This window comes from Rhizobium sp. RCC_161_2, from assembly GCF_041355235.1.
Classification (GTDB): Bacteria; Pseudomonadota; Alphaproteobacteria; order Rhizobiales; family Rhizobiaceae; genus Rhizobium.
Genome location: NZ_JBFUPL010000001.1, coordinates 631690 through 746005, shown reverse-complemented (window position 1 = coordinate 746005; position 114316 = coordinate 631690). Strand labels below are relative to the sequence as shown.

General features: G+C 59.9%; 103 protein-coding genes, 1 pseudogene and 1 riboswitch (2 of these 105 running past the window's edge). Of the genes and pseudogenes, 43 read left to right on the top strand and 61 right to left on the bottom strand.

Going from position 1 to position 114316, the window contains the following annotated elements; translation table 11 throughout:
• The 3 genes in view from AB6803_RS03290 to AB6803_RS03280 are tightly spaced (at most 38 nt apart) and all read right to left on the bottom strand, a layout consistent with a single transcriptional unit that may run on beyond the window.
• A protein-coding gene (locus AB6803_RS03290; protein WP_371107516.1) for a LodA/GoxA family CTQ-dependent oxidase crosses the window boundary here: on the bottom strand, positions 1-2608 show its 5' portion. 44 nt of this gene lie to the left of the window's left edge; only the first 2608 of its 2652 coding nucleotides appear in the window; its start codon is at positions 2606-2608; its stop codon lies beyond the left edge, outside the window.
• Positions 2609-2646: 38 nt separating this feature from the next.
• Positions 2647-4644, bottom strand: coding sequence for a tyrosinase family protein (locus AB6803_RS03285; protein WP_371107515.1), 1998 nt, complete (start codon positions 4642-4644; stop codon positions 2647-2649).
• On the bottom strand, positions 4631-6733 hold the full coding sequence (locus AB6803_RS03280; protein WP_371107514.1) for a multicopper oxidase family protein: 2103 nt from the start codon (positions 6731-6733) through the stop codon (positions 4631-4633). The genes AB6803_RS03285 and AB6803_RS03280 overlap by 14 nt, the downstream gene beginning before the upstream one ends.
• A 381-nt stretch (positions 6734-7114) precedes the next feature.
• Between AB6803_RS03280 and AB6803_RS03275 the strand changes: the two genes are divergently transcribed.
• Positions 7115-7201: a hypothetical protein gene (locus AB6803_RS03275; protein WP_371107703.1), complete on the top strand. Its 87-nt coding sequence runs from the start codon at positions 7115-7117 to the stop codon at positions 7199-7201.
• A gap of 20 nt (positions 7202-7221) precedes the next feature.
• Here AB6803_RS03275 and AB6803_RS03270 read toward each other — a convergent pair whose 3' ends face one another.
• From AB6803_RS03270 to AB6803_RS03250, 5 genes are all read right to left on the bottom strand, one after another.
• Positions 7222-7854, bottom strand: coding sequence for a phosphoribosyltransferase family protein (locus tag AB6803_RS03270; protein ID WP_371107513.1), 633 nt, complete (start codon positions 7852-7854; stop codon positions 7222-7224).
• Positions 7844-8524: an energy-coupling factor transporter transmembrane protein EcfT gene (locus AB6803_RS03265; protein WP_371107512.1), complete on the bottom strand. Its 681-nt coding sequence runs from the start codon at positions 8522-8524 to the stop codon at positions 7844-7846. The genes AB6803_RS03270 and AB6803_RS03265 overlap by 11 nt, the downstream gene beginning before the upstream one ends.
• On the bottom strand, positions 8521-10044 hold the full coding sequence (locus AB6803_RS03260) for an ABC transporter ATP-binding protein (protein WP_371107511.1): 1524 nt from the start codon (positions 10042-10044) through the stop codon (positions 8521-8523). Before AB6803_RS03260 ends, AB6803_RS03265 begins: the two co-directional genes overlap by 4 nt.
• Before the next feature lie 19 nt (positions 10045-10063).
• On the bottom strand, positions 10064-10636 hold the full coding sequence (locus AB6803_RS03255; protein WP_037221663.1) for an aminotriazole resistance protein: 573 nt from the start codon (positions 10634-10636) through the stop codon (positions 10064-10066).
• 333 nt (positions 10637-10969) lie between these two features.
• Positions 10970-11683: a phosphoribosyltransferase family protein gene (locus AB6803_RS03250; RefSeq protein ID WP_371107510.1), complete on the bottom strand. Its 714-nt coding sequence runs from the start codon at positions 11681-11683 to the stop codon at positions 10970-10972.
• A 129-nt stretch (positions 11684-11812) separates the two neighbouring features.
• Between AB6803_RS03250 and AB6803_RS03245 the strand changes: the two genes are divergently transcribed.
• The 3 genes and pseudogenes from AB6803_RS03245 to AB6803_RS03235 form a co-directional block, all read left to right on the top strand.
• The gene (locus tag AB6803_RS03245) at positions 11813-12793 is read left to right on the top strand and encodes a LysR substrate-binding domain-containing protein (RefSeq protein ID WP_371107509.1); all 981 of its coding nucleotides are present in this window, start codon (positions 11813-11815) and stop codon (positions 12791-12793) included.
• A 338-nt stretch (positions 12794-13131) separates the two neighbouring features.
• On the top strand, positions 13132-13563 hold the full coding sequence (locus tag AB6803_RS03240; protein ID WP_371107508.1) for a hypothetical protein: 432 nt from the start codon (positions 13132-13134) through the stop codon (positions 13561-13563).
• Positions 13564-13583: 20 nt separating this feature from the next.
• Positions 13584-13719, top strand: a pseudogene (locus AB6803_RS03235) (IS481 family transposase); the annotation flags it as partial.
• Between the two features lie 109 nt (positions 13720-13828).
• On the opposite strand, the gene atzF reads toward AB6803_RS03235, so the two are convergent.
• The 11 genes from atzF to AB6803_RS03180 form a co-directional block, all read right to left on the bottom strand.
• Positions 13829-15637 carry an allophanate hydrolase gene (gene atzF, locus AB6803_RS03230; RefSeq protein WP_371107507.1) on the bottom strand — a complete coding sequence of 603 codons (1809 nt, stop codon included), beginning with the start codon at positions 15635-15637 and terminating at the stop codon, positions 13829-13831.
• Positions 15637-19173 carry an urea carboxylase gene (gene uca, locus AB6803_RS03225; RefSeq protein WP_371107506.1) on the bottom strand — a complete coding sequence of 1179 codons (3537 nt, stop codon included), beginning with the start codon at positions 19171-19173 and terminating at the stop codon, positions 15637-15639. Before uca ends, atzF begins: the two co-directional genes overlap by 1 nt.
• A 1-nt stretch (position 19174) precedes the next feature.
• Positions 19175-19825, bottom strand: a complete 651-nt coding sequence (locus AB6803_RS03220) for an urea amidolyase associated protein UAAP2 (protein ID WP_371107505.1) — start codon at positions 19823-19825, stop codon at positions 19175-19177.
• Positions 19826-19839: 14 nt separating this feature from the next.
• Positions 19840-20658 (bottom strand): urea amidolyase associated protein UAAP1, encoded by an 819-nt coding sequence (locus AB6803_RS03215; protein WP_371107504.1) that lies wholly within the window; start codon positions 20656-20658, stop codon positions 19840-19842.
• The gene (locus AB6803_RS03210; RefSeq protein ID WP_371107503.1) at positions 20655-21482 is read right to left on the bottom strand and encodes an ABC transporter ATP-binding protein; all 828 of its coding nucleotides are present in this window, start codon (positions 21480-21482) and stop codon (positions 20655-20657) included. The genes AB6803_RS03215 and AB6803_RS03210 overlap by 4 nt, the downstream gene beginning before the upstream one ends.
• Positions 21479-22297, bottom strand: a complete 819-nt coding sequence (locus tag AB6803_RS03205) for an ABC transporter permease (RefSeq protein ID WP_371107502.1) — start codon at positions 22295-22297, stop codon at positions 21479-21481. The genes AB6803_RS03210 and AB6803_RS03205 overlap by 4 nt, the downstream gene beginning before the upstream one ends.
• A 66-nt stretch (positions 22298-22363) precedes the next feature.
• A complete protein-coding gene (locus AB6803_RS03200) occupies positions 22364-23437 on the bottom strand; it encodes a putative urea ABC transporter substrate-binding protein (protein ID WP_371107501.1) in 1074 nt (357 codons plus the stop codon).
• Between the two features lie 75 nt (positions 23438-23512).
• Positions 23513-23621, bottom strand: a riboswitch (guanidine-I (ykkC/yxkD leader).
• A gap of 218 nt (positions 23622-23839) precedes the next feature.
• Positions 23840-24835 (bottom strand): aldo/keto reductase, encoded by a 996-nt coding sequence (locus AB6803_RS03195; RefSeq protein ID WP_371107500.1) that lies wholly within the window; start codon positions 24833-24835, stop codon positions 23840-23842.
• Positions 24836-25153: 318 nt separating this feature from the next.
• Entirely contained in the window at positions 25154-26056 is a 903-nt protein-coding gene (locus AB6803_RS03190; RefSeq protein ID WP_371107499.1) for a fumarylacetoacetate hydrolase family protein, read from the bottom strand.
• Positions 26053-27651, bottom strand: coding sequence for a bifunctional 3-(3-hydroxy-phenyl)propionate/3-hydroxycinnamic acid hydroxylase (locus AB6803_RS03185; RefSeq protein WP_371107498.1), 1599 nt, complete (start codon positions 27649-27651; stop codon positions 26053-26055). Before AB6803_RS03185 ends, AB6803_RS03190 begins: the two co-directional genes overlap by 4 nt.
• A 48-nt stretch (positions 27652-27699) precedes the next feature.
• Positions 27700-28803: an NAD(P)-dependent alcohol dehydrogenase gene (locus tag AB6803_RS03180; RefSeq protein WP_371107497.1), complete on the bottom strand. Its 1104-nt coding sequence runs from the start codon at positions 28801-28803 to the stop codon at positions 27700-27702.
• A 156-nt stretch (positions 28804-28959) separates the two neighbouring features.
• Here AB6803_RS03180 and AB6803_RS03175 point away from each other — a divergent pair, with 156 nt between their 5' ends.
• The 5 genes from AB6803_RS03175 to AB6803_RS03155 all read left to right on the top strand — a co-directional run bounded on the left by AB6803_RS03175 (position 28960) and on the right by AB6803_RS03155 (position 33308).
• Entirely contained in the window at positions 28960-29739 is a 780-nt protein-coding gene (locus tag AB6803_RS03175) for an SDR family oxidoreductase (protein ID WP_371107496.1), read from the top strand.
• A 27-nt stretch (positions 29740-29766) separates the two neighbouring features.
• Entirely contained in the window at positions 29767-30762 is a 996-nt protein-coding gene (locus tag AB6803_RS03170; protein ID WP_371107495.1) for a VOC family protein, read from the top strand.
• Positions 30763-30857: 95 nt separating this feature from the next.
• On the top strand, positions 30858-31565 hold the full coding sequence (locus tag AB6803_RS03165) for a GntR family transcriptional regulator (protein WP_371107494.1): 708 nt from the start codon (positions 30858-30860) through the stop codon (positions 31563-31565).
• A 41-nt stretch (positions 31566-31606) separates the two neighbouring features.
• Positions 31607-32800 (top strand): L-2-hydroxyglutarate oxidase, encoded by a 1194-nt coding sequence (lhgO, locus tag AB6803_RS03160; RefSeq protein ID WP_371107493.1) that lies wholly within the window; start codon positions 31607-31609, stop codon positions 32798-32800.
• Between the two features lie 22 nt (positions 32801-32822).
• Positions 32823-33308, top strand: coding sequence for a hypothetical protein (locus AB6803_RS03155; protein ID WP_371107492.1), 486 nt, complete (start codon positions 32823-32825; stop codon positions 33306-33308).
• Between the two features lie 163 nt (positions 33309-33471).
• Here the strand turns inward: AB6803_RS03155 and AB6803_RS03150 are convergent, their stop codons facing one another.
• From AB6803_RS03150 to AB6803_RS03105, 10 genes are all read right to left on the bottom strand, one after another.
• A complete protein-coding gene (locus tag AB6803_RS03150; protein WP_371107491.1) occupies positions 33472-34665 on the bottom strand; it encodes an MFS transporter in 1194 nt (397 codons plus the stop codon).
• A gap of 297 nt (positions 34666-34962) precedes the next feature.
• On the bottom strand, positions 34963-35829 hold the full coding sequence (locus AB6803_RS03145; RefSeq protein WP_371107490.1) for a Pnap_2097 family protein: 867 nt from the start codon (positions 35827-35829) through the stop codon (positions 34963-34965).
• Positions 35830-35832: 3 nt separating this feature from the next.
• The gene (locus tag AB6803_RS03140; RefSeq protein WP_371107489.1) at positions 35833-37107 is read right to left on the bottom strand and encodes an MSMEG_0569 family flavin-dependent oxidoreductase; all 1275 of its coding nucleotides are present in this window, start codon (positions 37105-37107) and stop codon (positions 35833-35835) included.
• An 11-nt stretch (positions 37108-37118) separates the two neighbouring features.
• The gene (locus AB6803_RS03135; RefSeq protein ID WP_371107488.1) at positions 37119-37406 is read right to left on the bottom strand and encodes an MSMEG_0570 family nitrogen starvation response protein; all 288 of its coding nucleotides are present in this window, start codon (positions 37404-37406) and stop codon (positions 37119-37121) included.
• Positions 37399-38550: an MSMEG_0565 family glycosyltransferase gene (locus AB6803_RS03130; RefSeq protein ID WP_371107487.1), complete on the bottom strand. Its 1152-nt coding sequence runs from the start codon at positions 38548-38550 to the stop codon at positions 37399-37401. Before AB6803_RS03130 ends, AB6803_RS03135 begins: the two co-directional genes overlap by 8 nt.
• The gene (locus AB6803_RS03125) at positions 38547-39524 is read right to left on the bottom strand and encodes a sll0787 family AIR synthase-like protein (protein WP_371107702.1); all 978 of its coding nucleotides are present in this window, start codon (positions 39522-39524) and stop codon (positions 38547-38549) included. The genes AB6803_RS03130 and AB6803_RS03125 overlap by 4 nt, the downstream gene beginning before the upstream one ends.
• The gene (locus AB6803_RS03120) at positions 39524-40066 is read right to left on the bottom strand and encodes an MSMEG_0567/Sll0786 family nitrogen starvation N-acetyltransferase (RefSeq protein ID WP_371107486.1); all 543 of its coding nucleotides are present in this window, start codon (positions 40064-40066) and stop codon (positions 39524-39526) included. Before AB6803_RS03120 ends, AB6803_RS03125 begins: the two co-directional genes overlap by 1 nt.
• Positions 40063-41181 carry an MSMEG_0568 family radical SAM protein gene (locus AB6803_RS03115; RefSeq protein WP_371107485.1) on the bottom strand — a complete coding sequence of 373 codons (1119 nt, stop codon included), beginning with the start codon at positions 41179-41181 and terminating at the stop codon, positions 40063-40065. Before AB6803_RS03115 ends, AB6803_RS03120 begins: the two co-directional genes overlap by 4 nt.
• Entirely contained in the window at positions 41108-42151 is a 1044-nt protein-coding gene (locus tag AB6803_RS03110) for a Nit6803 family nitrilase (protein ID WP_371107484.1), read from the bottom strand. Before AB6803_RS03110 ends, AB6803_RS03115 begins: the two co-directional genes overlap by 74 nt.
• Positions 42152-42206: 55 nt before the next feature.
• Positions 42207-42689 carry an MSMEG_0572/Sll0783 family nitrogen starvation response protein gene (locus tag AB6803_RS03105; protein WP_371107483.1) on the bottom strand — a complete coding sequence of 161 codons (483 nt, stop codon included), beginning with the start codon at positions 42687-42689 and terminating at the stop codon, positions 42207-42209.
• 356 nt (positions 42690-43045) lie between these two features.
• Between AB6803_RS03105 and AB6803_RS03100 the strand changes: the two genes are divergently transcribed.
• Complete coding sequence (locus tag AB6803_RS03100; protein WP_371107701.1) at positions 43046-44443, top strand: PLP-dependent aminotransferase family protein; 1398 nt, start codon at positions 43046-43048, stop codon at positions 44441-44443.
• 176 nt (positions 44444-44619) lie between these two features.
• Here AB6803_RS03100 and AB6803_RS03095 read toward each other — a convergent pair whose 3' ends face one another.
• Positions 44620-45540: a DMT family transporter gene (locus tag AB6803_RS03095; RefSeq protein WP_371107482.1), complete on the bottom strand. Its 921-nt coding sequence runs from the start codon at positions 45538-45540 to the stop codon at positions 44620-44622.
• Between the two features lie 198 nt (positions 45541-45738).
• On the opposite strand from AB6803_RS03095, the gene AB6803_RS03090 reads away from it, so the two are divergent.
• Positions 45739-46566: a LysR substrate-binding domain-containing protein gene (locus AB6803_RS03090; protein ID WP_371107481.1), complete on the top strand. Its 828-nt coding sequence runs from the start codon at positions 45739-45741 to the stop codon at positions 46564-46566.
• Between the two features lie 185 nt (positions 46567-46751).
• Positions 46752-47231: an N-acetyltransferase family protein gene (locus AB6803_RS03085; RefSeq protein WP_371107480.1), complete on the top strand. Its 480-nt coding sequence runs from the start codon at positions 46752-46754 to the stop codon at positions 47229-47231.
• Between the two features lie 68 nt (positions 47232-47299).
• Here AB6803_RS03085 and AB6803_RS03080 read toward each other — a convergent pair whose 3' ends face one another.
• The 5 genes from AB6803_RS03080 to AB6803_RS03060 all read right to left on the bottom strand — a co-directional run bounded on the left by AB6803_RS03080 (position 47300) and on the right by AB6803_RS03060 (position 53746).
• Positions 47300-49465: a beta-galactosidase gene (locus AB6803_RS03080; protein ID WP_371107479.1), complete on the bottom strand. Its 2166-nt coding sequence runs from the start codon at positions 49463-49465 to the stop codon at positions 47300-47302.
• Positions 49462-50607, bottom strand: a complete 1146-nt coding sequence (locus AB6803_RS03075; protein WP_371107478.1) for an ABC transporter ATP-binding protein — start codon at positions 50605-50607, stop codon at positions 49462-49464. Before AB6803_RS03075 ends, AB6803_RS03080 begins: the two co-directional genes overlap by 4 nt.
• 67 nt (positions 50608-50674) lie before the next feature.
• Complete coding sequence (locus tag AB6803_RS03070; RefSeq protein WP_047453225.1) at positions 50675-51526, bottom strand: carbohydrate ABC transporter permease; 852 nt, start codon at positions 51524-51526, stop codon at positions 50675-50677.
• Positions 51526-52410 (bottom strand): carbohydrate ABC transporter permease, encoded by an 885-nt coding sequence (locus AB6803_RS03065; protein WP_371107477.1) that lies wholly within the window; start codon positions 52408-52410, stop codon positions 51526-51528. Before AB6803_RS03065 ends, AB6803_RS03070 begins: the two co-directional genes overlap by 1 nt.
• Positions 52411-52474: 64 nt before the next feature.
• A complete protein-coding gene (locus AB6803_RS03060) occupies positions 52475-53746 on the bottom strand; it encodes an ABC transporter substrate-binding protein (RefSeq protein WP_371107476.1) in 1272 nt (423 codons plus the stop codon).
• 277 nt (positions 53747-54023) lie between these two features.
• Here AB6803_RS03060 and AB6803_RS03055 point away from each other — a divergent pair, with 277 nt between their 5' ends.
• Genes AB6803_RS03055 through AB6803_RS03045 form a run of 3 tightly spaced genes read left to right on the top strand, consistent with a single transcriptional unit; the run spans position 54024 to position 56977 of the window.
• Positions 54024-55232 (top strand): ROK family protein, encoded by a 1209-nt coding sequence (locus tag AB6803_RS03055; protein WP_371107475.1) that lies wholly within the window; start codon positions 54024-54026, stop codon positions 55230-55232.
• Positions 55233-55292: 60 nt separating this feature from the next.
• Positions 55293-56252, top strand: a complete 960-nt coding sequence (locus tag AB6803_RS03050; RefSeq protein ID WP_371107474.1) for an acetylxylan esterase — start codon at positions 55293-55295, stop codon at positions 56250-56252.
• Complete coding sequence (locus AB6803_RS03045; RefSeq protein WP_371107473.1) at positions 56249-56977, top strand: esterase family protein; 729 nt, start codon at positions 56249-56251, stop codon at positions 56975-56977. Before AB6803_RS03050 ends, AB6803_RS03045 begins: the two co-directional genes overlap by 4 nt.
• Before the next feature lie 55 nt (positions 56978-57032).
• Here the strand turns inward: AB6803_RS03045 and AB6803_RS03040 are convergent, their stop codons facing one another.
• Positions 57033-57500: a hypothetical protein gene (locus AB6803_RS03040; RefSeq protein WP_371107472.1), complete on the bottom strand. Its 468-nt coding sequence runs from the start codon at positions 57498-57500 to the stop codon at positions 57033-57035.
• A gap of 85 nt (positions 57501-57585) precedes the next feature.
• On the opposite strand from AB6803_RS03040, the gene AB6803_RS03035 reads away from it, so the two are divergent.
• Both AB6803_RS03035 and AB6803_RS03030 read left to right on the top strand, forming a co-directional pair.
• Positions 57586-59919, top strand: a complete 2334-nt coding sequence (locus AB6803_RS03035) for a glucose/quinate/shikimate family membrane-bound PQQ-dependent dehydrogenase (protein WP_371107471.1) — start codon at positions 57586-57588, stop codon at positions 59917-59919.
• A gap of 210 nt (positions 59920-60129) precedes the next feature.
• The gene (locus tag AB6803_RS03030) at positions 60130-61347 is read left to right on the top strand and encodes an SfnB family sulfur acquisition oxidoreductase (RefSeq protein ID WP_371107470.1); all 1218 of its coding nucleotides are present in this window, start codon (positions 60130-60132) and stop codon (positions 61345-61347) included.
• 132 nt (positions 61348-61479) lie between these two features.
• On the opposite strand, the gene AB6803_RS03025 is transcribed toward AB6803_RS03030, so the two are convergent.
• On the bottom strand, positions 61480-62691 hold the full coding sequence (locus AB6803_RS03025; protein ID WP_371107469.1) for an acyl-CoA dehydrogenase family protein: 1212 nt from the start codon (positions 62689-62691) through the stop codon (positions 61480-61482).
• An 85-nt stretch (positions 62692-62776) separates the two neighbouring features.
• The gene (locus AB6803_RS03020; RefSeq protein ID WP_371107468.1) at positions 62777-63823 is read right to left on the bottom strand and encodes a substrate-binding domain-containing protein; all 1047 of its coding nucleotides are present in this window, start codon (positions 63821-63823) and stop codon (positions 62777-62779) included.
• Positions 63824-64050: 227 nt separating this feature from the next.
• On the opposite strand from AB6803_RS03020, the gene AB6803_RS03015 reads away from it, so the two are divergent.
• From AB6803_RS03015 to AB6803_RS03005, 3 genes are read left to right on the top strand one after another with little or no spacing between them, the layout of a single operon-like run.
• Positions 64051-65532 (top strand): sugar ABC transporter ATP-binding protein, encoded by a 1482-nt coding sequence (locus tag AB6803_RS03015; RefSeq protein WP_371107467.1) that lies wholly within the window; start codon positions 64051-64053, stop codon positions 65530-65532.
• Entirely contained in the window at positions 65529-66596 is a 1068-nt protein-coding gene (locus tag AB6803_RS03010) for an ABC transporter permease (RefSeq protein WP_371107466.1), read from the top strand. Before AB6803_RS03015 ends, AB6803_RS03010 begins: the two co-directional genes overlap by 4 nt.
• Positions 66597-66632: 36 nt before the next feature.
• Positions 66633-68030 (top strand): LLM class flavin-dependent oxidoreductase, encoded by a 1398-nt coding sequence (locus AB6803_RS03005; RefSeq protein WP_371107465.1) that lies wholly within the window; start codon positions 66633-66635, stop codon positions 68028-68030.
• A 28-nt stretch (positions 68031-68058) separates the two neighbouring features.
• Here AB6803_RS03005 and AB6803_RS03000 read toward each other — a convergent pair whose 3' ends face one another.
• Both AB6803_RS03000 and AB6803_RS02995 read right to left on the bottom strand, forming a co-directional pair.
• Complete coding sequence (locus AB6803_RS03000; protein ID WP_371107464.1) at positions 68059-69123, bottom strand: glycosyltransferase family 2 protein; 1065 nt, start codon at positions 69121-69123, stop codon at positions 68059-68061.
• A gap of 255 nt (positions 69124-69378) precedes the next feature.
• Positions 69379-70515 (bottom strand): aminotransferase class I/II-fold pyridoxal phosphate-dependent enzyme, encoded by a 1137-nt coding sequence (locus AB6803_RS02995; protein WP_371107463.1) that lies wholly within the window; start codon positions 70513-70515, stop codon positions 69379-69381.
• 132 nt (positions 70516-70647) lie between these two features.
• Between AB6803_RS02995 and AB6803_RS02990 the strand changes: the two genes are divergently transcribed.
• On the top strand, positions 70648-71355 hold the full coding sequence (locus tag AB6803_RS02990; protein ID WP_371107462.1) for a transcriptional regulator: 708 nt from the start codon (positions 70648-70650) through the stop codon (positions 71353-71355).
• A gap of 11 nt (positions 71356-71366) precedes the next feature.
• On the opposite strand, the gene AB6803_RS02985 is transcribed toward AB6803_RS02990, so the two are convergent.
• The 8 genes from AB6803_RS02985 to AB6803_RS02950 all read right to left on the bottom strand — a co-directional run bounded on the left by AB6803_RS02985 (position 71367) and on the right by AB6803_RS02950 (position 80436).
• On the bottom strand, positions 71367-72422 hold the full coding sequence (locus AB6803_RS02985; RefSeq protein ID WP_371107461.1) for an LLM class flavin-dependent oxidoreductase: 1056 nt from the start codon (positions 72420-72422) through the stop codon (positions 71367-71369).
• 30 nt (positions 72423-72452) lie between these two features.
• Positions 72453-73394: an ABC transporter substrate-binding protein gene (locus tag AB6803_RS02980; protein ID WP_371107460.1), complete on the bottom strand. Its 942-nt coding sequence runs from the start codon at positions 73392-73394 to the stop codon at positions 72453-72455.
• A gap of 78 nt (positions 73395-73472) precedes the next feature.
• A complete protein-coding gene (locus AB6803_RS02975; RefSeq protein WP_371107459.1) occupies positions 73473-74417 on the bottom strand; it encodes an ABC transporter substrate-binding protein in 945 nt (314 codons plus the stop codon).
• 76 nt (positions 74418-74493) lie between these two features.
• Positions 74494-76272: an amino acid ABC transporter permease/ATP-binding protein gene (locus AB6803_RS02970; protein ID WP_371107458.1), complete on the bottom strand. Its 1779-nt coding sequence runs from the start codon at positions 76270-76272 to the stop codon at positions 74494-74496.
• A gap of 39 nt (positions 76273-76311) precedes the next feature.
• Positions 76312-76836 (bottom strand): GNAT family N-acetyltransferase, encoded by a 525-nt coding sequence (locus AB6803_RS02965; RefSeq protein ID WP_371107457.1) that lies wholly within the window; start codon positions 76834-76836, stop codon positions 76312-76314.
• 25 nt (positions 76837-76861) lie between these two features.
• A complete protein-coding gene (locus AB6803_RS02960; RefSeq protein ID WP_371107456.1) occupies positions 76862-78049 on the bottom strand; it encodes a M20 aminoacylase family protein in 1188 nt (395 codons plus the stop codon).
• 18 nt (positions 78050-78067) lie between these two features.
• Complete coding sequence (locus AB6803_RS02955; RefSeq protein ID WP_371107455.1) at positions 78068-79417, bottom strand: LLM class flavin-dependent oxidoreductase; 1350 nt, start codon at positions 79415-79417, stop codon at positions 78068-78070.
• Between the two features lie 26 nt (positions 79418-79443).
• A complete protein-coding gene (locus AB6803_RS02950) occupies positions 79444-80436 on the bottom strand; it encodes an MsnO8 family LLM class oxidoreductase (protein ID WP_371107454.1) in 993 nt (330 codons plus the stop codon).
• Positions 80437-80760: 324 nt separating this feature from the next.
• Here AB6803_RS02950 and AB6803_RS02945 point away from each other — a divergent pair, with 324 nt between their 5' ends.
• Both AB6803_RS02945 and AB6803_RS02940 read left to right on the top strand, forming a co-directional pair.
• On the top strand, positions 80761-80913 hold the full coding sequence (locus AB6803_RS02945; RefSeq protein WP_202903673.1) for a hypothetical protein: 153 nt from the start codon (positions 80761-80763) through the stop codon (positions 80911-80913).
• Between the two features lie 17 nt (positions 80914-80930).
• Complete coding sequence (locus AB6803_RS02940) at positions 80931-81266, top strand: DUF6665 family protein (protein WP_371107453.1); 336 nt, start codon at positions 80931-80933, stop codon at positions 81264-81266.
• Positions 81267-81289: 23 nt separating this feature from the next.
• On the opposite strand, the gene AB6803_RS02935 is transcribed toward AB6803_RS02940, so the two are convergent.
• From AB6803_RS02935 to AB6803_RS02915, 5 genes are all read right to left on the bottom strand, one after another.
• On the bottom strand, positions 81290-82021 hold the full coding sequence (locus AB6803_RS02935) for an aspartate/glutamate racemase family protein (protein ID WP_371107452.1): 732 nt from the start codon (positions 82019-82021) through the stop codon (positions 81290-81292).
• A gap of 4 nt (positions 82022-82025) precedes the next feature.
• Complete coding sequence (locus AB6803_RS02930) at positions 82026-82847, bottom strand: ABC transporter permease (protein ID WP_371107451.1); 822 nt, start codon at positions 82845-82847, stop codon at positions 82026-82028.
• 1 nt (position 82848) lies between these two features.
• Positions 82849-83760 carry an ABC transporter permease gene (locus tag AB6803_RS02925; protein ID WP_368511438.1) on the bottom strand — a complete coding sequence of 304 codons (912 nt, stop codon included), beginning with the start codon at positions 83758-83760 and terminating at the stop codon, positions 82849-82851.
• A 76-nt stretch (positions 83761-83836) separates the two neighbouring features.
• The gene (locus AB6803_RS02920) at positions 83837-85135 is read right to left on the bottom strand and encodes a PotD/PotF family extracellular solute-binding protein (protein ID WP_153364372.1); all 1299 of its coding nucleotides are present in this window, start codon (positions 85133-85135) and stop codon (positions 83837-83839) included.
• A gap of 30 nt (positions 85136-85165) precedes the next feature.
• Complete coding sequence (locus AB6803_RS02915; RefSeq protein WP_371107450.1) at positions 85166-86254, bottom strand: ABC transporter ATP-binding protein; 1089 nt, start codon at positions 86252-86254, stop codon at positions 85166-85168.
• A 267-nt stretch (positions 86255-86521) separates the two neighbouring features.
• On the opposite strand from AB6803_RS02915, the gene AB6803_RS02910 reads away from it, so the two are divergent.
• Genes AB6803_RS02910 through AB6803_RS02900 form a run of 3 tightly spaced genes read left to right on the top strand, consistent with a single transcriptional unit; the run spans position 86522 to position 89778 of the window.
• The gene (locus AB6803_RS02910; RefSeq protein WP_371107449.1) at positions 86522-87235 is read left to right on the top strand and encodes a GntR family transcriptional regulator; all 714 of its coding nucleotides are present in this window, start codon (positions 86522-86524) and stop codon (positions 87233-87235) included.
• A gap of 58 nt (positions 87236-87293) precedes the next feature.
• The gene (locus AB6803_RS02905) at positions 87294-88496 is read left to right on the top strand and encodes an amidohydrolase family protein (protein ID WP_371107448.1); all 1203 of its coding nucleotides are present in this window, start codon (positions 87294-87296) and stop codon (positions 88494-88496) included.
• Between the two features lie 55 nt (positions 88497-88551).
• Positions 88552-89778, top strand: coding sequence for an amidohydrolase family protein (locus tag AB6803_RS02900; protein WP_371107447.1), 1227 nt, complete (start codon positions 88552-88554; stop codon positions 89776-89778).
• 18 nt (positions 89779-89796) lie between these two features.
• Here the strand turns inward: AB6803_RS02900 and AB6803_RS02895 are convergent, their stop codons facing one another.
• A complete protein-coding gene (locus AB6803_RS02895; protein WP_371107446.1) occupies positions 89797-90729 on the bottom strand; it encodes an alpha/beta hydrolase in 933 nt (310 codons plus the stop codon).
• A 334-nt stretch (positions 90730-91063) separates the two neighbouring features.
• Between AB6803_RS02895 and AB6803_RS02890 the strand changes: the two genes are divergently transcribed.
• The 7 genes from AB6803_RS02890 to AB6803_RS02860 are packed head-to-tail and all read left to right on the top strand — an operon-like array spanning position 91064 to position 99149.
• Positions 91064-92656, top strand: coding sequence for an ABC transporter substrate-binding protein (locus AB6803_RS02890; RefSeq protein WP_371107445.1), 1593 nt, complete (start codon positions 91064-91066; stop codon positions 92654-92656).
• Positions 92656-93807, top strand: coding sequence for an acetylornithine deacetylase (gene argE, locus AB6803_RS02885; protein ID WP_371107444.1), 1152 nt, complete (start codon positions 92656-92658; stop codon positions 93805-93807). The genes AB6803_RS02890 and argE overlap by 1 nt, the downstream gene beginning before the upstream one ends.
• 12 nt (positions 93808-93819) lie before the next feature.
• Positions 93820-94791 (top strand): ABC transporter permease, encoded by a 972-nt coding sequence (locus AB6803_RS02880; RefSeq protein WP_371107443.1) that lies wholly within the window; start codon positions 93820-93822, stop codon positions 94789-94791.
• The gene (locus AB6803_RS02875) at positions 94791-95720 is read left to right on the top strand and encodes an ABC transporter permease (protein ID WP_371107442.1); all 930 of its coding nucleotides are present in this window, start codon (positions 94791-94793) and stop codon (positions 95718-95720) included. Before AB6803_RS02880 ends, AB6803_RS02875 begins: the two co-directional genes overlap by 1 nt.
• Complete coding sequence (locus AB6803_RS02870; protein WP_371107441.1) at positions 95717-96703, top strand: ABC transporter ATP-binding protein; 987 nt, start codon at positions 95717-95719, stop codon at positions 96701-96703. Before AB6803_RS02875 ends, AB6803_RS02870 begins: the two co-directional genes overlap by 4 nt.
• Positions 96700-97707 (top strand): ABC transporter ATP-binding protein, encoded by a 1008-nt coding sequence (locus tag AB6803_RS02865; RefSeq protein ID WP_371107440.1) that lies wholly within the window; start codon positions 96700-96702, stop codon positions 97705-97707. Before AB6803_RS02870 ends, AB6803_RS02865 begins: the two co-directional genes overlap by 4 nt.
• A gap of 41 nt (positions 97708-97748) precedes the next feature.
• Positions 97749-99149: a M20 family metallopeptidase gene (locus AB6803_RS02860; RefSeq protein WP_371107439.1), complete on the top strand. Its 1401-nt coding sequence runs from the start codon at positions 97749-97751 to the stop codon at positions 99147-99149.
• A 5-nt stretch (positions 99150-99154) separates the two neighbouring features.
• Here AB6803_RS02860 and AB6803_RS02855 read toward each other — a convergent pair whose 3' ends face one another.
• Both AB6803_RS02855 and AB6803_RS02850 read right to left on the bottom strand, forming a co-directional pair.
• Positions 99155-99295, bottom strand: a complete 141-nt coding sequence (locus AB6803_RS02855; RefSeq protein WP_371107438.1) for a hypothetical protein — start codon at positions 99293-99295, stop codon at positions 99155-99157.
• Positions 99296-99765: 470 nt separating this feature from the next.
• Positions 99766-100020: a hypothetical protein gene (locus AB6803_RS02850; RefSeq protein WP_371107437.1), complete on the bottom strand. Its 255-nt coding sequence runs from the start codon at positions 100018-100020 to the stop codon at positions 99766-99768.
• Positions 100021-100198: 178 nt separating this feature from the next.
• Between AB6803_RS02850 and AB6803_RS02845 the strand changes: the two genes are divergently transcribed.
• The 7 genes from AB6803_RS02845 (at position 100199) to AB6803_RS02815 (ending at position 107385) form a co-directional block, all read left to right on the top strand.
• The gene (locus AB6803_RS02845; RefSeq protein ID WP_371107436.1) at positions 100199-100894 is read left to right on the top strand and encodes a FadR/GntR family transcriptional regulator; all 696 of its coding nucleotides are present in this window, start codon (positions 100199-100201) and stop codon (positions 100892-100894) included.
• A complete protein-coding gene (locus AB6803_RS02840; protein WP_371107435.1) occupies positions 100891-102057 on the top strand; it encodes a PLP-dependent transferase in 1167 nt (388 codons plus the stop codon). Before AB6803_RS02845 ends, AB6803_RS02840 begins: the two co-directional genes overlap by 4 nt.
• 44 nt (positions 102058-102101) lie before the next feature.
• Positions 102102-103361, top strand: a complete 1260-nt coding sequence (locus tag AB6803_RS02835) for a sugar ABC transporter substrate-binding protein (RefSeq protein WP_371107434.1) — start codon at positions 102102-102104, stop codon at positions 103359-103361.
• Positions 103362-103448: 87 nt separating this feature from the next.
• Positions 103449-104375 carry a carbohydrate ABC transporter permease gene (locus tag AB6803_RS02830; protein WP_007698013.1) on the top strand — a complete coding sequence of 309 codons (927 nt, stop codon included), beginning with the start codon at positions 103449-103451 and terminating at the stop codon, positions 104373-104375.
• A gap of 3 nt (positions 104376-104378) precedes the next feature.
• Positions 104379-105209, top strand: coding sequence for a carbohydrate ABC transporter permease (locus AB6803_RS02825; protein ID WP_174164812.1), 831 nt, complete (start codon positions 104379-104381; stop codon positions 105207-105209).
• A 4-nt stretch (positions 105210-105213) separates the two neighbouring features.
• On the top strand, positions 105214-106272 hold the full coding sequence (locus AB6803_RS02820; RefSeq protein WP_371107433.1) for an ABC transporter ATP-binding protein: 1059 nt from the start codon (positions 105214-105216) through the stop codon (positions 106270-106272).
• Positions 106273-106335: 63 nt separating this feature from the next.
• Positions 106336-107385, top strand: coding sequence for a DUF2278 family protein (locus tag AB6803_RS02815; RefSeq protein ID WP_371107432.1), 1050 nt, complete (start codon positions 106336-106338; stop codon positions 107383-107385).
• Positions 107386-107401: 16 nt separating this feature from the next.
• Here the strand turns inward: AB6803_RS02815 and AB6803_RS02810 are convergent, their stop codons facing one another.
• Together AB6803_RS02810 and AB6803_RS02805 are read right to left on the bottom strand one after the other, a co-directional pair.
• Positions 107402-108547 carry a M24 family metallopeptidase gene (locus AB6803_RS02810; RefSeq protein WP_371107431.1) on the bottom strand — a complete coding sequence of 382 codons (1146 nt, stop codon included), beginning with the start codon at positions 108545-108547 and terminating at the stop codon, positions 107402-107404.
• 458 nt (positions 108548-109005) lie between these two features.
• The gene (locus AB6803_RS02805) at positions 109006-109662 is read right to left on the bottom strand and encodes a hypothetical protein (RefSeq protein WP_371107430.1); all 657 of its coding nucleotides are present in this window, start codon (positions 109660-109662) and stop codon (positions 109006-109008) included.
• A gap of 307 nt (positions 109663-109969) precedes the next feature.
• Between AB6803_RS02805 and AB6803_RS02800 the strand changes: the two genes are divergently transcribed.
• Positions 109970-111394 (top strand): sensor histidine kinase, encoded by a 1425-nt coding sequence (locus AB6803_RS02800; RefSeq protein WP_371107429.1) that lies wholly within the window; start codon positions 109970-109972, stop codon positions 111392-111394.
• Positions 111391-112035 (top strand): LuxR C-terminal-related transcriptional regulator, encoded by a 645-nt coding sequence (locus tag AB6803_RS02795; protein ID WP_371107428.1) that lies wholly within the window; start codon positions 111391-111393, stop codon positions 112033-112035. The genes AB6803_RS02800 and AB6803_RS02795 overlap by 4 nt, the downstream gene beginning before the upstream one ends.
• Here the strand turns inward: AB6803_RS02795 and AB6803_RS02790 are convergent.
• Positions 112032-112484 (bottom strand): hypothetical protein, encoded by a 453-nt coding sequence (locus tag AB6803_RS02790; RefSeq protein ID WP_371107427.1) that lies wholly within the window; start codon positions 112482-112484, stop codon positions 112032-112034. The genes AB6803_RS02795 and AB6803_RS02790 overlap by 4 nt on opposite strands.
• A gap of 417 nt (positions 112485-112901) precedes the next feature.
• On the opposite strand from AB6803_RS02790, the gene AB6803_RS02785 reads away from it, so the two are divergent.
• The gene (locus AB6803_RS02785; protein WP_371107426.1) at positions 112902-113288 is read left to right on the top strand and encodes a hypothetical protein; all 387 of its coding nucleotides are present in this window, start codon (positions 112902-112904) and stop codon (positions 113286-113288) included.
• A gap of 25 nt (positions 113289-113313) precedes the next feature.
• Here AB6803_RS02785 and AB6803_RS02780 read toward each other — a convergent pair whose 3' ends face one another.
• Both AB6803_RS02780 and AB6803_RS02775 read right to left on the bottom strand, forming a co-directional pair.
• Positions 113314-114105 carry an amino acid ABC transporter ATP-binding protein gene (locus AB6803_RS02780; RefSeq protein ID WP_371107425.1) on the bottom strand — a complete coding sequence of 264 codons (792 nt, stop codon included), beginning with the start codon at positions 114103-114105 and terminating at the stop codon, positions 113314-113316.
• Positions 114102-114316 carry the final stretch of an amino acid ABC transporter permease gene (locus AB6803_RS02775; protein WP_371107424.1) on the bottom strand. It continues 454 nt past the right edge of the window, so only the last 215 of its 669 coding nucleotides appear in the window; its start codon lies beyond the right edge, outside the window; the stop codon is at positions 114102-114104. The genes AB6803_RS02780 and AB6803_RS02775 overlap by 4 nt, the downstream gene beginning before the upstream one ends.

Genomic DNA, 114316 nt, shown 5'->3' with positions numbered 1-114316 from the left:
CGGGCGAGGGCTGATCGAGCCCGCCGGCGGGATTGCGGATCATGAAGCCGAGCTTCGACCACTCGGTCACCATCTTGAGATCGCCGGCGAGCGTCTGCGGAATGCCGCGCGCCCAGTTGCGGAACTGAAAATCCTTGCCGACGGGGTAATAGACCTGCATTGGCCGATGCGCCGGCCACCACAGGGTCTCCCAGACACGCCGTTCGCGCTCCATGAGCGTGTTGCCGACGCTGTCGGGATAGAGGACGTTCCATTCCTCGTAGGTGACGTCGATCGTCTGGGTGGAGCATTCGTTGAAATCTGCCTGCCACGGCAGTCCGCTGAGCTTGGTCAGGTCGCCGGGCTGCAATCCCACATCGAGATCGCTATCAAGCGACAGCGGGTCGGAAGCATAGGCGATATAGCCTTCCTCGCTGACACCAGATCCCCATCGGTTGGCGTTCTCCTGCGCCGCTGTCAGCGCAAAGCCGTACCATTCGGGGTCGGCCTTGATCCGATAGGGCTCGCGCCAGATCGCCGGATTGCGGATGATCCACGTCACTTCACCGCCGGGACAAAACGCGCCGCCGAGCCCGTTCGACAGCACACCCTGGTCGAGACCGCGTCCACCCGGCACGTTCCAGTCTTTGTAGGGTTGCCACGGATCGATCGCTGGGGCAAAGCCCGCATCCACCTCGTCGATGAAGATGCCCGCCGCCCACTGCCGCAACAGGAACAGCTGTGTGTCAGTCAGCCGCAGGAACTTGCTCACCGTCTTGTTGGTGATCGGGTTGTCGCCCGCCAGTAGCGGCATCAGCGGCAGGTGATAGGTGCGGGTCGCCGGATTCGCCTCGAGGTGAAAAAGGTTCTCTTCGCCAGGCTTCCTCAGCAGATCGAACAGATATTGCCGCGCAGGCCGCCCCGGATCGGTGGTCGCGTCCTTTGCCGCAGCGGTGAGGGCATGATCGAACAGTTGGCCCGACCGATAGTCGAATGCCAGCCGGCGTAGTGCTGTTTCGATCGGCTCGTCTGGATCGGTCGTGCGATCCGGTTCAGCTGGTTCCTGCCGCGACGAAGAGCGGGCGAGCTTCAGCATCCGTTTTGGCGACGGTGAAGCCGCCGCCGTGATGCGCTCGATCACGCCGGAGACGGCGGCGTCGAACGCATCGCGCGCCTTGGCATAGGCGGGATCGGCCACCGTGTCATTGGCGCCGAATATCTCCTGCCAGCGCGCGGCATAGGCGCGTGGCGTCTCACCATCATCAGGCGGGCAAACCGCTGCGGTGAAAGCCGCTGCTGCCGCTTTCAGAGTGGCTCCTGCGTCGCCGACCACGGCGTCTTTCGCCGCACCCGGCGCCTGCGTCGCATCGAGCAGCATCAGGCTCGGTTCGACCGCTGCCTCAAGCAGCCGCCCGCTGACATGATCGTCTTTCGCGCGATCCTCCTTTTGTGCCAGAGCACGAGGTGCAATCCGTGGCGGGATGCAGAGGCGATAGGGATCGAATGTGCCCCGGCTAGACTGGTTGTGCGGAAAGTTCGACTGCTGGAGGATGTTGGCGAAATAGGAGAATTCGTCGGCACGGAAAATGATCGGCCAGATGTCGCGCCAAAACCACGGCCTGTACGCCGGATTCCACTCCACGGGCCCGGCCTTCCAGTGAAGCAAGGCGGCTGTGTCCGTGGGATCGATCTTCTGTGGTGCGTTGAATGTTCCGGCCGCGCCGTACATGTCGGTGCGGTAGGCAAATTCGCGGATCGACATGTCCTCGACCACGTCCTCCAGCGTGATCATGTCGAGCACCTCGGGCGCGTAACGGGGATAGCCGACTAGTACCCAGGCGGGATATTCGACATCGACGTAGCGCAAGGCCTGGACTCGCTGCTCCATCATCACCAGCCGCGCCATGACCGGCCCGTCCGAGATGTCGTCGAACCAGCCATCGCTGTTGGCATAGGTCTCGATACGCGGATGGCCGAACCCGCTCAGAAACGAGCCACTGTTGCCATGCCCGCCAAGCACAAGCAGCCGCCCGCTGTCATCCGTCATCATGTCGCCCAGCGTATCGATGTCGCTCGGCGCCATCCCGGTCGGTGGGAAGGTGACGGCATAGGCCGGATTGGTGTCCCGACCGAAACTTGCCTTGCGCCGCGCGGTGCAATCGACGGCTTGCGGACCGGCGTCGATAATCAGTTTCTGTCGTTCGACCGGATCGGTGATGCGGGGGTTGCGTAGCGGCGTATCGGCGGGATAACCCGCCTCGCCACGCAGCCCGTCGAAGGTGAACCATGCCGCCTTTTTGTTGGCAAGCTGAACACGCCACTGGATGTCGACCAGCTTGCCGCGATTGCCGCCACCTTCGACATGGTCGCCGATCTTGAGCGGAATACCGTCAGGATTGGCATCGTCATAGACGAAGATCTGGAAACGCGCCGCCTGGCGCTTGATGCGGCCCTTGCCGTCCTTGAAGTGCTTGATCGGTGCGTCGCCCTTGGCGGCATTGCCCTTGGCATCGCACTCGATCGGTAACTGCGCCGGCTTTTCCGGTGAGATGCAGAAAGCTTCGGGACTGTCGCCGAGGCGGGCGATACCGACGGCCGGGTGGATACGATAGACTGTTGGGTCGGCCATATGATTTCCCCCTGCGCCAGCGTTTGACGTGTCTGTGATCAGTCGAGAAAGTTGAGAGAAACCCCGTCGAGCCTCAGCAATTCGCGGTCTTCCTCGTAAGAGGCGCCGATCACCACCAGGCTGACCGTCAGGTCGGCGGCGCCGGCCGCGATCAGCCGGCGCGCGGTGCGCGTCACATCGATCCGGTGATTGCGTGGCGTGTTCATGCTGCGCTCGCGCAGGTCGAACTTGCGGCTCTCCGTAGACGGAATTTCGCAGTGCCCCGGCCCCCCATAACACTCGCCATGGCCGAAGACCGCGGCATAGCCTGCATAGCCCGGCACGTTGAGCGGCGTGCTGGCGTCGGCATCCGGCGTATTGAGGAAGACGCGGATGAAACAGGAGCGGGGCAACTGAGGCACCCGGTGCAGCCGCACTTCGGCCGAGCGGAAGCTCTTCGTCGCGTCGGGAACGGCGATCGGCGCCGAGACGAAGCGTCCCACCGGGTTGGTCAACCCGACAGGCATAAGGCATCCGCCACGAACATATTCATAACCGAAGCGGTTCATGTCGAGCGTATCGCGCACTGCATAGCTCCACGGCGTCAGCGCGGAATCGAGGTCGGCCGGCAGTCCATCGGGATGGTCCTGCTGCCATCGCCACCAGAGCCGGTCGATATTGGCATGAACCGGCCAGAAGATCGGGTCGTAGGATGCCGTCAGGTTCGAGAACATGTCGCCGAACTGCGGTTCTGAATAGAGGTCGTCGCGCTGGTGAAACTTGCGCCCGGCGACGCGTACCGCGCTGTTGCGGTCGGCGGGAGCATCGGTCTTAAATGCCGGGTTCATGCCCCCGGTCCAGATATGCATGGTGTTGTGCGGGTTTTGGTCGATGAAGCCGAAGCTGTCGACATAAAGGCTGCCGCCGCCGAAGTCGCGGAAGGTGCGCAGGTTGAGGATCTCGTCGATGTCCTCCTGTGCCGGGTAGTGGTAATGGATGACGGTGTTGATCGTGCCTTTGCCGAACTGGCCGGAATAGCGTAGCGGATACCAGAGGGAATTCGCCTCGAGCAGCGCGTCGATCAGCCGTTTGCGGTTCTCCCCCTCCACATAGTCCTTGCCGCAGGCCTTGCTGACCGCGTCATAGACCTGTGTTGGATTGGCCCACAACTTGCCAACCAGCGTGTCTATCTTGGCAGGGAAGCCGTGACCGCGCAGGAAACGCGCCGAGGCCTCGGTCAGGAAGCCCTTGAAGGCATCGGGAAGGATCGCGCCCTTGGCTGGATCCTCGGGCTTGTAGCGCGCGGCCGGGAAATCCCACCACGGCATGGTCACGTCAGGACAGAAATCCTGCAAAGCCTGTTCGAATTCGTAAAGATAGACGCGATGCCAGGGCAGGAAGCGTTCCCAGCCATGCTGGCAGTGGTTCTGGTGGATCAGGGCCAGGTTGTTGTAGCTGCGTTTGTCGCCGACCCATTTGTTGAGCTTGTACAATTCGCGAAACGCATAGCGCAGGCGCTCCTTCTGCGGCTCGTTAAGCACGTCAACGTCCATGCGCTGTCGCAGTTCGCCCTTGGCGTAGCGCCAAGCCGCGGGATCGGACGCCGGGCCGAAGACGGGGCCGGGAAGCCCCTTCACCTCGACGCGGCTCTCGGTCGCAACGCTCACCTCGCCGGCGAGCTCGACCGATCCGATAAGCGCGCCGGGACAGCCCTCCTCGATCCACGTCTCAATCCGGTCGATGTCGTCATCCGCCACCGGCGAGCCGCCCCAGGGCAGGCGAGGGAACTGCTTGCCATCGAACGGCGGCAGTCCGCGCAACCCTCGGATCAGCGTCGAGCGAGCGCCACGCCCCTTCGCATCGCTGTTGCCACAGCAGGTGGTCGAGAGTGGCGCGATCAACGGCATCCCATGAAGCTGGGATGTCAGGAGTTCCGGCAGGGTCAGCCCCGTCAGGCTACCAGGCCCGCCGGAGCCGCCCGCCGCGGTGAGGATCGCTTCGACGTCGATCCAGGTGAACGGTGCAATAGGTATTGGTTGCGCTTTACTTGTGGTCATCGTGGCCACCCATCTGCATGGCGGCGCCCTGGGTGGTGTCACCTACCTGGTCGGGCAGCACCACGGCAACGTTCTGCATCATGCCCTGGTCTTCATGATCGAGGATGTGGCAGTGAAGCACATATTCGCCAATGTAGCGCTCGTAGCGGGTACGGACCTTGACCGTATAGATGCCGGAGAAGCCGGTGGGCAAGGATTGCGGAATAAGGCTCTTGATCCACAGCGTGTCCTTCCACACGCCCTTCAGCCCGACATATTGCGGATCGTAGGGCGCGCCACCCGCATCATCGACCGCACCCGGCGCGCTGACATCCTTGCCGTTGGGGTCGATAATCGAGACGATCTGGAACGGATTGACGTGGATATGGAATGGATGGCTGACGAAATGCGATTGCAACGTCCATTCCTGCGCCTTGCCGAGCGGCAGTGCGCGGTCGATGCGGTTGGGATCGTAAGGTTTGACGTCCTCCGTCTTGAGCGTATTGCCGACCTCGAACTTCGTGTCCGGTCCCGTCGTGTCGATGAAGAAGGTCAGTTCCTGCGTGCCGTTGCCTTTCACTTCGTCGTCGGTGATATCGGGATGCGGCGTGAAGCTGGTGAATTTCGTGCCCGCCTTGAGATCGGCCACCACCGTCTCCTTGACATTTTCGGGCATGTTGGTTTCGGCGAGGGTAACCAGCTCGCGGTTGATATAGGCGTTCACGTCGTCAACCGGCTTGCCTGGAGCAACGTCGACCAGGCCGAGCAATTGCGGTCCAACGTCGAGGGCGTTCACCGAGCCCGATTTGGGCGCCGAGGAATCGATCACACAGTAACGCCCGGCTTCCGGGAAGACGACCAGCGCGTCGAAACGATAGCCGGGCTGGAATGTTGCAAGCTTGGTCGTCTGTGCCGCCGCCATTGTAAGGCCGTCGGCCGCGATCAACTGGTAGGGCACGGGCGTGGTGTCGCACGTATCCTTGATGAACGCCGCGGTGGTATCTGCCCTGAGCAGCGTCTTCACACCGGGCTTCAGCTTGCCGTCGAGAACCTTGAAGAATTGCAGGCTGATCGTGTCGCGCACGCCGGCATGGATTATCCGCCAGCGTTCGATCTGACCCTGCGTCGCTGTCATGGGATCGTTGGGATTGAACACCTTGCCATTCAGCGACGTGTAGCGCCCGGATGCCGGCCAGGTGCCCGGTCCAAACTGGTCGTAGCCTTCGATCCCGCCGACATCGTCCGGATCGCAAAAATAATGGCCGTTGATGTCCTGCTTGATCGAGCCGAGATCTCCGGGTTTGGCTGGGGTGCCCCGGCAGGCGTATTGGATCTGCTGCATCACCAGTACCCGCTCGGGGATCGCTGACGTCGGAATCAGTGTATCGATGTCGCCATGGGCCGTCGGCGTCGGAAAGCGGTTGCCGCGGATGATCAGCGCGCCGGCCATGCCACTCGACACCTGCAGCGCGGTCGAGCCGTGGCGGTGTGTGTGATACCAGAACGTGCCGGATGGGTGATCGGACGGAATGTTGTATTCGTAGGTGAACTTTGTCTGTGGGTTGATCGACAAGAGCACGTTGTCGCTGTTGCCTGACGGACTTACCCACAGCCCATGGGTGTGGAGATTGGTGCCATTGAAGCAGTGCGGGATGTCGGGCATCGTCTGGCCACCGGGCATGCAGCCGGGGTCGCCGGGCTGCGGTCCTGCCGGCAGCTGATTGTCGAGGGTAACGCGCACCGTGTCGCCGGGAGTTGCCTCGATCGTCGGCGAGACATAGGGCGCATTGGGATCGACACCCTTACCGGTGTAGCCACGCAGATGGACCTTGTCGTAGCCTCCCGTGGACGGATTGTAGATCTGGTTGTCGATGTACTCGATCTTGAGATCGAGCAGGCGGTCGCCGCGCACCGGCGCTGTGTTTCCGGGCAGCGGCTCTGCCGGCGCGGCCTCCGCCAGGGTGGGCTTGGCAATCGGCGCCCGTTCATCCTGCAGGACCGGTGGGTTGAGAATCTCGGCCGCTGCGGGCAATGCCGCCATTGATCCCAGGCTACCAGTGAAAATAACCGCGAAAAACCGCGCACGCACCATCGATCCACCACGCGACATGGGAGCTCCTCCACCTTGACCCTAGATTGTATTAGAAAAGCACAATGCATCCGATCCGAAAGCATGTCCAGATCGATAAACCGAAAATGGCAAATTTACTTTATCGCTTCGTAGACAATGGTAAGCATCGCTCGGGACGCTTGCAGATAGTTCTGCGCGACGGTTGGTCGGTATGGCGGGTGAGTATCAAGAGGCGCGATGATCGCACAGGCTCTAAACCAGCCACAATGCGGAAAAGCGTGAAACAATCCGTGTCGTCCAAGGGAAGGCTCTCGGCCAATAGCGCTCGACGTGTGCAAGGATACGTTGCTGAAAATTTCACGCAAAAAGTACATGTCTCCGACCTCGCGTCGGTAGTTCGCGATTGCCGAGATCGCTTACATGGCTGGACTTTCAGATCAAGGCCATTTGGCCGTTACCATGAAACGGTACAGGGGAAGAACGCCGACAGAGCTACGATTTGCGTAATAATCAGTACAAAAGGGTTGTCAGGTGCCGGGAATTGGCTTCCAGGCTAAATCGTCGGTCCGGGAAAACTGCGGAATATGGGCAAGGCTCTGAATGAGATCACAGTCAGATCCCAGCGTTTTCTCCCAATCGTGAGCCTCGGTCAGGACAACGCCGATGCCGATAACGTCGGCTCCAGCCTTGCGCACCAGCTCGAGCGACCCCTTGAGGCTGGATCCGGAGGCGACCACGTCGTCGACCACGACCACGCGCTTGCCCTTGAGAAGGGGTATTGCGGCGCGGTCCAGCAGCAGGCGCTGTTCGCCCTTTGATGTAATGGAGGTGATCTTCTGCTCCAACGCATTCGCCAAATGGATTTTCGGCGACTTCTGCAGGATGACGTAATTGTCGAGTCCGAGCGCACGAGTGACCTCGATTGCGACGGGAATGCCAAGTGTCGCCGTGCCAACGATGATGTCGGGCTTGAGCGGTGCAAATTTGGCGGCAAGTTTGCGGCCGACATGTTCGCCGAATTTCACGCCGAGATCGATGACCATCATCAGCGAAATGGCAAAATCCGGCTTGATCGCCACGATCGGCAAGTCGACTGGATAGCCGGAAACATCGACTCTCCAGTTTTGTCCGGTTCTCGGGTCCGTGGTCTCAGAGGTCATCGGTTTTGTCCTTCATGCTAAGGTGCGGCTCGACCATGAGGCCGACATGGCGCCAGGTTGTCCGCTTGTGTTTCAGATCATACCCATAGAGGGTGAGGGAGAACGAAATGGCGTGCGCCATGCGGATCGCTTGAACGAGCAGCGGAATGCCGCGGGCCAACGCGAAGCGCAGTTTCGTGGGCAGGCTGACATTGTCGATCTCCATGCCGCGAGACCGCTGCGCGTCCGCGATGCGTTCGAAATCGTCGCGCAGCATCGGAATCACGCCAAAAGTCAGCGAGAGAACCAGCGTTGCAATCGGCGGCAACCGTGCGGCGCTTGCTGCCGCCAATATCGAGCCCGGCGTACTTGTCTCCATGACGAAATAGAAGGCGGCTGTAGTTGTCACCAACCTGGCGACCATTGCGGCGGCGACAGATAGGGCTTCGCCTGTCGAGAGGCCCTGTAGCCATAGATTTATCATCCAGCTCAGCATGACCATGCCGGTGAGCAGCATAGCGCCCTTGAGGTAGCTGCGAAGACCAGGAACGCGTAACGCCCACAGAAGGATCAGACAGGCAAGCGCGAGGGGCACGCCGAAGCGCCAGCCAGGGGCAAACCAGGCTGCCAGCATAATGGCAAAGGCAATTCCCAGCTTGAAAAAGAAGTTGAGCTCATGAAGCCGCGTCATGCCACGCTCCAAGCTGCCATATCATAGGGCACTTGCCAGCCGAGAGAGCGGAAGGTACCGCTTTCCCAGCCATCTTCGGGCTTTCCCTCGAACGCGATCGTGCCATCGTCCAGGATCATCAGACGGGTGGCCAGATCATCGACCAGTTCCAGATCGTGCGAGATCAACATCACCGCGCGTCCCGAGGACTGCATTGACGAAATGAAAAGCTCCAGCATTTGCCGGCCCTTGATATCCCTGGCCAAAAGTGGCTCGTCGATGATGGCGACAGCCGCGCCTGTTGCGTCGGCGCAAGCAAGCCCCAGTAAGGCCTGCTGGCGGGCCGAAAGCGCGAATGGATTGGCCTCGGCAAGGTCGGAGAGTGCGTAGCGCTGCAGCGCCGCCGTGGCGCGTGCGATGACGGCTGGGTCGCTGGAGGATGCGGTCGAGGCCGTGATGGCAAAGATCACTTCACCGAGCACGGTCATGTTAAACAGAATATGGCGCATGTTCTGGGGGATATAGGCAATCTTGCGCGCGCGTGCGGCGACAGACCAGTCGTCGGCCTTCGCCCCGTCAAAGAGGATGGAGCCTGCGGTCGTTTTCAGAAGTCCGAGGATCGATTTGAACAGCGTCGTCTTGCCGGCGCCGTTGCGGCCGATGAGTGCGAGTACCTCTCCAGCCCGCACGTCGAAACTCACATCCTTCAGGACCGGGTTCCCGCGCGAGCGGGAAAGCTGGCTCGTCAACCTCGAAACGGTCAACAGCGGGCGGCCCGTCTCGACGGTCTGTCGCGCGGGCCGGGAGCGCATTGGCGGCAGAATGCCTGCTTCGATCCAGGCGGCGTTCTGTGTGAGAACAGCCTTTGGTGGCATGCTTGGAGAAAGGCTGCCGTGACGCAATAAAGCGATGGTGTCGATCACGGAATGGAGCGCCAAAGGATCCTGCTCCGAGATCAGCAGGGTCGGGACGCTATCCGACACCTTCCGCAGGATATCGGAAAGCCGCATGCGAGCAGCGGGATCGAGCCCGGTGGTGGGCTCGTCCAGTACGAGAATTGCCGGATTCGAGGCGATTGCTGCGGCAATGGTGACCATCCGCCGTTCACCGCCCGAGAGGGTCAGAACCCGACGGCCACGCAACGCTTCCAGCTCGAATTCCGCAATCAGTTCGGCGAGCCGGTTGCGGATCACGTCCTGCTCGACACCCTTGTTTTCCATCGGGAAGGCGATGACGTCCTCGACACAGATGTCCCAAAGCTGGTCTTCGCTATTTTGAGCCACGAAGCCGATCGTGCTGAACAGCTCTTTCTTGGTGAAAGAGTGTAGCGGACGGCCGGCAAGTTCCACCTGGCCGGAGAACTCGGGAGCGTGAATGAGGCGCGGGATCAGGCCGGCGGCAACGCCGAGCAGCGTCGACTTGCCGCTGCCGGCTTCGCCACAGACAAGAAGCCGTTGCCCCTCATCAAGCGTGCAATTGGTTTCGGCAAGCACCGGTGCGGAACCGCCGAAACCGATCGTCAGATTGGTAATATTGAGCACGTGTTGATCCGGATCGGGTTCAGAAGCGCTTGAAGCCGGCCGGATGCGCACTCTTCAGAATTTTCAGGGCTGGGATGATCAGGAGCGGCGTGCCGACGACCATCGGGACGATGTCGGACAGGCCGAGATAGCCAAAACCCCACCAGAACGGAAAAATGCCGAGATAGGCAAGGCTTGCGGACACCGCCACCACCATAATCAGCCCGATGACAAGGCAGGCCACAGCAATCTTGATCAGCGCCAGGCGATCAAAGACAGTCTTGGCGGGATCGAAGAGGAGCCCCGGCACAAGGCCGGTCAGGCCGACCATGACGCCATCGACGATGAGCGAATGTGCGGGGATGAAAGTGCCGGCAAGAAGCGACCAAACGATAGTACCGAGATAACCGCAAATGAAGCCACTGCGCCAGCCGAGCAGGATACCGATCACCGGTGGCAGGAAGGCAAAAATGCGCCACTGGATGACGCCGGGCACGAGCTGGATTGGATTGGCATAGGCCCAAAGGACACCCGTGGCGGCAGCCGCCACGATCGAGAGTACGATGGGAAAGAGAGTATTGCCGTCAGTTTGCGATACGGTTGCTGGCTGCATGATTTTTCGTCCCCTTTAAAAAGTAGCTTCCGGAGTTGCTTGGAAAACCGGCTCGAACGGTTCTCCGCAATGGTTCAAACGCAAAACTGGTGTCGATGTGACATTCTTTTTGATTGATGCATCAGGCTATCCAGGGATGGTTGTCGATTGCTTGCTCACAGAAAACTCCCGCCAAGATTCAAACGGCTTATAGGAAGTTAAAATCACGAAAACCATCTTAAGTTGCATCAGGAATATGATCCGGCATGTGGAGTTTCAGCAAGCCAATCCAGTCCTGGATATACCGCCTAGCAATCGCGGGAAGACAGGTCAGGAAAGTCGTCGAACGTCGTTCTACACCTGCGCTGCACCCCTTTGAGCCGCAGAGTGTCTCCGCTGGGTCTGTGTCAAATGCTTGTTGACCAAAACTCGGTCATCCATCCAAGCGTCTTTCTCGGTCGCGGTATCGGGCGTCGCCACTCCGTCGATAATATCGAACTGAGGAATATGGCCGAGGCTGGCCACCAGGTTGGCGTCCTCGCCGAGCAGATCCCGCCAGGCGTGCCCTTCGGTCAGAATAGCACCCGCACCAATGATATTGGCGCCGGCGCGGCGCACGAGCCTGATTGCAGCTGCCATGCTGGAGCCAGTGGCGATGACATCGTCGACAATGAGAACGCGCTTGCCTTGGAGCAGGCTTATCGAGCGGCGATCGAGCAGAAGGCATTGCGGCACCGCAGTCGTGATGGAACGCACATCCTCGACCAAGGCGTCGGCGAGGTGAAATTTTGGTGATTTCTGCAGGATGACATATTGGTCTATACCAAGGCGCCGGGAGACTTCGATCGCGACCGGAACGCCCAAGGTGGCGCTACCGACGACGATGTCAGGTCGCAACTGCGCGAAATGATTGGCGAGAGCATCGCCGACGATGTCGCCAAACCGGATACCCATGTCGATGACCATCAGCAGCGCAATCGCTCGTCGGTCGTTCAGCCGGATAATCGGCAGGCTGAAATTCTCGCCGGCAATCTCTATCTGATAGGTTTGCGGGGTCTCCAGATACATGAATGTGGCCTTTTGCCATCATGAGTTGTAATTGAAGTATTGTCCCAGTAGACACTAGGTCGCCCTGCTTTTACAACCAACAAAATTCGTCCGGTGTGTTTCCTTTTCTTCAACGAGGTACTCTTCCGAATGAGCAGGCTCTTGTTTTCTCGTTTCGCGCATTACCTTGACGAGATCGCCAAACGCGGCTCGATCAGAAAAGCCGCGGAAAAGCTGAATGTCTCGGCCTCGGCGATCAATAAGCAGCTCATCGGCGCCGAGGAGGAATTCGGTGTTGCCTTGTTTGAGCGTCTTCCTAAAGGGATGCGGCTGACTTCGGCGGGCGAATTGCTCGTTAGCGGCTATAGAGAATGGAATAAGGACCTTTCCCGGATCAAATTCGAGATCGAGGAATTAAAAGGACTTCGCCGTGGCGAGGTGAAAATCGCGGCCTCCCACGAAACTGTGCCCGACTTTCTGCCCGCGGCGATTGCGCGGTTCATGAAGGATCATCTTCGCATTCGCAACTCGGTCACGGTGGCGGATTCGGACCGTGTGCGTCAACTGGTCAGGGACGGAGGCGTAGACTTCGGACTGACGTTTAGCCCTCCGCCTCTGCCGGGGGTCGTTGTCACGCGCTCAGCTGACTTTCACCTGATGGCTATGTTGCCTGTAGGTACCGGCGTCAAGCAACCGGATAGCATGTCTATCGAAGACTTCTTCCAAAAGCCGACGATCGTCCCCGATGCAAGTAGCCACTTGCGTGATGTTGTCGACATTGCCGCAGCCCGTATCGGCACAAGGTTGCAACCCGTCCTGACGACCAATAGCTTGTCGCTCATGCGTTCCATGGTCCGTGAGGGTTGCGGTTTCGGTGTGACGGCCGTGGCTAAAGGCATGCCCTTGGAGGATGGTGAGGGAATACATTGCTCCCGGATAGCAGATCGTGGTTTACCACCGATGGTGCTGTCGCTGATCGTTGATCCACGACGCAGCCTCTCCATGACCTCCATCATCGCTCGGAGGTATTTTGAGGAATATTTCGATGAGCTCGCACGTCAAGCGGGCAACGCGGTTTCCCGTTTATTGGAGCAATCGAGTTTGGAGAGCGAGCGATCCGACACCGAGTGATGCAGTCTCAGTCATTGCGTCATAACGAGCGCTTATGTTCCAAGTAGCTTGGCGTCGAGTTCCGCGCATCCTTGTGAAGTGTTTCCACCGCAAATGTAGCGATCGGAGTGTCTGCGATACCGTCGCCCGCTCTCTCAACCGTAAGATGATCACGAAGGCTTCCCTCCGTTGAAGAAAAGGAAACGCACCGGGCGAATTTTGGCGCTTGTAAAAATTGTGAGGCCCTATGTCTATAGAGACAGTATCTTTTGGCTCTAATGCTCAAGGCGGCACGTACGCATCCAGAGGGCCTCACAAGCCTATCAGACTGAGATCACGGTTGGTGAACTAAAATTATTATGCCTGAAGTCAAATCCTATCTTTTGGACGCAGCCGCCGAAACGATCCGGACAGTGATGATCCCCGCAGGAGATCAGCTTGCGCATATCTCCAAATTGATCGGATGCAGAGTGGTCGATGTTGTTTGCATCGAGCGCTCTCATCTCGTCTACGTCGGTGCAAATAGCATGACCGACGGGCTTCATAGCGTAACCGACTTGAAGGGCCACGCCTCACCGTTTGCTGGTAATCTTCTTATTGTCGGCGCTGATGAACGTGGCGAGATGACAAGCGTTGGCGATAACCTCAAGCACTTTGCGACGAAACTGACTATCGTTCGCCCGGTCTTCATGCCTGTCTTCGAGACTTTAACCGGGCCTGACCTCTTCGGAACCCGCGTCATTCGCCTGGATGTTCGCATCGAGCGGTCTGCTCCCAAAATAATCGACTAACCGCCAGCCGCTCGCCGACTTATGATTTCGGTCGCAGGCTAAAGACCCTCAAGGGCCTCACACCTCACGAGTTCATTTGCAAAGCGTGGGCTTCACAGCCCGAACACTTCACCCACTCTCGATCCACTTCATCAAATGCCTGGGCTAAACAGCTAATTTAGGCCGATGGCTTGAGTTCGAGCGATGAATCCTTCGCGAAGAAGGCGCGCGATCATATCTGCAATCGCCATGATCATCCCCTTGGTGCTAGCAATCATAAGCTCTCCTAACTTGCCTGTTTCGCCCCGAGGTAAGCACGCCAGCCGCCGAGGTCGGTGATATCCAGCGCATCCGCGACGGCGTGGGCTTCGCAGAGAAAACCCGACACCGCGGTGCCGTCATCCAGCGAGATCTTGCCGATACCGAGCGGTGCGGGGATTTTCTGGACGAAGCGGCCGAAGGCCTCGGGTGATACCGCCCAGACCTCGACCTCCACGCCCCCGCCCGAAAAGCTTGGGTCGCGTACGAGCCCCGGCTTCGGCGGGACGGTTCCCGGCAATGCGAAGAGGCGGTAGTCACCCGCCGTCCGGCAGGTCTTCAGCTGGTATCCGCCGGAAGAGGTGAGTTCATGGTTGAGTGGCATGCCGCTCAGATGTGCCCCGACGACGACGATCGGCACCGAGCCGTCATCGGCCTGCGGTACCCGGCTCGCCTCGGGGATTGCTGCCATGCGATCCTTGCCCATCCCCGCGTTCAAGCTCCGGTGCATGGCGTCGGCGAAGGGCGCGAGGGCATCGTCGGTAAAGGCCGGGCCGATCAGCGTCACGCCGGCCGGCAGATGGCCGTCCGCGTCGAAGCCGGCGGGGATGGCGATTGCCGCGCAATCGAGCAGATTGACGAAGTTGGTGTACCGGCCGAAATGACCGTTTTTCACAATCGGATCGGCCATCATCTCCTCGACCGTATAGGTGGTCGGCGAGGTCGGCAGCATCAGGATATCAGCCTTCTCCCACTCCTGCCTGGTCTTCTGGCGCAGCGCTTCGAGCTTGTATCTGCCCTCGAAGGCGTCGACGGCGTCATAGGCTTTCGCGCCTTCGATGATGGTGCGCACGGTCGGATCGAAATCCCCGGCATTGCTGGCGAGAAAATCCTTCACTGCCGCCAGTCGTTCGGCGACCCAGGGACCGTTGTAGAGCAGTTCGGCTGCCTGCCGGAATGGTGCGTAGTCGAAGGCAACGATGGTGGCGCCAAGGGCGCGGGCCCTTTCGATAGCGGCATCGTAGAGAGCCTCGACATCACTGTTGCCGAAGAATTCCCGCTCGGCTCCGTCGAGGACGCCGATCTGGAGGCCCGAGGCGGGCAGGCGGACGGGAGCGGCCTTGCGTGAGAACGGATCGGCGGCGTCATAGCCCTCCATCACCTTGCGGATAACGACGCCATCACCGACGGTCGCGGCAAAGATGGTGACGACGTCGACGCTGCGGCAGGCGGGCACGACGCCGACATTCGGCACAAGCCCCGGCGTCGGCTTGATGCCGACGAGATTGTTGAAGGCCGCCGGCACGCGGCCGGAGCCGGCCGTGTCAGTGCCGAGCGCGAAGCTCGCCAGGCCGGAGGCTGTGGCAACCGCTGAGCCGGAACTCGAGCCGCCCGAGACATAATCCTTGTCGAAGACAGAGCGCGGTGCGCCATGCGGCGAGCGCGTGCCGTTGAGGCCGGTGGCGAACTGGTCGAGATTGGTCTTGCCGATCACCAGCGCGCCGGCGGCTCTTAGCCGGGACACCACCGTCGCATCCACGTCGGGATGATAGGAGAAAGCCGGGCAGGCGGCCGTGGTCGGAAGGCCCGCTACGTCGATATTATCCTTGACCGCAAAGGGAATGCCCCAGAGCGGCAGGCTGTTGGGGTCGGGCGCTCGGGCCATCAGTTCCCGGGCGGCGGCGCGCAGTTCTTCGTCCGGAGTCGGCGTGATGAAGATCGCCGGATCGTCGGACGCCTTGCGGCGGATGATCACCTCCTCGACAAGATCGACGGGCGACAAGCCGGATGCATAGGCGGATTGGAGCGAAGCAAGATCGAGAATGGCAGGGAGCATCAGATTTCCTCCAGCACGACGAGAACATCGCCGGCTTTGACGTTGCGGCCGGGGCCAGCGCGCAGATCGCGGACGCGGCCGGCGGCATGGGCGGTCACATTGATTTCCATCTTCATGGATTCGATGATGGCAAGCGTCTCGCCGGCGGCGACCGGCTGGCCTTCCTCGACGAGGATCTTCCAGACGTTGCCGGGCACGGCGCTTTCGACGCCGAAGCAGCCTTCGGGAATATCGCCTCCAAGTCCGGGGCCAGTGCCCTCGTCGACGACGAAACTGTCGAGGCCGAGATCCTTCCAGCGCTGGCGTTCGGCTTCGAAAGCCGATTGCTGGCGGGTCTTGAAGGCGTCGATGGCTTCCGCGTTGGTGGCAAGGTCCGCCTCATAGGCCGCATAGGAGAATTCGCTCTCCTCGATGCGGATCGGATAGCCGCCATGCGGGAAGGCGGCGCGCGCCTCGGTCAGTTCCTCGTGGCTGACGGGGAAGAAGCGGATCTGGTCGAAGAAGTCCAGCAGCCAGGGCTTTCCCTTGGAAAAGGCCGGCGTCTGGCGCCAGGTGTTCCAGACTTGGATCGTCCGGCCGAAGAGCTGATAGCCGCCGGGGCCTTCCATGCCGTAGATGCACATATAGGCGCCGCCGATGCCGACGGCGTTTTCCGGCGTCCATGTCCGGGCCGGATTGTACTTCGTCGTCACCAACCGATGCCGGGGATCCATCGGTGTGGCGACGGGTGCGCCGAGATAGACGTCGCCCAGCCCGAGAACGAGATAGCTGGCGTCGAAGACGACGTCGCGCACCGCCTGTTCGTCGGCCAGGCCGTTGATGCGGCGGATGAACTCGATATTCGACGGGCACCAGGGCGCATTGGGGCGGACGAGTTCCTGATACTTGCGCATAGCAAGTTCGGCGTCGGGATCGTTCCAGGAGAGCGGCAGATGCACGATACGACTTGGGACCTTCACCGCCTGCGCCGGCGGCAGGGAAGCCTCGATCTCGCTCAAGAGGCCGAGAAGGCGCGTGCGGGTGAGGCTGGTTCCGTCATAATGGATCTGCAGCGACCGTATGCCGGGCGTGAGATCGACGAGCCCCGGAAGCTTCGCATCCTTGATCGCCTGCATCAGGAGATGCACGCGCAGGCGCAGCGCGATGTCGAGCTGCATAGGGCCGTATTCGACCAGCAGATTGTCGTCGCCCTGGCGGCGATAGACCACGGGAACCGGTCCCGCTTCGCTGTTTGCGATGATCGCGGCACCGGCGTCAACGCCGATGCGCTTGACCACCGGCCCGGCGATCGGGTCTTCGGCGCGTTTAACCGCATGGAAGCGGATCGTGTCGCCCGGTTTGAACTGGCCCATCTTCCATTGCTCGTCGCGCGCAATCACGGCCGGGCAAACGAAGCCGCCGAGGCTCGGGCCGTCGGGGCCTAGAATAATCGGCATGTCGCCGGTAAAGTCGATTGCGCCGACCGCATAGGCATTGTCGTGCAAGTTGGAAGGATGAAGCCCCGCCTCGCCGCCATCGGTGCGTGCCCATTTCGGCGCGGGGCCGATCAAGCGTACGCCGGTGCGGGCACTGTTGAAATGAACCTCGTATTCGGTTGTAAACAGCGTTTCGATATCTTCCTCGAGGAAGAAATCGGGAGCGCCGTGCGGACCGTAGAGAACGCCGACCTCCCAACTGCGCGAGAGCTGAGCTGGTTCGGTAGCCGGCTTCGATGTCGGCTGCGGAGCGCGGGCAAGCCGCAGCACATGGCCAGCGCGCAGCGTTCCCGTCGCATGGCCTCCGAATTGCCCCAGGCCGAAGGTTGCGCGAGAACCAAGCACCTCCGGCGCTTCGAACCCACCCGCAACGGCGAGATAGGCGCGCTGGCCGGCACCGGTGATCGCTCCGATCGTAAGCGTCTGGCCCGCTTTGACGAGGATTGCCGCGTCGTGCGGAACCGGTGCACCGTCGAGGGCCATCGGCATTTGCGCGCCGGCAAGTGCGATCGTCACATCCGAGAAGAATTTCAGCGTCGGGCCGGAGACTGTGAGTTCCAGCGCCGCCGTCTCGTCGGCATTTCCGACTAGCCGATTGGCGTGGCGGAAGGATCGCTCGTCCATCGGCCCGCTTGGCGGTACCCCGACATGCCAGAGACCCAGTCGCCCCGGCAGCTCCTGCAGGCTCGATTGAGCGCCCGGCGTGATCACCTCGACGACATCGGGCACGAAGGTGAAATCCTTGAGCGCGGTCGTCGCCACATTGCCGCTCGCCAGCAGATCGGAAGCCGCAATCGCTTTCAAATAGTCGAGGTTGGTCTCGATGCCGGAAATCATGCTGTCTTCGAGTGCCTTGCCGAGTGCTTTGATCGCGGCGGGCCGATCCTCAGCCTTTACGATCAGCTTGGCGAGCATGGGGTCGTAGTAGGGGCTGACTTCGGTGCCCGTCTCGATCCAGCCGTCGACACGCACGTTTTCCGGAAAGATAACTTCGGTCAGCAGCCCCGCGCTCGGCCTGAACCCGGCATGCGGCATCTCGGCATAGATGCGCGCCTCAATCGCTGCGCCCTTGGGAACGAGATTTTCTTTGCCGGTGAGCACGTCTTCGCCGGCCGCCTGACGGATCATCCACTCGACGAGATCGATGCCGAAGACGGCTTCAGTGACCGGATGCTCGACCTGCAGACGCGTGTTGACCTCGAGGAAGTAGAATTCCTCGCGTGCCGGATCATAGATGAATTCGACTGTTCCTGCCGATCGGTAGTGGGCGGAGGTGCCGAGCGCGACGGCGGCGGCGTGCAGGCGCGCGCGAACCGCGTCCGACAACCCAGGCGCCGGGGTCTCCTCGATCACCTTCTGGTTCCGGCGCTGCAGCGAGCAGTCGCGTTCGCCCAGTGCGATCACCCGGCCATTGCCGTCGCCGAAGATCTGCACCTCGACATGGCGGGCCTTGGCGACGAAGCGTTCGAGATAGACGCGTGCATCGCCGAAGCTTGCGCGCGCGGTGCGCTGCACGCTGTCGAAGACTGCCTTCAGGCTTTCCGGGTCGTCGCAGAGCTGCATGCCGATGCCGCCGCCGCCGGCCGTCGATTTCAGCATCACCGGATAGCCGATGTCGGTTGCGGCCGTGAGTGCTGCGTCGCTCGTCTCCAGCAGTCCGCTGCCGGGCAGCAGGGGCACGCCGCTCTCGCGTGCCAATTCGCGGGCCGTGTGCTTCAGCCCGAAAGCGGCGATGTTGTCGGGCGTTGGACCAATGAAGATGATGCCCTCTTTCGCCAGCCGCTCCGCAAAGCCGATATTTTCCGAAAGGAAGCCGTAGCCCGGATGCACGGCCTCGGCACCGGTCGCCTTACAGGCGGCAATGACGGCATCGACGTCGAGATAGCTTTCGGCCGCCGGTGCCGGGCCAAGTCTTACCGCCTCGTCCGCCATAAGCACCGCCTTGGAAAAGCGGTCGGCATCCGAATAGACGGCAACGGAGGCGATACCCATGCGCTGTAATGTCTTGATGATGCGGACGGCGATTTCGCCCCGGTTTGCGATCAGAACCTTCTTGAACATGTCAGGCCTCGCTATCCCAGACCAGCACCCGGACCGGTGTCGGATCAAAACCGTTGCAGGGATTGTTGATCTGCGGGCAGTTGGAGATGACAAGCAGCACGTCCATCTCGGCTTTCAGCTCCACATAGTCGCCCGGCGCGGAAATCCCGTCGACGATCGTCATCTCGCCGCTCGGCTCGATCGGCACGTTCATGAAGAAGTTGATGTTGGGGACGACGTCGCGCTTGCTCATGCCGTGCTTTGAGACTTCGAGAACGAAATTGTCCCGGCAGGCATGGAGATATCTGGTGCCGTGACCGAAGCGCACCGTATTGCTTTCGCAGGAGCATGCTCCGGCCGAGGTGTCGTGCCGCCCGCAGCTGTCGGCGGTCATGGTCAGCATCACCCGGCCTTCATTGGAGATGACTTTCGTGCCGGTCGAGATATAGGCGGCGCCCTGTTCGCGTATCGTATCCTGGTTGGAATAGCGCTCGGAAAAATCCGTGGCATTGTAGAACAGCGTGTCGATCGCCTGCTGGCCGAATGAGTCCTCGATGCGGATGGTCTGGCCCTTCCGGATCACCGTTGAGAACGGTGCCTCGGCCGGGATGTAATGGTCCTGCGCGGTGTTTTCGAGCGTGCGGCCCGGAGCTGTCTGGATAAAATCAGTCATGGTCTTGCTCCCTCTCACATCGTCGCCAGCGCGTTGTTTTCAAAACCGCGCACAGCCTCGGCGGTCGCGGTCCGGCAAAGATCGTCGGCCGCGGGCACGGTTGCCGCGATGCGGGTGACGGTGACCGGGTTCGGCCGATAGCCGGGGTCGGGATCGAGCGGATGCGGGCAATTGGAAAAGCCGACGATCATATCCATCTCGGCGCGCAGCTCGACATAGTCGTGCCCATGCAGCAGCTCCGGCTTCCACAGGAACACGCCGTCCTGATCGACGCGGACCGGGGCAAAGAGTGCCAGCACCGACGGAATATCGCGCTTGTCGAGCCCGGCCTTGGTGGCAAGCAGGATCAGGTTGTCGCGGGTATTGCGGTTGCCGTCTCCATATTTTGCCGCGTTGGACGCAAAGGTGGAGCCGCCCATCAGCCCGTCATGGGCGCTGGAGCTATCTTCCGTTACCGAAAACATCACCCTCCCCATATCGGAGAAGATCACCCGGCCTTTGCCGAGCGCGGTGGTCCACTGCATCTTCACCGTATCGGGCAAGTTCAGCCGCTCGCTGGTGTCGGCAGCGCTCCAGGCGACGAGGGAAACCGTCGAGAAGCCATGATCGAGGCTGATGCGGAACACTTCGTTCTTCCTGATATGGGTCGACCAGTACCAGCCCCCCGGGATGACTTCGCGGTGGATGATCGTGTCGGCCGCGATTTCTGGTGCCGGCAGCGGGCTTGCCTCCGGCAGTGCCTTGGGAGCGAAGTCCAGCCCCTTCCTTTGATGCTCCTCGTAGCGCGCGCGGTTGGCGGCTATGTCTTCCGGCGAACGTCTGGCATGTGTCATGGCTGAATGTCTCCTGACGAAGCCAGGTCGTCCCGGCGGTGCCCCAGGGAAGCAACCGGGCCGTCCCGATCGGGGCTGAAAATCGATGGCTCGCCTGCAAGGCGCGGCGGCCAGATGGAAATGTCCTTGGTGATGGTCGCGCCGTAGCGTTCCTTTTCCTCGGGCCGGTCGCGACGGCGTTCGAAAGCGATGACCCGGCTCGCGAGCGTAAAGGCCTCGCGCATGTCATGGGTGACCATGACGACGGTCATCTGCGTTTCATGCCAAAGCCGTTTCATCAGCGTATGGATCTCGGCGCGAATGCCCGGATCGAGCGCGCCGAAAGGCTCGTCGAGCAGCAGCACCTTCGGTTTCATGATCAGCGCCTGGGCAAGCGCCAGGCGCTGCTGCATGCCGCCGGAAAGTTGCGCCGGATATTTGTCTTCCGCGCCGGCAAGGCCGACTTCGCCGATTAATTGCCGCGCCTCGGTGATCGCGTTCCGCCGCGCTGTGCCGAAGAGCTTGGCCTTGTGGCGCGCATCGGAGAATTCCTTGCCGAGCAGCACATTGCCGAGCACGGTCAGATGCGGAAAGACAGAGTAGCGCTGGAAGACGACGCCGCGATCAGGACCAGGCTCGGCCGGCAGCAGTTCGCCATCGAGCAGGATCTGGCCTCTGGTCGGCTGCTCCTGGCCGAGCAGCATGCGCAGGAATGTCGACTTGCCGCAGCCGGAAGGGCCGACAAGGGCGACGAAGGCGCGCGAGGTGACGGTCAGCGAGATATCTTCGAGCACGATCTGGTCGCCATACTCCTTCCAGACATTTTCGATCCTGAGTTCGCTCATGCCCGCTTCTCCAGTTCCGACCAGGGAAAGACAGCAATGCGGATGCGGTCGAGAATGTAGTTCGTCAGCACGGCAAGCAGCGTGATCCAGACGACATAGGGAAAGATGATGTCCATCGAGAGATAGCGGCGGACGAGGAAGATGCGGTAGCCGAGACCGGAATCCGATGAGATCGCCTCGGCCGCGATCAGGAACAGCCAGGCGGGGCCGAGCTGCAGCCTGAGGCACGTGATCAGCCGCGGCAGGATCTGCGGCAGCACGACGCGCAGGGCTATCTGCCAGGAGGAGCCGCCAAGCGTCTCGGCCTTGACGATCTGCTCGCGCGGCAATTCCAGCGCCTTCAGCGCCAGGTCGCGGATCATCGTCGGTGCGACGCCGATCACGATGAGGGCGATCTTCGAGGTCTCGCCGAGGCCCATGACGATGAAGAGGATCGGCAACAGCGCCAGCGGCGGCACCATCGAGATGACGGCGACGAAGGGAGCGAGCAGCGCCCGCAGATAGGGCAGCATGCCGATGAGCATGCCGATAAAAAGCGCCGTCAGCGTGGAGATGCCGAGACCCGCGAAAAGCCGAACTAGGCTTGCCCAGGTGTCCGACCAGAGCAGGTACTCGCCGGTGCGCTGATCGGCGATGAAGGCCATGCGGTCGATCGCCTGGACGAAGCCGGAGAGATTGGGCAGCAGCTTGTCATTGGCGTTTTCCGCCAGCCGCGCCGTCGATCCGAAGATATAGGCGACGACGATCAGGACGAAGGGCAGCAGCATCAGGGCAAATTGCGCGCCCCGGCTCGGCTTGGTGTTGATCCAGCGCATGAGGAAAGCTCCGCTGATGAAAGGATGACGCGGCGCGGTCTTCCCGCGCCGCCGGTCGAACTTCGCTCAGAGCGCGCCGTCAGCGGCCGCCTTCATGTAGGTCTCGGTGAAGCGCAGCTTGACGTTGCCGTTGTCGCCGAGAACCTTGCCATCCGGCATCTCGATGCCGATGACATCGGCAGACGCCGCGCCACTGCCGAGCAGGCCTTTCTGGAACAGGAAGTTGCGCACGAGATCCATCGTCTTCGGAAGGCTCGGCGACGCTGTGAAGGCAACGGCGTCGGCGGGTTTGTCGAAGAGCTTGGTCGCGACGATCTGCGCTTCGAAGCCCTTGAGATCGGTGCCGGATGCCGACCCCATCGTCTCGCGGGCGGCCTTGCCATCCGCCGTATCCGCCTTCATCAGCGCTGCCGTCTCATACCAGATGCCGGCCAGTGCCTTACCGAAGTTGGGGTTGTCCTTGAGCACATTGGTATTGGCCACCATCAGGTCGATGATTTCGCCGGGCACCTGCGAGCTGTCGAAGACTTTCTTGGCGGTGGGATCCTCGAGGATGGTGGAAACCAGCGGGTTCCAGGTGACCACGGCGGAGACGTCGGGCGTCTTGTAAGCGGCGACCATGTCTGCGTCGGAGGTATTGACGACCTTCACATCTCGCTCGCTGAGCTTGATGCTTTCCAGTGCGCGGGCGAGCAGATAATGCGAAACGGAATATTCGACTAGATTGACGTTCTGGCCCTTGATGTCGGCAAGGCTCGCCTTGTCCTTGAGGATAACGGCGTCATTGCCGTTCGAAAAGTCGCCGACGATGACGGCGGTCGTGTCGACGCCGCCGGCGGCCGGAATGGAAAGGCCGTCCATGTTGGTGAGCGTCACGGCATCGAAGGCGCCGGCCGTATACTGGTTCATCGATTCGACGTAGTCGTTGAATTGAGTGACGTCGATCTTGATGCCGTATTTGTCGGCCCATTTCTTGACGATGCCGTGGTCGCTCGCATAGCCCCAGGGCATCCAGCCGACGTAGATCGACCAGGCAACCTTGAACTCGGTCTTCTGCGCGGCATCGGCAGAGGTTCCGAAGCCCAGCATCAGCGAGGCGGTCAGGGCGGTGATGGAAAGAAGTTTCGAAAAAGTCTGCATTGAAATTCCCCTTTTGCTTTTCATCAAAAAGGGATCGGCAAAGACCATCGCGCCGCCAATCCCTTGGCTTACGAGGTCTCCCGGGCTTTTGTCCCGCCGTGCATCCGGTGGGATTTCTCCCCCACCGACGGCAGCTCTCGGACCAGCACGCTTTTAAAGCGCCGGAACCCTAGCCACCAACTCAGCTTGTTCAGAAGCAAGAGGCGTGCCAAAGCTCAATGTGTTGTTATTGAATGGAAAATTTATAGGGTGATCGTACTCTGCCCAAAAACTGCATATCGCGTGCCCATTAAATGGGCGCGCGATAAGAGTTCAACACGCAGAGGGCCTGTTTCCTATCGATTTACGACGACAAAGCGTTCGTCCATCTAAAGTGCTGGCGTTCAAGGTGCGCAATCGCGCCTAAAGGCCGGTAAGGGCCGCGTCGATCCCGTCCATTACCTCCCGCGGCAGCGGACCTTTCTGCAATGCCCCTGCATTTTCTTCCACCTGAGCGACGGTCCGGAAGCCCGGTATCGGCAATGTACGGCTGGAGCGCGCCCATAGCCAGGCAAGAGCGCCCTGTGTCAGCGTCCGTCCATCCGCCGTCAGCAGGTCACGCACAGCATCCAGCCGCGCAGCAAATTCCGGTGCAATCTTGCCATCCTTGAAATAGACCATCCAAACAAGGCTTGCGCCGCGTACGTCCTTTGCGCCGACGGTCTTTTCAGGCGTGAATTTTCCGGTGAGAAGTCCCATGGCCAGGGGACCGCGATTAATAGAGATCAGGCCGTTCTTTTCGATCACATCGATCATGTCAGGAACCGGCTCGAAGACGTTCATCGTGTGCTGGACGGAGACGAAACCCGTCCGATTGGTGTGTCGGGACGCGCGATCAGGGTAATCAGTGCTCCAACCGAACGCATCGATCTTGCCTTCGGCTTTCAGGATCTCAAGCGTTTCGAAGACCTCGTCGGACGCCTCCAACGGAAAGTCGTTCAGGTGAAACTGGAGTAGATCCAGCCGCTCACGCTTCAGCCGCTTCAGTGACGTCTCGACGGACTTGCGAATGAAGGCGGGATCGGCAAAGGCACCCGTCGCCTGCTTGCTTTCCTCGTCGGTTGCGAAACCGAACTTCGTAGCGATGACAATATCGTCGCGATTGCCAATCGCGCGGCCGACGACTTTCTCGGAATGCCCTGCGCCATAGTTCGAAGCCGTATCAAAGAAACGGATGCCGAGATCGACGGCGCGGTGAATGGCACGGATCGATTCATGATCGTCGACCTCTCCCCAGCCAAGCGGCACATCGCCTGCGTAGAACGGACCGCCGATCGCCCAGCAGCCCATGCCGAGCCGCGGAATTTCGTAACCGTTCCAAAGAGTAATCGCCGTGGCCTTATCAGGTTTCGTCAGCATCGCAATGTCCTCGATCATCTATTGTTCATGGCAAGGTATGGATGACCAAGCGCGCTGTATACCGCCAAATCCGCAGCATATATTTCACCTGTGAAAAACAGCGATCGAGCCGGCTCAGCGCTTTTTATCCATGATCTCTTCAGGAAATCAGGTTCCGACGGCCAATCAATTCGTCCAGAAGACAGGGCTGTCGGCGCCTACCGTCAATCTGAACGCGCCTAAAATACATAGGGCAAACGAAAAGATCAGAGCGACGTGGCAACTGGTAAATACGCTCCGTTTGTCGTCATTCATCCTTTTTGTCCTGCCAAGGATGCCCTAGCTTTCCATGACAACATCGGACGTGCCGTACAGATCGACTTCCCGCACCTTGTTTCTCTGCTGGCCAAGGCTCGTTGACCGAATGATGATTTCGTCACCGTCCTTCAGGAAGACGGGAGGCTTCCGGGACTGTCCGACGCCGCTTGGCGTTCCGGTAAGAAGGACATCTCCCGCTCGCACGGTCATGCCGAGCGAAAGTTCCGCAATAAGATCGGGGATCGAGAATGCCATTTGGCGGGTACTGGCTGACTGCATCTCCGTTTCGTTGAGAAGCAGTTCGATATGCTCGTCCTGCGGATCGAATTCGTCCGGGGTGACGAGGAAGGGGCCGAGCGGCATGGTCGCGTCGATGCTCTTTCCCTTCATCCACTGACCGCCATGGCGACGTTGTAAGTCTCTCTGGGAAACGTCGTTTGCAAGCATGTAGCCGAAAACATGATCCAGAGCCCGAGCGCTCGGAATTGATCTGCCGGTCTTGCCAAAAACCAACGCCACTTCCGCTTCATAATCCCACGTTTGCGAAATTTGCTGATCGACTGAAATTGGGTCGCATGGGCCGCAAACAGTGTCTGGGCTCTTGGTGAAGAAGGTGGGGGCTTTCGGACGGTCTTGTTGAGCCCGCATCTCCTTTCCTTCATCAAAGTGGTCCCAATAATTCCAGCCGGTGCAAAGGATATCGCGACGGAAGCGAGTTATCGGGGCGACGAAGGACGCACCGACCAAGGGCATGCGTTTCGCATTGGCGCTTGCCAGGACGCCCTCGACGATTTCGAGTGCTCCTTTACCTCCTTCGACAATCGAATTAAGATCCTTGAACCTGTCGCCGAGCAAGACGAGTTCTTCGCCGCTTATGACAACGGGAAGCAAACCATTTGCGCTTTTGATCGTTGCGAACTTCATCGGGCGATCCTTGTCGAAATAAGAGCATGATTTTGGGCTGCTGTAGGGACTTGATCGCGCAGTTGCCGAAGCAATGCTGAAAGGTCGTCCGACGATGAGGCGATCCCGAAAACGTATTTGTCGGGTCGGATCACGGCTACCTGCGCCTGATACTTTTCCATCCAGGCGCTGAGCGTTCCTGTGAGATCGATAAACTCGCCGTCCCTGGAGGGAATGGCTTCCGGCGAAAGCAGGTGAAGAACGATGTAGCCGATGTCATCATCCAGTAGACGGATGTTCGGCGAACCTCTCGTCACGATGAGAAATTTCTCGCCGACGATATCGTCCAACAGGACACTTGGCAGCTTGGCTGTGCGAACCTCCGGCTGCGGAAACAATGTTCCGGTCGCCAATGCCAGATGCCCATCGACATCCCGCGCTAAAATTCCTTGCTCCAGATCGGGAATGAGCCGCTGGCGAAGTGTCACAGCTCGACCGCTGTCGAGTTCGTCGCCGAGGGCTGCGTCACGCTTGCGCGCTTTTTCGACGTCAAGCTCCCCGATGATCTCTCCCAGCTGTTTGGCTGTGGCAACCAGTTGGCGGATATGAGGCTTTCGTTCCACTTCGTAAGATCCAAGGAGAGACGGATCGAATTTGCCACGCAGGACTCCATTGAGTTTCCAGCTCAAATTCACGACGTCGCGGACACCGGAGCAAAGGCCTTGCGCCATGAAGGGTGGCATTTGATGAGCCGCATCGCCGGCCAGGAAAACGCGGCCGACCTGCCATTGGTGAGCAACGAGCGCATGGAAGCGATAGGTCGCTACACGCCAAAGATCGATGGCGTCGGGATCGACGTAGGCTGACAGACGTTTGCGCACATGGTCATCGTCCGCAAAGTCTTCGGGCGTCTCGCCGGGCATGAGCTTGATTTCCCATCGCCGCAGGGTTTTGGGACCGACAACGTAGGTAGCGGGGCCATCTGGCCGGCAATATTGGGTGGTTCTCCGAGGAAGAGGCGTGGGTTTCTTCTGCCAGGCATCGATGACCGTCCACCATTCGTCGAAGTCGAGACTATCCTGTTTGACGCCAAGCAGCTTGCGGACACCGCTTGTTCCACCGTCGCAGCCGATGACGTATTTCGCCCGGGCGACGCTCTTGATACCATTCTGTTCGAACGCAACGTCGACGCCATCACCGTCCTGCGTCAGTTCCAGGAACGTCGTGTTCAGCATGACGGTTACGCACGAAAACCGTTCGGCGCCTTCGCGCAGGACCGGTTCAAACTCCGGCTGTATGAACATCAAGTTGGGCGGCCAGTGGAGTGGATAGGGCTTCACCGGAGGTTCAAAGACCTTTATCAACCGGTCATTGATGCCGATGAAATCGGTACCGGGATGGGAAATGGTTTTCGGCTCTATCTCATCAGCCAATCCAATCGATTGCAGCGCGCGCATGACTTCGTGATCGATGTTGATAGCCCGCGGCTTGTCATAAATATCGCCCATGCGATCGACCGCCAGCACCGAAATGCCATCGCGGCCCAGCATATTTGCCAATAAGGCACCGACCGGGCCATAGCCGATCAGCACAACATCATAGGTCTTTGTGTCCACGAAACGTCCTCACCGCATCTCAAACTTCGGCAGATTTCTTCTGCTTGCTCAGGCTGGGAATTGAAGAACCGCCTTGATTGACTTTCCGGATTCGCTGTCAGCGATGGCATCATTGATACGCTCAAATGGGTAGCGGGTTATGATGCGATCGATCGGAAACGACCCGTTCTCGATCGCCTTGGCCATCTTCGGTAGGAATGATTTCGGATCGCTGTCTCCGAGAATAATGCCGCGGAAGCTCCGGCCGCCGGTCATCATCCATTCGACGTCCAGCGTGACCTCGGTTCCAGCCGGAATACCTCCGACGAAACCGCAGGTACCCCGGCGGGCGAGGACTTCGGTTGCCTGTCTTAGGAGGGTCATGCTGGCTGTCGTTTCGAATGTGAAATCGACGCCTCCGGGCACCGCTCGACGAACGGCCTCGACGACAGGACCATCGGTCGCATTCACGATGACTGTTGCCCCCAGCTCCTTGGCGAGCGCCAAGCGAGCCGGATTGCGATCGATCGCGATGATTTCCGAAGCGCCGACCATTTTTGCCGCCATCAATGCGCAGAGCCCCACGGAGCCGGTACCGAATATCGCGATCGACTGCCCAAATTTCAGCCCGAGCGAGTTGATCACGCCGCCGGCGCCGGTTTGGACGGCGCAGCCGAGGGGACAAAGCAGGTCAAGCGGGATGGTCTTCGGCACTTGGACGACGTGTCGTTCATTGCAAACCGTATGCGTGGCGAAGGAAGATTGCGCCTGAAAGAAGGAGATCGGCGTTCCCTCCTGTGAAAGGGGGGTACCACCGTCGCCTCGCGTGCCATGGAAATTGTAGTCGTCGAAGTGTTCGCAATAGCTGGGATGATGGCTCTCACAGGCTTGGCAGTGCCCGCAGAAGCCAAAACTCAGAACGACATGATCGCCAGGCCGAACAGAGGTCACGCTCCGCCCGACCCCTTCGACGATACCGCCACCTTCATGCCCGAAGACAGCAGGATGCGGGATCGGATATATCTTGTGGTCTCGCATCGCCATGTCCGTATGGCAGATGCCGGTGGCGATAAGGCGAACCAATACCTCATCATCCCTAGGCTCCTCCAGCTGACACTCTTCCAGGTGCATCGGCGCACCAATCTTTCGCGAGACTGCTGCCAATATGTTCACTACGGGCTCCTCCTAACTGTCTGGAGGGAGCGTAACAGATCGATTATCTTGTCTGCAATAGAAAATAATCGATCATACTTGCGCCGTTGAGGGATTTATGTCTTTTTACGTATGGAAACGAGGATGAGCCATTCGGATCGAGCGGGAAGGCGAATCATGGACTTAGGGATTAAAGGGCGAAGCGCGATCGTATGCGGTTCCAGTCGCGGGCTGGGCCGCGCGTGCGCAATCGCATTGGCCGCGGAGGGCGTAGACGTCCTGGTGACGGGCAGGACCCCCTCAGACGTCGAAGCCGCCAGCAAAGAGATCAACCTTCGCAACGCAGGCAAAGCGCGGGGCCTTTGCTGCGACGTGACAACGGCTGAGGGCCGTGGACAAATCATTGCGGCAATGCCCAATGCGGATATTCTGATCAATAACAGTTCGGGCCCGACACCTCGCGCCTTTCTTGATGTTGCGGAGGAAGATTGGGCTGTTGGCGTTGGGCAGAATATGATTGCACCGTTGCTGCTAACGCGTTCGCTGTTGCCGGGAATGAAGGACCGGGGTTTTGGCCGGATTATCAATATTACCTCGGCGATGGTAACGACGCCTCGACCGCATATGAGCCTTTCGTCCGCGCCGAGGGCAGGGCTGACGGCCGCGATGAAGGCCATCTCACTCGATGTTGCGCGCTACAATATTACCATCAACAATCTGCTGCCCGAGAGGATCGATACGGATCGCCAGGTCTTCATGGCGCATGCGGCCGCGAAACGAGAGAATATCACTTTCGAACAGGCGCGGACGAGGCAGGTTGAAAGTATTGCAGCGCGCCGCTTGGGGCGCCCGGAGGAATTCGGGGCGGCTTGCGCGTTCCTCTGTAGCGATTTGGCGGGATACATCTCGGGGCAAAACCTGCACCTCGACGGCGGATCCTATCCTGCTCTTGTTTAGCCCGCTTTTGTTTGGAAGGTCTCCGTCATGTCTCTCCCCAGGATAAACCTGAACCCGCCGTTCAATATCACGCGCTGCAGCCATGTATGTTTGGAGGTTCGCGACATCGCGGCCAGCAGATTGTTCTACGAACAGGTGATTGGCCTCGTCGTGACCGCGGAAGAGGATGGTGTGCTTTATCTGCGGGGGATTGAAGAAGCCTGCCATCACAGTCTCGTGCTTCGCGAGGTCAAAGGCGAAACGAAGTGCAGTCGTATCGGCATGCGCGTGCTGACGGAAGAAGACCTCGACAAGGCCTACGCATATTTCTCCGACAAGGGCTGCACAGCTGAATGGGCAAACGTCGCGTATCAGGGACGAACGCTTGATGTCACGGATGTCAATGGTATTCCGCTGCAGTTCTGCGCCCGGATGCCGATTGAGCCTCGCCAAATCACCTCTTTCCATAACCATCGAGGCGGGGCCGCGCTTCGCATCGACCACTATCAGATACTGGTGCCGGATCTCCCAAAGGCATTGAATTCCTATATGGAGCTTGGCTTCTGGCTGACCGAGTATGTTGGAATTGACGACGAGAGCGTTCGGGCGGTTTTCCTGCAGCGAAAGGGCAATCCGCACGACATCGTTTTGTTCAACGGTGACGGCCCGCGGATTCACCACTTCGCCTATATGACGACCGAGACACAAAATCTGCTGCGGGCGTGTGACGTGGCGGGCGAGCTCGGCTTCGGCCGGCAGGTTGAGCGCGGACCGGGAAGACATGGTCCGGGTCATGCTCTGTTCGTCTATTTCCGCGATCCCGACGGGCACCGGGTAGAACTCTTCAATACTCATTATCAGGTCATGGACCTGGAAAACGAGCCGATCCGGTGGGATCCTCACGACCCCGCGGTGGCATTCCCCTGGGGACTGCCCGCGCGCAAACGTTGGTTTGAGGAGGCGACCGAATTCCGTGACGTCGAGGTGCGGGAAACGCCAATCCGACCAACGCCGATGACATTGGAGCGCTATCTTCAGGACTAAATACCAATTCTTGTAAAAGAATCGGTCAATAGTAGTTTGTGCCGGGATGATTGATTATTCTAGGCGCATACGGTCTGAACCAGGGGCATACCACGATGAAAGCTGCAACGGTTTCGGTAATCAATGAGGATTCCGACGGGAAGATCAAGGAAACCCTTGCCTCCTCCATCTACGATACGCTTCGACAAGACATTTTGACGCTTGCCCTGCCGGCAGATGGAAAACTCAATATTCGCTCGTTGTCCTTAAGGTTCGGCGTGGGGCTCAGCCCGGTCAGAGAGGCGCTCAGCCGTCTCTCCATGGAGAGTTTGGTCACCCAAATCGACCACCGGGGCTTTAAGGTTGCGTCGCTCTCGATTGCCGATCTGCATGACCTCTTCCATGCTCGTATCTCTGTCGACAGCATGGCTTTGCGGCAATCTATCGAAGCACACAATATCGCTTGGGAGGAGCAGTTGCTGCTTGCTTACCATCGTCTTTCGCGCACGCCGCGCGCGGCCAGCGAAGATAATCGCGTTCGCAGCCCTGAATGGGAGGAGGTCCATCGGCGTTTTCACGTTGCGCTGGTGGCCGGTTGCGGATCGCGCTGGCTGGTCAACATCAGCGGGCAACTATTCGAGGCGGGAGAGCGGTATCGGCATGTTGCTCGCCTGGCGGGCAAATCACGCGTCAAGGAAGATGAGCACAAAGCGATTACAGACGCTGCCTTGGCCCGTGATGCGGAGCTTGCAACAAAGCTTTTGGCGTCACACTACCAGAAAACGGCTGAACTTGCGGAGCTTTCGCTAAGCGGTAAATCATAGTCTGGCTTTTTGCCTTCAACCCATCGGAACTGAGTTTTGAAATGATTCACGACGTCTGCATCATAGGCGGCGGCATCGTCGGCCTTGCCACGGCAATGGCCGTGCTCGAAAAGCGACCGGGCGCGAATGTCGTTCTGCTCGAAAAAGAAAATGATTTGGCCCTTCATCAGACAGGGCATAACAGTGGCGTCATCCACGCCGGAATTTACTACGCCCCGGGCAGCTTAAAGGCCCGTCTCTGCCGCGAGGGCGCAGATGCAATCAAAGAATTCTGCCGCGAAAATTCAGTTCCTTTTGAGGAGTGCGGCAAACTCGTCGTCGCCACCAATGAACTCGAGCATCGCCGTCTCAAGGATCTCGCCGAAAGGGCGAAGATGAACAACATCGAATTTGATTGGCTTGATCGGAACGCTCTGCGCGAGCGGGAGCCGTTCGTCGAGGGTGTCGCGGCCATATTTGTGCACGCCACAGGCATCGTGGACTATAAAGCCGTCTGCAAAGCAATGGGTGCGCAACTTGCGGCAAAAGGCGTGCAGATCGAGTTTAACACGCAAGTCTCGGCAATCCGGGAAACGTCCGATGTCGTGGAGATTTCAGCAGCGCAGCGCCGATGGAGAGCCAAGCAGTTAATCGCGTGCGCGGGCCTGCAATCGGACCGTATCGCCAAACTGGCTGGCCTTAAGATCAATCATCAGATTATTCCGTTCCGGGGGGAATACTATCGGCTTCCTGAAGCGCGCAATGGGCTTGTGCGCCACCTGATCTATCCTGTTCCCGACCCTGCACTTCCATTCCTCGGTATCCATGTCACCAAGATGATCGACGGAGGTTTGACTGTCGGTCCCAACGCAGTGCTGGGAATGGCGCGCGAGGGGTATGCAAAGACGAGCATCAATCTGAGGGATGTTGTCGAATACGCGTCATTTCCGGGCCTATGGCGGCTTCTTTGGAACAATGCCGGGTCGGCCGTCAACGAGCTTCGGGACTCGCTATGGCGAAAGGGATATCTGGAGGCATGCCGAAAGTATTGCCCGTCTCTCACGCTGAACGACCTCCAGCCCATGGCGGCGGGCATTCGGGCCCAGGCCGTCATGCGGGACGGACGATTGGAACATGACTTCCTGTTTCTGAAAACGGATCGAATGCTGCACGTCTGCAATGCCCCGTCACCCGCGGCAACCTCATCGATACCGATCGGGCGGGATATTGCTGCCAGATGTTTTTCCGATAACTGAGTGTGCCGTTCGGGAGGGTCCAATGGTTTTTGAGACCAGACTGTTTGAGGTGGGCATGGATGCCTCGCGCCAATCGCATCTACGGAGCGAACAGGTGTTCGAACTCGTGCCGGGGCAGGACAGGGATATCTGGCAAAGCTTTAACGCGGGAAGCGGCGTTCCATTTTATCCAGCCCCCGGTTCGATTCTCTTCCGTTTCTTCATCCTGCCGCCTCCGGATCAAGCGTTGACCACTGATGATTGGGAGGGCATCGCGGATCAGTTCTTCACGCGAAACGGGATCGAACATTGCCGGGCTGACACTAGCCGTCATCCCTTGATGCATGCAACGCCGACTGAGGATTGCGTGATGCTTCTTTCCGGCCGCGCCCAACTCATTCTCGATAAAGGTGAGCCCATCGAGCTGCGACCGTTTGATGTCGTCCGGCAGCGGAAGACCAACCACAGCTGGGTGAACCTCGGCCCCGGATCGGCGGTCTTTATTTCGCTTATGCATGGTGTGAAATAGGTTTTTCACACGGCCAGATCTTACCGCCATTGCTTTAAGGCTCCAAAAAAAACGAGCGGCTACGTGAAATTGAGCGCCGCTCGCTTCGGCTTTAGGGGCCTCAAGGTGTCTGAACCGGTTTGCTATCCGTCATTGTTGCAAACCAATTGCTGCCAGCCCCGGGCTATTCATGCACAGCGACGTGCTTGCTGTTCCTTGAGAGAGCAAGGGCAATAAGAGCAAGTACGATCGCGGTTCCGGTGGCGACAAGATAGATAAATCGAGGAGCTTCTGTGCCGCCGATAGTGCCCGCAAAGGACTGGAAGAACGGCGACAGTATGATCCCCGCCCCAATTCCGGCAGTTACCACGCCGAAGGCGGCGTCACGTTGCGCCGAATTGATCCTGCCGGAGGTCATAGCCAGAATGTGCGGGGTCAGCGCTGCGTTGCCGACACCAACCAGGAATGCTCCGAGAGACACGATGATAACCGTTCCCGCATGGGCAAGGATATAATAGCCGATGGCGTACAAGAGAAACGATGCCGGTACGACCAAGCTTCTCAGCACCTTTAGAATTTCCGGATAGAAGGGGCTGATAAGGAAGCAGGCCAGGCCCGGAAAGGAAATCACTATCCCAATCATCCACGGCTCGCCGATGTGCTCGGATATCATGAATATAGCGACAGAGGTTGTGATGATCGATTGGATGGCGAAGTTCACGCTCATGAAGGCGAAAAGCGCGTAAACCGAACCCGGAAGGTCCTTAAGCCTGCTTTTTCTGACATCTTGATGTGGAAGCGCCGAGGGCGTGCCTGCTAGAGCGAGCAGAGCAACAACGAACACTATCGCAAACGTGTAAAACGGATATTGCCAACCATATGCCAGCAATGCGCCGCTGACGAGGCTCGCGATCACGTTGGCCACCATCGAGATAGATGAGGTCATGCCAAGAAGTCTGCGCTGCGGCTCACCCTCAAAGCGCTCGGTTATGATTGCGTTCGGGATGGGAGAGACGAGACCCACGCCGACCCCCGTTAGCAGCCGCATGAAGAGGATCTGGTTGATGTCGTTCAACCACGCTGGAAGCATTCCGGTGATGCCGTAGATCAACAGACCTATGATCAGGATTACTTTCCGGTCGACAAAGCGCGCAAGTGCCCCGGAGACCGCGCTGAAAATGATTGCGGTGATAAACGGCATTGTCATCACAAGCTTAGCCTGAAGCGGTGTTGCGCTGGGAAACGCCTCGATAATGCTGCCCAGAGCAGGTCCGATCGCAGACGCTTCAAACGTCCAGACCAGCGGTATCAGCAAGACAACGAAGATATTGAATCGCGACAGGCCATTGCCCGATGCGTGCTGTGTTTCAGTCGTCATGTCGGCTCCTCCCTCCAAGTTAGCAGCGGCCCTCCACCGGCTGCTGCTCTTCGACAAATCGCGATGACGCACGCAACAGGACCAGCCTGCATGCATAGTCGTATCCTGATCGCTTATGTCACGGGATCACGTTATATATCGATTATAATGTCGTCAATCTATAAATAATCGATCATTTTGAACCGGCTGCCACGAATCTTTGTTCTGACGCATGCGATTTGCTCACGGCTCCGCGACGTCTGCGGCATCTGGCAGAGGCGCGATTTTATAGTGGTTAACGAAGCTCTTGTGATCGGATCAACTGCCGTATCGTGTGAAAACATTCCCAATCACGGTTCCGTCGCTTCGCCGGATGACACAATGCAGACGGAGATGGTCATCGGATACTCCGACGAGGTCAACGGACAGAGTTTCGCCGGCTCGGACGTTACCTCTGAAGAAAACGCGCCTTTCTCTCAGGGCGAGCAAGCCTTGCAGACGGCTGAACCATTTTTCGCTGGCGCGATCCGCGACAGCCTGGAATTGGGCAAAGTAGAAAAGCCCCGCACCGTTGAATTCCTGTGTTTGATCCGGCTCGAACCGATAGCTGCGACGTGTCTTCAGCTCATCTGTTGAAAGCCCGAGGCAGACTGCGGCCTTGTTCGAGCGGACGGCGGACGCAAGGGTCGCCAACGCATTGACTTCGCACGGCGTTGTCTCCTTCAGCTGCGGCATGGCGACCCGGGCGATCGAATAATTATCTCCCTCTCGCATTCGGCAGACAAAGGTCGAAATCAGCTCCACCTCGCCGATTGTCATGCCTCGAACCGCAAGCCGATGGCGGGTGGAAACCTGCGTGCGGGATACGGGCGTGAGTAGCGAGCGGATGGTCAATATGTCATTGGCGCGGACAGTTTCAAACCGCGCGTTGCTCAAGGATGTCGCGCAGATCGCCGCATAGGCTTCCTCGCCGTCGGCGGTACGGAAGTCGGCATTGTTCATGCCGAGTTGCCGGGCAAGCATCAGCCAGTGACGATGGCCGAGTTCCTTCATCAGCCAGGTCTCGGAAAGGCCGAAAGGCGTGAGATGCGGCATGCCGAGAAGGATGTGCGGCTCCAGCGCGCGTTCCATCAGGTCGCGTGCCAAAGGTTCTAGTGGATGAAAATCGAGAACGGTTGCGTTCATGGCCTAGTTGTTTGCCGCCTGCTTCAATTGTGGGCGCTCGCTATCTAGCCGTTCGGCAAGATGGCCGACGACATGTTCCGCATCCTTGCCGACGGCGAGAAAGCGTCCAGATCCCCATGTCCAGAGCCAGGGGAGGCCGAGCACATAGACGCCGTTAATGCCGGTGACGCCGCGCCGTTGCACCGGATATCCGGTGCCGTCAAAGATCGGCAGGCTGACGAAGGACCAGTCGGGGCTGAAGCCCGTTGCCCAGATAACGGAGGTCACACCTTCAGCCTTGAGATCGAGATCCGCCGGCTCTGCCTCTGGTTCCCAGAGCGGCACATAGGCGCTGCCTGCGGGTGCATCGATGCTTTTTTCGGTGATATAACGGTCGATCAGTGCGTTGATGCCGTTATAGACCCGGTCGGCGCCATCAAGATTGGCCTTGAGGTTCGGCTCGAACAGCATTCTCCCGTCGGTGACAGTCTTCATACGACCATAGAGTACCATGCCCTCCAGCGCGAATTTGCGCAGATCGATGTCGCGCCCGCCGTCACGGCCGGTGAGATAATGGTTGGTGTCGTGCTTCTTCTTGGTCATGCCGTCATGCGCGATGGTGATGTCGTACTGGCCGACATCGGCGAGCCAGTCGACTACATCGCGGCCGCGATAGAAGCGAGCGCAACGCGGTGCATTGCCCGTGACCATATGAACCTTGCGGCCGGCAAGATGAAGGTCTTCGGCGATCTGGCAGCCCGATTGACCTGAGCCGACGACGACTACGGCGCCTTCGGGCAGTTGGCCCGGATTGCGATAATCGGCAGTGTGGAGCTGCAGAATGTCGCCCGGCAGCCGTTCGGCGGCTCGCGGGATGGCCGGTTCGCTGTAGAGGCTGGTGGCGATGACGACGCTGTCGGCGGTTACTGTCCCAGCCGAGGTTTCGATCGTGAAGAGGTCGCCCGTTTTCTCGAGCGAGGTGACACTCGTGCCCTCCAGCACCGGCGGGTTCACCTTGCGCACGAAGCGGTCGACATAGGCGATGATCTCGTCCTTGATCATGAAGCCGTGCGGATCGTCGCCGTCATAGGGATGGTCGGGAAGCTGGCATTGCCAGTTCGGCGTCACCAGGCAGAAGGCATCCCAACGCTCGTTTTTCCATTTGTGGGCCACGGTCTTCTTCTCGAAGACGACGTGGTCTATGCCGTGCTTTCCAAGATAGTGGCTGGCCGAGAGGCCGGCCTGGCCGCCGCCGATGACGACGGCGCTATAATGTGGCTTGAGGGGGAGGGGGCTCATCGGAATTCCTTTCACAAAATGAAGCTTTCACAGCGCACGCGCGCTTCGGCATCGGAGAGAAACAGGGCGCCCGCCGCTTCGATGCGGGCGAGCTGGCCGCGGGCCAGCGAGCAGGGATAGCCGTATTTCGCCTCGACGCGGTCGCTGGCGATGGTCAGCGCCTTGCGGCTGCGATCTAGGAAATCGCGGACAGGGTAGGTTTCGCCTTCGGTAAGGAAATCCCTGATGACCAGGGAAGGCGAATAACAGGTCTCCTCGCGGCCATCGGGCCAGGCGATAACGAAGCGCATTTCAGGCATGGGCAGGCTCCTTCAATGTCTCGTAGGCGGAAAGATGAGCGGCGGCGGTGCGCTGCCAGCTGTGCAGGGCGGCAATCGCAAGGCCCCGCGAAATCAAACGATCGCGGACCGGCGGCATCAGCGAGATTGCCATCGCCTCGGCAATCGAGGAGGGATGGGTGGGATCGCACCAGACGGTATCGTCGGCCGAGAGGTATTCGGTAAATGGCGCGATGGAGGAAACGACGGTCGGGATACCGCTCGCCATTGCTTCCAGCACAACAAGGCCAAAGCCCTCTTTGACCGAAGCGAAGACCAGCGTGTCGGCGAGGCGGTAAAGCGCCGGCATATCCTCGTCGGCAATGGTGCCAAGGATATGGACGGCAGCGGCATGGTCTCCGAGCAAAGCAAGCGTGGAACGGAACTCTCCCTGGTAGCCGCGATGGTCGAGCAACGATGCGCCCCCGGCGATGACGAATTGCGCATTCGGGCGGATGGCACGCACCTGGCGGAAGGCTTCGAGCATGCCGAGCGTATTCTTGCGCGCCTCGATACCGCCGACGGCAAGGAAGACCGGCCCCTCTGGCAGAGCCAGCTTGCGCTTGAAATCGGCGGCGTTAGTCGCGGGCGAGAAGCGATTGGTATCGACCCCGTTTCCGACGATCGTGGATGCGATGCCGCGTTTTTCTTTCAGCGTCCTCTGCCATAGGGCGCTGACGGTGAAGAAGAGATCGGCTCCGTCGATCGAGCGGTCCTGCAATTCCATCAGCCGCAAATCGGAGAACTGGTCGATATGGTGGACGGTGCGCGCGAAGGCGGAGATCAGCCCACGCTCCTTCAGCGTTGCCACCGCATTGCCAGAAATGCCGTCATGGGCGTGGAAAATATCGAACTCGCGTGCCGCCGGGTTTTCGAAATGCCTGACGTAATCATCGATCCGCTGCTCGACCATGGCTGTCATATCCGATGGTGTTGGCTCGACTGGAATGCAGACGGCACCGCAGGCAGGCCGGCGGAAAAAGCCTACGCCTTTCGCATCCGGCGCATGCAGCACAACCTCGTGGCCGAGCGCCGTCAATGCCTCGGAAAGCTGCATGGCATGCACGACGCCGCCACGCGGATTGGTGGAGTGCGAGAGCATGGCGATGCGCAGCGAACGGCTCATGCGGCGTTCTCCCGCCTGCCAAGCTGGAGAAGCGGCACTTCGGCATAGTCACGGACGACGGCGCGTTCGGTGCCGTCGGTGATCGCGACCGTGCTTCCGGCGATGATCCGGCCAATCGCGGCGGCGCTGATGTCGCGGGTGGAGAAGCGACGAATGACGTCGTCTACCTTCTCAGGCGAAACGGAGATGAGGTAGCCAAAGCTCGGGAAGGTGGCGAGCCAGCGGTCGAGCGTCACACCGTTCGGCAATGGAATGACGGATACGTTGATTTCGATGCCGACGCCGGAGCATTCGGCCAGCATGATCGCCGTGCCGACGATGCCGCCCTGGCTGATGTCCTTGGCAGCGAGCGCCAACCCGGCTTCTGCGATTTCAGGCAGAATTTCCAGGTCGCCGCGCAGCCGTGCTGAGGGCGCATCCGTAGCCGCCTCCCAGTTGTTGAAGGGTTCGCGATAGCAGCCACGATGGTCGACGGCGGCAATCAGTACATCTCCCGGCCTCGCATCGAAGCTCGTCAGAAGCTTGCTTGCCCGCCCGAGGATGGCGACGGAAAGCTGGCTGCGATCGGTGCGAATATTCGTATGGCCACCGACGATCGGCACGCCAAAGGTCCGTGCTGCTGCCCGCATGCCTTCGAGTACGGGTGCTGCGCCTGCCTCACCATTGGCCCAGACGGCATCAACCACGGCGATGGGGCGGCCACCCATGGCGACCACATCGGAGATATTGACCATCACGCCGCACCAGCCGGCGAACCACGGATCGGCGGCGACGAATTCGTTGATGAAACCTTCGATGGCAAAGAGCAGGTAACCGCCCCCATCGGGAAGGGCGGCGCAATCGTCGCCGACGGCAACCGGCTGGCCGGCAAGGCCGAGGCTGGTGGCGACCATGCCGATATCCGCCTTGGCGGCAATGCCGTTCGAGGCAGTCAGCTTGGCGGCCAGTGCCTTGATATCGATCGCCATGCCCATCATGCGGCTTTCTTCGGTAGCGCGACGAAGCCGGCTTCCGGCGTCGGGCAGGGTGGGTAATAGGATAAGTCTGCTTTCATCCTGAGATGCGGCTTGCCGTAGATCTCGAATTCCTCGATCACATCCCAGTGCAGCCGACGAAAGAGCAAACCGTTTTGCACCTGCACGTTGGCAAGGAAGGTGTGGCAGCCCATGGCATTGGCCGAGGAGACGGCGAGCCTGATCAGCGTCGTTCCGAGCGCTCCGATCTTGCGGAAATCCTCATGCACCGCAAGCCGCGAGCCCCACCAGAGGCCAGGCTCGGGCTGGTGAATGCGCACCGTGCCAACGAGCTTGTCCGCCGCGACACCCATCATCGACAGCGCCACGATCGGGATCGCGTGATCGTCGATTGCGTCGCGGTCGTCGTCTTCGAATATCCCTTGTTCCTCACAGAATACGGCGCGGCGAAGGGCATGGGCTTGGCGCCGCTCCCAATCGGAGGTGGCGAACTTCACCTGGAATTCGCTGGCGTTATAGGGTGCAAAGGGCTCGATGATCATTTCGTCAGCGTCCTTTCATAGGTGGAAAGGGCGGAGCAGGCGCCGCATTTGCCGCAGCCGGCCTTGATGTCGACGGCCTTCAGACCGCTGTCCACCAGCATCTTCGAGAGCGGCCCGAGGATCGAATGCATGAAATCCGGTTTTGGGGCCGGATGGCTTTCGAGCGGTGTTCCGGAGATCGGGACGAAGGGCACGACGAAGGGATAGACGCCAAGCGCCACCAGCTTTTCGCAGATATCGAGAATGGCTTCACGCGTGTCGCCGAGACCGGCGAGAATATAGGTCGAGACCTGGCCCCGGCCGAAGACATCGACCGCCGCCTTGAAGGAGCGCATGTATTTTTCGATCGGCACCTGCGCCTTGCCCGGCATGATGCGGGCGCGGATGTCCGGGGTGACGACTTCGAGATGCATGCCGAGCGCATCGACGCCGGCGTCCTTCATCCGCGAAAACCAGATGTCATCTTCCGGAGGCTCGCATTGCGCCTGGATCGGCAGATCGACGGCCGCCTTGATGGCCCGCGCACTTTCGGCAAGCACGGCGGCTCCCCGGTCGTCGCCCTTCGGCGTGCCCGTGGTCATGACCATATGCTTGACCCCGTCGAGCTCGACGGCGGCTTTTGCCACCTCGGCAAGTTGTGCAGGTGTCTTGTGAGCGACGGTGCGGCCAGCCGCGAGGGACTGGCCGATGGCGCAGAATTGACAGGTCTTGGTGCGGCTCTGATAGCGGATGCAAGTCTGGAGAACGGTGGTCGCCAGCACGTCGCGGCCATGCAGCACGGCGATCTGCGAGTAGGGGATGCCATCCGCCGTCGAGCGCTCGTAGAAACGCGGCCGAAGCGGGAAGGAGACTTCGCCGAGCACGCGGCCATCCCGGCTGATGCGGCTTCTGCCGCTCTCGTCCGGTTTGTCGACCAGATAGGGGCTTTCGAAGGCAGGTGCGGTGTGCACCGGCACCATGACGGTCATGCCGTCGATCGTCAGGGCCTTATGGTCGGAAGGGCCGGCGCCACCACGGCGGCTCTCATGCCCCGCTTTCGGATCAACGAGCCGGGCTCCGAAGGACTGCAACTCGTTGATCAGGGTCTCGGTCGGAAGAAATGTCTGGTTCTCCATCGGTCTTGATCCTTGTTTCGGCTGTTTGGAAAGAATGATTTGAGGCGATCATCGGCTGGGTTTCACGGCCGTCCATGACGAGATGCAGCAGTTCGGGGCGGGCATAGTGGCCGACCGAGTCCATCATCCGCTTGCGTTTGACGATCAGGCTCATGTCGAGATCGGCAATCAGGATGCCTTCGCCCTCGGTGATCGGCGGGGCGAGATGCTTGCCCTCGGGGGAGATGATGGCCGTCATACAGCCGCCGCGCAGCGCCTTCTGCAAGTTTTGATCGGGCGTAATGGAAACGATCTGCTCGTCGGTCAGCCATCCCGTGGCATTGACGACGAAGCAGCCGCTTTCGAGCGCATGATGGCGGATCGTCACCTCCATCTGTTCTGCGAAGATCGGGCCGACCATCGAGCCCGGAAACTGGGCGATGTGGATTTCCTCGTGCTGGGCCATCAGCGCGTAGCGGGCGAGCGGATTATAGTGTTCCCAACAGGCGAGCGCGCCAAGCCGGCCGATGGCGCTATCGACGACCTTAAGGCCCGAGGCGTCACCCTGGCCCCAGATCATCCGTTCATGAAAGGTCGGGGTGATCTTGCGCCGCTTCAGGATAACTTCACCGTCGGCGTCGAAGAGAAGCTGGGTGTTGTAGAGCGAACCATGATCTCGTTCATTGACGCCGAGCGCCACGACGATGCCGTGCTCGCGCGCCGCAGTGGCAACCGCCTCCGTCGCAGTGCTCGGGATGGTGACGGCTTCCTCATAGAGGCGGACATGTTCGCGGCCGGACAGAGCCGGCGGCAGCACGAAGGAGAAATAGGGGTACCAGGGGACGAATGTCTCGGGAAAGACGATGAGCTCCGCCCCCTTGGTTGCGGCTTCGCGAATAGTCTCCAGCACGCGCGCCAGCGTCTTTTCGCGCGAGGTAAGATCCGGCGCGATCTGGGCGGCGGCGGCCCGGACGATGGATTTTTTCTCCATGACGAAATCCTTCCATTGATGGGAAGAGGCGGAGCGTGCTCCGCCTCTTGGTCCGTCAGAGCGTCCAGGTGTCGAGGATGAAGGCGCCATCGCGGCGATGGATAAGGATGAGGTCGAGCACGTCGAGCGGGCTAATCGGCTTGATGCCGGGGATCAGCGACGGTTCGCCGTGTCCATAAAGCGCCTGCAACGCGAACCGGCAGGCATAGACCTTGCCGCCTTCGTCCATGAAACCAGTGAGCTGGTTGTTGAAGTTGAGATGGCCGGGGAAGGCTTCGTCACCGAGTTTGGGGAAGCCGCGCTGGACACCGAGCGTTACGCCGGGGCCATAGAGCAGGACGGAGGTCTCGAAGCCTTTGCGCTTCAGCCGCTTTGCCTGCAGCAGATTGACGAGACCGATCGAGCCCTCAAAGGCGACGGTGTGGAAGGTGATGAGGGCTTTCTCGCCCGGTATGGCCTGGACGTCTTCGAAAACCTTTTCCTCGTAATCGACGAAGAAGTCGCCCTTTTCATGGGCTGGCTTGGTAACTGCGGGCATCTGCGGCTCCTGTCGTTGAAACTACCCTGTGTCGGGGACAACGATGGATTTGCAAGGACCATGCCAGATTGAATGTGCTCAAATAACAGTCAAATTGGAATAATTTCCATTCAATTATACATTCAATATTTTGGAGCATTGAAATGCTGCTCAGGCGATCCGCAAAAGGCTGCCGATTATTGATGCATCAAAGCACGAATCGAATGCATTCAATGTATTGTCAATTTTTCTGAGATGCCGCAAACGGCGCCAAGCTCTGTCCACATTATCGTATTTTTCCGAGCCTGAAGAAACTTCGTGACATCTGATTTGTGCAACAATATACAGTCAATTACACCGATAGAGATTGATTGAACATGCTAGACTGGTTTCCCGATCTTTCCCGCAGCAATAGCCCGCGCTACATCGCGATAGCCGATGTCATTCAGATGGACATCAAGAGCGGGCGTCTTATTCCCGGCGACCGGCTGCCGCCGCAGCGGGATCTCGCCAAGAGGCTTGATATCGACTTCACAACGGTTGCTCGCGGCTATGTCGAGGCGCGTAAGCGTGGCCTGGTCGATACGCATGTCGGACGGGGCACTTTCATCCTTCCACAAGGCGGTGAGGAAAAAGGCTGGGGCCTCGATATGCCGGATCCGAGGCGGACGTCGGCGATTGACCTTTCGATGAACATGCCGCCCGAACCCGATGATGCGGATCTGATCGCAAGGATGCGCGCGGGGCTTGGCGCGGTTGCGACAAGCATGATTCCGTTGCTGCGCTATCAGGGATTCGGCGGCTCCGTGGTGGATAAGGAAGCGGCCGCCTCCTGGCTCAGCCGTCGCGGCCTCGTTCCCTCCCAGGAGCGGATTTTCGTGTCGCCCGGCGCGCACCCGGCGTTGCTCGCCATCCTTGGCATACTGGCAAAGCCGGGGGAGCCTATTCTGTCCGAGGCGATCACCTATCCGGGAATTCGCTCGGTGGCGGCCCAACTCCGGCTCAATCTTTCCGGCCTGCCGATGGATGAAAACGGCATCCTTCCGGATGCCTTCGCTGACGCCTGCGAACGGATCAAGCCGAAGGCGCTCTATCTTAATCCGACGATCCAGAACCCGACGACGCTGACCATTCCGCAGACACGGCGTGAAGAAATATGCGCGGTCGCCCGCGCTCATCACGTTCCGATCGTCGAGGACGATGCCTATGGCTTCATTCCCTTGCATGGGCCGGCACCGCTTGCGGCGATGGCGCCCGACATAACCTGGCATATCGGCGGTCTCGCCAAATGCATCGGCGCGGGCCTGAGGCTTGCCTATGTCGTCGCCCCCGACACCAAGGCCGCATGGCCATTCGTCAGCGCCATGCGGGCGAACAACGTGATGGCGTCCCCTTTGACGGTGGCGCTGGCGACGCGCTGGGTCGAGGACGGTACGGCCGACGCGATCCTTCGGTTCATCCGCCATGAGGCTGCTGCCCGGCAGGAGATGGCAGCGGCAATTCTGCCGAAGGGTAGTTTTCAGGCTGATCCACTTGCTTTCAATATCTGGCTGCCGCTGCCCAACGGCTGGACGCGTTCCACCTTCGGCAGCCACATGCGCTCCCAGGGGATCGGCGTTGTCGCAAGCGATGCCTTTACGGTGGAAGGACCTGCGCCGGAGGCCGTCCGTGTTTGCTTCGGCGGGCCGATCACGCGAGAAAAATTGCAAGGGGCGCTGGAATTCATGGCCCACGCCTTGGAAGGCCCTCCGGAAATGTCCGCGTCGTTTTTCTGATTATTAAAGAGCGTCCGAGCGTGGTGCTTGTTTGGTCATGCGGGTGCGCGATCCAGCGCACTCCGGATATTGGGTTTTGTTCCATAATAAACCTTATGAAACATTTGTTTGTGGCGGCAAAGTTGAAGTGCCACACTCCCCTCCGAAACACGTCTGAAGAAAGCGTAGTGCTCGTACTACTTTCGTGCAGCGCCAGGAACCGATTGCATAGGCCTCCGAACGGCGCGTTGTCGACCTATTTGCAATAAGGCGATACTGGCGAGAACGAGGATCATTGCGGAGATTTCGAAGACGCCGATTTTCTCGCCCGCCATCCAACCGATGAGCAGCGCCACATTCGGTGTGATGTAGGTCGAGCCCGAGGCTGCGACCGCGCCGAGTTCCTGGAGCAGAAAATAATAGATCAGGAATGCCATCCCTGTGCCCAGAACGCCAAGTCCTAGAGCCACGCCGGCTGCGGCATGCCGATCCTGGAGAATCTGCGTCATCCCGGTCCGATCAACAAGCATCAGCAGAACCAGTAGCGCCAGACCCGTTTGCCAGGTCGCGAGCGCAAGTGGCGGCAGATTGAAGGGTGACAGGAAGCGGCGGACGTACACGTAGGACAGCCCGAGGATGGTTGTCGCCGCCAGCATCCAGAAAACACCGGTTATGTTAATGGCCCTGTCTGTAATCTCCCAAGGTCGGGCGATCAGAACGATGCCTGCAAATCCGACGAGCACCCCGATGATCATCATCGCATTGGGTTTTTCCGTGCGTAGGAATAAAAGCGTGGCAATGGTGGTGAACAGGGAGATCGATCCACCCAGAACGCCGGCAATGCCGGACGGAAGCAAAGCTGTCCCCTCCGCAATTGCAAAATAGTAAAGTGCCGTCGCAAGAATGGCCATGACGAGGAAATGCGGCAGGTGACGTAGCTGGTCGCGGTTCATCACGCCTTTGCGCCATGCAACAAACGCCAGTGGCAGAAAACCGAAGAACACCCGCAAGAGCGTGATCTGCGCTGGGCTTATGAGTTCCGAAGCCCACTTCATGTAGATGAAATTAGAACCCCAGAGGAGACCGAGAAAGCCGAAAGCCAAGTAGGTCAATCGCATGGGGCCCACCGTATCCAAAAAAACTACGCTTGAGGGGTTCGAAGCGACTTCTCTAAGCACCGCAGGATCCCAGCTTGAACCATGCTTTTACTTGATTTCCGGCTGGATCTCCTATGAGATCGACTGCGCTCTGATACTAGAAATTCTACATGCTAGCTCCCGATGCGCTCAAATCGAAAGCTCCCATCCCTGAATGCTTTGCGCGCCTTCGAAGCCGCCGGCCGCCGTTTGAGCTTCCGAGCCGCGGCCGATGAACTCGGTGTCACACAGGGGGCAGTCGCTCAGCAAGTCCGCGGGTTAGAGGAGGAGCTTGGCTTTCCGCTTTTCCAGCGGCAGCGGCGTGGCGTCTTGCTGACAGAACGGGGCATGCGTTACTTCTCGGATGTGCATCGCGCCTTTCAGCAGCTGATAGATGCGACGGACACAGCACTATCGCGGCTGCGGGTCGTGACGATCAGCGTAACGCCGACCTTTGCATCGAAATGCCTGATCCCGAACCTGCCAGCATTTGCTGCGGAGCATCCGGATATCGAACTTCGCGTCATGGCCACAGATGTTCTCTCGGACTTCGGCCGCGACGGCGTCGACCTTGCCGTACGATTGACCAAGCCGCCATTTGCCTTGGGGCTGGCGGTGGAGTTTCTCTTTTCGGACATGATCGTTGTTGCTAGTCCCGAGCTGATCTCGAAATGCTCGCTACCGCTGCGCCCCAAAGACATTGCCCGGTTCACTTTGCTCAACGACGGCCAGGCGGTTTGGTCCGCCCTGCTCGGGGCAGACGTTGCGCGGGCGGAGCTCCACATCAACCAGGCCGCCCTTGCCATCGAAGCCGCTATAGCTGGTCAAGGGTTGGCTATGGCTAACCCCATCTTTCTGGCCGACGCGCTCAAGGCCGGCAGGTTGGTTCAGGTCGTGGATGACGTTGTCACAACGGACGTCGGATACTATCTCGTCGTTCCAAAGAAAACGCAGGGAGATGCGGCGATCGCAACCGTTTCACGTTGGTTGCGACGACAACTGAGCTGACACGGCGCTCCCGTACCCGTCTCTTCCCACGGCAGAAGATCAGAAACTGAGCCACAGGGCTTATCCCTGATACCGTCTTGCCTTCATGAGGCGGAGGATTTAGACGCAATCCATTCGATACACACAATAAGTCGTTGCCGAATGCATCATCCGCGAGGCGCTCGCCGAAGATTGGACGAATGATAATGACAATTAAGATACGTCCCGCGCAGCTATCCGATTCAGCGCTTATCCTGCGATTTATTCGCGAACTGGCGGAATATGAAAAGGCGGCTCACGAGGTCGAGGCGACGACGGCTTCCATAGAGCAATCCCTGTTCGGTCCTCAATCCGTCACCCGTGCGGTCATTTGCGAAGTGGATGGCGAACCGGTGGGTTTCGCGGTCTGGTTCTACACCTATTCCACCTGGCTTGCCCGCAATGGCCTCTATCTCGAGGATCTCTACGTCACCCCGCAAAAGCGCGGATCAGGTGCAGGCAAGGCGCTGCTGAAATATCTGGCGAAGCTCGCCGTCGAGAAAGGCTGCGGCCGGTTCGAATGGAGCGTGCTTGACTGGAACGAGCCGGCGATCCGCGTCTATCGTTCTATCGGCGCCGAGCCGCAGGATGAATGGATACGCTACCGGCTGGCCGGCGACGCGCTGACGGCCTTTGCCGATAGTTAAATAGCGGCGTTGATACGAGACGATCGGCAGGCTCCATATACAGCCGATCGTCTCGTTCCGGCTCCTCGTCACACCAACTCGACGATCGCGCATCCATAGGCTTCGAGCGATAGCGCACCGGATACCGGTTTGCCGCCGTCAAGGAGATCGATGCCGCGCGGGACGCTGGTCAGTTCCGCGTGCTGATCGGTATAGTTCTGGATGAACAGAAGATGCCTTTCATCGTTCTGGCGCATCGTCACTTCGACGCCATCCGGCAGATCGGCGATCAGCGGTTCGACGCCTGCATCCGCGAAGGTGCGGTCAGCCAGCGCTGCCGTCAGCTCGGCGGTCAGGTACGTGCCGAGATAGAGCACCCTGCCCTTGCCGACCTTGCGCGACGTCGCCATCGGCACGCCTTCGGCATAGCGGTTGGACCAGGTCGCCACCACTTCGACATCATCGGCGACCGCCAGGTTCTCATAGAAGTGAGCGCCTTCCAGCTCGCGGTTGCCGATGGTGAAACGGCGAACGCGGTTATGGGATTCGGCAGGGCGGTTGGGTGGCATCACCAATCCGCCGGAGCGCGACATGACATCGAACAGACCGTTGGCGCCGGGTGCCGCCAGCCGGCCGAAATCTTCGACCGTGACGCCGGTCAGCCGGGCAAGCGACGAACCCGGTGCGGCCTCGCGGATGACGTGGTTGTTTTCATCACGCGTGCCGGTGCGCGCGCCGATAATCACGGTGCCGCCGCCGCGCGCAAATGCCTCCAGCCGTTCGGTCCAACCATCCTTCCACATCACCCAATGCGGCACATAGAGCAGCTTTAGCCGCGAAAGATCGTCTTCGGGATGGATAAAGCCGCAGGCGATGCCGCGGTCGTAGCAATATTGGTGCAGCAGCACGGCGTCGTCCTGCGGGCTCGGCAGGCCGATCGAGTAAGTCTTATGTGCCTCCTGATTGTCGAAATCGGAGCCGGCAATACCGACGTCCATGCGCACATGGGTGCCGAGGATCTTGTCTTTCAGTGCCGTCATCTCGATGGCGAAGCGCTTTGCCTCGTCATAGCGGTGACGCGGCACGTCGTCGTGGTCGATGATGCCCATCCAGTAGATTTCAGCACCAAAGTGCGCCGGCCGCCAACGGAAGAACATCAGGCCGTCGGCGCCGCGTGCGACCGAGGACATCGCCATGCGGCGCATCTCGCCAGGTTCCGGCGTCAGCGTGCAGAAGCCAGGCTGGCTGCCGAAGCCGGATTGCTGTTCGGGGATGATGTAGTTGCCCGAGAAGCCACGGCAGATATCGAGGTGCAGCGCCTGCACCTTGGCGTGGTTGCCGATACGCTGAAACTCGTCATAGAGCATCGGATAGATATCGTAGCCGACGAAATCGAGATCGGTGGAGAACTGGCCGCGGAAGTCGATGTCGCGCAGGCCGCCGAGATTATGGAAGATGAACCAGTCGGCCTTGGTCGCCCGCAGGATTTCAACCTGATCGTGCTGGAACCGCGCCGTCGAGAAGGCCAGGAAGCGGTGGTAATCCTGCACATGCCCCGGGCTCGGGAAGGTCGGGCCGAAGTCGATCGGAAGCACGACCTGGCCGAAATCGTCGTAGGCGGTCGCCCAGAAATCGCCGCCCCAGGCGAAGTTGAGCTTTTCGATCGTGCCGTATTTGTCGGCGAGATAGGCCTGGAATTCCTTCAGCGTGGCGGCAGAGAAGGATTCCGGCATGCTGGTGTTGAGCTCGTTGTCCGTCTGCCAGCCGACCACATCAGGATTGTCGCGATAGTGCTCGGCCATCGCCTTGGTGATGCGCTTGCTATGCTCGCGGAAAACCGGGCTTGCCGTATCGGCATGCTGGCGCGAACCGTGGCTCATCGTCCGGCCATTGCCGTCGACGCGGAGGACTTCCGGATGGGCTGCCGTCAGCCAGCGCGGCGGTGTTGCGGTCGGCGTGCACATGATGGTGCTGATGCCGTGGCGCGCAAGGACCGCGATGGCGCGATCGAAGAGATCGAAGTCGAAGGTTCCGAGCTTCGGCTCGAAGATATGCCAGGCGAACTCGCCGAGACGGACGACATTGAAGCCGGCTTCGGCCATGCGCTTGGCATCGCGCTCCCAATAGCTTTCATCGACATGTTCCGGATAATGCGGCGTGCCGACGAGAAACCTGTCGGTCTTGATGGTGCGCCATACGGAAAGGTCTTTGGTGCTGGTATTGACTGACACTGTATCAGGCTCCTGAAGGATCATTTGTCGAGAATTGGCTTACGGACGGTGATGGTCCGCTCGTCATTGGCGGAAAAAAGGTAGACCTCGCGCGGATCGATGCGGAGGCTGATCGGCGCGTCGGCGGCGACGCCGGCGACATGGCCGACCTGCACGGTGATGTTGCCGGTGCCGCTTTCGGAGCTGACGCATTGCAGCTCTCCGGCATCGACATAGAGGATAGTTTCCCGTCCGAGATGTTCGACGAGACGGACCTGGCCAGTGATCGCGGCACCTGCGGATGGAGCGTCGGAAACGGCGATGTTTTCCGGCCGGATGCCGAGGGTAAGGGTCGTCCCCTTGTGAACAGAGGAGCCGGCTGCCAGATCCACTGTGATCGGCGCAAGGCCGGGAGCGGAAACGGTGATACTGCTTCCGGAAACCTGGTCGACGGTCACCGGAAAGAAGTTCATTCGCGGCGCGCCGAGAAAGCCGGCCACGAAGAGATTGTCCGGGTTGCGATAAAGCTCCAGCGGTGAACCCACCTGTTCGATGATGCCACGATTGAGAACCACGATCCGGCTCGCCATCGTCATCGCCTCGACCTGGTCGTGCGTGACATAGACCATCGTCGCGCCGAGTTCGGCATGCAGGCCGCTCAGCTCGACGCGCATCTGGGTGCGTAGTGCGGCATCGAGGTTCGACAACGGTTCATCGAACAGGAAAACCTCCGGCGATCGGGTAATCGCGCGGCCGATGGCGACGCGCTGGCGCTGGCCACCTGAAAGCTGCTTCGGCCGCTTGTCGAGCTGATCGGTGATCCGCAGGATCTTGGCGGCACGCGCCACCGCCGCATCGATCTCCGCCTTTGGCCGCTTGGCCATGCGCAGGCCGAAGCCCATGTTTTCGGCGACAGTCATATGCGGATAGAGCGCGTAGGACTGGAACACCATGGCGATGCCGCGATCTCCCGGCTCGGCCGTGCTGACATCCCGACCGTTGATCATGATCTGGCCAGAGGAGATGGTTTCAAGACCGGCGATCGACTTCAGCAGCGTGGACTTGCCGCAGCCGGACGGTCCCACCATGACGATGAACTCGCCCTGCTCTACGGAAAGATCGATACCGCGCAACGCATGATAGGCGCCGTAGTTCTTGTTGACGTGTCGAAGTTCGAGACTGGTCATGCTTTTCGGCTCGCAAAGAAAGGATTGGCACAAAGGGCGGGATGGGTGATCACGGTGGATAAGGTCATCATCCTTTCACTGCCCCCATGGTGAGCCCGGCGATGAAGTGCCGCTGCATCAGGAAGAACATGATGACGGGCGGCACGGCGACGATGATCGTGCCGGCCGAGATCAGGTTCCAGGCGGACACCCATTCGCCGCGCAGATTGGCAAGCCCGGCAGTCACCGGCTTGACCGTATCGCTCACCGTCAGCACCACGGCCCAGAAATAGTCGTTCCAGACGAAGGTAAAGATCAGGATCGCGAGCGCGGCCAGTGCTGGACGAACGAGCGGGATCACCACATGCACCAACGTCTGGAACGGCGACGCTCCCTCCGCCCTAGCCGCCTGGAACAGTTCATCCGGCAGGGCTGCGATGAAGTTGCGCATGAACAGCGTTGCAAAGCCGGTCTGGAAGGCGATGTGGAAGATGATAAGCGCGGCCGGAGTATCATAGAGGCCGATCCGCACCATCAGGTCGCGCACGGGTATCATCATGATCTGATAGGGCAGGAAATTGCCGCCGACGAAGAGCGCGAAGACCAGCATGTTGCCGCGAAAGCGGTAGCGCGCCAGCACGAAGCCGGCGAGCGTGCTCATGATCAGCACGCCGATGACGGAGGGTATGGTGATCATCAGGCTGTTGAGGAAATAGCGCGCCATCGGCGTCTGGGTGAAGACGGAGGTGTAGTTGTCGATCAGGCCGAACTGCGTCGGCCAGCCCCAGAGATTGCCGCCCATCACATCCTGCGTCGAGCGGAAGGAGGTGAGGATGACGGCAAACAGCGGGCACAGCCACAGGATCAGGATGGCGAGAACGGCGGTGAAATAGAAGCGACGCTGCCAGATGGCGTCTTCGGGGATCGGGCGCGGATACATCAGGCCCCTCTTTCTTCGATGCGGATGATCCGCGTGAGGTACCAGACGATGAACACCGCCATGATCACGAATAGAACCGAGGCGATCGCCGCGCCATAGCCGAAGCGGTAGGAGAAGATCGACTGTTCGAACATCTGATAGGCGAGCACTTCGGAGGAGCCGAACGGTCCGCCTTGGGTCATGACCGACACCATGTCGAAGGACCGGAGCGCGCCGACGACGGTGACTGCGATAGCGATGAAGGTGACCTGGGTCAGTTGTGGCAGAACGATATGGCGCAGCATATTCCAGCCTCTGGCGCCGTCCACCCGGCCCGCGCCGATCAGCTCTTCGCTCAAATTGTTGAGGCCGGCGAGGTAGAGAACCATGCAGAAGGCGATCTGCGGCCAGAGAGCGGCGATGACGATCGCAAAGGTCACGAGATGCTCGTTGGAGAGCAGCGCCGGTGCGGTCGCGCCGAAGAAGCCGAAGATCAGGGCGAGCAGCCCCAGTTGCGGCGTGTAAACCCAGGTGAAGACGACGCCGACGGCGACGGAGGCCAGCACCAGCGGGATGAAGAACAGAGATTTCATCAGTCGCATGCCGCGGATTTTCTGGTTGACCAGCAGGGCGATCGCCAGCCCCAAAGGCGGCGCGGCCATGAACATGACCAGCCAGATGACGTTGTTCTTCAGGGAAACGTAGAATTGCGGATCGTTGAACAGCTCGACGTAATTGCCGAGACCGATCCAGACCATCGGGCTGAAGCCGTCCCAATCGTGAAAACTGATCCAGATACTCTCGACCGCCGACCACAGGATCACGACGGAAAAGAGAATGGCCGCCGGTAAAATCAGCAAAGCCGGGGTGAGCCACCAGCGATGGTGGCGCCAAAATGTCATCATTTTATCCTCTATCGATATGGGGAGGCGGAGCCGCGGCCCCGCCTCTCGGTCGCTGGGAGGAAAGCTAGAGCTTATAGATACGCTTGCGCGTACCTTCGAGCCGCTGCAGGATGGCGTTACGCCGTTCGGGTTTCGCCATGAACTCCTGGAAGCCGACGAGGCCGGCCTGCGCCATATCTGGATCGCTGTCACGGTCGTAATATTGCGACGTGCCCTGCACCGTCTTCAACACGTCGACGGCGGCGTTGACCAGCGGATCCTTGCTCGGCGGCAGGTCGTTGCGCGGCGGAACGTTGCCACCGGGCTCCAGATAGGGGCCGAGATTTTCCGGACGGTAGAAATAGGCCAGAAACTCGCGGGCGCCCTGTTTGTTCTTGGCGTTCGCCGGGATATGGACCGAATTCAGCGAAAACTCCTCGAAACGGCCGACCTTTGGGTCGATCGTCGGGAATGGTGCAAAAGCGAGCTGATCGAGCTCTTCTTTCGGGAAGGCGTAGCGGACGAAGGCACCGAGATTCATCATTCCCGCCTTCTTCTGTGCCAGAAGCGCGCCCGCCTCCTGCCAGCCGAAGGAGGTATTGTCCGGTGTGAAGAAGCCCTGCTTGATCAGCGTTTCCCACTGGTCAAAGACCGGCTTCAATGACGGATCGAGATAGCTGATCTCGCCGTTCATCAGCGCCATGTGCTTGTCGAGGCCATTGATGCGCAGGTTCATCTGGTCGAACCAGCCGGCAGCCGGCCACAACTCCTTGGTACCCATGGCGATCGGCGTCAGGTTCGCGCTTTTGCATTTGGCGCCGTATGTCAGGAAGTCATCCCAGTTCGCCGGCACCGTGGCGCCGAGTTGGGCAAAGACATCCTTGCGATAGAACATGCCCCAGAGCGTTCCGCCGGTCGGCAGGCCGTATTGCTTGCCGTCAACGGTGACGGAGCCCGCCGAAGCGCCGAGCACGTCCTTGTATTTCTCTTTTTCGAAGAGATCGGAGATGTCGTCGAAAAGGCCGCGCTTGACGAAGGCGCGCATGCGGTTTCCTGAAAACCAGAAGCAGATATCCGGCGCGCCTGCAACCAGATAGTTGCGGATTGCCGTCTTATGGGCCTCGTGGTCCATATTGTTGATAACGACCTTGACGCCTGCCTGCTTGCCGAAGTCGTCACCGATCTTACGCAGGATCGCCAGCGCATCGGCGTTGTTCTCGTCGGAAATGATATTGATGTCCTGTGCCTGCGCAATCGCCGGCATGGGGAAACCCGCGAGTGCGGTGGCGGAAACCGCCCCTGCACCCATCAAAAAGGTACGCCTGCTCGACGGCCTTCCAAGCAAATTGAAAGTCATTTGAACTCCTCCCGTTTTAACGCCTGCCTCCACCCTCGACCGATGAGCAAGCGGGACGCCCTCCGAGCGCTTTCCGCCTGCCTCCGGACGCATGGCCGCAATAAACCCGCCGAGGCAGCGAACGTGCTGCCCGGATATTTGGTTTTGTGAAGCTGTGAGTCCGTTTATTCTGACTTCTTCGTGCTTGCGCACGGCCGGATGTTGATCGACAGGTGAAGTTATGCATAAGTCTGAAACAGACGCAATAATTAATTTACAAAATTAAGAAAGAGAAATCGTGAAGCTGAAAGGCGACCAGAGTACCTCGCGCGCCATGAACCGGCGGCTCATTCTCAACCTGCTCAGGCAGGAAGGACCAAAGAGTCGTGCGGAGATTGCGACGATTACCGGCCTTAGTCCGGCAGCCGTCACATTCGTCATCGCGGACTTGATTGAGGAAGGACATGTGACCGAAGGCAAGGCTGTAGCGGGGTTCTCAGGGCGTCGCCCTATCCCCGTTGAAATCAATTATACCAATGGGTTAGCGATTGGTTTTAAATTGATGGTTGGCTCGGTCGAATGTGTTGTCACCGACCTCGCCACCAGCCCGCTTGGGTCGATGCGGTTAACACTTGCAGACCACGATCCGGAAAATGTCGCCAAAACACTGGCTGCGGCGGTTCCCCTGCTGGTGCAATATGCCGCCCGGCCAAATGCACAGCTCGCCGGTATCGGAATTTCCATGCCCGGGGTCATCGGCAATGACCAGGCAACCTGTGTGCGAAGCCATCGCTTCAACTGGAACAATGTTCCCCTCGCCTCGATATTGGCGCAGAAGGTCAAGGTGCCCGTCTGGCTGGAGGATGACACCAACGCCTACGCAATCGCTCAACAGCTCTTCGGCGTCGGGCGGCAGCATCGCAATATGGCGGTGCTCGCCATTGGCGTCGGCATCAGCTGCGCACTCATTATCGAAGGCAAGCTCTATCGCGGCGCCAATGGTGCTGCCGGCAAATTCGGTCATACTTTGCATGAGGAAAACGGCCGTCTTTGCGAATGCGGCAAGCGCGGCTGCTTGATGGCCTACCACTCCCAGACCTCGATGTTGCGGACGTGGCGCGAGACGACAAATCGCAACGATAGCGATGGCTTACCGGAAATGCTTAAAGCGGTTGAGGCAGGCGAGCCGGCGGTAGGTGATATTCTTAGGGACGCAGGCATTGGGATTGGAAAGGCCCTTGCAAACCTTGTCAATGTCACCGATCCAGAGGTGATCGTTATCGGCGGCGAAGCGGTCTCCTTCGGTGAGGCGTTTTTCGAGCCACTGAGATCGACCGTGGCCGCCCACACTTTTCTTCGCGCATCGCCGCCTCTGCTTCCGGATTGGGAGGATAATTCCTGGGCTCGGGGAGCGGCGGCCCTTGTCACGCAGAAGTTCTTTGACTTCGAAACGTCAGGCGGCACCATGGGAAATGCGGAGACCTTGGGTAAAACTTCAGCTGCTTAAGAATCGGCAAGGTGCGGCGCCGGTCTTGCGTCGCCTGCCCTTTCACGAGACAAGCGTCACATGAGCGTTCCCACAAGCCACCCTTTCGCCTTCGATCCCACCTACGGCATGGAGCTTGATCAGCTTCTCGCCATCAAGCCGCCGGAAGCACCACCGGGCTTCGATGACTTCTGGGAAGAGCGGTATCGTCGCGCGATCGCCGTCGACCCGCGGCCGAAGCTTCGCCGCAGCAAGACGCATCATCCTGACTGGCATGTCTTCGACATCACCTATTCGTCGACCGGCTCGTTTCAAATCGGCGGCTGGCTGCTGCTTCCTCGTGAAGGACAGGTGCGGCGCGGCCTTGTCGTTGGCCATGGCTATGGCGGCAGGGATCTGCCCGACTTCGATCTGCCGGTGAAAGAGACGGCGATCTTGTTTCCCTGCTGTCGCGGTCTGTCCCGCAGTGCTCGTCCGCCAATTCCGTCGGATGCGGCCGGGCATGTGCTCTATGACATTGGCAAGCCCGATCGCTATATCATCGGCGGTTGCGTCGATGATCTGTGGATTGCCGTTTCGACGCTTATCGACCTCTATCCGTGGCTCGGAGGGCATATCGGCTATAGTGGCATCAGCTTCGGCGGCGGCGTCGGGGCGCTGGCGATCCCCTTCGACGCGCGGATCGATCGCGGGCACCTGGTCGTGCCGACCTTCGGGCTGCGGTCGCTATGGCTGAGTTTGCCGACCGTCGGCAGCGCCGATTCCGTACAGGCCTACCAAAAAGAACACGGAAGCATGCTCGAGAGCCTGCGCCTATTCGATGCGGCAAGCGCGGCGGCTCGCATCAAGGTGCCGATGCTCGTTGCGCCCGCCCTCTTCGATCCGGCAGTAGCGCCGCCATGCCAGTTCGCCGTGGCAAATGCGTCGCCGAAATTTAATGAAATCTTCATCCTCGACGCCGGCCATTTCGACTATCCTGGTTGCATGGAACAAAATATACTACTCAGCGAAAAGGTCAGACGATTTTTCGAGGTGCCATGAACCGCGAATATCTGCGTTGGTACAGTCAACGACTGCATCGGGAGATGGAGTTGCTGGTGTTCGGCCACGCCGGCGCCAAGGTGCTGATGTTTCCAACGCGGGATGGACGGTTCTGGGAATATGAGCAATCGGGCGTCGTCGCCAGCCTGGCCGACAAATTGGAAGCAGGAGATCTTCAGCTCTACTGTGTCGAGGGTCTGGCGACAGAGAGTTTTTACGGATCCCAACGACGCCCGTCCGAGCGTATTCGCCGGCATGCCGCTTTCGAGCATTATATTCTGAACGAAGTCCTGCCGCTGATGGCAGAGAAAAATCCCAATGACTGCATCATCGTGCACGGTTGCAGTCTCGGCGCATTCCAGGCGGCCAGCCTCGTCTTTCGACACCCTCACCTCTTTCGCAAGCTTGTCGCCTTTTCCGGTCGCTACGATCTGACGATGAAGGTCGAATCTTTTGGGGATTTGTTCGACGGCTATTACGACGACACGATCTATTTCCACACCCCGACGCATTTTCTGCCGGGACTTGCTTGCGATTGGCAATTAGAAAAGCTGCGCCAGATCGACATCGTGCTTGTCATCGGCGACGCCGACCCCTTCCTCGATAACAATCGCCATCTTAGCCGCCTTCTTTCCGATAAGAAGATTGATCATCACCTGCATGTCTGGGAGGGACGGGCGCATCGGGCGGGCGCTTGGCGCCGGATGGCACCGCTGTATATATGAAGAAAAAGCCGCGTGCGCTATTGCGCGCAGGCTACAGCTTTCCCTCGCATGGCTCTTATACCAAGCCGACCGGAAGCGGAGCGATTCGTTTGCCGGCACCGTAGTCACGTTCGTGGGACCTGCGGTGCTGCCGTTCTCGGCCCGAAGACAGGTCGACTCGATTTTGCTCGATCAGACCGTCCGGATAGGTTCCGGTATCATCGGTTTCCACTTCCGACTGAGCGGTGACGATCTTGAAGTTCATCGTGTTTCCTCCAGCGGTGACGCAGAACCCCTTGATCCTGCCGATGCTTCCATTAGTATTCGTGAAAATTGTTAAAAAATTAACTACGTCCGTTAATAGATTGGAATATTCGTCATCGCGCTTGAAACGCTCGCTGGAATGGAACATTCCTGCAATCTTGGCGTTCAAACTCCGATTTCGTTTTTGGGGGACTCCATGGATCGATTCGAAATCGCTGCGGGCCGTCACACTCGAATCATCACGTTCATTGTTTTGCCGACCTTGGGCTACGCCGGACATCCGATCCCGTCAGGGGTCATGGCCAATCGTTGCCGCTTATCCTCGATCAATCACTGTCAATTCGGCGGATAGACTGGAGTAGATCATGGCCATTGGAATCACATCGTTAGTTCTGGCGCTTATCGGGCTGGCACTCGGCGGCGGCGGCCTATGGCTCGTCCTGCTTGGCGGCAGCTTCTTTTATCTGTTTGCCGGCGCCATGTTTTTGCTGACGGCGATATTGTTGTTTATGCGCAAGGCGGCAGCTCTTTGGCTCTATGCGATCCTCGTACTCGCCGCACTTGGCTGGGCGATTTGGGAAGTTGGATTCGATTGGTGGCAGCTCGGGCCGCGCGGCGGCCTGATCATCCTCATCGGCCTTTGGTTGCTGACGCCATGGATACGACGCCCGCTCGGCTTCCGCAGTCTCGACGGCGTGCAATATGCATCCAGTCCTTGGCCGCTCGCGATAGTTCTGCTCGCGGCGATCATCGTCGCCGGCTACTCGATGACCACCGATCCGCACGATCTTTCCGGTGATCTTCCGACCACCGTCGTGGCCAATCCGCCAATGGGCGGCGATGTGCCGAATGGCGAATGGCATCAATATGGCCGCACGCCCTATGGCCAACGCTATTCGCCGCTTGACCAGATCAATGTCCAGAATGTCGTCAACCTGCAGGAGGTCTGGCGATATCAGACCGGGGATGTGAAGCGCCGTGATGATATCGGCGAGACGACTTATCAGGTGACGCCGCTCAAGGTGGGCGACACGCTCTATCTATGCACGCCGCACAATCTCGCGATCGCGCTCGATGCGGTCAGCGGTAAGGAGAAATGGCGGTTCGACTCCAATTCCGGAATGAACCCGGATCGTCAGCATCAGACATGCCGAGGGGTTACCTACTATCATGATCAGGCGGCCGCAGCCGGTGCGCCCTGCGCCGACCGCGTCTATCTGCCGACCTCCGATGCGCGGCTGATCGCGCTCGATGCGGCCAACGGCAAGGTCTGCACGAGTTTTGCCGACCAGGGTGTGCTCCATCTTGAAACCGGCATGAAGTACAATCCCGCTGGCTATTACTATTCGACCTCGCCGCCTGTCGCCGTGGCGGGCAAGATCATCGTCGGCGGGGCCGTCAACGACAATTACTCCACCCAGGAGCAATCCGGCGTTATCCGCGCCTTCGATATCAACACCGGCGCGCTTGTCTGGAACTGGGACTCCGGCAATCCGGATCAGACCACGCCCCTGCCGGCAGGGCAGACATACACCACCAATTCGCCGAACAGCTGGTCGGTATCGAGCGTCGACGAGGCGCTGGGCCTGATCTATATCCCGCTCGGCAACCAGGTTCCCGATCAGCTGGGCATGGGCCGCAGCGCGAATGTCGAGCGCTTCTCCTCCTCCGTGGTGGCATTGGATATCAACACCGGCCAACTCAAATGGGTGCAGCAATTCGTCCACCACGATCTCTGGGACATGGACGTACCGGCGCAGCCCGTGCTCTTCGACATGAAGAAATCCGATGGTTCCGTCGTGCCGGCGCTCGTCGCCTCGACCAAACAGGGCGACATCTATGTGCTCGACCGGCGCAGCGGCGAGCCGCTCATTCCGTTCAAGGAGATCCCGGCTCCGGGCGGCACAATCCCAGAGGACCATGCGTCGCCGACGCAACCCATCTCGGACCTAACCTTCTCGCCTCCTCCGCTGCAGGAAAAGGATATGTGGGGGGTCTCGCTGTTCGATCAGCTTGCCTGCCGCATCGCCTTCCATCGCTACAAGTATGAGGGCCGCTATACGCCGCCGTCGCTTGAGGGATCGATCATCTATCCCGGCAATTTCGGCACCTTCAACTGGGGCAGCGTCGCCGTCGATCCCGAGCGCCAGATCATGTTCGGCATGCCGACCTATCTCGCCTTCACCTCGAGGCTCGTCCCCCGCGCGGATATCCCGCCGAGAGGCCAGGATCAGAAAGGCAGCGAACAGGGCCTGAACCGAAACGATGGCGCGCCATACGGGGTCTTTATGGGACCGTTCCTCGGGCCGCTCGGCATCCCCTGCCAGGCGCCGCCATGGGGCTATGTCGCCGGCGCCGATCTCACGACCGGCAAGATCGCCTACAAGCACAAGAACGGCACGGTGCATGACATGACGCCGCTACCCTTGCCCTTCAAGGTCGGCGTACCCGGTATCGGCGGCCCGATCGTCACCAAGGGTGGCGTCGCGTTCCTGGGTGCCGCGGTCGACAACTATCTGCGCGCCTATGACGTCACGACCGGGCGGCAGCTCTGGGAAGCACGCCTGCCGGCGGGCGGCCAGTCGACGCCCATGACCTATACGGCTGGCGACAAGCAATATGTCCTCATGGTGGCCGGCGGTCATGGTTCGGTCGGCACCAAGCCCGGCGACTATGTCATCGCCTATCGGCTGCCTTGAATCGGAACTGGAGAGCAAACATCGTTTGCTCTCCAGTTGCCACGGCTACGAGCCATTTTTCAGCAATCCATCGCGGTCAATGCGTGCGGATGATTCTCGGCGCTGTCGGCCGAAAAACTTTTCATAATGCAGTATATCTATAGAATTTACGCCCTTATCTTCGGCGCTGACATCCTGCACCCATAGGCCGCTGAAATTAGGAGAGCTCAGATGGATCTAGCGGTGCAACAGACGGATCGAATTCGCCCGGTGGCAGTCCGACTGGCGAGCGAGGAAGAGGCAATCGCGACGGCGCGCGTGCTGGCGAAACAATTCGCCGAATCCGCCTCCAGCCGCGATATCGACCGGCTGCTGCCGCATGCCGAACTCGACGCGCTATCGCAATCGGGCCTGCTTTCGATCACAGTTCCCTCCGAATATGGCGGGCTTGATGTTTCCAATGCGGTCCTGGCCGAGGTCACTGCCATTCTCGCCGAGGCGGATGGCTCGATCGGGCAGATACCGCAGAACCATTTCTACATTCTCGAAGCATTGCGCACCGACGGTAGCGAGGAACAGAAACGGTTCTTCTTCGGCCGGGCATTGGCAGGCGACCGGTTCGGCAATGCCCTGTCCGAAAAGGGCACTAAGACCGTCGGCCACTACAATACCCGCATTACCCGCGAGGGGCTCGGCTACCGGATCAATGGCCGCAAATATTATTCGACCGGCGTCATCTTTGCTGACTGGATCACGGTATTTGCGCTGGACGACGAGGAGCGGCTGACCATGTCCTTCGTGCCGCGCGGTACCGAGGGCATCGAGATCGTCGACGATTGGGATGGGTTTGGCCAGCGGACAACCGGCAGCGGCACCACGATCCTCAACAATGTCTATGTGCGTGCGGACGCGGTCGTCTCCCATCAAAAGGGTTTCGAACGTCCCACAACGATTGGCTCCGTCGGGCAAATCATTCATGCCGGCGTCGATCTCGGCATCGCCCGCGCCGCCTTTGCCGAGACGGTCGAGTTCGTGAAGACAAGCGCCAGGCCCTGGATGAATAGCGGTGTCGAGCGTGCCTCCGACGATCCCTTGACGATCGCAAAGATCGGACAGATTGCCATTCGCCTTGAGGCGGCCACGGCTGTCGTCGAGCGCGCCGGCCTGAAGGTCGATATCGCCCAGATCGATCCAAGCGAAGAAAATGTGGTGGCGGCAACGCTTGCTGTTGCGGCAGCCAAGGTGTTGACGACGGAGATCGCGCTGGAGGCAGCGAATACGCTGTTCGAACTGGCCGGTACGTCGTCCGTCCGCGTTGGGCTCAATCTCGATCGCCATTGGCGCAATGCGCGCACCCATACGCTGCACGATCCGGTGCGCTGGAAATATCATGTGGTCGGCAATTATTATCTGAATGACGTGACACCGCCAAAAAACGGCGCGCTCTAGCCTTTAGTTTTTACGCAATCCCGGACGGAAAATGGCTACGCACTTTTCCTGGAATTTCTCTAAGCTCCCAACGAAAAGGCCCGTTCCGAAATCGGAACGGGCCTTTCTTCATGCATCTTGGGAGGATGCTGATCAGCTATAGAGGCTGACGGTCGGTATCTTGCCGTTCAGGACGAACTCGCCGACTTCCTTGGCTTTGTAGAATACCGGGTCGTGCAGCGTGTGGGTGCGGACGTTACGCCAGAAGCGGTCGAACCTGTAGCTCGACGCGGTGGAGCGGGCGCCGGTCAGTTCGAAGACGCGCGAGGTGATGTCGAGCGAAACATTGGTGGCGTGCACTTTTGCCGCATAGGCCTCCGCCGCCGCTTCCCCGCGTTCCCGCGCCGTAACATCCTTGCCCCGCGAAAGGGCGGCCTGGACGGCTTCGGCTGCACTGTCGGCAAGAGCGGCAGAGGCTTTCAGCGCGGCAGTGAACTCTCCGACCCGCTCAAGGATATAAGGATCGTCAGAAGCCTTCTCTACGCCGGAGGTAATCCAGGGACGTGTCGTCGTTCGCACATAGTCAAGCGCGGCTTCGAGCGCCCCTTCGGCGGTGCCAAGGTAGAAATTGACGAAGACGAGTTGGATCAACGGGGTGTTGAACGTCGAAAGCACCGGCGGTGGCGCATCCGGTTCGGAGGGCGGCGCGATGAAATCCTCCTCGTAGACCGGGAAATCCCGGAACTCGACGGTGCCGCTGTCGGAGAGACGCTGGCCGATATTGTCCCAGTCGTCATTGGCGATATAGCCCGGCCGGTTGGTCGGCACGGCGAAGCTGGCGACTTTGCCGTCAAGTGCCGCGTTGGCGTTGATGTAGTCGGAGATATGGGCGGCTGTAGAGAAGGTTTTGCGGCCATTGAGCACGTAGGCGCTGCCACGCCGGGTGAGCTCCAGGCCCGGATCGCGCGGATTGACGGCGGCACCCCAGTAGTAATTCTTCGCCACCGTCTCGGCGCCGAGCGCATGGGCGCGTGCGGCATCATCAAGCGCCCAATAAATATACTGGCTATTAACAAAGTGGTAGCCGAGAAGCTGGCCGAGCGAGCTCTCGCCGCGCGAGATGATGCGCACCAGCTTCAATGCGTCGACCCAATTCAGCCCGCCGCCGCCGATTTGCGGCGCATGCAGCGCGTTGAGGAGACCGGAGTTTTTAAGCCGGATGATCTCCTTCAGTGGCGGCTGCCCTTCTCGATCGAGGTCGGCCGCACGCTTCGCGAAATCGGCGGAAATCTCCGCCGCAGTTGAGAATAGTGCGTCCCGTCCGGTGCCATGGCTGGCGGCGAAGACGACATTGGATTTGCTCATGTGGGAACTCCCGATCCATCGATCGCTTGAAGTGGTGATGCGGCGGATCCGAAGATGACCCGCCGCATAAGTCCTGTCGTGAAGTTCAGAACAGCTTGGCTGGAATCCAGCTTGCGGTTACCGCATCGCTGGTGCTGAAGGCCGGGATCTTGGCGGCCAGATCCTCGATGGTCTTGACGCCGGCTGCGCGCAGGCTCTCCTGGGTCAGGAGCGTCGGCTTGACGGTGATCTGGTGCGGAACCTCCTGTCCGGCGATCTGCAGGGCGGCCGCGCGGATGGAAACCGCGCCGACGACGGCGGGATTGGTGGCGGCTGTCGCAACCCAGGGGCTGCCCGGCTCGACGATCTCCTGGATATCGGCGGTCGAAACGTCGGCGGAATAGATCTTGATCTTGTCGGAGATGCCGAGGTCGCCGGCTGCGAGCTTCACGCCGCGAGCGAACTCGTCATAGGGCGCAAACACCACCTTGATATCCGGATTGGCGGTCAACACCGCCTTGGCCTGGTCGGCGGTGCTGGTCGCGGTCGTATCGCTGACATTGCCGAAGCGCGCCTTTTCGACGACGCCGGAATTGGCGGCCTTGAACTTGTCCCACACCTCGTTGCGGCGGTCGAGCGGCGCGAAGCCCGCGACATAGACATAGCCGGCGGCAAAGCTCTTGCCGTTGTCCTTAACCACCTGGTCGAGCGCCTGTTGCGCCAGCTCATGGTCGCTCTGCTCAACCTGCGGGATCTTCGGATTGTTGAGGTTGACGTCGAAGGCGACGACCTTGACGCCTTTGTCGAGCGCCTGCTGCACAACGTCACCAAGCGATTCCGGCAGGCCGTGATCGATGACGATGCCGCTAACCCCGAGATTGACGGCTTGGAGGATCTGCTCGCGCTGCTCGGCGGCATCCTGGCGACCGGGGAACACACGCAAATCGATGCCCAGCGCCTTGGCCTGCGCTTCCGCCCCCGCCTGATAGGCCTGGAAGAAATCGCCGGCGGAGATGTAGCTGATCAGCGCCAGCTTGACGCCGCCCTTGTCGAAGGGCGCCGGTGCGCCAGCGATGCCATCGGCATGGGCCGGCTGCAAGAAGACGAATGGAATGACGGCGGCAGACAGACCGAGCCGTGCGAGAGATTTCATCGTCGTGTTCCTTATGGTCGATCGAAAGCATCGTCTGATGGGCAAACGTTTCCCGGCGACGCGTCAATCTATTAGAAATAATCTCTATCTTTTTAGTAGAGTAAATGATCTGAATTTTGCCGCTTCCGGAGATTCTTTGTTCCATCTTCGGGTTTGTCCCGGAAATGGCGTGCCTGGAAGTTCGGCTGTGCCCCGGGGCATTATCGGGTGAAACCGGAAAAGATTGCATGCCCCTGCTCCAAGTCGAAAATCTGACGCGCAACTTTGGTTCGACGCGTGCGCTTGCCGATGCGACATTGTCCATCGAGCGCGGTGAGATTGTCGCCTTGATGGGCGCAAACGGCGCCGGCAAATCGACGCTGGTGAAAATCCTGTCGGGCTCGCTGACCGCCGACGGCGGCAATATCCGGTTCAAGGGACATGGCTTCGCGCCGACGACTCCGGCTGAGGCGACCAAAGCCGGAGTCGTCACCGTCCATCAGTCGACCGACCTCGTCGGCGCGCCCGGCCTGACCGTCGCGGATGCGCTGCTGTTGCCGCGCTACGCGGATCGCCGGATGCCATTCTTCGTTTCGCGCGCTGGCATCCGTGCCAGGGCGCAAGCCATATTGGACGTCGCTGGCTTTTCGCTGCCGCTGGACCGGGACTTCGGCAATCTGCCGGCGGCGGACCGGCAATTGGTGGCGGTTGCACGCGCACTGGCCGATCACGCCGACCTGCTGATCCTCGATGAACCCACGGCAAGCCTTTCGGGGCAGGAAAGCCGTCGGCTCTTCGATATTCTCCTGCGATTGAAGAGCCAGGGGCTGGCGATCCTCTATATTTCCCATCGCACAGCAGATCTGGATGCGATCGCGGATCGCGCGCTGGTCATGCGCGGCGGGCGCGTTGTCGGCTCATTCACGCGCCCGATCGACTTTTCGGCCGCCATCGAGACCATGATCGGCCGCAAGCTGGAATCGGCACGGCCTGGCGCGCGCGATATCGGCGGCAAGCCGGTCTTCGAAATACGAAACGCGCGTCTGGTGCCGAACGCCATCCCATTCGATCTCTCGCTTCGCGAAGGCGAGGTCGTCGCCATTACCGGCGTGCTCGGCGCGGGCAAGAGCCGTCTGCTCTCGACGATCTTCGGTCTCAATCCACTTGTCGAAGGAGAGATGTTTTTCGACGGCAAAGCCTATGAGCCGAGAAATCCGGCACAGGCAATTGCCGCCGGTGTCGCCATGGCCGCTGAGGACCGGCACCGCTCTTCGCTGATGCCAGCCGCCTGGCCCGGCAATTCGGTCGCCGCTACTATCAGCCTGCCGCATCTCAGCCGCTGGTACCCGAATGGTTTCCTCTTCGGCAATCGCGAGCGGCAGGAGGCGGAAAAGGCGATCGACCGTTTGCGGATCAAGGCTCCGGGTCCCCTCGCCTCCGTCTGGACGCTCTCGGGCGGCAACCAGCAGAAGGTGGTTCTGGCACGCTGGGAAGCGGAGCAGAGCCGGCTGCTCCTGCTTGACGAACCCTTTCAGGGCGTCGATGTCGGCGCCCGGCATGACATCATCCAGGCCATACGCAGCCGCAGCGATCGCGCCACGCTGATTGCCACCTCCGACCCGGAGGAGGCCTACGAAGTGGCCGACCGTATTCTCGTGATCGACCGGCATAGCCTGAGCCCCGTCGCCAGCGCGACGACCCCAGACGCCCTTGAGGACATCCCCGCATGACATCCGTTGATAATGACAGCTTCCCACAGCCGGCGGAACGGAGCGAGACAGCAGCAGCCGTCAATCCGGTAATCGGCTGGCTCACCAACATCAGCGCCATCCTCCGCTCCGGCGCGGTCTTCATCCTGCTTGCGGCGCTCATCATCGGCTTCACCGGCGCCCAACCGGCCTTCATCAATATCAACAACCTCATGAGCATCCTGCAGGCGGTCTCTGTCGTCGCCATCCTCGGCGCCGGCGTCACCGTGACGCTTGCCGTCGGCGGTTTCGATCTCTCGATCGGCGCGGTCGCGGCCTCGAGCGTCATGGCGGCAAGCTACGCGATGATCGTCTGGCAACTCGATGTCTATGCCACCGTACCGCTGGTGCTCGCTTTCGGTGCGGCGATCGGCCTGATCAACGCCTTCATCATTGTCCGGCTGAGAGTGCCGGACCTTTTGGCGACGCTGTCGATGATGTTCCTGCTCTCCGGTCTGCAGCTCATCCCGACCGCAGGCCGTTCGATCTCTTCCGGGCTGATCTTGCCCAACGGTTCCAAGGCCGCCGGCAGCTATGATCCGCAGTTCCTCTTGATCGGCCGCTATAGCTTGTTCGGTGTCGTGCCGGTTTCCGTTGTCCTGATGATCCTGGTCGCCCTTGTGCTCTTTGTGCTGACCGAGAGGACCCGCATTGGCCGGCTGCTCTTTGCCACCGGCGGCAACGAAGTGGCAACACGGCTGGCGGGCGCCTCCACGACCCGATTGAAAACGCTGGCCTATGTCATATCCGGCACGCTCGCTTCGCTCGGCGGTATCGTCATTGCCGCGCGCGTCGGCCGCGGCGATGTCTCTTCCGGCGGTTCGCTGCTGATGGATGCGGTCGCCGCTTCGCTGATCGGCTTTGCCGTGCTTGGCCTGCGCCGACCCAATGTGCTTGGTACCCTCGTCGGAGCGGTCTTCGTCGGCGTATTGCTCAATGGGCTGACCATGCTGAACGCCCCCTATTACACCCAGGATTTCGTCAAGGGCGCCGTGCTGGTCGGAGCGCTTGCCCTGACCTACGGCCTCGGCCGTACCAATTCCTGACATCCTGCCCACCTCCGATCCCACAAGGAGCTGAAAATGAGCCGTGAAATCAGGCTGAACGCCTTTGACATGAATTGCGTCGGTCACCAATCGCCCGGCCTCTGGCGGCATCCGCGCGATCAGTCGTGGAAGTACAAGGATCTCGACTACTGGGTCCATCTCGCCAAGACGCTGGAGCGCGGCAAGTTCGACGGTCTGTTCATCGCCGACGTGCTCGGGGTCTACGACGTGCTGAACGGCAATGTCGATGCCGCCCTTCGCCATTCGGCGCAGGTGCCGGTCAACGATCCGCTGCAGCTCATTCCGACCATGGCCTATATGACCGAACATCTCGGCTTTGGGCTGACGGCATCGCTCTCCTTCGAGCACCCCTATACTTTCGCTCGCCGCATCTCGACGCTCGACCACCTTACCAAGGGCCGTGTCGGCTGGAACATCGTCACCTCCTATCTGAACAGCGGTGCGCTGAATGTCGGCCAGGCGGCGCAGACGAAGCATGACGATCGCTATGATCTCGCCGAGGAATATCTCGAGGTCTGCTACAAGCTCTGGGAAGGAAGCTGGGAGGACGATGCCGTGGCACGCGACCGCGAAGCCGGCATTTTCACCCATCCAGAGAAAGTTCACCCGATCCATCACTCTGGCAAACAATTCACCGTGCCGGGCATTCATCTGAGCGAGCCGTCGCCGCAGCGCACGCCGGTTCTCTATCAGGCCGGCGCCTCAAGCCGCGGCAAGGATTTCGCCGGCGCGCATGCCGAATGCATCTTTGTCGCTGCACCATCGAAACCGGTCCTGAAGCGCTATGTCGCCAATGTCCGCGAGGCAGCAGCCAAGGCCGGACGCAATCCGCGCGAAATCCTGGCCTTCAATCTGCAGACCGTGATCCTCGGCGAGACGGATGCGGAGGCGAAACGAAAGTTCGACGAATACCGCAAATATGTGTCGTATGAAGGCGCGCAGACGCTGATTTCCGGCTGGACAGGCATCGATTTCGGCCAGTTCGCGCCCGACGAACCGCTGAGGCACCGCTATACCAACGCTGTGCAATCGGCCGTCGAAACTTTCACCACCATCGATCCGGACAAGGTCTGGACCGTGCGCGAGATGGCCGATTGGGTCGGCATCGGCGGTTTCGGCCCGGTCTTCGTCGGCTCGCCGCAAACGGTCGCCGACCTCCTGCAGGAATGGGTCGAGGACACGGATGTAGACGGTTTCAACCTCGCCTATGCCGTCACGCCGGAGAGCTTCGAGGATGCCGTCGATCTGCTCGTGCCGGAACTACAGAAGCGCGGTGTCTATAAGACCGAGTATCGCCCGGGAACACTGCGGGAAAAGCTGGGTGGCAATGGGCCACGGCTGCAGGCGCCGCATCCGGGCGCCAGCTATCGGAACTTGAATGAGGAGCGGATCGCAAGGGCCGTAGCGAGATAGCGGCGCAACCGCGCCGCTATCTCTTGGCCTACCCAACGGCGTGGCGGATGGTTTTCGAAATGCGCAGCAGGAAGGCGGGCCTCGACGAGGCGACGAGCTTCCACGACAGGATGGCTTTTGCCATACGCCGCGGAAGGACGCCGACGGATAGAAACCACGCCGCGAGCACCGCGCGGCGGCGTAGGGATGCATTCATTTCCAAACTGGCCACGGCACCGGCGGTGCCGAGGGTAAATCTGGAGTCGCTGGTCATGGGATGCTTTGAGCTATCCATGCAGAGCGATGCCAGGCGCTCTTCCAGATGGACTGGATCATGGAGGTTGACGTCCTGCGGCACAGTCAGGCCGACTTCGGCGGCCTGATCCGAAAGTGCATCCATTCGGTGAAAATCGTGCTCCATGCGCCAGCGTGCCCGCTGGCCGAGCTTTTCCGCAAAGACGGAGTGATTAGCGCCATGAATGCGGTAGGCGCCGAGACACGTCTCGATCGAGGTTACGTGTCCATGGAGAGGTGCCACGGTGACGAGATAGCCGTCGGCACCCTGACGGAAATCCGTTTCCGGAACCGGCATGACCGCTTCCAAGACCGTACGCTTGAAGGCCAGGCCGCTGGTAACGGTGGTCTGATAGCGCCCCTTTTGCAGCAGCTTGGAGGTGACGTCGCCTGAATCGAACGGCAGCTCCGAGGGCGGAAAGACATCCCTTACTTGCTGGTCCTCATCGACCAGGTGCAATCGGAATTGCACCTGGGCGGTGTCATCCTCCCAAGCATTGACGATCTCGGACACCGCATTCGGGTAAAGATAGTCGTCGGCATCGAGAAAAAGAACAACCTCGCCGCTGCTTGCGGCAAAACCGGTATTGAACGCCGCGCCATGCCCACCATTGGTTTCTTTCAGGCACGCCTTGATGCGTGATCCGTAGGAAGCGATGACATTGGCGGAGTCATCGGTGGACGCATCGTCGACAACGATGACTTCCACATTGTCGTAATCCTGCCCCAACGCACTGCTGACAGCGCGGCGGAGAAAGCGTGCATAATTGTAGTTCGAGATGATGATGGAAACGGAAGCACGGTCTGGGATGGAGTGCATCGCATTGAACCTCGCAATTCTGCTTTGGTCGCGGCGAACCTTCTCATTCAGGTCCTGGGGAAAACCCGTTTCGGGAAGTACAGCTCCTCAATGTGGAGAAACTGCTGTCACAGACGTACTGCCCAACGGGTGGCGAAGACGAAGTCTGAACTTGTCTGTACCGTTGCCAGCCTCGGCAGCTTTGTGGCTTTTGAATGGCCGCGGCTTCAAAATGCCACGATTAGGCGTCAGCCGATTTGCGTTTCCGTAGAGGTCTTAGCGATGGTTTCTGAGCAGGTGGGACCGCATCGCCGCGATCCCCTCTTCGATATCAGCACGGCCGAAGCCTATGCGGAACCGGCCGTCGGGCGTCGGGTTAAGTTCGGAGCGATAGAGGCTGGCGGGCAACAGAAGCACGCCGGCGCTTTCCACGAGATCGCGCGCGAAATTCTCCACGCCATCAGCGCCTTTGTAGCGCGGATAGCCAACACAGCCGCCGTCGGGCGTATACCATTCGAACAGGCTGGCGAACTCATCGAAGAGCGCCTTCAGTTTGTCGAGGTTGGCGGCAATCAGCCGATTGTTGCGCTCGAGAATACGGCCGCCATTCAGCAGGGCAATCTTCGCCAGGCTCTCGCTGGGAGCGGAATTGCAGATGGAGATATAGTGCTTCATCCTTTCCATCCGCGAGAGGATGGTGCGATCCCGGCAGGCAATCCAGCCGATGCGCAGGCCGGGAAGTCCGTAGGCTTTGGACATTACGGCGAGCGATAGGCCGCGTTCGTAGACATCGGCCACTGCGGGCAATTGCGGCTTACCGTCGACGCTGAGGCCGCGATAGACCTCATCGCTGAAGAGCCAGATGCCGTGCTCGCGGCACAGACCCACCAGAGCATCGAACCGGTCTCTTTCGAGGATCTTACCGGTCGGATTATGCGGGAAATTGATCGAGACCAGCTTGGTGTTCGGCCGGATCGCAGCCCGCACCGCATCGATGTCCAGCGACCAGCCATTAGCGGGATCAAGCGCCACTCCGGACACGTCGCAAATGCTGAGCGGGACCGTTTCGGCCGACTGATAGTTCGGGGTCACGATGATCGCATGATCGCCCTTTTCGAGCAGCACATGCATGGCGATGTAGATCCCCTCGCCTGCCCCGGCAAAGCAGAGAATATCAGTACTTTTCATCCGTGCATAAAGGCCGGCGATAATGTCTCGTAGTGCCGGGTCGCCGAAGGTCTCGGTATAGCCGAGCCATTGGGTCTGGAACGCCGCTCGTTGCTCCTCGGTCCCCATCGCCAGAAGTTCGGCCATCGTCATGCTCTGCGCATCGGATGCCGTCATGTGATAGCGCGCTGTGAATTCCCACTTCGAGAAATAGGCCTCCAGCTTGAAATCGGGCAGGACCGGCATGATGGGTGTCTCCATTACGGACGATAACGCGATCACACGCGCTTTGCATTCGAGGCAAAGGGTAAAAGTATGTTGACATTTTGTCAAATACAGAGACTTTGTAATTCTCGAGGAAGATGGGAATACGAGGCGATGTCAAAGAAGGCAGCGGTTGCGGCGCCGGGAGTTGCGGAGGATCTATTGCGTTTTGTTCCGGTCGCGGAGGCGATCGCGACACTGTTTAAGCCGCATGCGGAAGTCGTTATTCATGACCTGAAAACGGAGAAGATCGTCCATATCGCCAACAACATCTCACGGCGTCAGGTCGGTGGATCATCACTCACCGATCTCAAGGACATTGGCGCACTCGATGCCGACGTCATCGGCCCCTATCGAAAGACCAATTTCGACGGACGGCGGCTGAAGTCCGTGACCTCGGTCCTGCGCGAGCAAGATGGCGTGCCCTTCGGCTTGCTTTGCATCAATTTCGACATCGACCCGATGGAATCGGCGCGCGAGGCGCTAAGCCTGCTGACGGCATTCCAAGGCGGTGGCACACAGCCGACAGCACTTTTCCAATCGGATTGGCAGGAGACGGTCAATGCCGCAATCGCCGATTTCCTCGCCGAACGCGGCTTGGCAGCGTCGGCGCTTGCGAAGGAGGATCACGTTGGCTTAGTGGAAGTCCTGGAGCGGGAGGGCTATTTCGCCATCCGCAATCTCGTGCCCTATCTGGCGCGGCTGCTCGGAATTTCGCGGGCGACCGTTTACAAGCATCTGCGGGAGGCTAGGCAGAAGAAAATCGAGGCAGGGCGCCTTGACCCTGACCCGTTGCGAACATACCAGGAGCGAGAAACCTAGGACATCCTTGCTCAGGCGTAGCGTTTTTCTTCCTTGCCGGATGCAGTCGTGCCCGTGCCCAACCATCCGAGTTCAGGTGCAATCCGCGTAATGAAATCGTGGAGGATCTGGCGGTATTGCTCGTGCTCGAACTCATAAGGCAGTTCCAGCCGCAGCTCGCTGACCTTGGGCAGGATCGGATCGGCGAAAAGTTGTTCCAAAATCTCCTCCGAGGTGCCGATGATGTCGCGGGCAAACAGGGTGCGCCGCTCGCCTTGTGGCGTTAGCGTCCGCTCATGGCGGCCGGCGGCATAGTCTTGATAGCGGCGACGGGTGGCGATGTCGGCGCTATCGAATGGCACGATGACGCGTCCGAGCGCAACACGGCCACGGGTTCCGGCGGCTGCACGATAGGTCTCGATGAGCCGCGATTGGGCAACGAGGAAGTCGTCGGTTCCCTCGCCCGTGATCACATTGCCGGTGAGCAGATTGAAGCCATTGCGACCGGCCCATTCGGCGGAGCGCTGCGATCCGCCGCCATACCAGATCCGGTCGATCAGCCCCTTGGCATAGGGCTGCAGGCGCGGCCGGATCGGGCCGAAGGGTGTCTTGATGAATGTCTGCTCATCGCCGAGAGGCGTGCCGCGCAGATTGGCGGCAAAGCGCAAGACACGATCATGGGAGAAATCATTGCTCTCCCAGTCACCGTCGAAGACCAGCGGCGCGATCAGGTCTGCATGCAGCGGCCGCCCGGCGCTGACGCCGATATTCAACCGCCCGCGCGCCAGGACATCGACGGTGGCGAGGTCCTCGGCCAGCCGGTAAGGGCTTTCATAGCCGATCGGGATCACCGCCGTGCCGAGCTGGATTCGGCTGGTGCGCTGAGTTGCAGCCGCCAGGAAGGCACTGCCCGACGAAATGCCGGGCTCCAAATGCCGCTGGCGAACCCAGGCACTGTCAAAGCCCAGTTCCTCGCCATATCGCAACTGCTGGAGCGTCTGCTCCAATCCCGACAACGGATCGTCGTCCGGGTAATTGCCGGGGGTCAGGAAGCCGATATGGCTGATCGAAATCTTGCGGCCGCTCATGTCATCACTCCTGTCAATGCCTTCAGCCGCTCAATATTTCGGCAGACCGGGCGGATTGGTTTCCGACTTCGGGAGGGCTTCCTCCGCCAGATGCCATTGGTTGAGAATCTTGCTGTAACTGCCGTTGGCGATCAGATCATTGGTGGCGACGGTCAAAGCATCGGCCAGGCCACTCCCCTTGCGCGTGGTCACCGCGACATCGGAGCGATCCGGCCAGCCGGCGCTCAGCGTGCCGACGCCCCTGATGTTCTTGTCGCGGGCGGCGATGTAGACGAGCTGCGCATGCGGCTGGACGATCACATCGGCGCGACCGGACGCCAGCGCCAGCAGGCTGGCTGCATCGTCATCGTAATATTGCAGCTCCAGCGGCTTCAGCCCGGCGGCGACATTCTCCTTGCTCCATTCGAGCAGGATGCGCTCCTGATTGGTGCCGGCGCCGACGATGAACCTTAGGCCCGCCGCATCCTTCGGCTCCTTGATCGGACCGATCTTGCTGTCCGACTTGACATAGATGCCGTGCAGGCCCTGGCGGTAGGTGGAAAAATCAAACTTCTCCTTGCGCTGCTCGGTGACGCCGACATTGGAAATGACGGCATCATATTTGCCCGAAGTGAGGCCCAACGGCCAATCGATCCAGGCGACCGGCACGAGTTCCAGCTTCAGCCCGAGGCTGTCGGCGATGGCGGTGGCGATATCCGGATCGGCACCGACCACGGTCCTGGCGTCCGTCGCATAGGTGGCAAGCGGCGGGCCGCCAGGCGCGACGGCAACCGTGAGCGTGCCCGGCGTCACGAACTTGAAACCCTTGGGGATAGCTGCGATGGCCTTCGTATCTTGCTCGACATGAATGCGATCCGGCTGCTCCGGACTGAGGTCGAAACTCAGATTATCGGCGCGGGCCGCGCCGAAAGACGTCAGCGCCGTCATCAGCAAAACGAATGAACATGCCCGGATGGCCGGTATGCCTGTCATGATAGTCTCCATATTCCGTCTTTGTGAATCGCCGGCTCACGCTTTCGCGGAGCCGGCGGTCTATCGCATCGCAGCCGATTACGAACCGCTCTTCGGCAGGCCGGGCGGATTGGTCTGAGACTTATCGACGGCTTCGGAGGTGAGGCTCCAGCGCTTCAGCACCTCGCCGTATTTGCCGTCCTTGATCAGGTCGTTGAGCGCGATCGTCACCGCATCGGCGAGCCCCGCCCCCTTGCGGGTGGTGACCGCGATCTCGGCCGTCAACGGCCAGCCGCCGCTAACCGTGCCGACCAGCTTGGTGCTGCCCTTGATGGAGGCGCTATAGGCAAGCGTGGCATTCGGATTGAACTCCACGTCGGCGCGGCCCGACTGGATCGCCAGATCGGCGGCCGCGCGGTCGTCGTAGTACTGCACCTCGACCGGCTTCAGACCGGCGGCGACATTCTCCCGGTCCCACTCCAGGATGATCTTCTCCTGGTTCGTGCCGGCACCGGTGATGACCTTGAGGCCCGCGACGTCCTTCGGCTCCTTGATCGCGGTGATCTTGCTGTCGGCTTTGACGTAGAAGCCGAGCACGTCCTTGCGATAGGTGGAAAAATCGAACTTCTGCTTGCGCTCCTCGGTGACGGTCACATTGCTGATGACGGCATCATATTTGCCGGAGGAGACGCCCAGCGGCCAATCTTCCCAGGCAACGGACACGAGATCCAGCTGCAGGCCGAGCGAATCCGCAAGCAGCTGTGCGAACTCCGGATCGGTGCCGACCACCGTCTTGGCGTCGGTGGCATAGGTTGCGACCGGCGGATCCCAGGGGTTGATCGCAACGGTGAACTTGCCCGGATTGACGAATTTGAAGCCCGGCGCGATCGCCTTGATCGCAGCTTCGTCTTTTTCGGCACGAATCCGATTTGACGTGTCGGGGCTGAGATTGAACTTTTCCGCCGCAAGGGCGGGACCGAGCCCGAGGACGGCCACGGCAATCACGCCGGCCACCAGGGATGTCTTTTTTTTGAAGACAGTCATGTAGCTTACCTTCTTTTCATTCTAGGGTTGTGGTTGCGCATGCTTTCTTCCTCTGGCGAAGTGGGGCCGGTTTTCGCTAGAGAACTTTTGCCAGGAACTCTCGCGTGCGCGGATGTTCGGCGTCATTGAAGATTCTGGATGGTGGCCCGACCTCGAGAATGTGGCCGCCTTCGATGAAGACCACCGTGTCGGCGACCTCGCGGGCAAAGCCGACCTCGTGGGTGACGATGACGAGCGTCGTGCCGGTGCGGGCGAGCTCCTTGATGACGTCGAGCACTTCACCGACCAGCTCCGGATCGAGCGCCGAGGTCGGCTCGTCGAAGAGCAGCACCTTGGGGCGGAGTGCCAGCGCGCGGGCGATGGCAACGCGCTGCTGCTGGCCGCCGGACAATTGGCGCGGATAGGCATTGATCTTGTCGCTGAGGCCGACGCGGGCAAGCAGTTCCTGCGCCAGCTGCACCGCCTCCTCGCGGCTCGCACCACGCACCTGGATCGGCGCCTCGATGAGGTTTTCAAGTACCGTCAGATGCGGGAAGAGATTGAAGCTTTGGAAGACCATGCCGATATCGGCGCGGCTCTTGAGAATGTCCTTCTCCTTTAGCTCATAGAGCGTGTCGCCCTTCTGCCTATAGCCGATAAAATCGCCGTCGATGGAGATGAAGCCGCTGTCGACGCGTTCCAGATGGTTGATCGCGCGCAGCAGCGTCGACTTTCCGGAGCCAGAGGGGCCGAGAATGGCAGTGACACTGCCGGGCGGAAGATTGAGTTCGACATTGTCGAGCACCTTCAGTGCGCCGAAGCTCTTCGAAATGCCGTGAATACGCACGGCGCCGCCTGCTGCCCTGAGGCTTGCGACATCGCTGAAGCCGGTTTTGCGCACGATATCTGTCGTAGCCACAAACGTGGGCAGCGGGCGTCGGAAGCGGGCGAACAAGGTCTGAAACGGGAGCGGCGTCGGATTGCGCACGGCACCCTTGGAGAAATACCGTTCGATATAGTACTGCGCGATCGACAGCACCGTCATGATGATCAGATACCATACGGTCGCGACCATCAGCAGCGGGATGACTTCGAGGTTACGACGATAGATGACTTGGACGGTGTAGAAGAGTTCCGGCAGCGCGAGCACGTAAACCATGGAGGTGCTCTTCGCTAGTCCAATGATCTCGTTGAAGCCGGTCGGCAGGATCGAACGCATGGCCTGCGGCAAGACGATACGGAAGGCCTGGCGGCGGCGCGACAGGCCAAGGGCGGACGCCGCTTCCAACTGGCCTTGATCGACAGAGAGAATGCCGCCGCGCACGATCTCGGCGAAGAAGGCCGATTGATTGAGCGTCAGTCCCAGGAAGGCGGCGGCGAATGGCGTCAGCAATTGCACCGTCGGATAGTCGATGAAGACCGTGTCCGTGAAGGGGATGCCGATCTTGATGGTCTCATAGAGATAGCCGAGATTGTTCAGCACCAGCAGCAGCACGATCATCGGGATCGAGCGCAGCAGCCAGATATAGCCCCAGGAAAGGCCTGATAGCAGCGGTGATTTGGAAACACGCGCAAGCGCCAGTGCCGTGCCGAGTATGGAGCCGGAAATGGCGGCCAGCACGGTCAGAAGCAGCGTCCTGCCGAGGCCGACGAGAACGGGTTCGGCGAAGAACCATTCGGCAAAGACGCCCCAACCCCAGCGCGGATTGGTGAAGGTGGAATAGAGCACGGCGGCGATGACGACAGCGGCGAAAACGGTGCCCGCCAGCCGGGCGGGATGACGCGCCGGCACGATCCGGTAGCGAGAGTGATCCTGCTTTTGATCGGCGATCCGGCTGCCGGGATCGATCCCGGCGAAATCTGTCGTCAGTGCCATGATATTTCCCTTTTATGGATTATCGGTCCGTTGCCGCTTTCACCTGTTGCTGCCGGCCACCCGCAGTTCCGGTTCGGCCAGATGGCTGACATCCTTTTCGAAGGGCAGCGTCTTGTGGATTTCCGGATCGACGGTCTGATCGAACAGCGCGGTGTAGCCGTAGCCGAGATACAGGCCGACGGCCTCCGGCTGGCGAAAGCCCGTGGTGAGGTAGATGCGGGAATAGCCCTGGCGGGCCGCCTGTGATTCCAGCTCGACGAGAACCTTGCGTGCCAGTCCCTGCCGGCGAAGGTCATGCCGGGTCCAGATGCGCTTGAACTCGGCTGTGCGTTCGTCGTAGCGCTTGAAAGCGCCGCCGCCGATGGTTTCACCGTCGCGGATCAGGAGCAGGAAATTGCCGTCCGGCGGTGCAAAATACTCCGGGGGATAGCGATTGAGTTCCGCGGCTGCGCCCTCGGCACTGAAATAGGTGCCGTAGCGGCTGTCATATTCGTGAATCAGCTCATCGATCAGCGGCTTGGCGCGCGGGTCGAGAGGGGTCGTGTAGAGAAAGCTGTCACTCATCTCATCAGCCGTCCTGTTGTCGTCACTATGAAAGAAAGGTCTCGACCAGCCGCACCCAGTAGCGGGCGGCGGGCGCTATGATCGTGTCGTCGAAATTGTAGTGAGCGCTGTGGAGTGGAGCGCTGTCGCCATTGCCGACGAAGAGGTAGCTGCCCGGTTGTTCCAGCAGCATGAAGGCGAAATCCTCGCTCGCCGTGCGCGGCCGGAAATCCTTGGCGACCTGCGCCTCACCGAAGGCCTCCAGTGCGACCGAGCGAGCGAAAGCCGTCTCATCGCGATGGTTGATGAGGGCCGGGAAGCCGAGGCGATAGTTCACGTCCGCCTGTGCGCCAAAGCTTTCGGCCTGGGCGTGGGCAAGTGCGGGAATACGCTCCTGCAATTGCTGGCGGACCGTCTCGCTGAAGGCACGCATGGTCAGCTTCAGCTCGACGCTCTCCGGGATCACGTTCGAAGCCGAGCCGGCATGGATCGAACCGACGGTGGCGACCGCCATGTCCTGAGGATCGACATTGCGGGATACGACACTTTGCAGCGCCGTGATGAAAGAAGCCGACGCCAGGATCGGATCGACCGACTTGTGCGGCTCGGCCCCGTGGCCGCCCTTGCCGATAATGCGGATCACGGCCTGGTCGACGGAGGCCATGGCCGGGCCGGCGACGAAACCAAACTGGCCTGTTGGCACACCCGGCCAATTGTGCAGGCCGAAGACGGCATCAACCGGAAAGCGTTCGAAAAGTCCGTCGGCGATCATCTTGCGCGCGCCAGCACCGATTTCTTCGGCCGGCTGGAAGATCAGGGTCAGTACGCCGGAGAAACGGCGGGTCTCGGCGAGATAGCGCGCCGCCGCCAGCAGGATCGATGTATGCCCGTCATGGCCGCAGGCATGCATGACGCCCGGATTATCACTGGCATAGGGAAGATCCGTCGCCTCCTCGATCGGCAAGGCATCCATATCCGCCCGGATACCGATGCGCTTTTCGCCGTCGCCGCCCCGAAGGGTAGCGACGACGCCGGTGCCGCCGACACCAGTCGTCACCTCATAACCCCAGGAGGAAAGGAGAGAGGCGACGATCTTGCTGGTCCGCAATTCCTGGAAGGCAAGCTCCGGATAGCGGTGCAGATCATGGCGAAGCTCGATGATCTCGTCGATGAAGGAGGCGATCCCCTTTTCGATGTCGTCCGCCAGTCGATGATGCTGGGAAATGACGTTCATGGCTTGATCGTCCGCGCCTCAGGCGCGGATCGCCCTTCCCTGCTCGGCTTCATCCTTCGCGCCCGCATAGCGGCTTTCGCGATAGCGCAGCCCCAGATGGTCACGCAGCGTCGAGCCCTTCAGCACCGGGTCGAAATAGCCGCGTTCGGTGAGGATCGGCAGGACATGCTTGGCGAAGTCGTCGAAACCCTCGGCGATCACCGGGAAGCCGAGGATAAAGCCATCGGCGGCGTCCTGGTCCACCCAACGGATGATCTCGTCAGCGATATGCTCCGCCGTGCCGATGAAGGCGGTGCGCGGCGTTGCGGAATCGAGCGCGACCTGGCGCAGCGTCAGCCCCTTCTCCCGCGCCGTCTTCTTGATGCGGTCGGTGGTGGCACGGAAATTATTGCGGCCGATGTCGCCAAGATCGGGGAATGGATCATCCAGCGGATAGACGCTGAAATCGTGGTGATCGAAGAAGCGGCCGAGATAGAGCAGCGCCTCCTCGATGGTGACGAGATTGCGGATCGCCTGATACTTCGCTTCCGCCTCTTCCTTCGTCGCGCCGACAATCGGCCCGATCCCCGGATAGATGCCGACTTCCGCGGCGCTGCGGCCCTGCGCGATCACGCTGTCCTTGAGCTGGCGGTAGAAGACCTGTGCATCCTCGATCGGCCCACCATTGGTGAAGACAGCGTCGGCATGCTTGCCGGCAAGCCGGATGCCCGAATCCGAAGCTCCCGCCTGGAAGACGACCGGCTGCCCTTGCTTGGAGCGGCCGATATTCAGCGGCCCTTCGATGCGGAAGAAGCGGCCCTTATGATCGAGGCGATGCATCTTGGTCTTGTCGGCATAAACGCCGGTTTCGCGGTCGCGGACGAAGGCGTCGTCATCCCAGGAGTCCCAGAGGCCCTTGATCGCGTCGATATATTCCTCCGCGATCTCGTAGCGTAGTTCGTGCTCGGGATGCTCACGGCTGTAATTACGGCCGGAGCCCTCCAACGGTGATGTCACCGCGTTCCAACCGGCCCTGCCGCCGCTGATGAGGTCAATCGAGGCGAATTGCCGGGCGACGGTGAAGGGATCGCTGTAGGAGGTCGAGAGCGTGCCGACCAGTCCGATCTTCGAGGTCGAGGCGGCAAGCGCCGACAGGATCGTGATCGGCTCGAAGCGATTGAGGAAATGCGGGATCGACTGCTCGTTGATATAGAGCCCGTCGGCGACGAAGGCGAAAGCGATGCCCGCCTCCTCCGCCTTGCGTGCCGTCTTGACGAAGAAGTCGAAATTGATGCTGGCGTCGGCCGGTCCGCTCGGATGTTTCCAGGCGTTCATATGGCCGCCAGGGCCCTGCAGCATGATGCCGAATGTGACGTGTTTCTGAGCCATGGGATCAGTCCTTTCCAAAGCGAATATCAGGCGGCGAGCGATAGCCGTTCCTTGGCGAGCAGCTCGATGGAGGCGAGACGCTCGGCGGCGGGCAGCGCCGGTGTATCGAGAATGAATTCCTTGACGCCGTAGCGGCGGTGCAACTCGTCGAGCTCCTTGCGGATCTGTTGCGCCGTGCCGTGCAGCACACTCGGGACCTTCTCTTCGATCCGGTAGTCGCTGACGCCGGCCTGACGGGCGAACTCGGCCGCCTGCTCCTCGTTGCCAACATTGACGGTCTGGCCGTTCGGAAGGAAAAGTTTGACGATACGCAGATCGCCGACACGCTCACGCGCCTGCTCCTCGCTCTCGGCTGCAAAGGCTGCCAACGCCAGAATCGGGCTCTTGCCACCGCTTGCCTTCTCATAGGCCTCGAAGGTCATGCGCAAGTTCTCAGGGTCGCCGTTCAAATGACCGGCAAAGACCAGTTCCCAGCCCTTCGCTGCCGCCAACTCGGCGCTCTCGACGGAAGCACCCAATAGAAAACGATCGGGCGCAATCGAGGGAAGCGGCGTCGCGATGGCCGTATCCGCCTGGGGTTCAGCCGAAAGATAAGTGTTGATGTCCGTAAGCTGGTCCGCAAAACTCGGTTTGCGCTCGGGATCGACCGCTATCTGCAATGCCCGGGTGGACAGAGGAAAGCCGCCTGGGGCCTTGCCGACGCCGAGATCGACACGGCCGGGCGCCAGCGAAGACAGGAGATTGAAGGTCTCCGCCACCTTGTAGGCGCTGTAATGTTGCAGCATCACGCCACCGGAGCCGATGCGGATCTTCGATGTCTTGGCAAGCAGATAGGCAATCAGTGCCTCGGGCGCGGAACTCGCCAGGTTCGCCATATTATGATGCTCGGCCACCCAGAAACGGTGATAGCCAAGCTCCTCGGCCCTGACCGCCAGCTTGGCGGTTGCCCGCAGCGCATCCGAGGCATTCTTACCGGCTTCGATGGGGCTTTTGTCGAGAAGGCTCAAGAGATAGGACATGTGGGGTCATCCGATTATCGCATCGGCGCTAAAGCACCGCTTCAATAGTCTATAAAATACGTAGACTGAGTATATTATAAGAAACGACTTTCTCTTCGCGCGCCAAAGTGAGGAAATAAGTTGCAAAGCGTGAATGCACGCTCGGCGTGAGCGTCTCGCTCAGAAGTCGCCAATCGGCGGCATGCTCGATCCGTGTTGGATTGCCAGCAAAAGCGTATCCCGATTCCGCGATATGTCCTGTGCCGAAATGACGGGAAACTCTCTTGATCCCCGGAAGGATTCGGGTGAACTAGGCAGTGGAAGATATTCGATAGCCGAGGACACATGAACGACAACGTCATCAAGTTTCGAAAGCCGAAACCGCCGCCCAAGGCACCGCGTCCCGGGCTGCGCAAACTGCTCGTCGTCATTGTCGTGCTTGCGGTGTTTGCCGCCGCCTGGGGCTATTTTCAGATCGTTGGCTCGCCGGCCCGTTAAGGCTGAGGATAAATCCGATGAGCGTTCGCCCACCGCAATCTCTCAGGCAGTTTCATTCAACCGATAGCGGTTTCAACGTTCTCGAATACGAGCTGATGGCCGAGCGCGCCAGTTCTCTCGGACGCCACGGGCTGAAGGTGGAAACCGCACTGGCGGAATTGCAGGCGTGGAGCCAGGAGCGTCACTGCGCCGACGAGCGAGAAACCCTGGTGAACAAGGCTGCCGACGCCGTCTGGGCCTTTTTCATTCAGCGCGAAATCTGCGGGCTGAAAAATGGTCGTGATCTTATCCAACGTTACGCGATCCCCAGCGAGGTGCTCGCGAGGGTCGGCGTGGTGCGTCGACAGGAGTGAGGTGCTGCCGTGTCAAATATGGATCAAACGGGCGAAAAATCGCTCATCGCACCGGTAAAGGACTTCGGCAACGGCGCGGCGAAGGAACCGCGCTTGCTGGTGGTGAGCCCCAGCGACACCAGGGCCTCGGCCTGCTTGACCGCCGCCGCGACGCCGTCGATCACGGGCACACCGTAGATTTCCTGCAGCTCGCGGGTAAGGTCGGCCATGCCGGCACAGCCGAGCACGATCGCCTCCGCGCCGTCTTCGTCAAGCGCTCGTTCGATCTCGGCTCGCAATTTGCCGATTGCCTCTGGCGCGCCATCCTCGAGCTCCAGTACCGCGATATCGGAGGCCCTGACCTTCGCCCGTCCGCCCATGCCATAGTGTCGGACGAGATTGTCGATCAATACGCGGGAGCGCTCCAGCGTCGTGACGATCGTAAAGCGCTGCGCCAGGAAACCGGCCGTTACGACGGCGGATTCGCAAAGCCCAAGAACCGGGACATCCGAAAAGGCCCGCGCCGCCTCGAGACCGGTATCGTCGAAACAGGAAATGATCGCCGCGTCGTAACCCGCCGCGCGTTGTTCCTTGAGTTCGCTCAGCAAGCCAGGGACGGCAAGGGCGCCGTCATAATATCCCTCGATGGAAGGCGGCCCCATCCGCGATGTCGCGGCGATGATCTCCGTGCCGGTTGCAGCGACGGCGCGCGCGGCGACCGCCGCCTTCTTCGTCATCGACGTGGTGGTGTTTGGATTAATCAGCAATAAGCGCATGGTCTCAGCTTTTCTTGGCCTGCCGGCGACCGAGCATGGTCATGATACCGAGCGCGACGAGAATGATAGTGAAGGAGAAGAGTGTCGTCACCGTTCCCAGCGCATAGAGCACAGGCGTGGTGACGTTTGTGGTCATCCCGTAGATTTCCAGGGGAAGCGTGTTGTAGGTGCCCGACGTCATCAGGGTGCGCGCGAATTCGTCATAGGAGAGCGTGAAGCCGAACAGGCCGACACCGATCAGGCTCGGCGCGATCATCGGCAACACGACGTGGCGAAAGGTCTGCCACGAACTCGCGCCCAGATCGCGCGCTGCCTCCTCGTAAGCCGGTGAGAAACGGTTGAAAACGGCGAACATGATCAGCACGCCGAAGGGCAGCGTCCAGGTCAGATGCGCGCCGAAGGCCGAGGAATACCAGGCCGGGGGGAGACCACCCTGCTGGAAGACGACGCCGATGCCGAGGGAAATGATGATGGACGGTACCACGAGGCTGGCGACGGTCGCGTAAAACAGCAGCGACGATCCGCGGAAACGGCGGCGGAACGCCAGGCCAGCCAGCAGTGAGACGACGACGGTGACGACCATGACCATCAGGCCAAGGATGAAGGACCGCTGGAACGAGGCGCCGAAGTCGCCGACCGCCTGCTTCTCGAACAGGTTGGCGAACCAATGCAAGGAGACGCCATTCAACGGGAAGGTTAGGCCTCCGTCAGGCCCCTGGAAGGAAAGAATGACGATTGCCGAAAGCGGGCCGTAGAGAAACAGCACGAAGACAATGAAAAAGATCGCCAGAAAATAGAATTCGAAGGTGCGTTTTTCGTGGTTCATCTCAAAGCTCCTTGCGTATATCGACGACACGCAGGATGGCCGCGACCATCATAAGGACGACGATCAGGAGTACGACGGCATTGGCGGCGGCCGCCGGATATTGCAGCAGCGACATCTGGTTTTTCATCATCAGCGCGATGGAGGCGCTCTGGCCGCCGGACATGACCTGCACGGTGGAGAAATCCGCCATGACCAGGGTAACGACAAAGATTGAGCCGATCGCGATGCCGGGCTTGGCCAGCGGGATCACCACGTTCCAGAGAATCTGCCAGCCGTTGGCGCCGGCATCGCGGGCCGCTTCGAACAGCGAGCGGTCGATACGCATCAGCGTGTTGAAGATCGGCGTCACCATGAACAGCGTATAGAGATGCACCATCGCCAGAACGACGGCGAAATCGGAATAGAGCAGCCACTCGATCGGCTTTGGAATGAGACCCATTTCAATGAGCGTCGAATTGACGAGCCCGTTGCGTCCGAGCACCGGGATCCAGGAGATCATGCGGATGATGTTTGACGTCATGAACGGCACGGTGCAGACGAGGAAGAGGATCATCTGCGTCGACGTGCGACGGATATGGAAGGCGAGGAAATAGGCGACCCAGAAGCCGATGAACAGAGTCAGCGACCAGACAATGACCGTGAATTTCAACGTGTTGAGATAGGTTTTCCAAGTAACCCATGAACCCAGCGTGTCGGTGTAGTTCGTGGTCAGGAAGGCGGGATAGAGGCTGGCGAAATCATAGTCCCAGAAGCTGACGACACCGATCATCGCGATCGGCAGTAGGAAGAAGAAGCCGAGGATCAGAAACAGCGGCGCCGCCTGGAGATAGGAAACGAGCCCCAGGGGCACGCGAAAGCTGCGCCTTGGTTTTGCTGTTGCCTGGTCCGTTTCTGATGAAGCGATCGTCGCCATGGTCCGGTTTCTCCGTTAGCGGCTTCCTCCCCCCGCTTGCGCGGGGAGAGGATTTGATGGGTAGAGGCGATACCGATTAGGCAGCGATGAACTCGTTCCAGCGGCGGACCATGTAGCGGTCTTCGTCCATCACCGAGTTCCAGCAAGCGACAGCACCCATGCGGGCTTCGAAGGAGCCACCGTCGCGAACGGCGCCGGCCTTCTCCATGACCTTGCCTTCCGGAGACAGGATATCGCCCTGCGCCGGCTTGCCTTCGATCCAGTAGCCCCATTCGTCGGCCGACATGAAGCCCTTTGCGGTTTCCATGCAGGCGGAATAATAGCCCTGGCGGTTGAGATAGCCGCCGACCCAGCCGGACGTGTACCAGTTGATATATTCATAAGCGGCGTCGAGCTCTGCGCCCTTGAGATGTGCGGCGAGCCCGAGACCACCGCCCCAGGCGCGATAGCCTTCCTTAAGCGGCTGGAAGGTGCAGGCGATGCCCTTCGAGCGGACGGCGGCAACGGCCGGCGACCACATCGACTGGATGACGACTTCGCCCGACGCCATCAGGTTGACGCTTTCGTCGAAGGACTTCCAGAAGGCGCGGAACTGGCCTTCGCCCTTGGTCTTGATCAGGAAGTCGATCGTCTTGTCGATTTCCGCCTTCGTCATGTTGCCCTTGTTGGCATATTTGATCTTGCCGGCGGCTTCCATGATCATCGCGGCATCCATGATGCCGATCGACGGGATGTTGAGGATCGCAGTCTTGCCCTTGAAGGCCGGATCGAGAATGTCGGCCCAGCTGGTGATCGGGCGACCGGTAAGGTCGGGACGAATGCCGAGCGTGTCGGCGTTGTAGATGGTCGGAACCATCGTCATCCACTGCGTCGGCTCCTTGGCGAATTTCTTCGAGCCCTGGGCTTCGACGAAGCCGACCGTATGCGGCGCGGTGCCCTGAGCGATGACGCTGTCGGGCTTCAGCTTGCCGTTGATGAACAGCGGCACGATCTTGTCGTAGTATTTGAGCTTCTTGACGTCCATCGGCTGCAGCACGCCGGCCGGGAACACCTTCTTGGCGATCCAGTATTCGATGTCGGCGATGTCATAGCTGTTCGGCTGGGTGACGGCGCGCTGGGCGGCGGCGTCGGAATCGGTCGCCGTCATCTCGAGCGTGATACCGAGATCGGCCTTGCACTTCTCGGCGATCGCATTGATGTTGGAAACACCGGTGCCGAACTGGCGGAGCGTGATCTTCGTCTGTGCCCAAACGGTCGGAAAGCCGGTGATCAGGCCGGAGCCGGCGATAGCGCCGGCGGCGGCAGCGCCGGTCTTCAGCAGCGAGCGGCGGGAGATGCCCTTTGCTGCCTTGGTTGTCTTCTTCTCAGTCGTCATGTCAGTTCCCCTTTTTGTGATGCTTGGAATTCATGCGGAAACACGACCGAGGAGGACCGCGTCCTCCAAGGCCCAACTCAAAGACACCGCATCGCCGACCGATACGGGTTTGGAGAAATAATCGCCGTCGCTTGCAATGACGGTAAAATCGTCGCTGCCCGCGCCGATAACGGTGATCTTCACCGAGGCGCCGCGATATTCGACATTGGAAATGACGCCATTGAAGCCGACACCCTTGTCGGCGGTTGCCGCAAGACGCACGCGGTCAGTGCGAATGCCGATATCGACGGCCTCGCCCACGTCCCTGCCGGTGCCACGCACGGAAAAGCTCTGGCCCTCCGGCGCGGTCAGTGTCAGCACACCGTCTTCGCTGGACGTGACCCGACCCGAGAGCACGTTATGATCGCCCATAAAGCGGGCGACGAAGGCGGTCGCGGGACGTTCGAAGACTTCGCGGGGCGCCGCCGCCTGTTCGATCTTGCCGTCGTTCATGATCACCATGATATCGGCGAGCGCCATAGCCTCTTCCTGGCTGTGCGTGACATGCACGAAGGTGATCCCGAGCGTCTTTTGCAGCTTCTTCAGCTCGGCGCGCATGCGGATCTTCAGGAACGGATCGAGCGCCGACAGCGGCTCGTCGAGCAACAACGCCTCGGGATCGGTGATCAGCGCGCGGGCGAGCGCCACGCGCTGCTGCTGCCCGCCAGAAAGCTGCGCCGGACGTCGCGTGGCGTAGGCCTCCATCTGCATCAGCTTCAGCATTTCGAGCGCCTTGGCGCGCCGCTCTTCCTTGTCCACGCCCTTCATCTTCAGGCTGAAGGCGACGTTGTCGATGAGGTCGAGATGCGGAAAGAGAGCGTAGGACTGGAACATCATCGCCGTGCCGCGCTTGGCCGGCGGAAAGTCGGTGACGACGACGTTCCCGAGCCGGATGTCGCCCGACGAAATGCTTTCATGACCCGCGATCATGCGAAGCGTGGAGGTCTTGCCGCAGCCGGAAGGTCCTAGAAAGCAGCAATAGGAGCCGGCCGGTATCTTCAGGCTGATGGCGTGGACGGCGGTCGTCGTGCCATAGACCTTCGAAACGGACGCTATATCGATCTCTGCCGCTTTCGACATCGTATTCCCCTCTGTTTGGGAACGACAATGCATCTGGCGTGCCAAGTCTGTTGCGCCGCGCTAAGCTTTTGTGAATCATGGAGTTTCGGCGCAGCGCGAGCGGAGTGCCTTATATAAGGCAAACGCGTGTTTGCACATGAAATAGGCTTTCGTCTGCAATATGTGCACTAGATCGTATACGATTATGCTTTCCTTTTGCGACAAATTCCGTTTAACTTTTATGGCGAACGCGGATATCATTCCGTCGATTATCAGGTATCCGCTCTTATGAACTCCACAGCAGACGCGCTCCAGACGACCAGCGATTCCAATGAAACCGGCGCCCAGCAGATTCGCGACGCCATTCGCGAGGCGATCGTCGAGCGCAGGCTTTCCCCGGGTACGAAGCTCTCCGAGAGCGATGTTGGCAATCTGTTCAATGTCAGCCGCACGCTGGCGCGCGCCGCCCTGCAGGCCCTGTCCTATGAAGGGCTTGTGAGCGTCGAGAAGAATCGCGGCGCGTTCGTTGCCTATCCCTCGCCCGAGGAGGCCCGGCAGATCTTTGCCGCCCGCCGCCTGGTGGAGCCGGGCATTCTGAAGGAAGCGGCCGAACGGATCACGCCCTCGCAGGTCCAGCACCTGAAGCAGCTTCTGCTCGAAGAGGGCCGGCTGATGGCGGAACGCGGTCAGTCCGCGCGGCGCGCCGAGATCAAGGCCTCCGGCGATTTCCATCTCGTGCTCGCCTCGATCTCCGGCAATCTGATCATGCAGCGCTTCATGGAAGAGCTTGTCGCCCGCTCATCCTTGGTCATCGCGCTTTACGGCCAGTCGAGCGTATCGAGCTGCGGTCATTCGGAGCACGGCGACATCATCGCCGCCATCGAGCGCAAGGATATCGAGACGGCCTGCCATCTCATGCTTCACCATATTTCCCATATCGAAGCCGATCTCGATCTGCGCGCGCGCAAGAGCGTCGGCCTGAGGGAAGCCTTCGAGCAATAGACCCGCCAACGGTGTCTATCTCGACATTTCCTTCTCATCCCATGCCATGGAGATAGATTTGAGCCCGATTGAAACTCTTTTCACCCGAGCAAAGCTCGCCGATGGCTCCCTCAAGGACATCGGCGTATCCGGCGGTCGCATCATTTCGATCGAACCATCAAGTGCGGAGGCCCCGCTTGCCGAAAGCGTCGATCTTGGCGGCGCGCTCGTTGTGCCCGGCTTCGTCGAAGGTCATATCCATCTCGACACCAGTTTTTTCGGTGATGCCTGGATACCGCACAAGCCCTGCACCAACGGCTTCGATGTGCATGAGCGCGTCGCGTTCCAGGCGCAGAACATGGCGCAGGCCGCCGCCATGGACGTGCGTGCGCGCAATCAGCTGGATCTCTGCATCGCCAATGGCAGCACGCAGATGCGCAGCCATGTCATGGTCGACGGATCGGTCGGACTGAAATCGCTGGAAACCGTTCTCGCTGTCCGCGAGGAATATCGTGACTATATCGACATCCAGCTCGTCGCCTTCCCCCAGAGCGGCATCTTGAAGAGCCCGGGCACCCCGCAATTGATGGACGAAGCCATCTCCATGGGCGCCGATCTCGTCGGCGGCCTGGACCCGGCAAGCTTCGACCGCGATGTAGCGGGACACCTAAACGTCGTCTTCGGCGTTGCCGAAAAGCATGGCGTCGATGTCGATATCCACCTTCATGACGGTGGCACGCTCGGTCTTTTCACCATCGAGCAGATCTGTGCTCGCACGCGTGTACTCTCCATGCAGGGACATGTCGCCGTCAGCCACGCCTATGGGCTCGGCGATCTCCCAGCGGATGCGGCCAAGCGTGCCGCCGAGACGATCGCCGCAAGCGGCGTGTCCATCATGACCAACGCGCCCGGCAACCACGCTTTTCCGCCGGTGGCGTTGCTGCGCGGGGCGGGCGTCACAGTCTTCAGCGGCAGCGATAATATCCGCGATTCCTGGTGGCCCTATGGCGATGGGGACATGCTCGGCCGGGCGATGATGATCGGATATCGCTCGGGCTTCTATACCGACGATGAATTGAAAGCCGCCTTCGATGTCGTCACCGACAGCGGAGCCAAGGCGTTGCGTCTCGAGAATTATGGGTTGAACATCGGTGCGAAAGCGGATTTCGTGACGCTGAAGGCGGAGCATGTGCCCGAAGCGGTCGTTGCCCTTCCAAAGGAGCGCTCGGTTTATAAGTCCGGCCGGCTCGTCGCCAGGAACGGAGCCGTTATTCGGGCGTGACATATCTCAGATATTGCATTCGAACTTTCTATTAGCCAATTGAAAAGGTGCCATAATGCTCGATCTGGTGATTTCGAACGTGCGTATCGCCGGCCGCAATCAGCCTCTCGACATCGGCATCCAGGATGGCAGGATAGCGGCGCTCGAAACCGGTCTCGTGTCCGATGCGCCACGTCAGGATATGTGTGGCTGTTTTGCCTTTGGCGGTTTCATCGACAGCCATATTCATCTCGACAAGGCCTGCATCCTCGACCGTTGCCTGATCTGCGAAGGTACGTTGGAAGAAGCTGTGCGCGAAACAGCGAAGGCCAAATCCGCCTTCGCGGTTGAAGATGTCTATGCGCGCGCCGCGCGTGTCGTGGAGAGCGCCATCGTCAACGGCACGACAGCGATGCGGACCTTCGTGGAAGTTGATCCGCGCGCCGGCTTTCGCTCATTCGAGGCTATCCGACAGATCAAGCATGATTATCGCTGGGCACTCGACATCCAGATCTGCGCCTTTGCGCAGGAGGGCCTGACCAATGAACCCGAGACAGCATCGATGCTGGACAAAGCGCTCGGCGACGGCGCCGACCTCATCGGCGGCTGCCCCTATACCGATCCCGATCCGCAGGCGCATATCCGGGGGATTTTCGATCTTGCCGAGCGCCACGGCGTCGATGTCGATTTCCATCTCGATTTCGATCTCAACCCAGCGAACTCCGCTATTCCGGCGGTCATCGTCGAGACGCAGCGACGCGGCTATGGCGGGCGCGTATCCATCGGTCACGCCACCAAGCTTTCCGCTATGCCGCGGCAGGAGGTCGTCGCGGTCGCCATGCGGCTCGCCGATGCCGGTATCGCCGTTACGGTTCTTCCCGCGACCGACATGTTCCTGCTCGGTCGCGACCGGGATCATCTGGTGCCGCGCGGCATAGCCCCTGCACTGCTCCTCGCCACACATGGCGTCACGGTCACGGCCGCGACCAACAACGTGCTCAATCCCTTCACGCCTTACGGCGACGCTTCGCTTGGCCGTATGGCCAATCTCTTTGCCAATGCGGCGCAGCTTTCACGCGATGAGGACATCGCCACTGCATTTGACATGGTGACCGGCAATGCTGCCCGCCTCATGCGGCGCGACTATGCGCTCCAGCCGGGAGCGCCGGCGGATATCGTCATAGTCGATGCCGCCGATCCGCTGTCCGCCATCCGCGAAATCCGCCTTCCGATCGCCGGCTGGAAGAATGGCCGACAGACATTTAGCCGCCCAAGGGCGCACCTGCTTTATCCATCCGTCTGAGGGGCAATTGTTCGCCCGTTAGCTTCGGAGCGTCTTGTCCAGCCAAGTGGCGAAGAAATCGGGCCATTCGGCGGAAGGTGTGCCCTTCTTGCCCATGGCGAACCCATGCCCGCCGCTTGCGAGACGGTGCAGTTCGACAGGCACGCCTGCCTGTTCGCATGCCGCCTGCATGATCAGCGTGTTGGCCGGGTTGGAGACCGGGTCGTTCTCCGCCTGAACGAGAAACATCGGCGGACAGTCGCTGCCAACATGCGTTTGAACCGACCACCTGGCGCTCATCTCGGGGCTCGGATGGTCGCCGACAAAGATGCGCCGTGTCGACGTGTGATCGTAGGGCGGCTCCAGGGTGATCACCGGATAGATCAGGGCTGCGAAATCCGGGTGCGCCGAAAGGGCATCGGTTTTGTCGACGGCGGGATAGGACGCAAAGGCCGACCAGGTTGCAGCGAGACCGAACAGATGCCCGCCCGCCGAAAACCCGAGAAGGCCGAGCCTTTTCGGGTTGATGCGAAAGCTCTTTGCATTGGCCCGAATGAGGCGGATAGCACGCTGGGCATCCTGCAGCGGCGCGAACGGGCCGTTGGTCCATCCCTCGCCCGGAAGGCGGTAGCGCAGGACGAAGGCCGTGATATTTCGATCGTTCAGCCACGAAACCGCAGGAAGTGCCTCCTGACCCTCCTCAATCCGCTTATAGCCGCCGCCCGCCGCGACAAGCACGGCATCGCCGTTCGGACGCGCCGGCGTATAGACCGTGATCGACGGCATGGCGATATCGGTGAGCGCGCCCCAGGCATTTACCGAGGTCGGACCAGACGGACCGCCGCCACCGGGCGGCAGCCCCGGCCAAAGCGGGAGCGAGGCGGCGGCGGGAATGGGCGTGGGAGCAGCCAGTGCCTTGCTGGAAAGGGCGGCGGCACCGATTGCCGCCAATATCGATCGGCGTGTCAACATTCACAATCCTCGCAAGCACCTTGGCAATTCGCAATGGTCGAGGCCTTATAGCAGTGTTTCAAAGCAAATCCTTGCAACATTCGTCCCTTCAACGGGCCCATCAACCATAGGAAAATCGGCTTTCACAATCACTTGCATCTCGCGTGATCTTGCCTAATCTTTGACCGGCGTCCAAGAAATGGGCGATCAATCCTCAGAAAAATCACCGGGAACGAAAACATGGAATTGACTCCAGGGAATTCCCCGGACAAATATATTTTAGATTTAAAGTATTTTCCGCCATCCGCGTGAAATTTGGCGGCCGACTTCCCGAAGCAGATTCCTGGAGGCCTAGATGTCCCTGTCGTTTCATGCATTCAGAAGAAAATTGTTTATTGCCAGTGCCGCATTTATCGTCGCTACAAGCGCGACGCAGGCTGCGGATTTCAAGTTTGCAGGTCCTCTCGATGCCTATACGCTTGATCCTCACGCGGTCTCCAACACGCTGATCTTTGCGGTGCTTAGCAATGTCTACGAGCCGCTGGTGCGGCGCGGCCCGGATCTTTCGCTGCAGCCGGCGCTGGCAACGGCCTGGACCCAGCTCGACGACACTACTTGGGAGTTCACGCTTCGACAGGGTGTGAAGTTTGCCAATGGCGATGATTTCAGCGCCGATGACGTGGTCTTCTCGCTTACACGCGCCAAAGCCGGCGGCGTCAAGGCCAACCTCGCTTCCATCGCCTCGATCGAAAAGATCGACGATCACAAGATCCGCCTAAAGACCGTCGCCGCCGATCCGATCCTGCCGAACGAGATCATCAACTGGCTGATCATGGACAAGAAGTGGGCCGAGGCGAACGGCGCAGTACAGCCGGGAAGCGCCAACAATACGACTGAAACCTTCGCCAACCGCAATACCAACGGCACAGGTCCCTACGTCATCAAGGCACGCGACCCCGGCGTGAAGACTGTGTTCGCAGCCAATCCCGCCTGGTGGGACAAGCGAAGCGGCAATGTCGACAATGCCACCTTCTTCGTCATTCCCAATCCTTCCACCCGCGTCTCGGCACTGATCTCCGGCGAGGTCGACATGATCGATGGCCTCCCGCCGCAGGATGCCGACCGGGTCGGCAAGACCGAGGGCCTTCGTGTTCAGGCAGGGCCGGATCTGCGCACGATCTATCTGCAGCCGGACGTGGCGCGTAACACACTGATCTTCGGCAGCGAGAAGGACAAGAATCCGTTCCAGGATGTCCGGGTCCGCCAGGCGATGCAGCTTTCAATCGATACGGACGCGATCAAGAAGCGCATCATGCGCAATTTCTCTGTCCCCGTCGGCCTGCCGATCGGACGCGAGGTCAACGGCTTCGATCCGGCAATCGGGGAACCGGTGAAACCCGATCTCGACAAGGCCAAGGTACTGATGAAGGAGGCCGGCTATGACAAAGGCTTCTCCGTCACGCTCGACTGCACCAACGACCGCTTCATGAACGACGAAGCCACTTGCATTGCCATTGCCGGCTCGTTGGCGAAGATCGGCATCAAGGTCGAGCCCCGCGCACAGGCGACCAGTCGCTGGGCGACGCAGATCAATCCGCCGGAATACAATACCAGCCTGGCGCTGCTCGGCTATTCGCCAGCGACCTACGACGCGCAGCTCTTCCTGACCTCGATTGCCGCTACACGCGACCCTAAGAGTGGACGCGGTGCCTTCAACATCGGCGGCTACTCCAATCCGGATGTGGATCGCCTGATCGGCGAGATGGCCAGAGAGAAGGATCAGGAGAAACGCAAAGGTCTCATCCAGCAGGCCTTCAAGATTATCAAGGACGATGTAGCGTTCATTCCGCTCCACCAGCTGAACATTCTCTGGGGCGTTAAGAACAACATCACCGTCGTGCAGCCAGCCGACCTTGCCTATCCGCTCCGCTATTTCATGGTGAAATGATGACCCTTGCTGCTGATGTCACTGGCCAGCTTGCGAAACTGGTGTCCTTCCCGACCGTCAGCGCGGTCTCCAATCTGGCACTGCTCGACTACATCGAGAGCCAGACTGCTCCTTTCGGAGGGCGCGTCCGCCGGTTTGCCAGTCCGGAAGGCGACAAGGCCAATCTTCTGGTCAGCATCGGGCCGGAGGAGCCGGGTGGCATCATCTTCAGCGGCCATACGGACGTGGTGCCGGTAGAGGGCCAAGCCTGGAGCGCCGATCCCTGGGTCCTGCGAAAGAAAGCCGATCGCGTGATCGGACGCGGCGCGACGGACATGAAGGGCTTTCTCGCCTGCTGTCTCGAGGCGATTCCGGGCATCGTTGCAAAACCATTGAAGAAGCCGATCCATCTCGCCTTCTCCTATGATGAGGAAGTCGGCTGCACCGGCGTCGGATCGATGGCGGAGTGGGTCGGAGCCAGCGGATTGAAGCCGAGATTGGCGGTGATCGGCGAACCCACGAACATGGGGCTGATATCTGCGCATAAGGGCGGGTTGATCGGCTGGACGCGTGTCAAGGGCAAGCCCGGCCATTCATCGCAGCCAGACCGTTACGTCAATGCGGTGATGATCGCGGCCGAGGTGATTTCGGAGATCAACCGCATCCGCGAGGACATGCGCAACGGCCCGCAGTTCGACGGCTTCGACCCACCCTATTCCACCACCCAGGTCAATGTCATCAAAGGCGGCCTGCACGGCAACATCGTCTCCGAGAGCTGTGATTTCTTCTGGGAGATGCGGATCATCCCCGGCGAAAGCGATATGGCCGTTCTCGATCGGATGAAGCGTTTCGCCGCAACGCTCGAACCAGCGATGAAGGCTATCGACCCGGCATGCGGCATCAGCTTCGAGATACAGGCGCGCATACCGGGGTTGAAGCCCACCGGCGATGCCGCGCTTGAAGCGGAATTGCTCGGGCTTCTCGGTCGCACCGAGCCGCACTACGTGCCTTACGGAACCGAGGCCGGCATCTTTCAGAATGCGGGCGTCCCTTCGGTGGTGATCGGCCCGGGCGACATCGCCGACGCGCATCAACCGAATGAATCGATCGCCACGGACGAGCTCGAACGTTGCGTCGCCTTCCTGCACAAACTTGGTGATAGCTGCTGCTGAGGGGGATACGCATTGTTTGCCTATGCCGCCTCTCGGGTTATCCAGACCGTTATCGTCCTGTTGGTGATCAGCTTCATCGCCTTCCTGCTGGTCACCAATATCGGTGATCCGCTGGCGGCACTGCTGAGCGCGGATTCGACCGTGGCCGAGCGAGCGGATCTCATCGCGCGGCTCGGTCTCGATCAGCCGTTGCTCCTGCGGTTCCTGCATTTCATCGGCAATTTCCTGCGTGGCGATTTCGGCCTCTCCTATCGCACGCAGGATCCCGTTGCCCATCTGATCGCCGAACGGCTGCCCGCAACCATGGAGCTTGCCGTCGTCAGCCTGCTGATCACGCTGGCCGTCGGCATTCCCGCCGGCATCTATTGCGGTGTTCATCCTAAATCGGCCCTTGGACGACTGATCATGGTCGTGTCGGCCGCGGGCATCACCCTGCCGAATTTCGTGGTGGGGATCGTGCTCATCGCCATCTTCGCGGTCCGGTTCGGCCTGTTTCCCTCCTTCGGACGTGGCACGACGGTCGATCTCGGTTTCTGGACGACGGGGCTTTTGACCGCCTCAGGCTGGCGCGCCATCATTCTTCCCGCGACAACGCTCGCCACCTTCCAGGTCGCCTTCGTCATCCGCATCCTGCGCACGCAGCTCATGGAGGTCGGCCAGAGCGAGCACATCCGGTTTGCTCGTGCCCGCGGCCTTTCGGAAGCGCGCATCTGGTACGTCTACGCCATCAAGAATACGTTGCTGCCCGTCATCACCGTGCTCGGCCTGCAGCTCGGCAATATCATCGCCTTTTCGGTCGTGACGGAAAATGTCTTCGCCTGGCCCGGCCTCGGCTCGCTTTTCCTGCAATCGATCCAGTCCGCCGATATCCCGGTGATCGCGATCTATCTCATCTTCGTCGGTGTCGTGTTCATGATCATCAATCTCGCCGTCGAGCTCTGTTATCCGCTGATCGATCCACGCGTGCTGAGGAGGCAATCCTGATGTCCGTCGTGAACACCCCGGCCGCCCCCAAAAGACGCAATGCGCTGCTGCGCGCGATTCGGGCCTCTCCCGCGCCAAGTTTTTGCGCCGCCATCATCCTCGCGCTTTTTGTCTACGCCTTCGTCGTCCCGCTGTTTTCCGTCAATCCTTTCGCGTTCGAGGGCATGTCGGTGATGGATTCCTTCACGCCGCCGGTCTGGATGCCGGATGGCAATGCGGCCTTTCCACTTGGAACCGACGACCAAGGCCGCAATCTTTTGACCGCCATGGCCTATGGGCTACGCACCTCCATCATCGTCGGAATCCTCTCCGTGCTGATCGGGCTCGTTGTCGGCGGTGGCCTCGGCCTGATTGCCGGCTTTGCGGGTGGCAAGGTTGATGCCTTCATCATGCGGGCGGCGGATGTGCAGCTTGCCTATCCGGCCCTGTTGCTCGCCATGATCATCGATGGCGCGGCGCGCGCGGTGCTCGGCCAGGACCGTGACGTCTTCACGGCGATCGCCATCATCGTGCTGTCCATCGGCATCGCCTTCTGGGTTCAATACGCCCGCACCATTCGCTCTTCCGTGATGGTGGAGAGGGATCAGGATTACGTTTCCGCCGCAAGGATCACTGGCAGGAGCAATATCAGCATCCTTCTGCTGCACATCCTGCCGAATGTCATGGCGCCGGTGCTGGTCATCGCGACGATTAACCTCGGCATCGCTATCATCACCGAGGCGACCCTGAGCTTCCTCGGTATCGGCATTCCTGTCACCACGCCCTCGCTCGGCGCGCTGATCCGTAATGGCAACAATTTCCTGCAATCGGGCGAGTGGTGGATATCCGTCTGGCCATGCCTGTTCCTGGTTTCCTTCGTTGTCTCCGTCAATATCCTCGGAGACCATCTGCGCGACGTCTATAATCCGCGCCTGAGAGGTCGTTCATGATCGACGCGCCGCTGCTGGATGTTCGCGATCTCACGGTCAAGATCAATCGGGACGGTAACGAGATCACCGCGCTCGATCATGTCTCCTTTTCGGTCGCGCCCGGTGAGGTGCTCGGCATTGTCGGCGAATCCGGCGCCGGCAAATCGATCACAGGTGCCGCAATCATCGATCTGCTCGTTCCGCCGCTGAAGAGAACGGGCGGCGCGATCACGCTGCAGGGACAACGGATCGATCAATTGAGCGGCAAGGCCATCCGCAATATTCGCGGCGGCCGCATCGGTTTCATCTTTCAGGATCCGATGACCAGTCTCAACCCGGTCATCCCGATCGGCCGTCAGCTCTGCGACACGATCCAAGCGCATGCGAAGGTCGACAACGGTAAGGCCAAGGCCAAGGCGCTCGAATGGCTGGACAAAGTGGGATTGCCCGACCCTCAACTGAATTTCAAACGCTATCCGCATCAGCTCTCGGGCGGGATGCGGCAGCGCGTGGTGATCGCGCTGGCACTCTGCGCCAATCCCGCCCTCGTGATCGCCGATGAGCCGACGACGGCCCTCGATGTTTCGGTTCAGGCGCATATCCTGCAATTGCTGCGCGACCTGCATCGCGAAAGCAAGGTCAGCATGCTGCTGATCACCCATGATCTCGGCGTCATCGCCAAGATGGCGGACCGTGTCGCCGTCTTCTATGCCGGCCGCGTTGCGGAAATCAGCCCGGTGGCAGAACTCTTCCATTCGCCGCGTCATCCCTATACGCGCGGACTGATCAATGCGACGCCGATGCCGGCGGCAGGTGGCGCGATACGTCTCGACCAGATCCCCGGCGCGATGCCTGGCCTTGGCGCGGTCCCGGCCGGATGCGCCTTCCATCCGCGCTGCTTCAACGTGCAGGCGGACTGTCGCGCGGCGGTGCCTTCCCTGTCGAGTGATGGTAGCGCCGCCTATTCCTGTTTCCACCCGCTGGAAAGGCAGGCTGTCCAATGAATGCTGCGGAGTTTCTGGTTCTCGATCGCGTGAGCAAGGTCTACCGGCGCCAGCAGGGACTTTTCGAACGCTTGAAGAAAAGCCACGGCCAAGACGGCACCAAGGCAGTGAGCGAGGTCAGCCTCACCATCCATCGTGGTGAGACCATGGGGCTTGTCGGCGAAAGCGGCTGCGGGAAATCGACGCTGGCGCGCCTTGTCTCCGGCCTGATGCAGCCGACGGACGGCACGATCGATTTCCGGACTGCGGGAAGCGCCAAACCACGCCTGCAAATGATCTTCCAGGATCCCTATTCCTCGCTCAACGGCCGCTGGAAGATTGCCGATATCATCGCCGAGCCGATCGTCGTGCACAAACTTCGAACCGGACGCAGCGCCATTCGGGCGCGCGTCGATGAACTGCTCGAACAGGTCGGGCTATCGCGCGCCGACGGCGAAAAATATCCGCAGGAGTTTTCGGGCGGCCAGCGGCAACGCATCTCGATTGCCCGCGCTTTGGCGGGAGAACCGGAATTCCTCATCCTAGACGAACCGACAAGCGCACTTGATGTCTCCGTTCAGGCACAAATCCTCAATCTTCTTCGTGACTTGCAGAAAAATCTTCACCTGACGAGCCTGTTCATCACGCACAATCTTTCCGTCGTTCGCATCATGGCCGATCGCATCGGTGTCATGTATCTCGGGGAACTGGTGGAAGAAGCCGCTTCTGAAGAGCTATTCACCACGCCGCGCCACCCTTATACCCGCCTTCTGATCGACGCGGCGCCGGATCTGGATGTCAACGACCGGTCGCTTCACCCGATCGCCGGCGAGTTGCCGAATCCCGCAGATCCGCCGGCAGGATGCCGGTTCAACACACGCTGTCCTTTCGCCAAGGATATCTGTCGCGGCACTCCGCCGCCACAACACCTCACGCCGACAGGCGGGATGTTCCGCTGCCATTTCGATCTCGATCTTGCCGGCACCACCATCAAGCCTTTGCTGGAAAGACGAAAGACGGCCTGACCGTCTTCTCCGTCAACCGTTTTATTCCGAAAGGTCCGCCTATGTCCGTCACCCTCTCCGCTTCCCGCGATGCCGCGATTGAGGAGGCCGTGGGGTTCCTGCTTAACGGCATGTTCGAAGAAACACTTCGTCGCTGGGTGGCCATTCCATCCGCAAGCCGCGTGGCGGTCAACAAGCCGGATCTCTGGCGCTACATCACCGAAGAGATGCAGCCGTTGTTCGAGCGTCTGGGTTTCAAGACGCACATTCTTGAGAACGACCTCGCGCCAGGCCCTTTTCTTCTTGCCGAACGGATCGAGGATCCCGGCTTTACGACGATCCTGCAATATGGCCACGGCGATGTCGTCGCCGGTCTCGATGAGCAGTGGGATGCGGGCCTGTCACCCTTTGCGATGACGGAGAAGGACGGCCGATGGTACGCCCGTGGCACCGCGGACAACAAGGGGCAGCACGCCGTCAACATCATGGCGATCGAAGCCTTGCTTGCGGTGCGCGGCGCGCTCGGCTTCAATTTGAAATACCTGATCGAGATGGGAGAGGAGTCCGGCTCGCTGGGCCTGGAGGAGATTTGCACGGTCCATCGGGAAGAGCTGAAAGCGGATGTCTTCATCGCCTCCGATGGCCCTCGCCTTGCGTTGGAACGGCCGACGATCTTTCTCGGCGCGCGCGGCGGCATGTCTTTTGAGTTGGAGATCGAAGCCCGCGAGAATTTCCAGCATTCGGGGAACTGGGGCGGCATTCTGTCCAATCCGGGCATAGAATTGTGCCATGCCATCACCGCGCTGGTCGACCGCGCAGGCCGCATCAAGGTGCCGGACATGACGCCGGGCCGCATCCCCGACAATGTCCGTACCGCATTGAAAGACTGCAAGATTGTCCCGGCGCCTGGCGATCCAGCGGTTGAGGCATGGTGGGGCGAACCAGGGCTCACGCCCGAGGAGAAAGTATTCGCCTGGAGCTCGTTCGATATCATGGAAATGGAATGCGGCAATCTTGCCCAGCCGCTCTATGCCATCCCTCCGCGCGCCCGCGCCCGCGTCCAGCTTCGCTTTCCGGTCGGCGTCGATCCGACGGCTGTGGTGCCGGCCGTAAGGTCGGCTCTTCGAGAGGCGGGCTATGAGCGCGTGAATGTAAAAGGCCCGACCGATGCGATCTTTCTCGCCAGCCGTCTCGATCCCGATCATCCCTGGGTCCGGGCGATTGCAGCCTCGATCGAAAGGACGCTCGGCTTCCCACCGGCAATTCTCCCCAACCTCGGCGGCTCGCTGCCGAACAATATCTTTTCCGATCTGCTCGGCCTTCCCACGATCTGGATACCGCATTCCTATCCGGGCTGCCTGCAACATGCCGCCAACGAGCATCTGCCGATCAGCATTGTCCGCGAGGGTCTTGCGATTATGGCCGGGCTCTATTGGGATCTGGGGAGTACAACGGCGGCCTGACGGCTCTACTTCTTCAGCTCCCGCTCGAATTCCTCGATCTGCTGAATAACCCATGGGTCACCGGCGGAATACTGAACAGCCTCGTGATCCACCCGCTGCCGGCGCCACCCTAATATCCAGTCGATCAAAACTTGAAACAGCCGCATGCGAGCATCCATGTTCTTTTGGAACGTGAAAGGCCCGACCACCGGCCTCGTGAGCTTTATCAGTAGTCGAGCCTCAACCAGCCGCAAGGCGTTGCGGCGATTGCCTATTTGCCTTCGGCTAAATGAACGTTAGCTGAACATGCTTACACTTTATAAGCGAGAAAACATGTTCTTCGCAGCGCTCGAACCTTGCCGGAAATGGGAAATGCCATCCGCTTTTTTGTCCCCCGGAAAGGCAATTGCAGATGCGACGAACGACGTCGATTTGGAAAAAATTGGCTTCCTCGTATGCTTTTTCTGCCAGCCGTACCGATATGACGTAATATGACCTAGTCGCCACGGGACAGCAGCGCTACATCACGCCGCGCTGCTTCCGATTTCCCCGGAGCGGCATAAGCTTGGCCTCGCTTCCGCGGGGCCTTTTTTCTTTTGTGAGGATTGTGCCGGCCGAGACGCGGCTCTTGCCGGCTTTATCGCCGGGGTTCGCCACCAGGCGCATAGACGGTGTTCTGCTCGAAGCGGAAGACGGTCCCGCAGCTACAACGAATCATGTGCTTGCGCGGATCGGCCGATGGCCGTTCCGTGGAAAAGCCGCGCGGCATTTCGTCGATCCTGAAATCCCGGCTGGGTCCAGAGCGATCGTCGCTTTCGGAGACTTCCGCAAAGCCGGCATGGCCGCACTTCGAGCATTCCAGCTTTCGTGAATATCGATCTCGCGCAGCCATTCTTTTCCAATCCGGGACTCAATCAGGCCCCTTCTATCAGGGCTTTTCCCGCTCTTGAAGACCGTTGGCACCACAGCGTTGATCGAAGCATCCCTAAAAAAATAGCGTGACGGACAGGAAAAGAGATTGACCTGATAGCAGATGTCAGACCAATTTAGCCTTCATGATGAACAAGGCGATGCTCACCCCACTCCCCTCGATCGATCGGACGCAGCAAGTAATCGACGCGCTATCCGATTTCATCGAGTCGTCGGAACTGCAGGCAGGCCAGCGGCTGCCGACCGAACGTGAGTTGATGGCAGCCCTCTCGGTGGGGCGTTCGACGATCCGGGAGGTGCTCACGCATTTCCAGGCTCTGGGCGTGATGGAAACCCGCAAAGGCAGCGGCACCTATCTGCTGAAGCCGGTTTCCAAATCGACCATCCATATGCCCTTGTCGCTCGACACCACGCATCTGCGTGACGTGCTGCTGCAGACCCTTGAGGTTCGCCGTGGCATCGAATGCGAGGCGGGAATGGTCGCCGCCCGAAAGCGCACGACCGCGGATATCGCCATCATCGAGGAGAAGCTCAACGAGATGGAGCGCGTCCATATCGCCAAGGGCACCTCCGGTCCGGAGGATCTTGCGTTTCATCTGGCCGTCTACGACGCGACACACAATCCGCTGTTCAAGCAGCTCCTCGAGCAGATGCGCGGGACCTTCGAGCGCTTCTGGACGCACCCTTTCGACCGGCAGGACTTTGCCCGCCGGTCCTTCCCCTTTCACCGCACCCTGTTCAACGCGATCGTCGTCCAGGATCCAGAGGCGGCACGCGCCGAAACACTAAAGATTCTCGACGTCGTCGAGGAAGACATCAAGGAAATGTCCAAATGATTGACGGGCTAGAGCCGTTCGAACTCGCTTCTCTGATCACGGCCCATGACGACGGCAATTTTGCCGAGGCCGTGGTGCCGCCGATTTTCCAGACATCGCTTTTCACCTTTTCCAGCTATGATGAAATGATCTCCTGCTATCGCGGCGAGAAGATACGTCCGATCTATACGCGCGGCCTCAACCCGACCGTGCGAATGTTCGAGGAAATGCTGGCCAAGCTCGAAGGCGGCGAGGACGCACTCGGCTTTGCAAGCGGCATGGCCGCGATTTCGTCTGCGGTCTTGAGCTTCGTCGAACCCGGCGACCGGATCGTCGCCGTCAAGCACATCTATCCCGACGCCTTCCGCCTCTTCGGCACCATCCTGAAGCGCATGAAGGTCGAGGTGACTTATGTCGACGGTCGTGACGAGGAAGCCGTCGCCAAGGCGCTTCCGGGCGCAAAGGTCTTCTATATGGAAAGCCCGACAAGCTGGGTGATGGAAGCTCATGATGTTGGCGCGCTCGCAGCACTCGCCAAGCGGCACGGCGTCGTCTCGATGATCGACAACAGCTGGGCCACGCCCTATTTCCAGCGGCCGCTGACGCTCGGCGTCGATCTCGTCATCCACTCCGCCTCCAAATATCTTGGCGGCCATAGCGATGTCGTCGCCGGCGTGGTTGCCGGTTCCAAGGAGATGATCGCGCGGCTGAAGGCCGAAGCCTATCCTTATCTCGGTGGCAAGCTGTCGCCTTTCGATGCCTGGCTTTTGATCCGTGGCCTTCGCACCCTGCCGATCCGCATGCAGGCCCATGAGACCGCGGCCACCACGATCGCACGCCGGCTGCAGGAACTCGCTACCGTCGAGCAGGTCTGCCATCCGGGCCTTGCCAACCGTCTTCCCGCAGGCCTCAACGGCACCTCGGGCCTCTTCTCCTTCATCTTCCGCGAGGGTGTAGATGTCAGAGCCTTCGCCGACAACCTCAAGCTTTTCAAACTGGGTGTGAGCTGGGGTGGGCACGAAAGCCTGATCGTACCAGGCGAAGTCGTGCTTCAGCAGAAGGCTCAACCGAATTCCGCGCATACCTTTGGTATCAACCCGAGGTCCGTACGTCTCCATGTCGGTCTCGAGGGAACCGAGGCGCTGTGGAGAGATATCGAGCAAGCGATCGCCGCTGCCTCGTAAAGCCTGCAACCTTAAGAGAAAAACCTAAAAAGGGGGAACTGAGCATGAAAAGACTGATAACAGCAGCACTCTTTACCGCAATGATGGCCGGCACGGCTTTTGCCGATACGACCCTCAAACTCGTCGAAGTCATTACCAGCCCCGAACGCACCGAGACGCTGAAATCGATCGTCGGAAAATTCGAGGCCGCCAATCCAGGCACGAAGGTCGATATCATCTCGCTGCCCTGGAACGAAGCCTTTCAGAAGTTTGCGACCATGGTCTCGGCGGGTGATACGCCTGACGTGATGGAAATGCCGGATACCTGGCTGTCGCTCTACGGCAATAACGGCATGCTCGAAAGCCTCGAGCCCTACCTCGCCAAGTGGGACAACACGAAAGAACTGACGCCCCGCGCCGTTGAGCTTGGCCGCGACGTGAAGAACACGGCCTATATGCTGCCCTACGGCTTCTATCTTCGCGCCATGTTCTACAACAAGAAACTCCTGAAGGAAGCCGGCGTCAGCGAACCACCGAAGACGATGGACGAGTTCGTCAAGGCATCCGAGGCGGTCGCCAAGCTGCCCGGAAAATACGGCTACTGCATGCGCGGCGGCCCGGGCGGGCTGAACGGCTGGATGATCTTCGCCGCCTCCATGGCCGGCGACAACAAGTATTTCACCGCCGATGGCACCTCCACGATGAACAGCGCCGGCTGGGCGAAGGGCATCGAATGGATGGTCGATCTCTACAAGAAGGGATTGGCGCCGAAGGATAGCGTCAACTGGGGTTTCAACGAAGTCGTCGCCGGCTTCTACTCCGGCACCTGCGCCTTCCTCGATCAGGATCCGGATGCCCTGATCGCGATTGCCGAGCGCATGAGTAAGGACGACTTCGGCGTCATGCCGCTCCCGAAGGGACCGGACGGCAAGTCCTTCCCGACCATCGGTTATGCCGGCTGGTCGATGTTTTCTACCAGTCAGAACAAAGATTTGTCCTGGAAACTGATAGCAACACTTGAAGGCAAGGAAGGCAACCTCGAATGGAACAAGAAGATCGGCGCCCTGCCGGCCTATACCTCGGCCGAGAAGGATCCCTTCTATGCGACTGATCAGTTCAAGGGCTGGTTCGAGGAACTGGCTGACAAGAACACGGTACCGACCGTCATGCCGACCTATCTCGAGGAATTCGCCTTCTTCAAGGATTCGCTCGCCATCAAGACATCGCAGCAGGCGCTGATCGGCGATATCTCGGCGAAGGATCTGGCCGATCAATGGGCCGACTACCTGACCAAGGCGCAGCAGAAGTTCCTTGCCAAGAAGTAAGACCATCCCCGGCGGCGGAGCAATCCGCCGCCGTTTTTTTGCACATGACACAGACGGCGCTCGAACGCCGCGAATGGGAACTGATTTATGACCATGACCGCCGACAGGCGTCGCGACCGCAGGCCGTGGCTGAAGCGTCTTGCCGATGCCGCAGAGCCTTATCTTTACAGCGCCCCTGCCCTCATCCTCATTATCGCCGTCATGCTGGTGCCGCTGACGATCGGCATTTCCTATGCGTTTCGCGATATCCAGCTGCTCAATCCGTTTTCCGGCGGCTTTATCGGCCTGGAGCATTTCCGCGATCTCTCGAAGGATGCCGCCTTTTATGGCGCGTTGAAGAATACGCTCTGGTGGACCGGCGCCTCGGTTCTCCTGCAATTCGTCTTCGGGCTGATCCTGGCTCTTTTGCTGGATAAGCCGTTTTTCGGCCGGGCGCTGGTGCAGGCTTTGGTGTTTCTGCCCTGGGCGGTTCCATCCTTCCTGGCCGGCCTCAACTGGGCCTGGCTGTTCAATCCGGTGATCGGGCCAATCCCCCATTGGCTCTTCGATCTCGGCTTAATGAGCGAGCCGCGCAACATTCTCTCCGATCCGCAATATGCGATGTGGGGACCGATCGTCGCCAATGTCTGGTGGGGCATACCCTTCTTTGCGATTACGCTGCTGGCCGCCCTTCAGGCGATCCCGCGTGATCTCTATGAGGCAGCCTCGATCGACGGCGCGGGCTGGTTCCAGCGCTTCGGCTCGATCACACTCCCCTTCCTCGCCCCGACGATCGCCATCACCGTGTTGCTTCGCACGGTCTGGGTCTCGAATTTTGCCGATCTGATCGTCGTCATGACCGGGGGCGGACCGGCCGATCGTACCCAGATCGTCGCGAGCTACATCTTCACCCAGGCCTTCAAGCGACTGGACTTCGGCTATGCCTCGGCCATCGCGCTGGTGCTGCTTGTGCTGCTGCTTGCCTATTCCATGCTGATCATCCTGCTGCGGCAGACCCTGCTGAACAAGGATTGAGCCATGAGACGATCCATCCTCCCCACCATCGCGCATCGCCTGGCTATCCTCTGCTACGTGGTTTTCGCGCTCTTCCCGCTCTTCTGGCTGCTGAAGGTCTCGCTGACCCCGAACGACCTGCTCTATACCGAAGGGGTGCGCATGTGGCCGTCGCGTACGACATGGGAGCACTATGCTTTCGTGCTGCAACACAGCGACTTCCCGACATTCTTCAAGAACAGCCTGATTGTCTCCGGATCGACTGCGATTGCGGTGACCATATGCGCATCGCTCTCCGGCTACGCGCTCTCGCGCTTCAATTTCCGCGCCAAATACTGGATCGTGGCCCTTATGCTGCTGACGCAGATGTTCCCGCTGGTCATGCTGGTGGCGCCGATCTTCAAGATCCTGACGCCGTTGCATCTGACCAACAGCCTGACCGGGCTCGTCATCGTCTACACGGCCTTCAACGTGCCCTTCGCCACCTTCCTGATGCAGTCCTTCTTTGACGGCATTCCGAAGGATCTGGAAGAGGCAGCAATGATCGACGGCGCGACGCAGTTCACCGCGTTCCGGCAGATCATCCTGCCGCTGACGCTGCCCGGTATTGCCGCGACGCTCGGTTTCGTCTTCACGGCCGCCTGGAGCGAGCTGCTCTTCGCCCTGATGCTCATCAACGGCAATCAGGCCGCGACCTTTCCGGTCGGGCTCCTCACCTTCGTTTCGAAATTCTCCGTGGATTTCGGGCAGATGATGGCTGCGGGCGTCATGGCGCTCATTCCGGCCTGCCTTTTCTTCCTGCTCATCCAGCGTTATCTCGTGCAGGGCCTGACGGCCGGCGCGGTCAAGGGTTAGTCAAATGGCATCGATCGATATTCAGAACGTTAGAAAAGCCTATGGCCATGTGCAGGTGCTGCACGACATCGATCTCCAGATCAAGGACGGCGAATTCGTCGTTCTCGTCGGGCCGTCGGGTTGCGGCAAGTCCACGCTGCTCCGGATGATCGCCGGTCTCGAGGAGATCAGTGGCGGCGAGGTTCGCATCGCCGGCAAGCGCGTCAACGAGCTGCATCCGAAGGACCGCGACATTGCCATGGTCTTCCAGTCCTACGCGCTCTATCCGCACATGAATGTCGCCGGCAATATGAGCTACAGCCTCAAGCTTCGGAAAGTTGCAAAGGACAAGATAGCGAGCATCGTCGCAGCTGCCGCATCGAAGCTTGGCCTCGATCCATTGCTTGAACGTCGCCCGAAAGCGCTTTCGGGCGGTCAGCGCCAGCGCGTTGCCATGGGCCGCGCCATCGTGCGCCAGCCGAAGGCCTTCCTCTTCGATGAGCCGCTTTCGAACCTCGACGCACGTCTGCGCGAACAGATGCGCGCCGAAATCAAGAAATTGCATGGCGACCTGAAAGCGACCTCGATCTACGTGACGCACGATCAGATCGAGGCAATGACGCTGGCGGACCGGATCGTCGCCATGCATGGCGGGGTGGTGCAGCAGGTCGGCAGTCCGCTCGAACTTTACGACCGCCCCGCCAATCTTTTCGTCGCCGGCTTCATCGGCTCGCCGGGGATGAATTTCCTCGACGCGACCTATGAAACCGACGGCATGAAGCTGAAGGACGAAACCATTGTCCCCCTGCCGGCACCGCTAAACCTGCCGGTCGGCGCCAAGGCAACCGTCGGAATTCGGCCCGAGCATGTGGTTCTGTCAACGGATGGTACCGATCTCAGCGCCGATGTGGAGCTGATCGAACCGACCGGCTTCGGCATCATCCTTCACCTGTCGCTCCACGGCTTGCCGTTCAAGGTGTTCACGCTCAATCGCGAGGCGCTGAGCGCAGGCCCGCAAGTGAACGTATCGTTCCCGGCGCAGCATCTGCATGTGTTCGACGAGGAGGGAGAAAGGGCGATGTAAGTCGCAGAAGCTTCATCCAAATGCGACACAATGCGCTCCTCATAAGAGTCCTGGGAGGATGTCATGCCGCTTAACAATTACGCCGTGCTCAAAGGCAGGCCCATCAACAACCGGCTGGCAACAGGCTCGAGTCCGCATTATCAGGTACTCGTATCGGAAAATGGGACGTTGTATCGCATTGCGATCAATGTGCGCTCACAGGACGGCAGCGAAATCGAGTTTCTGGTGCGGTCGAATTTCGAACATCCGATCACGGCACAACTGGCCGAGCTGGCGGTGGGATTACACCCAACGCCCAGTCAGCCCGGAGGAGTCGCGCTCGATTTCATCCGTGGCAACCTTATGCAGCCCTGGGAACTGAAGCCGCTTCCAATTTCGGCAGTAGGCCCGGACAACGATCTCAACGAAAAGATCGATGCCTACATTCAACGCGCCATGTCGGACGAAGAGGCGATGATCTACGCCTTTGGCGAGACCTGGGGGCCGGAGAACGACAAGGCGGATCAATATTTCGGCTTCAAGCCCGGCCGCGGCATTCACGACATCCATTTCAATCAGGGCAATCCGCCCGGCAGGTTTGCCTCCCAAAACGGCCCCTGGCAGGATGGCGGCCTGATACTGGAATTTCCGCGCGAGCAGCAATGGGTCGCGATCTTCATGAAATTCCAGACGCAGGCATGGCATTCGGACGACAAGGATGGCTCCGTCATCATCCCGCAGGATCAGGAACATCCGAAGCTGCCGCATGCGCCGGTCGATCGCGACGCCATCCCGAGTTTCGATGTGCCCGACGGGCTCGTCCGCATTATCGCCGCCTATGTCAACGACGTGAAGACGCCTGAACGCGAAACCGTCACGCTGCTGAATACCGCCGATGTGCCCGTCGACCTCACCGGCTGGCAAATCAAGGACAAGCAGAAGAACACAATGCCGCTCAGCGGCTCGATCGCTGCCGGCGCTACCCAGCTTATCGAGATCAAGGCTCCCGTTACGCTGTCCAACAAGGGCGGGATCATCACCTTGCTGAACGAACAGGGCATCAAGGTCCATGGCGTGTCCTACACCAAGGATCAAGCAAGACAGCCGGGGCGCACCATTCCGTTCCAGGCGTGAAGCGCCGCCTCAGCCATCATCCGGAAAAAGGTTCGGTTGGCCCCTTTGCGGGCTTGGTGAACCAGCGCGGTCCGTCCGCCGTCATGTAGATATGGTCCTCCAGCCGGATGCCGAACTTTTCCGGAAAGACGATCATCGGCTCGTTGGAGAAAACCATGCCGGCGGCAAGTGGTGTTGCATTGCCGCGAACGATATAGGGCTCCTCGTGGATTTCGAGACCGAGCCCATGCCCGGCGCGGTGCGGCAATCCCGGCAGATGATAGTCCGGGCCGAGAGAATGCTTCGCAAGCACCGCGCGGGCCGCGTCATCAAGGCTTGAGCATGCAGCTCCTAATTTGGCCGCGTCGAAGACGGCCTGTTGTGCCTCGCGCTCGATCGCCCAAGCGTGCTCGAATTCCTTGTGGCCGCTCTCCAGGGTGTAGGTTCGGGTAATATCCGAATGGTAGCCGTCGAGCCGGCAGCCGGTGTCGACCAGAATGACGTCGTCCTCGGCAAGGGTCTGGTCGCCATCCGCCCCATGCGGAAGCGAGGTCGCCGCGCCGAAGGAGACGATGCAGAAGGTCGAGCCGCCATCGGCGCCGGCGTCACGATGCCGCCGGTCGATGAAATCCACAACCGCGGATGCTTTGATCCCGGGTTTCAGAAGCGCATGCGCCTGCTTGTGAACATCAAGCGTCAGGTCCATCGCATATTGAATGAGGGCGATTTCCGCCGGCGATTTGATCCGGCGTAGATCGCGGGTCAGCCGCCCGCCATCCGTCAGCCTCTCGACGCCAATTTCAGCGGCCAGCGCGTGGTAGAAGAAAAGTGGCAGATCATCGTCAAGAGCGAGTTTGCCGGAACCGCCGACAAGACTGGAGATCAGGGCGACGCTGCTTTCTTCCTCCTGCCAGACCAGGATGTCTCCGGGTAGATGCGGGAGCGTTTCGACGCGACTGCGCTCAAAGCCCGGAACGATGTAGTAAAGTTCGGTCGGGGTCACGAGTGCGCCGAGAAACCGTTCGCTCAGATGCCAGACCAGCCCCGTGAAATAGCGCAGGCTCTCGGTTGGTCCAAGCAACATGCCTGCCAAGCCTTTGGCCTCGATTACCTGGCGAAGCTTCGAGAGGCGAAGCTGTCTCTCGTCCTGAGTTATGCGAGGCACGGGATGCTGCCAGGACATGCGGTTTTCCAATCCATTCGATCGAGAGGTGGTGATGAGAGGGTTTTCGTCAGAAGCTTTCAGGACAAAGAGAGCGCCACCGGCCGATCTATATCACGGGCAATATAGTCCTGAATCTGCCGGACGATCTGGACGGCTTGCTTGCCCGATCCACGCACACGCATAGTTTCCACATCGCTCCGCATTCCGATACCTTTCGCCACCTGCATCTTCGTACGTCGTTCTGGCTGACTTCGGCAAGACCGTCCGGCCTTGCGGAGGCTTCTCTAGCCTGCTTTCAGAGTTTTGTAGACAGTTTGCATGCGACGGCATCGGCTTGCAATGAAGATCGAACAATAACGACAGAATTGAAGGTGACCGCTGCCTGCCCACACAGAGGCCCCCCAGTCCGCGTGATACGAACAAAGCCGGCAATCGCAATTCAGCGATCACCGGCTCTGCTTTTGCCATCACGTCGTTCAGTTCGCGGATGTCGTCGTGACTGGGGATTGCTCCAAGGCATCGCGCACCTGGTCGATCTTCCCGACAGCCGAGCCAACGCCCAGGATATCCTTGGCTTCCGCCAGTGTCTTGTCGGTTACGACACCCGTCTTCGACCCCTGAGCCAGAGCCGAACGAAGCGCATCATCACTAAGCGCTGGGTCCGTCGGCACAGCATTGGTTCCGTTCTTGAGTTCGAATTCGGCATAATCCATGACATAGGCCCTGATGGCCGCCATCTTCGGATCCTTCGAATTCATATAGGCATGATAATTCCGCTTCAGGGAATTGAGGCTGCCAAGCTCCGCCGCCGTCTTTGCTTTGGTAGCGGTCGTCTTTTCGAGTTTCCTGCTTGCAGCCGCGGACTTTGAGGAATGCCCAGTGTGTCTCAGATTCCCGACGCTTGCATCGGTGTCAGCGCTGTCATCCGATTGCGTGGCGCTAGATTTTTCATGGCTGGAATTACTGCTGCCGTGACTCCCGCCATTTCCATTGCCACCGCCGTTGCCTCCTCCATTGCCGTTGCCGCCCTTGGCATAGGCCGTGTTTGCAAAGCCGAGAGTACCGGCGGCAATTGGAGCAACGGTCAATGCCAGGGCAACAGCAGTCGTTCCAAAGACTGAACTGAATTTCATCTGCGTATTCCTCTCATTCCAGACTACGCTCTGCCTACGCTGTACAATCGCGGCGCGGGACGAGCATTCATGCTGCTCGCCATAATATTGCTGGAAATGGAAGTTTCCACGGGGGTCGGACCAATGCCTCGGGGGATCAGACCTTAGCCTGATTGCCGATGGCCGAAGGTCCCATGGGTTGCGGATAGCTCGGGATTGGGTCAATCCTGGGATTTGCCAATGGAATGAACAAACCGCCATTCGATGTGTTGTTCGGCGACGACAGTCATGCCGGCATTCGGATGATGATCGCTGAAAGTAGCCAGACATGCAGACAAATCTCAAATCCCTGTTGTCGCCGGTTCGCTTGGTCGCCGGCTGGAACTCCCAATCCCTGGCACGGCAATTCCTACTGATCGGAGGCCTCGTCGCCGCCTGCGCGATGCTTGTCGTCGGCGCCGTCGTCACCAGCCTCATCGAGGATGCCGTCACGCGCAACTCTGCCGCCAGCACCGCTCTTTATGTCGACAGCGTCATCGCGCCGCTTCTGCCGGACATGCAGACAACCAAGATGCTGGACGATACGGTGACGCGTGCACTGGATGAAACGCTCGGCGAAGGGGCGCTTGGCAGTCGCCTGATGTCCTTTCGTCTCTGGCGCAGCGACGGCACAGTGCTCTACTCCAACGACAAGAACCTGATGGGAAAGCAGTTCCCGCTGAGCGATGATCTGAAGACGGCCTTTTCCGGCACGATGATGGCGCAGTTCAATCAGCTTGACGGCGTCGAAAGCGTTGCTGAGCGTGACAGCGGCAAGCCGCTCCTGGAGATCTATAATCCGGTTCTCCAACCCTGGTCGGGCAAGGTCGTCGCGGTCTCGGAATTTCACGAAGTTGCCTATGATTTCCAGCGCAGCTTGAACCAGGCGCGCTTCCGAAGCTGGCTGGCCGTCGGTGTGTTCACCCTCGCCTTCTTCCTTATCCTGTCGATGATCGTGCTTCGCGGAAGCCGGACGATCGAAAGCCAGCGGCGCGCGCTCAAGGTGCGCATCGGCGAATTGTCGGCCCTCCTGCAGCAGAACGAGATCCTGCGCACCCGCGTTCAAAGGGCTTCGCAACGCGCCGCCGCCCTCAACGAAAGCTACCTCAGGCGCATTGGCGCCGATCTGCATGACGGTCCCGCGCAACTCGTCGCCTATGCATCGCTGCGATTGGACAGCGAGGCATTGGCAAACCCGGCTGCTCCGGCGCGAGAGCGGGAACTATCGCTCGCCGCAATCAAATCGAGCCTCGACGACGCCATGACGGAGATCAGAAGCATCTGCAGCGGGCTCGTCCTGCCGCAGATAGAGGCGGCGACCCTACCGGAATTGTTGCAACGCGTGGTGCGCGCCCACGAGCAGCGAACAGGAACCCGGGTCGGACTGTCCTTTTCCGACACGGTGCAGAACCTGTCGACCTCCGCCAAGATCTGCATTTACCGCTTCGTTCAGGAGGCGCTGAACAATGGCTATCGTCACAGCGATGGCGCGGTCCAGTGGGTTGACCAGGGGGCCGATGGCAAACACGTCACGATTGCGGTATCAGATGATGGGCCAGGTTTCGATCCGGCACGTATTCCTGAAAGCAGCCTCGGCTTGGCGGGCCTCAGGGAAAGAGTAGAAAGTGTTGGCGGCACGTTCGAGCTCAGTTCCTCCAAGGATGGGACGATCGTTCGGATGTCGCTCAGCATGATGGAAATGGAACAGACATGACGACAGCCATAAGCCTAGCGGTCATCGACGATCATCCGCTCTTTCGCGAAGGCGTCGTTCGCAGCCTCGTCGAGATCGGCGGCTTTTCGATCGTGGGCGAAGGCAGCACGAAGGACGATGCTGTCCGCATAGCTGAGGAGGCACGTCCGGATATTTTGTTGATGGACATTTCCATGCCCGGCGGGGGGCTGGAAGCGATCCCAGTGATACTCGAGCATGTGCCAGACCAGAAAATCGTGATGCTGACGGTCTCCGAAGCAAGTGACGATGTAACGACGGCGCTGAGAAGCGGTGCGAAGGGGTATGTGCTCAAGGGTGTCGGATCGAGAACGCTGGCCGAGATTCTCCGCACCGTGGCTTCAGGTGAAACTTATGTTGCGCCGACCCTTTCCGCCCGCCTGATCTCCGGCCAAGGCGCTGCGCCGGCGAAGGCGGATCTTATCCGCGAACTGACGGACCGGGAAAGCGAAGTGCTTCAGCTTGTCGCAACCGGCTTGAGCAACAAGCAGATCGGGCTCAAGCTCGATCTCCACGAGAAGACGGTGAAGCATCATATGACCCAGATCTTCACGAAGCTGGGCGTTGCAAACCGTACGGAAGCGGCAATGGCGTTTCGCGACGCGCAGGAAAGAAACGGTTAGTGCTGGAAGGATTTCAGCCGCTTCTGATCAGCGGCCGTCGCGCCGCGGTTGATGATGGTGCGCCCTTTTGAATCCTTCATGACATAGCGCCCGTTCTGGATGGCTTCGCTCATGCCATCGGTATGCTCAACCTCCATCGACGCATCGTCTGAACTGGTTGTGGCATCGGTGTTGTCCGGACTTTGCTTGGCGCTTTTTCCACTGGAGCTTTTCCCGTTCCCGTTCCCATTCCCATTCCCATTCCCTCCCCCGTTCCCGTTATTGCCGCCGCCGTTGCCGTTCCCACCGCCGTTGCCGCCGCCATTGCCATTCCCGCCTTTTGCGTCGGCGGTTTGCGCAACAAGCCCGATCGATAACCCGTGAAGCTCCACGCGATAGGGCGTTGCGGCAAGCACCAGCGTGAACAGGGTGCAGAGAAAAACGGTGATCGATTTTTCGCGTAAAGACATGGGCTTTTCACGCTCTCGGATGCATGGACAAAACGGCCGGAAGAGAATCGCCGGCCATTGCGCGTGAGACACTGTCTCCGCAACGACATCAAATCGTTTCTGCGACGCAAGTCGTCAATGTCTGCCTGGGCTAAAACACCAATCTCGGGCCTTTTGCAATCCCCATTAGGACCTTAGTCCAATCCGCCATCAGACCAAGGCCCTAAATCCAGCTCGACTGAAGCCCCGACGGCGAAGACCAAGATTGAAAGAGCGTTTGCTGACCGGTTACTACTGCCAGCAGGGTAGCGGATGGATCAAATAAGGGGAAATGCAGATGAACGCCCTTCTTCACGCTCCGTCATTGGCGGAAACGGAGCGCCTTGTCCTTGATACAGTGGGAAATCCACCTGCTTTTGGCGTGGGACGAAAGGTGTCATGAATAGACGCTGGAAGACATATCTCGATCACGTCAAGCCACCAGGCGCCGTTGTGGACTTCTCAGGCGCCGCCTTCGCCCTTCAAGTTGCCTTCAATCTCCGGCTCGCTTTGAAGCTTGTCGAACCGACACCTGAATGCCTTCATCTTGCCGAGCGCGTTATCACCTCGGCCGAAATATATAGCCGGGCAAGGGAAGACGGTTTAGCGCTGCCATTTACAGACGCGGAGAAGGCGCTGGCAGAGGCCGTAACGCTTCTCGCCGTCGAATTGGAGCGCTGTCCCCCGGCGTCGCATGGCGCCCGCATAGCTTTGTCCAGAAGACATCCGCAACGGCCTCAGCCGGCGTCGGTCGAGGAAAGCCGCTATAAAGGCGCATCTCTGTAGCGGGATAGCGTGGCGAGCCGCATGCCTACAGAAGCATCGATGCGCCACGGTCAAGATAGGTATCCAGGAACTGCTCGAGGCGCGGATTTCTCGGCTTTTTGAAAACCTCTTTCGGCTCGCCGGTAAACAGCACCTTGCCGTGATCGAGAAAGATGATCTGCTGGCCCACGGTCGCGGCAAAGCCGATCTCGTGCGAGACGACCACCATGGTCATGCCCTCGGCCGCCAGATCACGCATGACGTTCAGCACTTCGCCCGTCAGTTCCGGGTCGAGCGACGAGGTTGGCTCGTCGAACAGCATGATCTTCGGTTTCAGCGCCAGCGCACGCGCAATCGCAACACGTTGCTGCTGTCCGCCGGAAAGCTGCGAGGGATAGTGCCCTGCCCGCGCTTCCAGCCCGACCTTGACGAGCTGTGCCATGGCCACGTCCTCGGCAACCTTGCGGCTCATTTTGTGAACCGTCTTCAACGCCTCGCTGACATTGCCCAGCGCCGTCATATGCGGCCAGAGATTGAACTGCTGGAAGACCATGCCGATCTGCGCGCGGATCGACCGGTTGGTGGCGGCCGAAATGCGCTCGCGCACGCCTTGAGCGTTTTCGGTGAAGCCGAGCACCTCGCCATTGATCGCAATCGTGCCGCGGGTCGCCTCCTCAAGAAAGGCCATGCAGCGCAGAAGCGTGCTTTTGCCGGAACCGGACGGGCCGATCAGGCACGAGACCTGGCCTTGGGCGATCTCGACATCGATGCCGTGCAGGACGGTGCTGTCCCCGAACTTCTTGACGAGATTGCTGACTGCGATTGCGGGGACGCTCATGCGTTGAAAAACCTGAATCTGGAGAGTTTCGTTTCGGCGAGATTACCAAGCCAACCGGTGAGTTCGACGAGCACCCAGTAGAAGAGCGCGAGCATGGAGAGCGCCTCGACGAAGGCATATTGCTGCGATCCGATGGCGCTGAGCGTCGCCGTCAGTTCCGGCACGGTAATAATCGACAGCACCGCCGTTTCCTTCATCAGGATGATCGCCA

Excerpts from the sequence above, each read along its gene's own strand:
- AB6803_RS03020 (WP_371107468.1), bottom strand. The coding sequence starts at position 63,823 with ATGAAATCTCTCGCACGGCTCGGTCTGTCTGCCGCCGTCATTCCATTC.
- lhgO (WP_371107493.1), top strand. The coding sequence starts at position 31,607 with ATGATTCACGACGTCTGCATCATAGGCGGCGGCATCGTCGGCCTTGCC.
- AB6803_RS03010 (WP_371107466.1), top strand. The coding sequence starts at position 65,529 with ATGACATCCGTTGATAATGACAGCTTCCCACAGCCGGCGGAACGGAGC.
- AB6803_RS02815 (WP_371107432.1), top strand. The coding sequence starts at position 106,336 with ATGCCGCTTAACAATTACGCCGTGCTCAAAGGCAGGCCCATCAACAAC.
- AB6803_RS03120 (WP_371107486.1), bottom strand. The coding sequence starts at position 40,066 with ATGATCATCGAGCCCTTTGCACCCTATAACGCCAGCGAATTCCAGGTG.
- AB6803_RS02930 (WP_371107451.1), bottom strand. The coding sequence starts at position 82,847 with ATGAACCACGAAAAACGCACCTTCGAATTCTATTTTCTGGCGATCTTT.
- AB6803_RS03070 (WP_047453225.1), bottom strand. The coding sequence starts at position 51,526 with ATGTATCCGCGCCCGATCCCCGAAGACGCCATCTGGCAGCGTCGCTTC.
- AB6803_RS03285 (WP_371107515.1), bottom strand. The coding sequence starts at position 4,644 with ATGACCACAAGTAAAGCGCAACCAATACCTATTGCACCGTTCACCTGG.
- AB6803_RS02860 (WP_371107439.1), top strand. The coding sequence starts at position 97,749 with ATGTCCGTCACCCTCTCCGCTTCCCGCGATGCCGCGATTGAGGAGGCC.
- AB6803_RS03030 (WP_371107470.1), top strand. The coding sequence starts at position 60,130 with ATGGATCTAGCGGTGCAACAGACGGATCGAATTCGCCCGGTGGCAGTC.
- argE (WP_371107444.1), top strand. The coding sequence starts at position 92,656 with ATGACCCTTGCTGCTGATGTCACTGGCCAGCTTGCGAAACTGGTGTCC.
- AB6803_RS02780 (WP_371107425.1), bottom strand. The coding sequence starts at position 114,105 with ATGAGCGTCCCCGCAATCGCAGTCAGCAATCTCGTCAAGAAGTTCGGG.
- AB6803_RS03220 (WP_371107505.1), bottom strand. The coding sequence starts at position 19,825 with ATGACTGATTTTATCCAGACAGCTCCGGGCCGCACGCTCGAAAACACC.
- AB6803_RS02890 (WP_371107445.1), top strand. The coding sequence starts at position 91,064 with ATGTCCCTGTCGTTTCATGCATTCAGAAGAAAATTGTTTATTGCCAGT.
- AB6803_RS03165 (WP_371107494.1), top strand. The coding sequence starts at position 30,858 with ATGAAAGCTGCAACGGTTTCGGTAATCAATGAGGATTCCGACGGGAAG.
- AB6803_RS02800 (WP_371107429.1), top strand. The coding sequence starts at position 109,970 with ATGCAGACAAATCTCAAATCCCTGTTGTCGCCGGTTCGCTTGGTCGCC.
- AB6803_RS02965 (WP_371107457.1), bottom strand. The coding sequence starts at position 76,836 with ATGAGTGACAGCTTTCTCTACACGACCCCTCTCGACCCGCGCGCCAAG.
- AB6803_RS02990 (WP_371107462.1), top strand. The coding sequence starts at position 70,648 with ATGTCAAAGAAGGCAGCGGTTGCGGCGCCGGGAGTTGCGGAGGATCTA.
- AB6803_RS02980 (WP_371107460.1), bottom strand. The coding sequence starts at position 73,394 with ATGACAGGCATACCGGCCATCCGGGCATGTTCATTCGTTTTGCTGATG.
- AB6803_RS03170 (WP_371107495.1), top strand. The coding sequence starts at position 29,767 with ATGTCTCTCCCCAGGATAAACCTGAACCCGCCGTTCAATATCACGCGC.
- AB6803_RS03110 (WP_371107484.1), bottom strand. The coding sequence starts at position 42,151 with ATGGAGAAAAAATCCATCGTCCGGGCCGCCGCCGCCCAGATCGCGCCG.
- AB6803_RS02790 (WP_371107427.1), bottom strand. The coding sequence starts at position 112,484 with ATGTCTTTACGCGAAAAATCGATCACCGTTTTTCTCTGCACCCTGTTC.
- AB6803_RS02810 (WP_371107431.1), bottom strand. The coding sequence starts at position 108,547 with ATGTCCTGGCAGCATCCCGTGCCTCGCATAACTCAGGACGAGAGACAG.
- AB6803_RS02835 (WP_371107434.1), top strand. The coding sequence starts at position 102,102 with ATGAAAAGACTGATAACAGCAGCACTCTTTACCGCAATGATGGCCGGC.
- AB6803_RS03250 (WP_371107510.1), bottom strand. The coding sequence starts at position 11,683 with ATGTATCTGGAGACCCCGCAAACCTATCAGATAGAGATTGCCGGCGAG.
- uca (WP_371107506.1), bottom strand. The coding sequence starts at position 19,173 with ATGTTCAAGAAGGTTCTGATCGCAAACCGGGGCGAAATCGCCGTCCGC.
- AB6803_RS02915 (WP_371107450.1), bottom strand. The coding sequence starts at position 86,254 with ATGTCGAAAGCGGCAGAGATCGATATAGCGTCCGTTTCGAAGGTCTAT.
- AB6803_RS03050 (WP_371107474.1), top strand. The coding sequence starts at position 55,293 with ATGAGCGTTCCCACAAGCCACCCTTTCGCCTTCGATCCCACCTACGGC.
- AB6803_RS03200 (WP_371107501.1), bottom strand. The coding sequence starts at position 23,437 with ATGCAGACTTTTTCGAAACTTCTTTCCATCACCGCCCTGACCGCCTCG.
- AB6803_RS03140 (WP_371107489.1), bottom strand. The coding sequence starts at position 37,107 with ATGAGCCCCCTCCCCCTCAAGCCACATTATAGCGCCGTCGTCATCGGC.
- AB6803_RS03145 (WP_371107490.1), bottom strand. The coding sequence starts at position 35,829 with ATGAACGCAACCGTTCTCGATTTTCATCCACTAGAACCTTTGGCACGC.
- AB6803_RS03045 (WP_371107473.1), top strand. The coding sequence starts at position 56,249 with ATGAACCGCGAATATCTGCGTTGGTACAGTCAACGACTGCATCGGGAG.
- AB6803_RS02850 (WP_371107437.1), bottom strand. The coding sequence starts at position 100,020 with ATGGCTGCGCGAGATCGATATTCACGAAAGCTGGAATGCTCGAAGTGC.
- AB6803_RS03195 (WP_371107500.1), bottom strand. The coding sequence starts at position 24,835 with ATGCTGACGAAACCTGATAAGGCCACGGCGATTACTCTTTGGAACGGT.
- AB6803_RS02920 (WP_153364372.1), bottom strand. The coding sequence starts at position 85,135 with ATGACGACTGAGAAGAAGACAACCAAGGCAGCAAAGGGCATCTCCCGC.
- AB6803_RS03105 (WP_371107483.1), bottom strand. The coding sequence starts at position 42,689 with ATGCCCGCAGTTACCAAGCCAGCCCATGAAAAGGGCGACTTCTTCGTC.
- AB6803_RS03190 (WP_371107499.1), bottom strand. The coding sequence starts at position 26,056 with ATGAAGTTCGCAACGATCAAAAGCGCAAATGGTTTGCTTCCCGTTGTC.
- AB6803_RS03025 (WP_371107469.1), bottom strand. The coding sequence starts at position 62,691 with ATGAGCAAATCCAATGTCGTCTTCGCCGCCAGCCATGGCACCGGACGG.
- AB6803_RS02900 (WP_371107447.1), top strand. The coding sequence starts at position 88,552 with ATGCTCGATCTGGTGATTTCGAACGTGCGTATCGCCGGCCGCAATCAG.
- AB6803_RS03265 (WP_371107512.1), bottom strand. The coding sequence starts at position 8,524 with ATGACGCGGCTTCATGAGCTCAACTTCTTTTTCAAGCTGGGAATTGCC.
- AB6803_RS02845 (WP_371107436.1), top strand. The coding sequence starts at position 100,199 with ATGCTCACCCCACTCCCCTCGATCGATCGGACGCAGCAAGTAATCGAC.
- AB6803_RS02805 (WP_371107430.1), bottom strand. The coding sequence starts at position 109,662 with ATGAAATTCAGTTCAGTCTTTGGAACGACTGCTGTTGCCCTGGCATTG.
- AB6803_RS03095 (WP_371107482.1), bottom strand. The coding sequence starts at position 45,540 with ATGCGATTGACCTACTTGGCTTTCGGCTTTCTCGGTCTCCTCTGGGGT.
- AB6803_RS03210 (WP_371107503.1), bottom strand. The coding sequence starts at position 21,482 with ATGAGCGAACTCAGGATCGAAAATGTCTGGAAGGAGTATGGCGACCAG.
- AB6803_RS02865 (WP_371107440.1), top strand. The coding sequence starts at position 96,700 with ATGAATGCTGCGGAGTTTCTGGTTCTCGATCGCGTGAGCAAGGTCTAC.
- AB6803_RS03085 (WP_371107480.1), top strand. The coding sequence starts at position 46,752 with ATGACAATTAAGATACGTCCCGCGCAGCTATCCGATTCAGCGCTTATC.
- AB6803_RS02895 (WP_371107446.1), bottom strand. The coding sequence starts at position 90,729 with ATGTTGACACGCCGATCGATATTGGCGGCAATCGGTGCCGCCGCCCTT.
- AB6803_RS03075 (WP_371107478.1), bottom strand. The coding sequence starts at position 50,607 with ATGACCAGTCTCGAACTTCGACACGTCAACAAGAACTACGGCGCCTAT.
- AB6803_RS02785 (WP_371107426.1), top strand. The coding sequence starts at position 112,902 with ATGAATAGACGCTGGAAGACATATCTCGATCACGTCAAGCCACCAGGC.
- AB6803_RS02795 (WP_371107428.1), top strand. The coding sequence starts at position 111,391 with ATGACGACAGCCATAAGCCTAGCGGTCATCGACGATCATCCGCTCTTT.
- AB6803_RS03005 (WP_371107465.1), top strand. The coding sequence starts at position 66,633 with ATGAGCCGTGAAATCAGGCTGAACGCCTTTGACATGAATTGCGTCGGT.
- AB6803_RS03275 (WP_371107703.1), top strand. The coding sequence starts at position 7,115 with ATGGCTGGACTTTCAGATCAAGGCCATTTGGCCGTTACCATGAAACGG.
- AB6803_RS03115 (WP_371107485.1), bottom strand. The coding sequence starts at position 41,181 with ATGGAGAACCAGACATTTCTTCCGACCGAGACCCTGATCAACGAGTTG.
- AB6803_RS02825 (WP_174164812.1), top strand. The coding sequence starts at position 104,379 with ATGAGACGATCCATCCTCCCCACCATCGCGCATCGCCTGGCTATCCTC.
- AB6803_RS03080 (WP_371107479.1), bottom strand. The coding sequence starts at position 49,465 with ATGATCCTTCAGGAGCCTGATACAGTGTCAGTCAATACCAGCACCAAA.
- AB6803_RS03150 (WP_371107491.1), bottom strand. The coding sequence starts at position 34,665 with ATGACGACTGAAACACAGCACGCATCGGGCAATGGCCTGTCGCGATTC.
- AB6803_RS02840 (WP_371107435.1), top strand. The coding sequence starts at position 100,891 with ATGATTGACGGGCTAGAGCCGTTCGAACTCGCTTCTCTGATCACGGCC.
- AB6803_RS02820 (WP_371107433.1), top strand. The coding sequence starts at position 105,214 with ATGGCATCGATCGATATTCAGAACGTTAGAAAAGCCTATGGCCATGTG.
- AB6803_RS02960 (WP_371107456.1), bottom strand. The coding sequence starts at position 78,049 with ATGAACGTCATTTCCCAGCATCATCGACTGGCGGACGACATCGAAAAG.
- AB6803_RS03100 (WP_371107701.1), top strand. The coding sequence starts at position 43,046 with ATGCTAGACTGGTTTCCCGATCTTTCCCGCAGCAATAGCCCGCGCTAC.
- AB6803_RS03130 (WP_371107487.1), bottom strand. The coding sequence starts at position 38,550 with ATGAGCCGTTCGCTGCGCATCGCCATGCTCTCGCACTCCACCAATCCG.
- AB6803_RS02945 (WP_202903673.1), top strand. The coding sequence starts at position 80,761 with ATGAACGACAACGTCATCAAGTTTCGAAAGCCGAAACCGCCGCCCAAG.
- AB6803_RS03255 (WP_037221663.1), bottom strand. The coding sequence starts at position 10,636 with ATGCAGCCAGCAACCGTATCGCAAACTGACGGCAATACTCTCTTTCCC.
- AB6803_RS03155 (WP_371107492.1), top strand. The coding sequence starts at position 32,823 with ATGGTTTTTGAGACCAGACTGTTTGAGGTGGGCATGGATGCCTCGCGC.
- AB6803_RS03000 (WP_371107464.1), bottom strand. The coding sequence starts at position 69,123 with ATGCACTCCATCCCAGACCGTGCTTCCGTTTCCATCATCATCTCGAAC.
- AB6803_RS03065 (WP_371107477.1), bottom strand. The coding sequence starts at position 52,410 with ATGATGACATTTTGGCGCCACCATCGCTGGTGGCTCACCCCGGCTTTG.
- AB6803_RS02855 (WP_371107438.1), bottom strand. The coding sequence starts at position 99,295 with ATGCGGCTGTTTCAAGTTTTGATCGACTGGATATTAGGGTGGCGCCGG.
- AB6803_RS03035 (WP_371107471.1), top strand. The coding sequence starts at position 57,586 with ATGGCCATTGGAATCACATCGTTAGTTCTGGCGCTTATCGGGCTGGCA.
- AB6803_RS03205 (WP_371107502.1), bottom strand. The coding sequence starts at position 22,297 with ATGCGCTGGATCAACACCAAGCCGAGCCGGGGCGCGCAATTTGCCCTG.
- AB6803_RS03270 (WP_371107513.1), bottom strand. The coding sequence starts at position 7,854 with ATGACCTCTGAGACCACGGACCCGAGAACCGGACAAAACTGGAGAGTC.
- AB6803_RS02970 (WP_371107458.1), bottom strand. The coding sequence starts at position 76,272 with ATGGCACTGACGACAGATTTCGCCGGGATCGATCCCGGCAGCCGGATC.
- AB6803_RS03280 (WP_371107514.1), bottom strand. The coding sequence starts at position 6,733 with ATGTCGCGTGGTGGATCGATGGTGCGTGCGCGGTTTTTCGCGGTTATT.
- AB6803_RS03240 (WP_371107508.1), top strand. The coding sequence starts at position 13,132 with ATGCCTGAAGTCAAATCCTATCTTTTGGACGCAGCCGCCGAAACGATC.
- AB6803_RS03015 (WP_371107467.1), top strand. The coding sequence starts at position 64,051 with ATGCCCCTGCTCCAAGTCGAAAATCTGACGCGCAACTTTGGTTCGACG.
- AB6803_RS02875 (WP_371107442.1), top strand. The coding sequence starts at position 94,791 with ATGTCCGTCGTGAACACCCCGGCCGCCCCCAAAAGACGCAATGCGCTG.
- AB6803_RS03040 (WP_371107472.1), bottom strand. The coding sequence starts at position 57,500 with ATGTCCGGCGTAGCCCAAGGTCGGCAAAACAATGAACGTGATGATTCG.
- AB6803_RS02975 (WP_371107459.1), bottom strand. The coding sequence starts at position 74,417 with ATGACTGTCTTCAAAAAAAAGACATCCCTGGTGGCCGGCGTGATTGCC.
- AB6803_RS02940 (WP_371107453.1), top strand. The coding sequence starts at position 80,931 with ATGAGCGTTCGCCCACCGCAATCTCTCAGGCAGTTTCATTCAACCGAT.
- AB6803_RS03215 (WP_371107504.1), bottom strand. The coding sequence starts at position 20,658 with ATGACACATGCCAGACGTTCGCCGGAAGACATAGCCGCCAACCGCGCG.
- AB6803_RS02830 (WP_007698013.1), top strand. The coding sequence starts at position 103,449 with ATGACCATGACCGCCGACAGGCGTCGCGACCGCAGGCCGTGGCTGAAG.
- AB6803_RS02955 (WP_371107455.1), bottom strand. The coding sequence starts at position 79,417 with ATGGCTCAGAAACACGTCACATTCGGCATCATGCTGCAGGGCCCTGGC.
- AB6803_RS02910 (WP_371107449.1), top strand. The coding sequence starts at position 86,522 with ATGAACTCCACAGCAGACGCGCTCCAGACGACCAGCGATTCCAATGAA.
- AB6803_RS02995 (WP_371107463.1), bottom strand. The coding sequence starts at position 70,515 with ATGCCGGTCCTGCCCGATTTCAAGCTGGAGGCCTATTTCTCGAAGTGG.
- atzF (WP_371107507.1), bottom strand. The coding sequence starts at position 15,637 with ATGCTCCCTGCCATTCTCGATCTTGCTTCGCTCCAATCCGCCTATGCA.
- AB6803_RS02925 (WP_368511438.1), bottom strand. The coding sequence starts at position 83,760 with ATGGCGACGATCGCTTCATCAGAAACGGACCAGGCAACAGCAAAACCA.
- AB6803_RS02870 (WP_371107441.1), top strand. The coding sequence starts at position 95,717 with ATGATCGACGCGCCGCTGCTGGATGTTCGCGATCTCACGGTCAAGATC.
- AB6803_RS02985 (WP_371107461.1), bottom strand. The coding sequence starts at position 72,422 with ATGAGCGGCCGCAAGATTTCGATCAGCCATATCGGCTTCCTGACCCCC.
- AB6803_RS03175 (WP_371107496.1), top strand. The coding sequence starts at position 28,960 with ATGGACTTAGGGATTAAAGGGCGAAGCGCGATCGTATGCGGTTCCAGT.
- AB6803_RS02950 (WP_371107454.1), bottom strand. The coding sequence starts at position 80,436 with ATGTCCTATCTCTTGAGCCTTCTCGACAAAAGCCCCATCGAAGCCGGT.
- AB6803_RS03125 (WP_371107702.1), bottom strand. The coding sequence starts at position 39,524 with ATGGGCATGGCGATCGATATCAAGGCACTGGCCGCCAAGCTGACTGCC.
- AB6803_RS03060 (WP_371107476.1), bottom strand. The coding sequence starts at position 53,746 with ATGACTTTCAATTTGCTTGGAAGGCCGTCGAGCAGGCGTACCTTTTTG.
- AB6803_RS03135 (WP_371107488.1), bottom strand. The coding sequence starts at position 37,406 with ATGCCTGAAATGCGCTTCGTTATCGCCTGGCCCGATGGCCGCGAGGAG.
- AB6803_RS03245 (WP_371107509.1), top strand. The coding sequence starts at position 11,813 with ATGAGCAGGCTCTTGTTTTCTCGTTTCGCGCATTACCTTGACGAGATC.
- AB6803_RS02935 (WP_371107452.1), bottom strand. The coding sequence starts at position 82,021 with ATGCGCTTATTGCTGATTAATCCAAACACCACCACGTCGATGACGAAG.